The 115,343-nt window shown below is 56.2% G+C and carries 100 protein-coding genes, 1 tRNA gene and 1 pseudogene (2 of these 102 running past the window's edge); 38 read left to right on the top strand and 64 right to left on the bottom strand.

Annotated elements, in window-relative coordinates:
* The 4 genes in view from IBT46_RS14210 to yejF are tightly spaced (at most 11 nt apart) and all read left to right on the top strand, a layout consistent with a single transcriptional unit that may run on beyond the window.
* Positions 1–1,118, top strand: partial view of an extracellular solute-binding protein gene (locus IBT46_RS14210; RefSeq protein ID WP_200546202.1) — the 3' portion only. The gene continues 691 nt to the left of window position 1, outside the view; the window shows 1,118 of its 1,809 coding nt (coding positions 692–1,809); its start codon lies off the left edge, out of view; it ends in the stop codon at positions 1,116–1,118.
* An 11-nt stretch (positions 1,119–1,129) separates the two neighbouring features.
* The gene (locus IBT46_RS14205) at positions 1,130–2,221 is read left to right on the top strand and encodes a microcin C ABC transporter permease YejB (RefSeq protein WP_200546201.1); all 1,092 of its coding nucleotides are present in this window, start codon (positions 1,130–1,132) and stop codon (positions 2,219–2,221) included.
* Positions 2,221–3,246 (top strand): microcin C ABC transporter permease, encoded by a 1,026-nt coding sequence (locus IBT46_RS14200; RefSeq protein ID WP_200546200.1) that lies wholly within the window; start codon positions 2,221–2,223, stop codon positions 3,244–3,246. The genes IBT46_RS14205 and IBT46_RS14200 overlap by 1 nt, the downstream gene beginning before the upstream one ends.
* 1 nt (position 3,247) lies before the next feature.
* Positions 3,248–4,831, top strand: coding sequence for a microcin C ABC transporter ATP-binding protein YejF (yejF, locus tag IBT46_RS14195; protein ID WP_200546199.1), 1,584 nt, complete (start codon positions 3,248–3,250; stop codon positions 4,829–4,831).
* Between the two features lie 119 nt (positions 4,832–4,950).
* Here the strand turns inward: yejF and IBT46_RS14190 are convergent, their stop codons facing one another.
* The 3 genes from IBT46_RS14190 to rsuA form a co-directional block, all read right to left on the bottom strand.
* Positions 4,951–5,298, bottom strand: a complete 348-nt coding sequence (locus IBT46_RS14190) for a YejG family protein (protein ID WP_105591324.1) — start codon at positions 5,296–5,298, stop codon at positions 4,951–4,953.
* A 493-nt stretch (positions 5,299–5,791) separates the two neighbouring features.
* Entirely contained in the window at positions 5,792–6,991 is a 1,200-nt protein-coding gene (locus IBT46_RS14185) for a Bcr/CflA family multidrug efflux MFS transporter (RefSeq protein ID WP_105591323.1), read from the bottom strand.
* Between the two features lie 27 nt (positions 6,992–7,018).
* Entirely contained in the window at positions 7,019–7,723 is a 705-nt protein-coding gene (gene rsuA, locus IBT46_RS14180) for a 16S rRNA pseudouridine(516) synthase RsuA (protein WP_200546198.1), read from the bottom strand.
* Positions 7,724–7,909: 186 nt separating this feature from the next.
* Here rsuA and IBT46_RS14175 point away from each other — a divergent pair, with 186 nt between their 5' ends.
* Together IBT46_RS14175 and rplY are read left to right on the top strand one after the other, a co-directional pair.
* A complete protein-coding gene (locus IBT46_RS14175) occupies positions 7,910–9,664 on the top strand; it encodes a DEAD/DEAH box helicase (RefSeq protein WP_200546197.1) in 1,755 nt (584 codons plus the stop codon).
* Between the two features lie 126 nt (positions 9,665–9,790).
* On the top strand, positions 9,791–10,075 hold the full coding sequence (gene rplY / locus IBT46_RS14170) for a 50S ribosomal protein L25 (protein ID WP_105591320.1): 285 nt from the start codon (positions 9,791–9,793) through the stop codon (positions 10,073–10,075).
* Positions 10,076–10,172: 97 nt separating this feature from the next.
* Here rplY and yejK read toward each other — a convergent pair whose 3' ends face one another.
* On the bottom strand, positions 10,173–11,177 hold the full coding sequence (gene yejK, locus IBT46_RS14165; protein ID WP_105591319.1) for a nucleoid-associated protein YejK: 1,005 nt from the start codon (positions 11,175–11,177) through the stop codon (positions 10,173–10,175).
* Positions 11,178–11,338: 161 nt separating this feature from the next.
* On the opposite strand from yejK, the gene IBT46_RS14160 reads away from it, so the two are divergent.
* The 3 genes from IBT46_RS14160 (at position 11,339) to IBT46_RS14150 (ending at position 13,501) form a co-directional block, all read left to right on the top strand.
* Positions 11,339–11,566, top strand: a complete 228-nt coding sequence (locus IBT46_RS14160; protein WP_200546196.1) for a YejL family protein — start codon at positions 11,339–11,341, stop codon at positions 11,564–11,566.
* Positions 11,567–11,587: 21 nt separating this feature from the next.
* Positions 11,588–13,348 carry an LPS biosynthesis-modulating metalloenzyme YejM gene (gene yejM / locus IBT46_RS14155; protein ID WP_200546195.1) on the top strand — a complete coding sequence of 587 codons (1,761 nt, stop codon included), beginning with the start codon at positions 11,588–11,590 and terminating at the stop codon, positions 13,346–13,348.
* A gap of 76 nt (positions 13,349–13,424) precedes the next feature.
* A tRNA-Pro gene (locus IBT46_RS14150) sits at positions 13,425–13,501 on the top strand.
* A 63-nt stretch (positions 13,502–13,564) separates the two neighbouring features.
* Here IBT46_RS14150 and malI read toward each other — a convergent pair.
* Positions 13,565–14,596, bottom strand: a complete 1,032-nt coding sequence (gene malI, locus IBT46_RS14145) for a Mal regulon transcriptional regulator MalI (protein ID WP_200546194.1) — start codon at positions 14,594–14,596, stop codon at positions 13,565–13,567.
* A gap of 258 nt (positions 14,597–14,854) precedes the next feature.
* On the opposite strand from malI, the gene malX reads away from it, so the two are divergent.
* From malX to IBT46_RS14125, 4 genes are all read left to right on the top strand, one after another.
* Entirely contained in the window at positions 14,855–16,468 is a 1,614-nt protein-coding gene (malX, locus tag IBT46_RS14140; protein WP_200546193.1) for a maltose/glucose-specific PTS transporter subunit IIBC, read from the top strand.
* A 56-nt stretch (positions 16,469–16,524) separates the two neighbouring features.
* Complete coding sequence (locus IBT46_RS14135) at positions 16,525–17,715, top strand: MalY/PatB family protein (protein WP_200546192.1); 1,191 nt, start codon at positions 16,525–16,527, stop codon at positions 17,713–17,715.
* A gap of 216 nt (positions 17,716–17,931) precedes the next feature.
* A complete protein-coding gene (locus IBT46_RS14130; protein ID WP_200546191.1) occupies positions 17,932–18,138 on the top strand; it encodes a hypothetical protein in 207 nt (68 codons plus the stop codon).
* A gap of 75 nt (positions 18,139–18,213) precedes the next feature.
* A complete protein-coding gene (locus tag IBT46_RS14125) occupies positions 18,214–18,948 on the top strand; it encodes a 4'-phosphopantetheinyl transferase (RefSeq protein ID WP_200546190.1) in 735 nt (244 codons plus the stop codon).
* A 1-nt stretch (position 18,949) separates the two neighbouring features.
* Here IBT46_RS14125 and IBT46_RS14120 read toward each other — a convergent pair whose 3' ends face one another.
* Positions 18,950–19,120: a hypothetical protein gene (locus tag IBT46_RS14120; protein ID WP_172606541.1), complete on the bottom strand. Its 171-nt coding sequence runs from the start codon at positions 19,118–19,120 to the stop codon at positions 18,950–18,952.
* A gap of 202 nt (positions 19,121–19,322) precedes the next feature.
* On the opposite strand from IBT46_RS14120, the gene IBT46_RS14115 reads away from it, so the two are divergent.
* From IBT46_RS14115 to IBT46_RS14090, 6 genes are read left to right on the top strand one after another with little or no spacing between them, the layout of a single operon-like run.
* Positions 19,323–20,324, top strand: a complete 1,002-nt coding sequence (locus IBT46_RS14115; protein WP_200546189.1) for an LLM class flavin-dependent oxidoreductase — start codon at positions 19,323–19,325, stop codon at positions 20,322–20,324.
* Between the two features lie 13 nt (positions 20,325–20,337).
* On the top strand, positions 20,338–21,468 hold the full coding sequence (locus IBT46_RS14110) for a M20 peptidase aminoacylase family protein (RefSeq protein WP_200546188.1): 1,131 nt from the start codon (positions 20,338–20,340) through the stop codon (positions 21,466–21,468).
* A gap of 52 nt (positions 21,469–21,520) precedes the next feature.
* The gene (locus IBT46_RS14105; protein WP_105591308.1) at positions 21,521–22,462 is read left to right on the top strand and encodes an ABC transporter substrate-binding protein; all 942 of its coding nucleotides are present in this window, start codon (positions 21,521–21,523) and stop codon (positions 22,460–22,462) included.
* 10 nt (positions 22,463–22,472) lie between these two features.
* Positions 22,473–22,997: a GNAT family N-acetyltransferase gene (locus IBT46_RS14100; RefSeq protein ID WP_105591307.1), complete on the top strand. Its 525-nt coding sequence runs from the start codon at positions 22,473–22,475 to the stop codon at positions 22,995–22,997.
* On the top strand, positions 22,984–23,898 hold the full coding sequence (locus tag IBT46_RS14095) for an amino acid ABC transporter permease (protein WP_200546187.1): 915 nt from the start codon (positions 22,984–22,986) through the stop codon (positions 23,896–23,898). Before IBT46_RS14100 ends, IBT46_RS14095 begins: the two co-directional genes overlap by 14 nt.
* Positions 23,899–23,900: 2 nt before the next feature.
* Positions 23,901–24,695 carry an amino acid ABC transporter ATP-binding protein gene (locus tag IBT46_RS14090; protein WP_200546186.1) on the top strand — a complete coding sequence of 265 codons (795 nt, stop codon included), beginning with the start codon at positions 23,901–23,903 and terminating at the stop codon, positions 24,693–24,695.
* Between the two features lie 190 nt (positions 24,696–24,885).
* Here IBT46_RS14090 and IBT46_RS14085 read toward each other — a convergent pair whose 3' ends face one another.
* The 4 genes from IBT46_RS14085 to ompC all read right to left on the bottom strand — a co-directional run bounded on the left by IBT46_RS14085 (position 24,886) and on the right by ompC (position 29,935).
* A complete protein-coding gene (locus IBT46_RS14085; RefSeq protein ID WP_200546185.1) occupies positions 24,886–26,538 on the bottom strand; it encodes a multidrug ABC transporter permease/ATP-binding protein in 1,653 nt (550 codons plus the stop codon).
* Between the two features lie 106 nt (positions 26,539–26,644).
* Positions 26,645–27,286, bottom strand: coding sequence for a DNA oxidative demethylase AlkB (gene alkB, locus IBT46_RS14080; RefSeq protein WP_200546184.1), 642 nt, complete (start codon positions 27,284–27,286; stop codon positions 26,645–26,647).
* Positions 27,287–27,295: 9 nt separating this feature from the next.
* Positions 27,296–28,354, bottom strand: coding sequence for an FAD:protein FMN transferase ApbE (apbE, locus tag IBT46_RS14075; RefSeq protein WP_200546183.1), 1,059 nt, complete (start codon positions 28,352–28,354; stop codon positions 27,296–27,298).
* A 477-nt stretch (positions 28,355–28,831) separates the two neighbouring features.
* A complete protein-coding gene (gene ompC / locus IBT46_RS14070; RefSeq protein ID WP_200546182.1) occupies positions 28,832–29,935 on the bottom strand; it encodes a porin OmpC in 1,104 nt (367 codons plus the stop codon).
* Between the two features lie 773 nt (positions 29,936–30,708).
* On the opposite strand from ompC, the gene IBT46_RS14065 reads away from it, so the two are divergent.
* The 3 genes from IBT46_RS14065 to rcsB are packed head-to-tail and all read left to right on the top strand — an operon-like array spanning position 30,709 to position 35,192.
* Positions 30,709–31,863, top strand: coding sequence for an MFS transporter (locus IBT46_RS14065; protein ID WP_200546181.1), 1,155 nt, complete (start codon positions 30,709–30,711; stop codon positions 31,861–31,863).
* A gap of 13 nt (positions 31,864–31,876) precedes the next feature.
* Positions 31,877–34,540, top strand: coding sequence for a phosphotransferase RcsD (gene rcsD, locus IBT46_RS14060; RefSeq protein WP_200546180.1), 2,664 nt, complete (start codon positions 31,877–31,879; stop codon positions 34,538–34,540).
* A 1-nt stretch (position 34,541) separates the two neighbouring features.
* Positions 34,542–35,192: a response regulator transcription factor RcsB gene (rcsB, locus tag IBT46_RS14055; protein ID WP_105591299.1), complete on the top strand. Its 651-nt coding sequence runs from the start codon at positions 34,542–34,544 to the stop codon at positions 35,190–35,192.
* A gap of 40 nt (positions 35,193–35,232) precedes the next feature.
* Here rcsB and rcsC read toward each other — a convergent pair whose 3' ends face one another.
* Both rcsC and IBT46_RS14045 read right to left on the bottom strand, forming a co-directional pair.
* The gene (gene rcsC, locus IBT46_RS14050; RefSeq protein WP_200546179.1) at positions 35,233–38,082 is read right to left on the bottom strand and encodes a two-component system sensor histidine kinase RcsC; all 2,850 of its coding nucleotides are present in this window, start codon (positions 38,080–38,082) and stop codon (positions 35,233–35,235) included.
* 94 nt (positions 38,083–38,176) lie between these two features.
* A complete protein-coding gene (locus IBT46_RS14045; protein ID WP_200546178.1) occupies positions 38,177–39,160 on the bottom strand; it encodes an AraC family transcriptional regulator in 984 nt (327 codons plus the stop codon).
* A 79-nt stretch (positions 39,161–39,239) separates the two neighbouring features.
* Here IBT46_RS14045 and IBT46_RS14040 point away from each other — a divergent pair, with 79 nt between their 5' ends.
* A complete protein-coding gene (locus IBT46_RS14040; RefSeq protein WP_200546177.1) occupies positions 39,240–40,253 on the top strand; it encodes a hypothetical protein in 1,014 nt (337 codons plus the stop codon).
* A 111-nt stretch (positions 40,254–40,364) separates the two neighbouring features.
* Here IBT46_RS14040 and gyrA read toward each other — a convergent pair whose 3' ends face one another.
* Positions 40,365–43,001 carry a DNA topoisomerase (ATP-hydrolyzing) subunit A gene (gyrA, locus tag IBT46_RS14035; protein ID WP_200546176.1) on the bottom strand — a complete coding sequence of 879 codons (2,637 nt, stop codon included), beginning with the start codon at positions 42,999–43,001 and terminating at the stop codon, positions 40,365–40,367.
* 192 nt (positions 43,002–43,193) lie between these two features.
* Between gyrA and ubiG the strand changes: the two genes are divergently transcribed.
* From ubiG to yfaE, 4 genes are all read left to right on the top strand, one after another.
* A complete protein-coding gene (gene ubiG / locus IBT46_RS14030) occupies positions 43,194–43,919 on the top strand; it encodes a bifunctional 2-polyprenyl-6-hydroxyphenol methylase/3-demethylubiquinol 3-O-methyltransferase UbiG (RefSeq protein WP_200546175.1) in 726 nt (241 codons plus the stop codon).
* Between the two features lie 397 nt (positions 43,920–44,316).
* Positions 44,317–46,602 (top strand): class 1a ribonucleoside-diphosphate reductase subunit alpha, encoded by a 2,286-nt coding sequence (gene nrdA / locus IBT46_RS14025; protein WP_105591293.1) that lies wholly within the window; start codon positions 44,317–44,319, stop codon positions 46,600–46,602.
* A gap of 76 nt (positions 46,603–46,678) precedes the next feature.
* A complete protein-coding gene (gene nrdB, locus IBT46_RS14020) occupies positions 46,679–47,809 on the top strand; it encodes a class Ia ribonucleoside-diphosphate reductase subunit beta (protein WP_200546174.1) in 1,131 nt (376 codons plus the stop codon).
* 1 nt (position 47,810) lies between these two features.
* Positions 47,811–48,071: a class I ribonucleotide reductase maintenance protein YfaE gene (gene yfaE / locus IBT46_RS14015; protein ID WP_200546173.1), complete on the top strand. Its 261-nt coding sequence runs from the start codon at positions 47,811–47,813 to the stop codon at positions 48,069–48,071.
* A gap of 82 nt (positions 48,072–48,153) precedes the next feature.
* Here yfaE and IBT46_RS14010 read toward each other — a convergent pair whose 3' ends face one another.
* The 7 genes from IBT46_RS14010 to elaB form a co-directional block, all read right to left on the bottom strand.
* Positions 48,154–49,344, bottom strand: a complete 1,191-nt coding sequence (locus IBT46_RS14010; RefSeq protein WP_200546172.1) for a nicotinamide mononucleotide deamidase-related protein YfaY — start codon at positions 49,342–49,344, stop codon at positions 48,154–48,156.
* A gap of 72 nt (positions 49,345–49,416) precedes the next feature.
* Positions 49,417–50,778: an o-succinylbenzoate--CoA ligase gene (gene menE, locus IBT46_RS14005; RefSeq protein ID WP_234480120.1), complete on the bottom strand. Its 1,362-nt coding sequence runs from the start codon at positions 50,776–50,778 to the stop codon at positions 49,417–49,419.
* Positions 50,760–51,728, bottom strand: a complete 969-nt coding sequence (gene menC, locus IBT46_RS14000; RefSeq protein ID WP_200546171.1) for an o-succinylbenzoate synthase — start codon at positions 51,726–51,728, stop codon at positions 50,760–50,762. The genes menE and menC overlap by 19 nt, the downstream gene beginning before the upstream one ends.
* Positions 51,728–52,585, bottom strand: a complete 858-nt coding sequence (gene menB, locus IBT46_RS13995; RefSeq protein WP_200546170.1) for a 1,4-dihydroxy-2-naphthoyl-CoA synthase — start codon at positions 52,583–52,585, stop codon at positions 51,728–51,730. The genes menC and menB overlap by 1 nt, the downstream gene beginning before the upstream one ends.
* 11 nt (positions 52,586–52,596) lie before the next feature.
* Positions 52,597–53,364 carry a 2-succinyl-6-hydroxy-2,4-cyclohexadiene-1-carboxylate synthase gene (gene menH, locus IBT46_RS13990; RefSeq protein WP_200546169.1) on the bottom strand — a complete coding sequence of 256 codons (768 nt, stop codon included), beginning with the start codon at positions 53,362–53,364 and terminating at the stop codon, positions 52,597–52,599.
* Entirely contained in the window at positions 53,361–55,028 is a 1,668-nt protein-coding gene (gene menD / locus IBT46_RS13985; RefSeq protein WP_200546168.1) for a 2-succinyl-5-enolpyruvyl-6-hydroxy-3-cyclohexene-1-carboxylic-acid synthase, read from the bottom strand. Before menD ends, menH begins: the two co-directional genes overlap by 4 nt.
* Positions 55,029–55,197: 169 nt before the next feature.
* Positions 55,198–55,509, bottom strand: a complete 312-nt coding sequence (gene elaB, locus IBT46_RS13980) for a stress response protein ElaB (RefSeq protein ID WP_105591284.1) — start codon at positions 55,507–55,509, stop codon at positions 55,198–55,200.
* A 338-nt stretch (positions 55,510–55,847) separates the two neighbouring features.
* On the opposite strand from elaB, the gene IBT46_RS13975 reads away from it, so the two are divergent.
* Complete coding sequence (locus tag IBT46_RS13975) at positions 55,848–57,506, top strand: glucan biosynthesis protein D (protein ID WP_200546167.1); 1,659 nt, start codon at positions 55,848–55,850, stop codon at positions 57,504–57,506.
* A gap of 187 nt (positions 57,507–57,693) precedes the next feature.
* Here the strand turns inward: IBT46_RS13975 and IBT46_RS13970 are convergent, their stop codons facing one another.
* From IBT46_RS13970 to lrhA, 15 genes and pseudogenes are all read right to left on the bottom strand, one after another.
* On the bottom strand, positions 57,694–58,149 hold the full coding sequence (locus IBT46_RS13970; RefSeq protein WP_200546166.1) for a GNAT family N-acetyltransferase: 456 nt from the start codon (positions 58,147–58,149) through the stop codon (positions 57,694–57,696).
* Between the two features lie 64 nt (positions 58,150–58,213).
* Positions 58,214–59,671: an NADH-quinone oxidoreductase subunit NuoN gene (gene nuoN / locus IBT46_RS13965; protein ID WP_200546165.1), complete on the bottom strand. Its 1,458-nt coding sequence runs from the start codon at positions 59,669–59,671 to the stop codon at positions 58,214–58,216.
* Positions 59,672–59,677: 6 nt separating this feature from the next.
* Positions 59,678–61,198 (bottom strand): NADH-quinone oxidoreductase subunit M, encoded by a 1,521-nt coding sequence (gene nuoM / locus IBT46_RS13960; RefSeq protein WP_105591281.1) that lies wholly within the window; start codon positions 61,196–61,198, stop codon positions 59,678–59,680.
* A gap of 71 nt (positions 61,199–61,269) precedes the next feature.
* Positions 61,270–63,108: an NADH-quinone oxidoreductase subunit L gene (nuoL, locus tag IBT46_RS13955; RefSeq protein WP_105591280.1), complete on the bottom strand. Its 1,839-nt coding sequence runs from the start codon at positions 63,106–63,108 to the stop codon at positions 61,270–61,272.
* The gene (gene nuoK, locus IBT46_RS13950) at positions 63,105–63,407 is read right to left on the bottom strand and encodes an NADH-quinone oxidoreductase subunit NuoK (protein WP_105591279.1); all 303 of its coding nucleotides are present in this window, start codon (positions 63,405–63,407) and stop codon (positions 63,105–63,107) included. Before nuoK ends, nuoL begins: the two co-directional genes overlap by 4 nt.
* Positions 63,404–63,958, bottom strand: coding sequence for an NADH-quinone oxidoreductase subunit J (nuoJ, locus tag IBT46_RS13945; RefSeq protein ID WP_105591278.1), 555 nt, complete (start codon positions 63,956–63,958; stop codon positions 63,404–63,406). Before nuoJ ends, nuoK begins: the two co-directional genes overlap by 4 nt.
* A 10-nt stretch (positions 63,959–63,968) precedes the next feature.
* Entirely contained in the window at positions 63,969–64,511 is a 543-nt protein-coding gene (gene nuoI / locus IBT46_RS13940; RefSeq protein ID WP_105591277.1) for an NADH-quinone oxidoreductase subunit NuoI, read from the bottom strand.
* 12 nt (positions 64,512–64,523) lie between these two features.
* Entirely contained in the window at positions 64,524–65,501 is a 978-nt protein-coding gene (gene nuoH / locus IBT46_RS13935; protein ID WP_105591276.1) for an NADH-quinone oxidoreductase subunit NuoH, read from the bottom strand.
* Positions 65,498–68,224, bottom strand: a complete 2,727-nt coding sequence (nuoG, locus tag IBT46_RS13930) for an NADH-quinone oxidoreductase subunit NuoG (protein WP_200546164.1) — start codon at positions 68,222–68,224, stop codon at positions 65,498–65,500. The genes nuoH and nuoG overlap by 4 nt, the downstream gene beginning before the upstream one ends.
* Before the next feature lie 50 nt (positions 68,225–68,274).
* Positions 68,275–69,615 carry an NADH-quinone oxidoreductase subunit NuoF gene (gene nuoF / locus IBT46_RS13925; protein WP_123335196.1) on the bottom strand — a complete coding sequence of 447 codons (1,341 nt, stop codon included), beginning with the start codon at positions 69,613–69,615 and terminating at the stop codon, positions 68,275–68,277.
* Positions 69,612–70,127: an NADH-quinone oxidoreductase subunit NuoE gene (nuoE, locus tag IBT46_RS13920; protein ID WP_105591273.1), complete on the bottom strand. Its 516-nt coding sequence runs from the start codon at positions 70,125–70,127 to the stop codon at positions 69,612–69,614. The genes nuoF and nuoE overlap by 4 nt, the downstream gene beginning before the upstream one ends.
* A 2-nt stretch (positions 70,128–70,129) precedes the next feature.
* A pseudogene (gene nuoC, locus IBT46_RS13915) lies at positions 70,130–71,943 on the bottom strand (NADH-quinone oxidoreductase subunit C/D).
* 105 nt (positions 71,944–72,048) lie between these two features.
* Complete coding sequence (locus IBT46_RS13910) at positions 72,049–72,723, bottom strand: NADH-quinone oxidoreductase subunit B family protein (RefSeq protein ID WP_105591271.1); 675 nt, start codon at positions 72,721–72,723, stop codon at positions 72,049–72,051.
* A 17-nt stretch (positions 72,724–72,740) separates the two neighbouring features.
* The gene (locus IBT46_RS13905) at positions 72,741–73,178 is read right to left on the bottom strand and encodes an NADH-quinone oxidoreductase subunit A (RefSeq protein WP_105591270.1); all 438 of its coding nucleotides are present in this window, start codon (positions 73,176–73,178) and stop codon (positions 72,741–72,743) included.
* Between the two features lie 667 nt (positions 73,179–73,845).
* Entirely contained in the window at positions 73,846–74,772 is a 927-nt protein-coding gene (gene lrhA / locus IBT46_RS13900; RefSeq protein ID WP_105591269.1) for a transcriptional regulator LrhA, read from the bottom strand.
* A 1,022-nt stretch (positions 74,773–75,794) separates the two neighbouring features.
* Between lrhA and IBT46_RS13895 the strand changes: the two genes are divergently transcribed.
* A complete protein-coding gene (locus IBT46_RS13895) occupies positions 75,795–77,009 on the top strand; it encodes a pyridoxal phosphate-dependent aminotransferase (protein ID WP_200546162.1) in 1,215 nt (404 codons plus the stop codon).
* 68 nt (positions 77,010–77,077) lie between these two features.
* Positions 77,078–77,674, top strand: a complete 597-nt coding sequence (gene yfbR, locus IBT46_RS13890) for a 5'-deoxynucleotidase (protein WP_105591267.1) — start codon at positions 77,078–77,080, stop codon at positions 77,672–77,674.
* 35 nt (positions 77,675–77,709) lie between these two features.
* On the opposite strand, the gene IBT46_RS13885 is transcribed toward yfbR, so the two are convergent.
* The 5 genes from IBT46_RS13885 to yfbV all read right to left on the bottom strand — a co-directional run bounded on the left by IBT46_RS13885 (position 77,710) and on the right by yfbV (position 82,710).
* Positions 77,710–78,564: an energy transducer TonB gene (locus tag IBT46_RS13885; protein ID WP_200546161.1), complete on the bottom strand. Its 855-nt coding sequence runs from the start codon at positions 78,562–78,564 to the stop codon at positions 77,710–77,712.
* A 468-nt stretch (positions 78,565–79,032) separates the two neighbouring features.
* Positions 79,033–80,865, bottom strand: coding sequence for an SLC13 family permease (locus IBT46_RS13880; protein ID WP_200546160.1), 1,833 nt, complete (start codon positions 80,863–80,865; stop codon positions 79,033–79,035).
* Positions 80,866–80,945: 80 nt separating this feature from the next.
* Entirely contained in the window at positions 80,946–81,605 is a 660-nt protein-coding gene (locus IBT46_RS13875) for a sugar phosphatase (protein WP_200546159.1), read from the bottom strand.
* Between the two features lie 13 nt (positions 81,606–81,618).
* Positions 81,619–82,113, bottom strand: a complete 495-nt coding sequence (locus tag IBT46_RS13870) for a YfbU family protein (protein WP_200546158.1) — start codon at positions 82,111–82,113, stop codon at positions 81,619–81,621.
* Positions 82,114–82,257: 144 nt separating this feature from the next.
* Positions 82,258–82,710 carry a terminus macrodomain insulation protein YfbV gene (yfbV, locus tag IBT46_RS13865; RefSeq protein ID WP_105591260.1) on the bottom strand — a complete coding sequence of 151 codons (453 nt, stop codon included), beginning with the start codon at positions 82,708–82,710 and terminating at the stop codon, positions 82,258–82,260.
* 337 nt (positions 82,711–83,047) lie between these two features.
* On the opposite strand from yfbV, the gene ackA reads away from it, so the two are divergent.
* The gene (gene ackA, locus IBT46_RS13860; RefSeq protein ID WP_105591259.1) at positions 83,048–84,250 is read left to right on the top strand and encodes an acetate kinase; all 1,203 of its coding nucleotides are present in this window, start codon (positions 83,048–83,050) and stop codon (positions 84,248–84,250) included.
* A gap of 137 nt (positions 84,251–84,387) precedes the next feature.
* Positions 84,388–86,532, top strand: coding sequence for a phosphate acetyltransferase (gene pta, locus IBT46_RS13855; protein ID WP_200546157.1), 2,145 nt, complete (start codon positions 84,388–84,390; stop codon positions 86,530–86,532).
* An 891-nt stretch (positions 86,533–87,423) separates the two neighbouring features.
* Here the strand turns inward: pta and IBT46_RS13850 are convergent.
* The 5 genes from IBT46_RS13850 to IBT46_RS13830 form a co-directional block, all read right to left on the bottom strand.
* On the bottom strand, positions 87,424–88,380 hold the full coding sequence (locus IBT46_RS13850; RefSeq protein WP_200546156.1) for a transketolase family protein: 957 nt from the start codon (positions 88,378–88,380) through the stop codon (positions 87,424–87,426).
* On the bottom strand, positions 88,373–89,203 hold the full coding sequence (locus IBT46_RS13845) for a transketolase (RefSeq protein WP_200546155.1): 831 nt from the start codon (positions 89,201–89,203) through the stop codon (positions 88,373–88,375). The genes IBT46_RS13850 and IBT46_RS13845 overlap by 8 nt, the downstream gene beginning before the upstream one ends.
* Complete coding sequence (locus IBT46_RS13840; protein WP_105591256.1) at positions 89,200–90,591, bottom strand: PTS ascorbate transporter subunit IIC; 1,392 nt, start codon at positions 90,589–90,591, stop codon at positions 89,200–89,202. Before IBT46_RS13840 ends, IBT46_RS13845 begins: the two co-directional genes overlap by 4 nt.
* A gap of 20 nt (positions 90,592–90,611) precedes the next feature.
* Positions 90,612–90,884 carry a PTS sugar transporter subunit IIB gene (locus tag IBT46_RS13835; RefSeq protein WP_105591255.1) on the bottom strand — a complete coding sequence of 91 codons (273 nt, stop codon included), beginning with the start codon at positions 90,882–90,884 and terminating at the stop codon, positions 90,612–90,614.
* Positions 90,885–90,955: 71 nt separating this feature from the next.
* Complete coding sequence (locus IBT46_RS13830; RefSeq protein ID WP_234480119.1) at positions 90,956–91,417, bottom strand: PTS sugar transporter subunit IIA; 462 nt, start codon at positions 91,415–91,417, stop codon at positions 90,956–90,958.
* A 223-nt stretch (positions 91,418–91,640) separates the two neighbouring features.
* On the opposite strand from IBT46_RS13830, the gene IBT46_RS13825 reads away from it, so the two are divergent.
* Positions 91,641–92,657, top strand: coding sequence for a LacI family DNA-binding transcriptional regulator (locus IBT46_RS13825; RefSeq protein WP_200546153.1), 1,017 nt, complete (start codon positions 91,641–91,643; stop codon positions 92,655–92,657).
* A 58-nt stretch (positions 92,658–92,715) separates the two neighbouring features.
* On the opposite strand, the gene yfcD is transcribed toward IBT46_RS13825, so the two are convergent.
* The gene (gene yfcD, locus IBT46_RS13820; protein ID WP_105591252.1) at positions 92,716–93,231 is read right to left on the bottom strand and encodes an NUDIX hydrolase YfcD; all 516 of its coding nucleotides are present in this window, start codon (positions 93,229–93,231) and stop codon (positions 92,716–92,718) included.
* 123 nt (positions 93,232–93,354) lie between these two features.
* Positions 93,355–93,996 carry a glutathione transferase gene (gene yfcF, locus IBT46_RS13815; protein WP_200546152.1) on the bottom strand — a complete coding sequence of 214 codons (642 nt, stop codon included), beginning with the start codon at positions 93,994–93,996 and terminating at the stop codon, positions 93,355–93,357.
* A gap of 245 nt (positions 93,997–94,241) precedes the next feature.
* Here yfcF and IBT46_RS13810 point away from each other — a divergent pair, with 245 nt between their 5' ends.
* On the top strand, positions 94,242–95,147 hold the full coding sequence (locus IBT46_RS13810) for a TIGR01777 family oxidoreductase (RefSeq protein ID WP_200546151.1): 906 nt from the start codon (positions 94,242–94,244) through the stop codon (positions 95,145–95,147).
* Positions 95,148–95,314: 167 nt separating this feature from the next.
* On the opposite strand, the gene hisP is transcribed toward IBT46_RS13810, so the two are convergent.
* The 15 genes from hisP to IBT46_RS13735 all read right to left on the bottom strand — a co-directional run bounded on the left by hisP (position 95,315) and on the right by IBT46_RS13735 (position 109,363).
* The gene (gene hisP, locus IBT46_RS13805) at positions 95,315–96,088 is read right to left on the bottom strand and encodes a histidine ABC transporter ATP-binding protein HisP (RefSeq protein WP_105591250.1); all 774 of its coding nucleotides are present in this window, start codon (positions 96,086–96,088) and stop codon (positions 95,315–95,317) included.
* An 8-nt stretch (positions 96,089–96,096) separates the two neighbouring features.
* Positions 96,097–96,813 (bottom strand): ABC transporter permease, encoded by a 717-nt coding sequence (locus IBT46_RS13800; protein ID WP_105591249.1) that lies wholly within the window; start codon positions 96,811–96,813, stop codon positions 96,097–96,099.
* Positions 96,810–97,496 (bottom strand): histidine ABC transporter permease HisQ, encoded by a 687-nt coding sequence (locus tag IBT46_RS13795; protein ID WP_200546150.1) that lies wholly within the window; start codon positions 97,494–97,496, stop codon positions 96,810–96,812. The genes IBT46_RS13800 and IBT46_RS13795 overlap by 4 nt, the downstream gene beginning before the upstream one ends.
* Before the next feature lie 74 nt (positions 97,497–97,570).
* A complete protein-coding gene (gene argT / locus IBT46_RS13790) occupies positions 97,571–98,353 on the bottom strand; it encodes a lysine/arginine/ornithine ABC transporter substrate-binding protein ArgT (protein ID WP_105591247.1) in 783 nt (260 codons plus the stop codon).
* Positions 98,354–98,613: 260 nt separating this feature from the next.
* Complete coding sequence (locus IBT46_RS13785; RefSeq protein WP_200546149.1) at positions 98,614–99,183, bottom strand: UbiX family flavin prenyltransferase; 570 nt, start codon at positions 99,181–99,183, stop codon at positions 98,614–98,616.
* A 70-nt stretch (positions 99,184–99,253) separates the two neighbouring features.
* A complete protein-coding gene (gene purF, locus IBT46_RS13780; protein ID WP_105591245.1) occupies positions 99,254–100,771 on the bottom strand; it encodes an amidophosphoribosyltransferase in 1,518 nt (505 codons plus the stop codon).
* 35 nt (positions 100,772–100,806) lie between these two features.
* A complete protein-coding gene (cvpA, locus tag IBT46_RS13775; protein ID WP_105591244.1) occupies positions 100,807–101,292 on the bottom strand; it encodes a colicin V production protein in 486 nt (161 codons plus the stop codon).
* 294 nt (positions 101,293–101,586) lie between these two features.
* Positions 101,587–102,345: a cell division protein DedD gene (gene dedD, locus IBT46_RS13770; protein WP_200546148.1), complete on the bottom strand. Its 759-nt coding sequence runs from the start codon at positions 102,343–102,345 to the stop codon at positions 101,587–101,589.
* On the bottom strand, positions 102,335–103,597 hold the full coding sequence (folC, locus tag IBT46_RS13765; protein ID WP_200546147.1) for a bifunctional tetrahydrofolate synthase/dihydrofolate synthase: 1,263 nt from the start codon (positions 103,595–103,597) through the stop codon (positions 102,335–102,337). Before folC ends, dedD begins: the two co-directional genes overlap by 11 nt.
* Positions 103,598–103,663: 66 nt before the next feature.
* Positions 103,664–104,575 carry an acetyl-CoA carboxylase, carboxyltransferase subunit beta gene (gene accD, locus IBT46_RS13760; RefSeq protein WP_105591241.1) on the bottom strand — a complete coding sequence of 304 codons (912 nt, stop codon included), beginning with the start codon at positions 104,573–104,575 and terminating at the stop codon, positions 103,664–103,666.
* A gap of 169 nt (positions 104,576–104,744) precedes the next feature.
* The gene (locus IBT46_RS13755; protein ID WP_200546146.1) at positions 104,745–105,407 is read right to left on the bottom strand and encodes a DedA family protein; all 663 of its coding nucleotides are present in this window, start codon (positions 105,405–105,407) and stop codon (positions 104,745–104,747) included.
* Positions 105,408–105,436: 29 nt separating this feature from the next.
* Positions 105,437–106,252 (bottom strand): tRNA pseudouridine(38-40) synthase TruA, encoded by an 816-nt coding sequence (gene truA, locus IBT46_RS13750; protein ID WP_200546145.1) that lies wholly within the window; start codon positions 106,250–106,252, stop codon positions 105,437–105,439.
* Positions 106,252–107,262 carry an aspartate-semialdehyde dehydrogenase gene (locus IBT46_RS13745; protein ID WP_200546144.1) on the bottom strand — a complete coding sequence of 337 codons (1,011 nt, stop codon included), beginning with the start codon at positions 107,260–107,262 and terminating at the stop codon, positions 106,252–106,254. Before IBT46_RS13745 ends, truA begins: the two co-directional genes overlap by 1 nt.
* Positions 107,263–107,368: 106 nt before the next feature.
* A complete protein-coding gene (pdxB, locus tag IBT46_RS13740) occupies positions 107,369–108,496 on the bottom strand; it encodes a 4-phosphoerythronate dehydrogenase PdxB (RefSeq protein WP_200546143.1) in 1,128 nt (375 codons plus the stop codon).
* Between the two features lie 90 nt (positions 108,497–108,586).
* Positions 108,587–109,363, bottom strand: a complete 777-nt coding sequence (locus IBT46_RS13735) for an AraC family transcriptional regulator (RefSeq protein WP_200546142.1) — start codon at positions 109,361–109,363, stop codon at positions 108,587–108,589.
* 107 nt (positions 109,364–109,470) lie between these two features.
* Between IBT46_RS13735 and IBT46_RS13730 the strand changes: the two genes are divergently transcribed.
* Together IBT46_RS13730 and flk are read left to right on the top strand one after the other, a co-directional pair.
* The gene (locus IBT46_RS13730; RefSeq protein ID WP_200546141.1) at positions 109,471–110,367 is read left to right on the top strand and encodes a DMT family transporter; all 897 of its coding nucleotides are present in this window, start codon (positions 109,471–109,473) and stop codon (positions 110,365–110,367) included.
* A gap of 111 nt (positions 110,368–110,478) precedes the next feature.
* Complete coding sequence (flk, locus tag IBT46_RS13725; protein WP_200546140.1) at positions 110,479–111,492, top strand: flagella biosynthesis regulator Flk; 1,014 nt, start codon at positions 110,479–110,481, stop codon at positions 111,490–111,492.
* Between the two features lie 99 nt (positions 111,493–111,591).
* Here the strand turns inward: flk and IBT46_RS13720 are convergent, their stop codons facing one another.
* Positions 111,592–112,041 (bottom strand): rhodanese-like domain-containing protein, encoded by a 450-nt coding sequence (locus tag IBT46_RS13720; RefSeq protein ID WP_200546139.1) that lies wholly within the window; start codon positions 112,039–112,041, stop codon positions 111,592–111,594.
* Between the two features lie 90 nt (positions 112,042–112,131).
* Between IBT46_RS13720 and IBT46_RS13715 the strand changes: the two genes are divergently transcribed.
* The gene (locus IBT46_RS13715; RefSeq protein WP_200546138.1) at positions 112,132–113,565 is read left to right on the top strand and encodes a PLP-dependent aminotransferase family protein; all 1,434 of its coding nucleotides are present in this window, start codon (positions 112,132–112,134) and stop codon (positions 113,563–113,565) included.
* On the opposite strand, the gene IBT46_RS13710 is transcribed toward IBT46_RS13715, so the two are convergent.
* Entirely contained in the window at positions 113,555–114,739 is a 1,185-nt protein-coding gene (locus IBT46_RS13710) for an MFS transporter (RefSeq protein WP_200546137.1), read from the bottom strand. The genes IBT46_RS13715 and IBT46_RS13710 overlap by 11 nt on opposite strands.
* A 581-nt stretch (positions 114,740–115,320) precedes the next feature.
* Between IBT46_RS13710 and IBT46_RS13705 the strand changes: the two genes are divergently transcribed.
* Positions 115,321–115,343, top strand: partial view of an autoinducer 2 ABC transporter substrate-binding protein gene (locus tag IBT46_RS13705; RefSeq protein ID WP_105591230.1) — the beginning only. It continues 964 nt past the right edge of the window; only the first 23 of its 987 coding nucleotides appear in the window; its start codon is at positions 115,321–115,323; the stop codon falls past the right edge of the window.

Raw genomic sequence — 115,343 nt, 5'->3', positions numbered from 1 at the left:
AAGATTACTGGGCAGCAAACCTGCCGGTGAATAAGGGGCGTTTTAACTTCGACAAAATCCGCTACGACTATTATCTCGATGATAACGTGGCATTCGAGGCATTTAAGGCCGGCGCGTTTGATTTCCGGGCGGAAGGTTCGGCAAAAAAATGGGCCACGCAGTACAACGGCAATAACTTTGAACGCGGCTATATCATCAAAGATCCGGTGCCGAATACCGTCGCTACCGACACCAACTGGCTGGCCTTTAATATTCAGCGCCCGCAGTTTAGCGATCCGAAAGTGCGTGAAGCGCTGTCGCTGGTGTTTGATTTCGACTGGATGAACAAAGCGCTGTTTTATAATGCCTATAAGCGGGTCGACAGCTATTTCCAGAATACAGAGTACGCTGCACGCAACTACCCTGACGCCAGCGAACTGGAAATACTTGCCCCGCTAAAGGGGCAGTATCCACCTGAAGTTATTGATAAAATCTATCAGCCACCGACAACTGACGGCAGTGGCTACGACCGGGGCAAACTGCTGCAGGCGCTCGATCTGTTAAAACAGGCCGGTTGGGAGCTGAAAAACAAACAGCTGGTCAACGTTAAAACCGGCAAAGCAATGCGCTTCGAACTGCTGCTGCGCAGCGGCGGCAGCGACCAGTGGGTGCTACCGTTCCAACATAATCTGGCGCGTATCGGTATTACCATGGATGTACGTCAGGTGGACAGCTCGCAGTATCTTTCCCGCCTGCGCAGCCGTGATTTCGATATGCTGCCCTCGCCCTATGCCGCTTTTGCCACTCCCGATACCGGCCTGCAGTTTTACTGGGCCAGCAGCTATATCAATTCCAGCTACAACAGGCCGGGCGTCAATAGTCCGCTGGTCGATAATCTGATCGAACAGATTAACCAGCATCAGGGCGATAAACCGGCGCTGATCGCTCTGGGACGAGTGCTGGACCGGGTGCTGCTGTGGAACTACTACATGATCCCCATGTGGTACAGCGCTAACGATCGTTATGCCTACTGGAATAAATTCTCGATGCCGACCACTCGCCCAACCTATTCGCTGGGCTTTGACAGCTGGTGGTACGATGTCAACAAAGCCGCACAGCTGCCGGCGCAGCGTCGTTAAGGAGCCTGACTGTGGGTGCGTATATTCTTCGTCGCTTACTGCTGATTATTCCCACCCTGTGGGCGATTATCACCATTAACTTTTTTATCGTGCAAATTGCACCAGGTGGCCCGGTCGATCAGGCCATTGCCAATATTGAGTTTGGACAGACCACCGGCCTGCCGGGTGCTGCCGGCGAAAACGCCTCCCACTCGCGAAGCTCGCTGAATGCCTCCCCCGCTGACGGTCAGTATCGCGGTTCCCGCGGTCTGGACCCTGAGGTGATTGCTGAAATCACCAAGCGCTACGGCTTTGATAAACCGCTGCACGAGCGTTATTTCACCATGCTGTGGAACTATCTGCGCTTTGATTTCGGCGACAGCCTGTTCCGCAGCAGCTCTGTTATACAGTTGATCAAAGAAAGCCTGCCGGTGTCGGTGACGCTGGGACTATGGAGCACGCTGATTATTTATCTGGTTTCGATTCCGCTGGGCATCAAGAAGGCGGTACGCAACGGCAGCGCGTTTGATATCTGGAGCAGCACGGCGATAATCATCGGCTACGCCATTCCCTCTTTCCTGTTCGGTATCATGCTGATTGTGCTGTTTGCCGGAGGCAGCTACCTCGACTGGTTCCCACTGCGCGGGCTGGTCTCACCGCAGTTCGACAGCCTGCCGTGGTATGGCAAAATCACCGACTATCTCTGGCATATCACCCTGCCGGTGCTGGCGACGGTAATCGGTGGCTTTGCGACGCTGACCATGCTGACTAAAAACTCGTTTCTTGATGAGATCCGCAAGCAGTACGTCGTTACCGCCCGGGCCAAAGGGCTGGATGAGGAGAAAATTCTTTACCGCCACGTGTTCCGAAACGCCATGCTGTTAGTGATCGCCGGTTTCCCCGCCACCTTTATCAGCATGTTCTTTACCGGCTCGCTGCTGATTGAGGTGATGTTCTCGCTTAACGGCCTGGGTCTGCTGGGCTACGACGCGACCATTCAACGCGATTATCCGGTGATGTTTGGCACGCTGTACATTTTCACGCTGATCGGGTTACTGCTGAACATTATCAGCGATATCACCTACACGCTGGTCGATCCGCGTATTGATTTCGAGGGGCGCTGATGAGCCATTTAAACCCGATTAATCAGGCCCGCTGGGCGCGGTTTAAGCATAACCGCCGCGGATACTGGTCGCTGTGGATCTTCATGGTATTTTTCGTGCTTTGCCTCGGTTCCGAACTGCTGGCGAACGATAAGCCGCTGGTGGTGCACTATCAGGATCGGACCTATTTCCCGCTGGTGGTGAACTATACCGAAAGTGACTTTGGCGGGCCGCTGGACACCCCGGCAGATTATCAGGACCCATGGCTGAAGCAGCGGCTGGACAGCGCGGGTTGGGCTATCTGGGCTCCAATCCGCTTCGGCGATAATACAATTAACTTTGCCAGCACCCGCCCCTTCCCTTCCCCGCCCTCGCTGGAAAACTGGCTGGGCACCGATGCTAACGGTGGCGACGTGCTGGCGCGCATTCTCTACGGCACGCGGATTTCCCTGATGTTTGGCCTGATGCTGACGCTGTTTTCCAGCGTGATTGGCATTATCGTCGGCGCAACCCAGGGCTATTTTGGCGGTAAAGTCGATCTGTGGGGACAGCGTATTATTGAGGTCTGGTCGGGCATGCCGACGTTATTCCTGATTATCCTGCTCTCCAGCGTGGTACAGCCCGGCTTCTGGTGGCTGCTGGCCATTACCGTGATTTTCGGCTGGATGAGCCTGGTCGGCGTGGTTCGCGCGGAATTTCTCCGCACGCGTAACTTCGACTACATCCGCGCCGCACAGGCGATGGGGGTCAGCGACTGGCGCATTATGTCGCGGCATATGCTGCCGAATGCGATGGTCGCCACGCTGACCTTCCTGCCGTTTATTCTTTGCGGATCGATCACCACGCTGACCTCGCTGGATTTTCTTGGCTTCGGGCTGCCAATGGGTTCGCCGTCGCTGGGGGAGCTCCTGCTACAGGGTAAAAATAATCTACAGGCTCCGTGGCTGGGGCTGACCGCCTTCTTCTCGCTGGCGATCCTGCTGTCACTGTTAATTTTTATTGGTGAAGCCGTGCGCGACGCCTTTGACCCGAGCAAGGTACACTGATATGGCGCTACTTTCGATTCAGGATCTGAGCATTGCTTTTCGCCAGGGCGGCGTTGAACGGCGCGTGGTGGACGGGCTTTCGCTTTCGGTGGATGCCGGTGAAACCGTGGCGCTGGTCGGCGAGTCAGGCTCAGGTAAAAGCGTGACGGCGCTGTCGGTGATGCGGCTACTGCCTTCACCGCCGGTGGTTTACCCGCAGGGTGATATCCAGTTTGCCGGTCAGAGCGTGCTGCATGCCGATGAACGCACGCTGCGTGGCCTGCGCGGTAACCGTATAGCGATGATTTTTCAGGAACCGATGGTTTCGCTAAACCCACTGCACAACATAGAAAAGCAGCTTTATGAAGTGCTGTCACTGCATCGCGGGATGCGCCGGGAAGCCGCACGGGCCGAAATGCTCAGCTGCCTGGAACGTGTGGGCATCCGCAATGCGACCAGCCGATTAAATGATTTTCCCCACCAGCTTTCCGGCGGCGAGCGCCAGCGCGTGATGATTGCGATGGCGCTGCTGACTCAGCCCGAACTGTTAATTGCCGACGAACCCACTACCGCGCTGGATGTGACGGTACAGGCGCAGATCCTCACCCTGCTGAAGGAGCTGAAGCAGGAGCTGAATATGGGCCTGCTGTTTATCACCCATAACCTGAATATTGTGCGCCAGCTTGCGGATAGCGTAACTGTGATGCGCAACGGCCAGGCTGTGGAACATAACAGCACACAGCAGCTCTTTGCCGCGCCGCAGCATCCTTATACTCGCCAGCTGCTGGATGCTGAGCCAGAAGGTCGACCGGAACCCGCGGATACAGAACAGGCACCGTTGCTGAAAGTGGATAACTTACAGGTAGCGTTCCCGATTAAAAAGGGGCTGATGCGCCGCACGGTGGGCTATCACCATGCATTAAAATCGCTGAGTTTTAGCCTGCATCCGGGTGAAACGCTCGGTCTGGTTGGGGAATCCGGCTCCGGTAAAAGCACCACCGGACTGGCGCTGCTGCGGCTGATTGCGTCCGGTGGCGATATCTGGTTTAACAACCAGCCGCTGCACCAGTGGAACCGCAAGCAGATGCTGCCGGTGCGCCGTCAGATCCAGGTGGTGTTTCAGGACCCTAACTCGGCGCTGAATCCGCGGCTTAACGTGCTGCAAATCATTGCAGAAGGGCTACAGGTTCACCACCCCGAGCTGGATGCCGGGCAGCGGGAAGCAAAGGTGATTACCGCAATGGAAGAGGTCGGCCTGGACCCCGAAACTCGCCAGCGCTATCCGGCAGAGTTTTCCGGCGGTCAGCGCCAGCGTATCGCCATCGCCCGCGCGCTAATCCTGCAACCGCAGCTGATCATTCTGGATGAACCAACCTCGTCACTGGACCGTTCGGTGCAGAAACAGATCCTCGCCCTGCTGAAAAAGCTTCAGCAACAGCACCGGCTGGCCTACATCTTTATCAGCCACGATTTGCAGGTGGTGCGTTCGCTTTGTCATCAGGTCGTGGTACTACAGCAGGGAGAAGTGGTCGAGCAGGGAGAATGTGAGAAGATTTTTAATACGCCACAGCAGGAATACACTCGCCAGCTGCTGATGCTGGCCTGATCGCGAGATCGACGTGCTGCTACGGGTTTAGTTATGACGTTCTGCGGCCGGGTCAGGCTTAATCAAAACGTCTGGCGGTGGGGACAAGCTTGTTCAAATGTGGTGAGACTCAGCCTGACCTAATCGCGGCGTTCACCGGCAAAGGTTTCAGCAATACCGACGCCGAAATTCTTCAGGCGGCAGGTGGTGGTGCATTCATCCTGTCGATGAACAAACAGGCAGGGCTCACCTTCCAGCTCCAGCACGGAACACTCCAGCTGCATATCAGCCAGTGCCAGTTTGATGTTCTGCATAATTTCCCATGCAGAATCACCGTTGTGGCTCAGCAGGCGCAGCCCGATCAAGTCGTCATCGCTGTTTAACACATTGGCAGCTTGCGGTTCTACGGTGAAGCCGACAGGCCCACCGCAGCGTCGATAACTGGCTGGCAAACGATGTACCACTGAATGTTGTAATGTATTCAACATAGTCCCCCCCAGAGTGACCTTTAAACAATTTTTTCACAATTATTTTACAAGGTAAATCATCAATTGTGGAAATAACTTTAACGTGCTGATAAACAGCATTATTTATCTCAGGCAGTTTTAATTACCTGACTTATCCACATTTTTTATAGTCTTTTTTTGAGAGGTAACTCTCATTTATTCGCTATATTTACCGCGTTACCCTCGGGATCACAACCGTTTTCGTAGCAATATTGTTACTTTTTCAGGGTTAGCATTTCACAAATAATCAACAGAACGGTAAGAATGTCCGGTACTTGATCAAATGCATCGCTGCCCGGCTACAGTCAGGCGTGCCCGGGTACGGAAGAGAAACAGCCCACGAACAGGCTGGATGAACGATTCGAAGATTGATGTCTGAAGCGGATTAACGGATGGCAGCAGAGACCCTGTACCTGAGCACCGGGGATTGGGGATTGGGTATTACTACCGGGCCAAAAGCGGCCCGGCCGCAGAATCAGGCGGACTGAGCGTGACGCGGCCGCGCCGCATAAAGGAACAGAACAACCGATAGCGTGGCGCAGATAAAGATCGCTGTGACCATCGGCCACGCGCTGTTAAAGGTCATGGTAGACAGCAGCGCCCCGGCCAGCGCGCCCACACCAAAACGCAGCGTGCCCGCCAGGGAAGAAGCGGTTCCCGCCATATGAGGGAATTCATCCAGGATCACCGCCATCGCATTCGATGACACCATCGCTACACAGCCGATAAACATCGCCACGCCAAACACCAGCGGCAGGAAGCCGAGATCCAGCGCGCTAACCAGCAGCAGCCAAACCGCCATAGTGAACTGGACCAGCAGACCAAAGCGGAACATCGCCAGCGGACCAAAACGCCGAACACAGCGGCTGTTCAGCAGCGTCATCAGGAACAGGAACACCACATTCAGCGCAAAGTAGTAGCCAAAATGCTGCGGCGAAATATGGTTCAGCTCGATGTAAACGAATGGCCCGGCGTTCAGGAATGAAAACAGCCCGGCAAACGAACAGCCGCTGGCCAGCATATAGCTGAACACCCGCTTATGGCGAAACAGCGAAAGGAAATTACCCAGCGTGGTACGCAAATTAAACCGCTGTCGCTTCTCCTTCGGCAACGTCTCCTTTATCTGGGTTACCACCAGCAGCGTGGTAATAATCGCCGCCACGGAAATCGTCCAGAAAATAGCGTGCCAGCTCCAGATCAGCAGCAGCCAGCCACCGACGATCGGCGCCAGCAGCGGTGCCACGGTGGTCACCAGCATCACGAACGACATCATGCGCGAGAATTCCTCTTTCGAGTAGCTGTCGCGCATCAAGGCGCTGATCACCACGCTGCCCGCCGCCGCCGACAGGCCGTGCAGGAAACGCATATTGATCAGCTGCTCAATACTCTGCGAAAGCGCACAGGCGGCGGCAGCCACCGCAAAGATCAGCGTGCCCACCGCAATCACCGGCTTGCGGCCAAAGCTATCCGCCAGCGGCCCATAGATAAGCTGACCAAGTGCAAAGCCAAGAATGTAGGCGTTGAGCGTCATCTGCACGCTGCCCGCCGACACGCCAAACTCGCGAGCAATCTGCGGCAGCGCAGGCAGATACATATCGATCGAAAGCGGCATCAGCATCGCCAACAGACCGAGGATCACCACCAATCCTGCGGAAGAATTCTTATCCTTTGACACTCACTGCCCCTTTGAAATTATTGTGCGCTAGCGCGCCAGCCCAACGCTGGCGACTTCTTCCTCAGTCAGCGCGCGGTACTCACCCGGCTCCAGATCGGCATCCAGACTGATATCACCAATACGTTCGCGATGCAGCTCCACCACGCGGTTCCCCACCGCGGCGAACATCCGTTTCACCTGATGGTAACGACCTTCACTGATGGTCAGGCGCACGTGATGTTCGTCGAGCGCTTCCAGCACCGCCGGTTTGGTCAGCGTCTTCTCATTGTGCAACTGCACGCCTTCGGCAAACTGCTGCGCCGTGTCGTCGCTCAGCGGATGCTCAAGAGTCACCAGATAGGTTTTCTCGCAGTGGTGGCGAGGAGAAGTAATACGGTGTGACCACTGACCGTCATCGGTCATCAGCACCAGACCGGTGGTATCAATATCCAGCCGTCCGGCGGCATGCAGCTTATAGGCGGTCGGCTCGGCGAGGAAATACAGCACGGTAGGATGATCGGGATCGTCGGTGGAACAGACGTAACCCACCGGCTTATTCAGCATGAAATAGCGCGGCCCCAGCTGCTGCTGCAGCGGATTACCGTCAAACTCCACCAGGCTTTCAGGGCTCAGTTTAAACGAGCCATCGCGCACGACTTCGCCGTCAACGGTCACTCTTTTTGCTCGCAGCTCACGTGCGGCGATGGCGCGGCTGACTTCCAGCTGCTGGGATAAAAACTTATCAAGTCGCATTAACTCTGCACTGCCTGTATTTTGGAATGAAAACTGACGATTAACGTCTTGTGATGTGGCGCGAAGCGCTCATCCAGAATGGAATGCACAGTATAGCCGCAGAAGTCCCTGCGTCACAGAGGGAATAGTCCTCATAACGCCCTTTCGTGGCATAATAGCCAAATATTTTTTCCGCAGTGAGTGTTCATGTCTTTTACCCTACGCCCCTATCAACAGGAAGCGGTGGATGCCACCGTCAGCTACTTTCGCCGCTCCGCCGAGCCGGCGGTCATCGTGCTGCCGACCGGCGCGGGCAAAAGCCTGGTGATTGCCGAACTGGCCCGCGTGGCGCGTGGTCGGGTACTGGTGCTGGCGCATGTCAAAGAACTGGTGGCGCAGAATCACGCGAAATATCAGGCTTATGATCTGGAGGCGGACATCTTTGCCGCCGGACTACAGCGTAAAGAGAGCCAGGCAAAAGTGGTGTTCGGCAGCGTGCAGTCGGTGGCACGAAACCTGGCGCAGTTTGACGACCGTTTTTCACTGCTGATTGTTGATGAGTGCCATCGCATCAGTGATGCCGACGACAGCCAGTATCAGCAAATCATCAACCAACTGCGTCAGCGCAATCCACAACTGCGCCTGCTTGGCCTTACCGCCACGCCTTACCGGCTGGGGAAAGGTTGGATCTATCAGTTCCACTATCACGGCATGGTGCGCGGCAGCGAGCAGGCGATGTTTCGCGACTGCATCTATGAGCTTCCGCTGCGCTATATGATTAAGCACGGCTTTCTGGTCCCGCCTGAGCGGCTGGACATGCCGGTGGTGCAGTATGATTTCAGCCGTCTGCAGGCGCAGGAAAATGGCCTGTTCAGCGAGGCCGATCTCAACCGTGAACTGAAACAGCAGCAGCGCATCACGCCGCATATCATTCAGCAGATCGTCGAATTTGCTCAAGAGCGTCAGGGCGTGATGATCTTCGCCGCGACCGTTGAGCATGCCAGAGAAATTCTCGGCCTGCTGCCGGACAGTAAAGCCTTAATCAGCGCCGGAACGCCCGTCGCCGAACGCGACGCGTTGATTACCGCCTTCAAGGCGCGTGAGCTGCTATATATGGTCAACGTCGCGGTACTGACCACGGGCTTTGATGCGCCCCACGTCGACCTGATTGCCATTCTGCGCCCCACTGAATCGGTCAGCCTTTACCAGCAGATTGTCGGCCGCGGACTGCGCCTCAGTCCGGGGAAAAGCGACTGCCTGATCCTCGACTACGCCGGTAATCCCCACGATTTGTTCACGCCGGAAGTGGGGACGCCAAAAGGGAAAAGTGACAATAAGCCGGTGCAGGTTTTCTGCCCCGGCTGCGGTTTCGCCAACACCTTCTGGGGGAAAACCACCGCCGACGGCACGATCATTGAGCACTTTGGCCGCCGCTGCCAGGGCGTGCTGGAGGATGATGAAGGCAACCGAGAGCAGTGTGACTATCGCTTTCGCTTCAAGAACTGCCCGCAGTGCAATGCCGAAAATGATATTGCCGCCCGTCGCTGCCGCGAGTGCGACACGATTCTGGTCGATCCCGACGATATGCTGAAAGCCGCGCTGAAGCTGAAGGATGCGCTGGTACTGCGCTGTGCGGCCATGGTGCTGGAGGCCGGCGCTGACGAGCACGGCGAATGGCTGAAGGCCCGCTACTTCGATGAAGAAGCCACCGAGGTGAGCGAGCGTTTCCGGTTGAAAAGCCCGGCGCAGCGCACCGCCTTTGAGCAGCTTTTTTTACGCCCGCACCAGCGCGCACCGGGCGTGCCGCTGAACTGGAAAACGGCTGACGATATCATCAGCCTCCAGCCGCTGCTGCGCCATCCCGATTTTGTTGTCGCCCGCAAACAGCGCCATTTCTGGCAGGTGCGGGAAAAAGTCTTTGATTACCAGGGACGTTTTCGCCGGGCTAATGAGCTGCGCTGAGTTTATTACGTTGCCCACAGCGGCAAACGAGGCTATAATGCCGCCCGCTTTTGCTATGCAAAAGCTGAACAATCCGCCTGCTGCTGGGTCGCCTGTAGCAGGGACAAAAACTGAAGAGACTTTAAAATGTTCACTATCAATGCAGAAGTACGTAAAGAGCAGGGTAAGGGTGCGAGCCGCCGCCTGCGTGTAGCTAACAAATTCCCAGCTATCGTTTACGGTGGCAAAGAAGAAGCTATCGCTATCGAACTGGACCACGACTCCGTAATGAACATGCAGGCTAAGCCTGGTTTTTACGAAGAAGTGCTGACTCTGGTTGCAGATGGCAAAGAAATCAAAGTTAAAGTGCAGGCTGTTCAGCGTCACCCGTTCAAGCCAAAACTGCACCACATCGACTTCGTTCGCGCTTAATCGCTCGTTCGTTACAGATGTAAAAGAAACGCCGCATATGCGGCGTTTTTTTTATGCTGAATTCGGGCAGACCTGAAATCAGATCCGCCCTGTGCGGCTACTTACCGCTGGTGCGGCGCTGCAATTGATCGCGCAGGTTGGGCGGCGTGCCCTTAATGGTCAGCGTATCGGTGGTCGGGTCCCAGAAGATACGCTCGCCCAGCAGCATAGCGTCAAAATTCAGAGTTAAGCCACCGCCGCTGCCGGCAAACTTGGTCAGCTGACGCAGAGTGCTGCGATCGGCCGGGAAGCTCTCTTCCAGCTCGTAGCCCTGCTCGGCGGTAAACGCCTGGAAGGTTTTTTCACCCAGCGGCGCCAGCTCTTCCGACAGCCCCTGAAGTTCGATCTCTTCACCCGCCTGCAGCTGCTCGTTGCAATAGCTGTAAACCTGCTGACGGTAGTTCTGCCGCTCGTTTTTATCGAGGCTGGCTTCCGCGCAATAGTCATCCACCGCCTGCAGCAGGCCGCGGTTCTGCGCTTTGGTATCCAGACCCACGCTGGCACCGAGGAAGTCCATAAAGAAGTCGGCGACTTTGCGCCCTACCCGCCCGCGCAGGAAGGTCAGATAACGGGTCGACTCCGGGTTAGCTTCCCACTCGGTCAAATCGACGCGCGCCACGATATCGGCATGATTAATGTCCAGGAACTGCGTGCTGCTGATATCCAGCTCTTCGTTCACGCGCATACTGTTCTGGCTGCTCAGCACCGCGATCAACAGATAGTTCACCGCCAGGTAGCGGTACTGGCCAAACAGCACAACGCCGCTTTCTGCAAAGGGATATTTACCCAGTTCATCACGCAGGCGACCGGTGGCGGCACGGCTGAAAGCCAGAAAATCATCCTCGCCTTTGCGGCAGTTGCGCAGCGCCTCGGCCAGCTCGCTCTCTTCGTTGAACAGGCCATAGGCTTTACTTTTGGCGCTGTAAACGCGGTGCAGCTCTTCCATCATGGCGGTAACCGCCGGGGTTGACGGCAGCAGCGAATCACGCAGAACCAGATCCAGCGTCTGTTCATCACGTTTGATCAACTGATGAAGGGCAATCTGGTCGATATCCAGACTCATGGTAAACTCTCCTCTTGGCACAGGCGCGTATTCAATCACCGAGTGCTATTTCGATCAACCAATCAGCAACAACATTAACCCGTTGCTGACGATAAAAATGCAGAAAAAAACGTGCTGTTACGGTAAAATGACGCCTTTTAAATCTCAGTAAAATAGACGCTATGGCACAATCATCCCGTTACAGTAACGAACGCGTGGAAAAAATCCTCGCAGAACTGGTCCAGGTACTGGAAAAAAACCAGACTCCTACCGATCTTTCCCTGATGGTTTTGGGAAATATGGTGACCAACCTGCTCAATACCAGCGTTGCACCTGCGCAGCGCCAGACTATGGCTCGTTCGTTTGCCGAAGCGCTTAAGGCGTCGGTACGCGAAGATAAAGCCCACTGATGAGACGACTCTGATCCCGTTATGGTAACAAATCGGCAGCGCTACCGTGAAAAAGTCTCCCAGATGATAAGCTGGGGGCACTGGTTCGCCCTGTTTAACATCATTTTTGCGTTCATTCTGGGTAGCCGCTACCTGTTTGTTTCCGACTGGCCAACCTCGCTGGCCGGTCGGATTTATGCGTTTAGCAGCTGGATCGGGCACTTCAGCTTTATCGTCTTCGCCGCGTATCTGCTGATCGTTTTCCCGTTGACCTTCGTGGTAATGTCTCAGCGGCTTTTGCGCTTCCTGTCGGCGATTATCGCCACCGCGGGACTGACGTTGATTCTGGTCGACGGCGCGGTCTTTGAACGATTCCACCTGCACCTGAACCCCGTTGTCTGGGAACTGGTGATTAACCCCGATCAAAGCGAACTGGCGCGCGACTGGCAGCTGATGTTTATCAGCGTGCCGGTGATTTTCCTTGTGGAGATGCTGTTTGCCACCTGGAGCTGGCAAAAGCTGCGCAGCCTGAACCGCCGCAGCTTCGGCAAACCGCTGGCGGCCCTGTTTATCAGCGCCTTCTTTGCCAGTCATCTGATGTATATCTGGGCGGATGCTAACTTCTATCGCCCGATCACGATGCAGCGTTCGAACCTTCCGCTTTCCTATCCAATGACAGCGCGACGCTTCCTGGAAAAATACGGTCTGCTGGATGCGCAGGAGTATCAGCGCCGCCTGGTGCAGCAGGGGAATCCTGAAGCGCTGTCGGTCGCCTATCCGCTGAGCGATATTACCGTCAGCGATCGCGGTACACGCAACAACCTGCTGGTCATCACCGTGGACGGGCTGAATGAAGCCAGCATGCCTAAAATGCTGCCGAATCTGACGCGTTTCGCCGAAAGCAATGTGCGCTTTAGCCAGCACTTCAGCTCCGGCGGCACCGATGACACCGGTCTGTTTGGGCTGTTTTATGGTATTTCCCCGAGCTATATGGACGGCGTACTCTCATCACGCATTGCTTCAACGCTGATTGGCACGCTGGGCCAGCAGGGGTATCAGTTTGGCCTGTTTGCCAGCGACGGCTTCAATTCGCCGCTGTATCGCCAGGCGCTGCTGTCTGATTTCTCTCTGCCGGAAGCACGCGAACAGAGCAACGATCAGACGACCACCCAGTGGCAAAACTGGCTGAACGGGCACAGAAACGATAGCAATCCGTGGTTCTCCTATCTGTCATTAACCACCGCAGATAACAGCGGCGGGGATAGTTCCGATAAGCAACGCCTTCGTCGGTACAGTCGGGCCGCTGCCAATGTCGATCAGCAGATACAAAGCGTGCTGGCTACGCTGGAACAGAAAGGGCTGTTAGACAAGACAGTGGTGGTCATTACCGCTCAGCACGGCGTGGTGCTGGAAGGTGATGACAATCCGGGCAATCGCGCAGCGCTACAGGTGCCGATGATCGTGCACTGGCCACAAACGCCCGCACAAACGGTGAATAAACTCACCGATCATCAGGACATTATGGCAACCCTGATGCAGCGTCTTCTGCATGTGAATACGCCGCTTGCTGACTATTCGCAGGGGGAAGACTTGTTTTCTGCGAAGCGTCGTCATAACTGGGTGGCAAGCAGTATCAGCAACCACCGCCTGGTCATCACCACCGCCGATGAGACACTGCTGCTGGATAACAACGGTAGCTATACGGCGTGGAATTCGCAGGGTGAAGAGCTGAAGAATCACAAGCCACAGCTGGCGCTGCTGCTTCAGGTGCTGACCGACGAAAAACGTTTTATCGCTAACTGACTGTATAAATATAACGCAGTCAAGATGTTAGCTACTTGCATTCGAAGGCCAGTTCAGTAAACTATGCTGCAAATATCGGCACGTAGCGCAGCTTGGTAGCGCACGGTCATGGGGTGTCCGGGGTCGGAGGTTCAAATCCTCTCGTGCCGACCAAATACCTAAAAAAAACCAGCCTCTTACGGCTGGTTTTTTTGTGCCTGAATTTTGTCAGCATCATCACGCCGACGCCCTCTCCACCAGCGCGGGCGGCACGATAATATTCTGCACTTCCAGATTCTGGCCGCCGATGCGCAGCAGCAGGCGCCGCGCCGTGGCGTGGCCGATTTCACGGGCGGAGTTAGCAATTGAGGTTAGCGGGGGTTCGGTCAGTTCGGATTCGGGGGCGTCTTCCATGCCAATCAGGGCGATTTTTTGCTGGAAGAAACTGTCAACTGCGCCGCCGCCAACTTCAGCGCCGGTGCGCAGCACGCCAAAATAAGCCCCGAGCGCCACGGAAGATTTATGGCAGACGATGGCGCTGATTTTTGGGTATTGGGAGAGCAGCAGTTCCGTCGCATCCGCCGCACACTTTTGCTGATAATCGCATTCGATAATCCATTCCGTGCGGAACGGCAGGCCGTATTGCAGAAGCGTGGCGCAAAAACCGCCGAGCCGTTCGGCGCGGGTCAGTGAATTACTAAGCCCTCCGAGATAGGCGATCTGCTTGTGCCCCTGCCTTATCAGGTATTCCGTGGCCATTTTTGCCGCCAGCATATTGTCGGGGCGGACCACGTCAACGCCGTCAATACCGCCGGAACGGGTGGCGCAAATCAGCGGCACGCCCTGCTCTTCGGCCTTTTCCTTCAGGCCGCTCATTGCCCCTTCACCACCGGCAATCACAATGCCGTCCACGCCGTGCGTCAGCAGCGTATCGAAGCAGCGCATCAGACCTTTTCCCGACGCTCCGCTTTGCAGCAGGAACAAAACTTTGCCCTGCGCTTCAAACATTTCGCTCAGACCCGCGGTCATTTCGGCGTAAAACGGCTCGCAGATGTCGCGGACAATCAGCCCGACCACGCCGGATTCGCCGCCGCGCAGCGTACTTGCCTGACGATTACGCACAAAACCCAGTTCATCCACAGCGCGGTTAACCCGCTCAGCCGTCGCCTGAGAGATACGCCCCTTGCCGCCCAGCACCAGTGAAACGGTGGTGACAGACACACCGGCATGGCGGGCCACATCGATAATCGTGATCTTTTTATGGTTCATCGGACTTTATCGTTCATACCGGACTCCACGAAACGGCATCGCTCACGGCCGCCATTATACGTACCCGGAAGCAAAAAATTAGCCTGGTCAGAGAGTTATATATTATTAAGCAATTTTAGTAAAACGTTAAACCTTTTTTAAACCCCGTTATGTCTGTAATGATCGGATAGTGTGAGCTTGAACACGTATTGTTTTGGTAAAACGTTTTATCTTAGCCGCCAACAACACAGAGCCTAACAACACCATTGGGGAGCGGGTATGCCTGCACATAAAAAACAACGTTTCACACTCTGGGAGTTCTTCCAGAGCCTGGGTAAAACTTTCATGCTGCCGGTCGCGCTGCTGTCATTTTGCGGCATTATGCTCGGCATTGGCAGTTCACTGAGCAGCCGCGATGTCATCACCCTGCTACCGGTGTTGGGCAATCCCGTTCTTCAGCTGATTTTCGTCTGGATGAGTAAGGTTGGCTCTTTCGCCTTCAGCTTCCTGCCGGTGATGTTCGCTATTGCGATTCCGCTGGGGATGGCGCGCGAGAATAAAGGCGTTGCCGCTTTCTCCGGCTTCGTCGGTTTCACCGTGCTGAATCTGGCCGTTAACTTCTATCTGACCGCCAACGGTACGCTGCCCACTACCGATCCGGCGGTGCTGAAAGCCAATAATATCCAGATGATTCTGGGCATTCAGTCTATCGATACCGGCATTCTGGGTGCGGTGATCGTTGGCATCATCGTCTACCGACTGCACGAGCGCTTTAACACCATTCGCCTGCCGGACGCACTGGCGTTCTTCGGCGGTACCCGCTTCGTGCCGATTGTCACCACCGTGGTGCTGGGACTGGTCGGTTTACTGATCCCGCTGATCTGGCCGTTCTTCGCTGCCGGGATTACCGGCCTTGGCCGCCTGATCCAGGGCGCGGGCGTATTTGGCCCGATGATTTTCGGCTCCGGCGAGCGTTTCCTGCTGCCGTTCGGCCTGCAGCACATCCTGGTCGCGCTGATCCGCTTTACCGAAGCGGGTGGAACGTTAGATGTCTGCGGCCGCGAGGTCAGCGGCGCGCTGACCATCTTCCAGGCACAGCTCTCCTGCCCGACCACCCACGGTTTTTCTGAAAGCGCAACACAGTTCCTGTCGCAGGGTAAGATGCCGGCCTTCCTCGGCGGTCTGCCGGGCGCTGCACTGGCGATGTACCACTGTGCGAAACCGGAAAATCGCCATAAAATTAAGGGACTGCTGATTTCCGGCGTGGTTGCCTGCGTGGTCGGCGGTACCACCGAACCGATCGAATTCCTGTTCCTGTTCGTGGCACCTGCGCTGTACGTGATCCACGCATTCCTGACCGGGCTGGGCTTCACCGTGATGTCGGTACTGGGCGTGACCATCGGTAATACGGACGGCAACATCATTGACTTTGTGGTCTTTGGCATCCTGCACGGCACCGCCACCAAGTGGTATCTGGTCCCGGTTGTCTCGGCCATCTGGTTCGCGGGTTACTACGCGATCTTCCGCTTCTCAATTACCCGCTTTAATATCAAAACCCCCGGCCGCGAATCGGACAGCCTGCCTGCTGCCGCCGCCGTGCCGTCTTCCAGCAAATCGGGCTACAACGTGCCGGCTATTCTGAGTGCGCTGGGCGGTGCCGGTAACATCGTATCGCTGGACAACTGCATCACCCGCCTGCGCCTGTCGGTAGCGGATATGACGCTGGTGGATGATGCCACGCTGAAGGCTAACCGGGCGATTGGTGTAGTGCATCTTAATGAACACAACCTGCAGGTGGTAATTGGCCCACAGGTGCAGTCGGTGAAAGACGAGCTGGATGTGCTGATCCGAAGCGCTTCCAGCCCTGCGGCAGCGGAACCGCTTACCGTATAAACCCCAAGTGGGCGGCTCAGGCCGCCCTTTTCAGCTTTGTTCAGGGAGTGAAGCGCATGTCTTTTGATTTCTCCACCGTCACCGACCGTCACGGAACCTGGTGTACCCAGTGGGATTACGTCGCCGATCGCTTCGGTAGCGCCGACCTGCTGCCGTTCACCATCTCAGATATGGATTTCCCTACCGCGCCGTGCATTCTTGAAGCGCTGCAACAGCGGTTGCAGCACGGTGTGCTGGGCTACAGCCGCTGGCAGCATGATGATTTTCTCGGTGCAATTGCCCACTGGTTTCAGCAGCGCTTCAACAGCCGTATTGATAGTGAAACGGTGGTCTACGGTCCTTCGGTCATTTATATGGCGGCACAGCTGATCCGCCTGTGGAGCCAGCCGGGTGACGGAGTGGTCACTTTCACTCCGGCCTACGACGCGTTTTATAAAGTGCTGGACGGCAATCAGCGCCGCCTGCTGCCCTGCCCGCTGATCAAAGAGGGTAACGACTGGAGACTGGACGCAGCGCTGCTGGAAAACCTGCTAAGCCAGCCAGACTGCTCGATACTGCTGCTGTGCAGCCCGCACAATCCGACCGGAAAAGTCTGGACGCGTGCGGAACTTACGCTGATTGCCGGGCTGTGCGAGCGGCACGGCGTACGAACGATCAGCGATGAAATCCACATGGATATGGTCTGGGGTGACAATCGGCACACGCCGTGGAATGAAGTGGCACAAGGCGAATGGGCGCTGCTGACCTCCGGCTCCAAGAGCTTTAATATTCCTGCACTGACCGGCGCTTACGGGCTGATTGGCAGCAAAACATCTCGTGACGCCTACCTGCACCAATTGAAAGCCTGCGATGGCCTGTCTTCCCCGGCGGTGATGGCCGTTCATGCCCACGTGGCGGCGTATCGTGCCGGAGAACCGTGGCTGGATGCGCTACGCGACTACCTGCAGGCTAATCTGCGCTACGTGGCCGAACGGTTGAATCACGCCTTTCCGCAGCTGGACTGGCAGCCTCCGCAGTCGACCTACCTGGCCTGGATCGATCTGCGCGTGTTAGGGATTGACGATCGTCTGCTGCAAACAGAGCTGATCGAACGACAGAAAGTCGCGATCATGCCGGGGTATACCTACGGTGAAGAGGGCAACGGCTTCCTGCGGCTGAATGTCGGCTGCCCAAGATCGAAGGTTGAGGCGGGGGTGGATAAATTGATTGCTGGCATTGAGGCACTAATCCAGCACCGTTCGGGTTAACCGCTCCGGCCGAATGGTGCGTCTGAGAGTTAAGCTGAAAGGGTGATACCGGACGTCATCAGCCGCGCCCTCCCGCTGAATTACAACACGTTGCAAAATTTTGCGGGTTATATCGCATATTGTCAGCAACCCGTTCTGGTGAAACAAAACTGTCACACAAATATCATACGCTGTGGATACACTTTTCATCGCACTGTGTAAAACAGGATGACTAACATGCCGACAGTAAAAGCGACAAACTTCAAAGATGCAGAAGAACTTCTTCACTCGGGTATCCATAAAGTAGAATTGGCCTACGACATCGGTAGCGACGATTTTTTCCGTCTCGCCAGCCACTGGTGTGACCGTGGTGCCAAAATTTCCAAGGGCAATGAACATTTCGTGGTATCGATTAAGAATCTCGCGATCCCGCCTAACCACTGATCCCGCCTGCCCCGCTTTGATCTCTGGCCACTAACCTGTTTAAATTACGCATCATCTTTCAACCGGTTAGTGGCTATGCTTTTAGTAAACTTGCCCGTTCTGCCTCCGTTTATTGTCAGTGCGATAGTTAGCCCGCTCGCCGCTTATCCCGATGTGTTACTGCTCGACGTGCAGTTTAACGAAGCGCATTTCACCCCTGAACTGTTTGATTCGCTGAATATCCCCTTCCCTGCCAGGCTGCAAAAAGCGGTGAACAAACGCCGCGCGGAGTATCTTGCCAGCCGTTACTGCCTGCAACAGGCGTTGACCAGGATGGACGTTACGCAGTTCATTCTGCACAACGATGAAGACCGTGCTCCGCTGTGGCCGGAAGGCATACGTGGTTCGCTTTCGCACACCCATCGTCGCATCTGCGCGCTGCTGACCCGCCGCAATAACGTCCTGCCGGGCATCGACTGCGAACAGATGATGACGGAAGAACACGCGTCAGAAATGGCACATATGATCGTTAATCCTGCAGAGAAGGCACTGTCAGAACGACTTGAACTGCCTTTTGCCTGTGCGTTGACAATCGTTTTTTCGGCGAAAGAGAGCTTATATAAGGCGATATGGCCCGAACTGCGGCGTTTTATGGATTTCAGTGCGGCAGAGGTGGTTGCCTGGGATGCGCAAAACACGCGGCTCACGCTAAGGCTGACTGAGACGTTTTCCGTTGAGTTTTATGCCGGAAGGGAGTTTACGGTAGAGGTCGAATTACAGCCCGATACGGTATTAACCTGGGTTATCGGGCTGCAGAAAGAGTCTGCATAGCTTATTTACCGTCGCGCGGGCTGCGGTCGTTCAGCTGCGGCAGGTCGTGCAGATCCACACCATACAGTTCCACCATTGGAATCATCGCTTCAACAACCCGGCAGCTATCCAGCGTTGCCATACCGGCAGGCACCTGGAAAAAGCGGGTAAAATGCAGCCATAAACCTTTCATACGTTGCTCCTCTGTGTTGTGAAAGGTTAGTAAACCTTATTTTATCACCTCCGCAAAATATCCATTTCGCACAGCCTTTGCCAGCCGCTGGTAATAGCCGCTTATCCCATTTGATGAATGATATATGCCAGATTTGTTGTTTTACTCCCCCCGCAGCTCCCTTCAATAATTGCCAGCAACTGAAGCACATTAAGGATTAATTATGGCTTATCAATTGAGCCTGCTGGATAAAAGTCCGGTAGCAGAAGGTGAAACGCCTGCCCAGGCACTGGCAAGGACATTACTGCTGGCGCAAAAAGCCGAAGAGTGGGGCTTTCACCGCTTCTGGCTGGCTGAACACCACAATACGCAGGCTCTGGCCAGCCCGTCACCGGAAGTGCTGATCGCCTGGATTCTGGCCCATACCCGCCATCTGCGCGTCGGTTCCGGCGGCGTAATGCTGCAGCACTACAGCCCTTATAAAGTGGCGGAAAACTTTAACCTGCTGGCCTCTCTGGCTCCGGGCCGCGTCGATCTTGGCGTGGGCAAAGCGCCTGGCGGCCTGCCGCTGTCTACCCGCGCATTGCAGCACGGCATTAACGCCGAAGCGAAAGGCGATTTCTCCAGCCAGCTGCGGGCGCTGGAAGGCTGGCTGAACGCCACCACCAGCGACAGCCAAACCGAAGACCAGCTGCTGGCGACCCCGGTCCCTGCCCGCCCGGCTCAGCGTTTTCTACTGGGTGCCAGCGAAGGCAGCGCGCAACTGGCCGCCGAGCTGAACTGGCAGTTTGTTTTTGCCGCGCATCTTAACGGTAACCGCCAGGAGCTGGAGCAGACGCTGGCAACCTATCGTCGTCTGAGCGGCGGGCAGTCGGCGCTGGTAGCGGTGCAGGTGATTGTGGCTGAGTCAGCGGCAGATGCCGACCTGCTTGCCGCCGATCTGCAGCACTACCGTGTTCATGTAGAAAATGGCCAGAGCGTCACTGTTGGTACGATTGCCCAGGCGGAAGCCTTTATTCGTCAGGCGAACGCCACGAATTACCGCATCGAACCGCGCGAAGCTGCGGTCATTAAAGGCACAGCCGAACAGGTTCATAACGAGCTGGAAGCGCTGCATCAGCAGTACGGCATTGAAGAGTTTGTTATTGATACGCCGGTCAGCAGCGGCGCGGCGCGGGTGAAATCGCTGGAACTACTGGCCAGCCATCGCCTGGTCGCCGCCTGAGGAGCAGAGCACAATGAGTCAGAATCTTGGACAACAGTTAATCGCATGGCGACGTGAACTGCATCAGTTCCCCGAGCTGTCCAATCAGGAATTTGCCACCACTGAACGCATTCAGGGCTGGCTGCGCAGCGCTGGCATCGAGCCGCAGCCTTACGGGCTGAATACCGGTGTCGTGGCCGAGATCGGTCAGGGTGACGCACTGATTGCGCTGCGTGCCGACATCGATGCACTGCCGATCGAAGAGGTGGTCCCGGTTGAATTTCGCTCACAGAATCCCGGTGTGATGCACGCCTGCGGTCACGATGTACATACCTCGGTGATCCTTGGTGCTGCACTGCTGCTGAAAGCGCGTGAGAAAACGCTGCCAGGCCGGGTACGTCTGCTGTTTCAGCCAGCGGAAGAACGCTTTGGCGGGGCGAAAACGCTGATCAAAGCCGGTGCGCTGGAAGGCGTAAGCGCGATTTTCGGCATGCATAACGCGCCGGAACTGCCGGTTGGCACTTTCGCCACGCGCGGCGGGCCGTTTTATGCCAACGTCGATCGCTTTGACTTCGAAGTCACCGGTAAAGGTGCCCACGCCGCCCGTCCGCAGGAGGGCATTGACGCGATTGTGATTGCCAGCCAGATCGTTACCGCACTGCAAACGCTGGTCAGCCGCAGCTACAGCCCGCTGGAATCGGTGGTAGTCAGCGTCACCCGCATTGAGGGCGGCAATACCTGGAACGTGCTGCCGCAGACCGTGGTACTGGAAGGGACGGTGCGAACCCACAACGACGCCATTCGTGAATCATTACCGCAACGCTTCCAGCAGCTGATTAGCAGCATCGCCGAAGGCTTCGGTGCAACGGCGAAGCTCAACTGGCATCCGGGGCCTCCGGCGCTGGTAAACACCGAGCGCTGGGCAGAATTCAGTAAAGGGGTCGCGGCGGAAGCCGGTTACACCGTACAGCACGCCGACCTGCAAATGGGCGGGGAAGATTTCGCCTTCTACCTGCACAACACCCCTGGCACCTTCGTCAGTATCGGCAGCGCCAGCGAATTCGGTCTGCATCATCCCGGATTTAAACCGGATGAAAGCCTGATCGAACCGGCCGCCCGTTATTTCAGCCAGCTGGCGGAAGCCGCGCTGCGTGAAATTAGTTAGCCACAGCAAACTGCGTTTCCACCTGCACATTCAAATAATAAGAGTAAACATTATGCTTAAAACCTCATTACTGTCAGGACTGTTCGTTGCTACCGCCCTGTTGACCAGCGGAGCCTGGGCCGAAACCGTCACCGTGAACGGCACGGGGATCAGCGTGGAAGCCAATGCCGCGCCGATCCATGCGCCGGTGAACCCTGAAGCCGTGGCGCAGATCCCTAAGGATCACCGCTTCGCCGTGCCGGGTAAATTTACCGTGGCGGTAGCCGCGCTGAACTCACCGCCGCTGACGCTGTTCTCCGATGACAACAAAACCCTGCAGGGTAGCGAAGTGGATATCGCTCGCCTGGTGGCTGATAGCCTGGGTCTTGAGCTGAACGTAGTACCAACTTCATGGGAAGACTGGCCGCTGGGCGTCAGCTCCGGCAAATACGACGCGGCGATCACCAACGTGACGGTCACCAAAGAGCGTAAAGAGAAGTTTGACTTCGCCACCTACCGCCAGGATTCACTGGGCTTTTACGTGAAGTCCACCAGCAAAATCACCTCGCTGAAAAAAGCGGAAGATATTGCCGGCCTGCGGATTATCGTCGGCTCCGGCACCAACCAGGAAGCGATCCTGCTGGCCTGGGATGAAGCCAACCAGAAAAAAGGCCTGAAGCCGTTTACCCCAATCTACGTGAAGGATGATGCCGCGCAGACGCTGGCACTGCAGTCCGGCCGTGCGGATGCCTTCTTTGGTCCAAACGTGATCGGCGCATGGAAAGCGGCGCTGACCGGCCAGACCAAACTGGTAGGCAGCGTTGACGGCGGCTGGCCGAAGGCGGCACACATCGCGGTGACGCTGAAGAAAGGTAATGGCCTGGTAACACCGGTGAACACCGCGCTGAACGGCGTGATTAAAAGCGGCGAGTACGACAAGGTACTGAACCGCTGGGGCGAAGGCATTGAACGCCTGGATCGCTCCGAGATCAACCCGCCGGGTCTGGGCGACTAAGGAGTTCGTGATGAGTCAAGCACAGTTCCGCCAGCTGTCACCGGAAGCCCCGGAGCTGGCACCGATTATCGAAGGTCTGTTTGGCGAATACAGCGCCCGCTACGGTGATTTTTTCGCCCGCGACGCGGAAGTCGAGCTGACCGAATGGTATCTGCCGCCACGGGGTACATTTGTGGTGCTGGAGCGCGATGGGGAGATTATTGCAATGGGCGCCTACAAGGCGCTCGACGCGGAAACCGCCGAGCTGAAACGCATCTGGACGCGCAGCGATCTGCGCCGCCAGGGGCTGGCACTACAGGTGCTGGTTGAACTGGAGCGACGCGCCGAGCTGGCAGGTTACACAGGCGTGTTCCTCACCACCGGTTTCCGCCAGCCGGAAGCCGTCAGGCTCTATCTTTCCCACGGCTATCAGCCGCAGTTCGATATCACCCGTAACCCGGAAGAGTACAGCCTGCCGCCCCATGATGGCCGACTGCGCTTCCGCAAGCTGCTGAATCAGCATGTTACCGCAGGAGCCGCTCATGAAACACAATGAAACGGAAACCCTGCGCGTGGTCCCTGCCCGCTATCCGCTCAGAGTGCTGGGCGGGTTTATTGCCCTGTTTGTGCTGGCGGTCGTGATTCAGTCGGTGGCCTTTAATCCTCGCTGGGAGTGGAAGGTCTTCGCGCACTGGTTCTTCCACCCGGCGATCCTCAGCGGCCTGGGCCAGACCCTGCTGCTGACGCTGATCGCCACGGTACTCAGTATTTTCTTTGGCGGCCTGCTGGCGCTGGCCCGCCTTTCGCCTTCGTGGCTGCTTTCAGGACTGGCTTTCGGCTACATCTGGCTGTTCCGCTCGCTGCCGCTGATTGTGGTGCTGATTATTCTCTACAACTTCTCTTACCTCTACGACACACTGTCGATTGGTATTCCGTTTACTCCGCTGACCTTTGCCGAATACCAGACCATTGACGTACTTGGCCAGTTCAGCACCGCCGTAATCGGCCTGACGCTGGTGCAGTCGGCCTATACCGCTGAGATTATTCGCGGTGGCATACTCGGCGTCGATCAGGGTCAGTTTGAAGCCGCCGCCGCGCTGGGCCTGCCGGGCTCGCGCCGCACGCTGCGCATTATCCTGCCGCAGGCGCTGCGCTCAATTATCCCGACCGGCTTTAACGAAATTATCAGCCTCGCCAAAGGCACCGCGATGGTGTACGTACTGGCGATGCCGGAACTGTTCTACACCATTCAGATGGTCTACAACCGCACGCAGCAGGTTATCCCGCTGCTGATGGTGGCCGCCGTCTGGTATCTGCTGATCACCACCGTACTGTCGATTCTGCAGCACTATGTCGAGCGCTGGCTGGCCCGCAGTGCAACCCGTGAATCTTCTACTCCGCGTCCACGCTGGCGCTTACGCCGCCAGACTGCGGCGATCACCCCGCTAAGGAGCTAACGATGTCAGAAGCCCTCGATCTGCACAGCCACGCGGTGCGCGGCCATATTTCGATTACCCACGTCAGCAAAAGCTTTGGCCGCTTCAAGGCGCTGGATAATGTGTCGCTCGAGCTGCCGCCGGGTTCGGTGACGGTGATCCTCGGCCCTTCCGGCTCCGGTAAATCCACCCTGCTGCGGGCGATTAATCATCTGGAACGCGTCGACGAAGGCTTTATCCGCATTGACGGCGACTACATTGGCTATCGTCGTAAAGGTGACAAGCTGTACGAACTGAAGGAAAAAGCGATTCTTAAGCAGCGTACTGAAGTGGGCTACGTCTTCCAGAATTTCAATCTGTTCCCGCATCTGACGGTGCTGGAAAACATTATTGAAGCGCCCATTGTGCATAAAAGATTAACGCGGCAGCAGGCGATAGAACGCGCCGGAGAGCTGCTGGATACGGTGGGATTACGTCATAAGGCGGATGCCTGGCCGCGCCATCTTTCCGGTGGTCAGCAGCAGCGCATCGCGATTGCTCGTGCACTGGCGCTCGATCCACGAGTTATTCTGTTTGATGAGCCGACCTCCGCGCTGGACCCGGAGCTGGTTGGTGAAGTACTGGATACCATTAAAAAGCTCGCCCGCTCCGGCACCACGCTGGTGGTGGTCACCCATGAAATCGGCTTTGCGCGCGAGGTGGCCGATAATGTGGTCTTTATGGTTGACGGTAAAATCGTTGAACAGGGCAGCGCACATCAGGTGCTGAACAACCCGCAGCATCCGCGCACCAGCCGCTTCCTCGCCAAAGTTCTCTAATCTCTCCCCCTCTCTGATGCATAAAAAAACGGCTTATCATAATGATAAGCCGTTGCAACCATTTGGTAAGACGACGAGAAAGTTCAGGGAAGTTAACGGCGGTACTCAACCGTTGCAATCAGCTTACCCCTGTACTAACCCGTTGACTAATAACAATAGTAGCTGAACTTATGCAAAGCGCCCTGCCCGGTCAGCCCGCGGTATCGGTGCGTTTTACCGCGTCCAGCGTGGCCATATCCCGCTCGGCCCCGGTCAGCTCACTGAGATGCCCCTGACGCATTTCCAGCAGGCGATCGGCATGCAGGAAATAGTGATCGTCATGGCTGATAGCAAAGACGGTTTTACCCAGCCCCTGTAGCCACGGCAGCAGCTCGCGATAGAAGATACGACGGAAGTGCGGGTCCTGATCCGCCGCCCACTCGTCAAGCAGCAGAACGTCGCGCTGTTCGGCGGTGGCCAGCAGCAGCGCCAGCCGCTTGCTCTGCCCTTTCGACAGCTTCAGATTCAGTATGCGGTTGCCGTCGAGCTGGATCTTATCCTGCATCTGTAGCCGTTCCAGCCACGCCTGTACCCGCTCGGGATCGGCCGGCTGGCCGCTGTCATCGATGAGCCGATCGAACAGATGCACATCGGTAAATACCGCCGAGAACAGCTGCCGGTAATCATCCATCGATTCGGGCTGAATCACTTTGCCGTCGAGCAGGATCTCGCCGGAAACCGGCTGATATAGCCCGGTCAGCAGCATCGCCAGCGTGGATTTTCCGCTGCCGTTACCGCCAATCAGAAACACCAGCTCGCCACGGTTGAGAACCATATTGATCGGTCCGACGCTGAATCCGCTATCGCCGTAGTGGAACACCAGGTTGCGCAGCTCCAGCGTCTGCCACGCTTTTTTACCGCGCTGCGCCGGGAATTCAGCCTGGTAGTCGGCCAGCTTAAAGGTATTGAGCTTGTTGAACGCCACCTGCGCGGTCAGCAGCGTCGGCAGCGCGCCAACGGCAGACAGCATCGGCGTACGCAGGAACAGCAGCGTCAGCGAATAGGTGGCGGCCACGGCGGTATCGGCCCAGCCCAGGCTATTGGCCAGATAGAATGCCAGCCCGATCGCGCCGAGCATCATAATATTCGACCAGTTCACGGCGCTGAGATGGTAGGTATCCGCGCGCACGATATGATGGCGATAAGTGCGGGCATCCTCACCGTAGACATCGTCAAAAATCTGCTGCGCGCGCTGGCGGTTCAGCGCCAGTTCTTTGCGGCCTTCAATAATGGTCTGGAAATCGGCATACAGGCGTTCTTCGGTATTTCGCAACACTTCCAGATGGCGGTAAACGCGCGATACCAGCAGCCAGCCGCCGAAAATCGTGATAGCAACCCAGATGGCGGTGACCACCAGCATTTTCGGTGACAGCCAGCCCAGATAGGCCGCCGATCCCACGGTTAGTATAATCCCCTGGATCAGTTCGGGCAGACGCACGAAAGCGATGGTGATATTACGCACGTCGCTGGTCAGCGCCGCCAGCAGCTGGGCGTTACCAATCTGCTCGATGCGCTCGACGCGAGTATCCAGGATCCGGCGGATAAATTCACCGCGCAGGCGATAGACAAAGTGGTGTCCCAACAGGGTCAGCGCCAGCTGGGACCCCAGCGTCACCGCCATCAGCAACAGCAGCAGGCCAAGGAACTGCGGCAGCACCATCAGTGAAGAGTTGAGAGTAACGATCAGTTCGCGGTTGATAAAGGCGATAAGGCCAATACCCAGCACGGCGCTGAGCAGGCTAAGCAGGATCACGCCGATAAACGACCAGCGATACTGCTTATAAACAACGTGGAGCAACTCCATGAAAACATCCCGGCAGGTAAAAAAGCAGCTAGCAGTGTAATGAGATAGTGGGCTATATCAATACTAATTCTCATTATCACCGCATTGGCTGCGTGTTAAGCCGGGGTTAATGCGCGCGGCGGAAGGTCAGATTAAAGCGGAACGCTCCGGCCTGAGGGTGAATACCGGGTTTAAGCGGCAGAATTCCGTGATAGCGCAGCCGTGAAGGCCCGCCCCACACCACCACATCACCGTGCTCCAGCAGCACCCGCGTGGTGGCGTCACTCCGCTCAAAACCACCAAACTGGAAGACCGCAGGCAGCCCGAGCGAGACGGAAACGATCGGCTGGCGCAGGTCGCGTTCATCCTTATCCTGATGGAGGGTCAGTTTGGCCCCCGGCTCATAGCGGTTAAGCAGGCAGGCGTCGGGATTAAAATGTGGGAAACCGGCTTCGGCGGCGCAACTGACGGCAAGCTGGCGAAACAGCGTCGGCATAGGCGGCCAGCGGGTTCCCCCGGCGTTATCCTGCTCGCTGTACTGATAGCCGCGCGAGTCAGTGGTCCAGCCCAGACCCCCGCAGTTGGTCATCGCCACCGACATGCGGTGGCCGCCGGGCGTGATGCGATGGTGAAAGGGGTTCTGTGCCGCAATCTGCGCCACCTGTTCAAGCAGCGCATCGGCATCGCTCAGTGCACGTCGGCGCAGGATCACCGCGCCATCGGCCAGCGGTTCGCTCCAGGGTTCCTCTTCGGCAAACAGATCGAGCATAGCGACTCCTCAGGGTTTATCACTGCCGGTATCAGACTGTATAAAGGCCTTAAACTGCGGCGACATCCAGCTGGCAAAGCCGTCGCCCTGTTTATAGATCAGATAGACCGCCAGCTTATCACGCAGCGCCAGCGCTTTGGCTTTCTCCTCGCCCAGTACCATCAGCCCGGTATCCCAGCCGTCGGCCTCCAGCGCCGTGGTAGCAATCACCGTGGCGGACACCAGGCGATGCTGGATCGGCTGGCCGGTGACCGGATCGATCACGTGAGAAATACGCTTGCCGTCCAGCTCATAGTAGTTGCGATAGCTGCCGGAGGTGCTGATGCCGTGTCCCTGCAGATCGACGATGGCCTGTACCGCATTTTCACGATCGGTCGGTTTCTGAATCGCCACCTGCCAGGCTTTGCCCTGCGCATTTTGCCCACGCGTCAGCACCGCCCCACCTACCGACACCAGGTAGTTGTTGATGCCCTCTTTTTCCATCAGCCGCGCCAGGTGGTCGGTGGCGAAACCTTCACCCACGGTTGAGAGGTCCACGTACAGTCCGGGAAGATCTTTTTGCAGATATGCCTGCCCGGCACGGTTGATCACCTGCAGGTGCTGCAATCCGGTCAGCGCGCGGGCGGCATCGATCTGCTGAATGTTCGGGGTGCTGACGGGCTGTTTGTCCGGGCCGAAGCCCCACAGATTAACCAGGGGTCCAATAGTGATATCCATCGACCCGCCGGTTTGATGACCAATTCGCAGTGCCAGGGTAACGATATCGGCCATATTGTCGCTGACCGGCTGCGGGTCGCTGCCGCGATACTGGTTGAATCGGGAAAGGACGGAATCATTTTTCCAGGTTGAAAGCTCATGGTCATCGTTATTCAGCTGCTGCTGGATGGCGTTTTGCAACGCTTCGCGGCGCGAGTTATCCACGCCCGCCAGGCTGACGCGCCAGTAGGTTCCCATCGTTTTCCCTTCCAGCACCATGGCATCCTGCTGCGCGGTGGTTTGCGGGTTGTCGCAGGCCACCAGCAAAAATGCGGCCGCCAGGCTGATAAAGTGTCGCCAGTTCGCTTTCATTTTCTTTCTAACCTTTTTGCTGCCGTTACGCCGTTAGCCAGAGCTACAAGGACTGCGCCATTTTTAAATACTGTATAAAATTTGTGGCGATGATTATCTTTGCCAGAGGCGGGAATGACAAGGGAAGCCGGTGTGGCGATTCAGGGGCGGTTTAGAAATAAGGTGCCATCACTTCGTTTGTTAGCCTGTCGGACCGGTACAGAGTGGCATTTGTTCCGGGTCGTTTGCAAAGTCAGGCGCTGGCGGGTTATGCCTGGCTCGCTCAAGCCACAGCCACAGCCACAGCCACAGCCACAAACGGTTAGCTGCTGATAACAAAAGCACAAGTGCACTTTAATTGCGGAAAGGATGACGTTAAGAGAGGGTTATGCGGCTACCGATGATAAAAAAGCCGCCATCTTGAAAAGATAGCGGCTCCGTTACTTTCAACTTACAGGCATCAGGGGATATCCTTCAGCCCGTCTGTAGTAGCAAGACTTAGAACTGGTAAACCAGACCAACTGCCACTACATCGTCGGTATTGATACCGGCTGCGTTGGTGAAGGCGCTGTCGTCCAGCAGATTGATCTGGTAATCAACGTAGGTGGACATGTTTTTATTGAAGTAGTAGGTGGTACCCACATCAATGTAGCGTTTCAGGTTCTGAGAACCGTAACCTTCGATCTGTTTGCCACGTGAGCTAACAAATGCCAGAGATGGGCGCAGGCCGAAGTCAAACTGGTACTGCGCAACCAGTTCCCAGTTATCTGCCTGGTTTGCGTAACCGTAAGCGCTGGAGTCAATGCTGCCAAAACGGGTCGCGTTGTACGCACGAGTATACATGGCGGCCAGGTAAATGTTGTTAGCGTCGTATTTCAGACCGCCTGAGTATGCGGTCGCGTGGTCACCGTGACCCAGCGCTGCGCTGTTGTTCTGCTCGTCAGTACGGTCAGAAGAGAACATAGCGGCACCGATACCAAAGCCTTCACCGATGTCATAGGTGGTTGACAGACCCCAGCCATCACCGTTCTGGCCGAGAACGTCGCGACCGTTGTTGCTTTCTTCCGGGCTGCCGTTTTTGCCCTGATACTGGATAGCAAAGTTCAGGCCGTCAACCAGACCGAAGAAGTCATTGTTACGATAGGTCGCAAGGCCGCTTGAACGCTGGAAGAGGAAGTTATCCGCACCGTAGGTATCGCCACCGAACTCAGGCAGAACGTCGGTCCATGCGCCAATGTCGTACATAACACCGTAGTTACGACCGTAGTCCAGAGACCCCGCATCGCCAAATTTCAGACCCGCGAAACCGACACGCGTGTAGTTGTCAGCAGTCCCCTGAGACTCGGTGTTGTTCAGCGCAACCTGATATTCCCACTCACCATAACCGGTCAGTTGATCGGTCACCTGAGTTTCGCCCTTGAAGCCAAAGCGCAGGTAAGACTGGTCACCGTCGGTACCATTGTCATCGGAGAAGTAGTGCAGACCGTCAACTTTACCGAACAGATCCAGTTTGTTGCCGTCTTTATTGTAGATTTCAGCTGCGCCAGCAGTACCAGCTACCAGCAGAGCTGGAATCATCAGCGAAAGAACGCGAAGTTTCATGTAATTACCCTCTCATTTTATTTATCTTATTTGCCACTGCGTACTGAATGTATTAATTCAGCGTTGAAGGTCATATTAAGGAACTACAGGCAATAATCTACGAGGAAAATGATACCAAACACAATAATATGTTTCAGAACATATTACATATATTTCAAAAAGTAAATTCAAGGGAACTTTTAAACGGCATTTATTGATAAATAATACAGCATCAATAATCAAAAAATAATTAAATTCATTAAAAACAATAACTTAAAACAGTTATTTTGCGCACTGAATGATAAATATCGCCATCCAGCAAAAGCTATAATAATTACGCTATCATCATTTAATTTCATTATTACCTTCATTCACCCCGAATGATTTGTGTCACCCCAAATATTTCCGCCGGGCCTTGTTGCCCGGTTTTTTTTGCTTTTAATTCCTGCGCGAATCTCCGTAAAGTTAATTTCCCCCGTAAAGTAAACGTTCTCTCCCCGTCACTCCGTCTGAAGGAAACAAATAGCCGCTACAGTTATGCTTCTGAAAAGCGCCAGATAGCGCAGATTGGCGCATTACCGATTTAAACCACGGCCCAGGACTCCTCTGGAAAATCGCCGCTAACCGACGATTCCGATTCACAGGTGTGACCTTTCAGGTTATTAAGATTGGCTGAATGATCAGATAGCCCGGCTATCCGCTTGAACAGCGCCCCCCACGCAGCGTTGCGCTTCTTTACTCATGGCAATTGTGGTAAAAAACGGGGTTAACTTTGCACGGGCTGAATGGATAAAATGACAACACTGGAAACGCAGATCTCAGCGAATGTAGCGCGGTTAAATCAACGAGCCACTCGTGTCGTTTTTTTAATCGCCGGGATTGGTATGGCAGCCTGGGCACCGTTGGTGCCTTATGCTAAAGATCGTGCTGCGCTAAGCGATGCTTCCTTTGGTACGCTGCTGCTGTTTCTCGGGCTGGGATCGCTGATTGCCATGCCGGTAACCGGCGTTCTGGTGGGACGTTATGGCTGTAAGCGTATTATTACCTGCGGCAGTGCTTTTTTACTGGTGTTGCTGCCCCTTCTGGCCCTGTTCTCTTCCCCTTTTTCTCTGGCGCTGGCGCTGATGGCCTTCGGTGCATCGATTGGATTAATTGACGTCGCCATGAATATCCAGGCGGTAGAAGTCGAAAAAAGTTCGGGCAAAGCGATGATGTCCGGCTTTCACGGTTTCTTCAGTATGGGCGGTATCGTCGGAGCCGGACTGATGAGCCTGATTTTGGCTCTGGGCATGACCCCGGTGCATGCGGTACTGGTGATTAATCTGCTGCTGATCGCACTGTATCTTTATTGCCAGCGCCATATCCTGAACGAACGCCTGCATCAGCCCGATACCCCCATGTTTGTTCTGCCGCGCGGCTGGGTGCTGTTCCTCGGTGTATTGTGCTTTATTCTGTTTCTTGCCGAAGGTGCCATTCTCGACTGGGGCGCACTGTTTCTGACTCATAGCCGTGATGTGCCCGCCGCGCAGGCAGGGATGGGCTATGCGGTGTTTTCCGTCGCCATGACCATCGGCAGATTATGCGGCGACTGGGTTGTGTTAAAAGCGGGCCGCACAGCAACACTGTTCTTTGGTTCGCTTTGCGCCGCAGCAGGGCTGGTACTGGCGGTAACCATCAACGACTCAACGATGACGCTGGTGGGCTTTTTACTGGTTGGTTTTGGTGCATCGAACACCGTGCCGATTATGTTCAGCGCAGCCGGAAACCAAAAAACCATGCCGGTGAACCTGGCTATCTCCGCGATGACAACGATTGGCTATGCAGGCATTCTTGCCGGCCCGGCACTGATCGGTTTTATTGCTCAGTGGTCAAGTCTTTCGGTCGCCTTCAGCGCCGTTGCTGCACTGCTGTTAGTCGTTGCTGCCAGCGCGAGATTGATCACCCGATGAGCGGTGCCAACGTATGACGACCTATAAATTCCCGTTGACATCCGCTAACGTCACGCGATTTTTCGTGCTGTTTATTCTGCTATTGCTGCTGGCATCCGGCTTTATGATTCAGAATGCGGTGAGTGCCTGGCTTACGGCCAGGCACTACGTGATGAATGATATTACTCACGCCATGCAGAAACGCATTGATACTTATCGTTTTGCTACCTGGCAGATTTATGAAAATCTGGCGGCGACCGCAGCGGGCACAGCGCCTTCCGAAAGCTTACAGGAAACCCGACTGCGTCCTGATGTCTACGCACTGGAAAAGAACCGGCGCAAAACGGAGGCGCTGATTTTCGGCTCGCACGACAGCAGCACGCTGGATATGTCGCAGCGCATGTCCAACTATCTGGATACCCTCTGGGGGGCTGAAAACAGTACCTGGTCAATGTATTTCCTGAATGGTCAGGACAACAGCCTGATTCTGGTTTCAACTCTGCCACTGAAGGATATGGCAACGCGCTACAAAGATAACGCCATCAGCAATATCGTTGAGGCGCGCCGGGCGGAAATGCTCCAGCAGGCGAATGCACTGGATGAGCGCGAAAGTTTCTCTCCGCTACGGCGGTTAAGCTGGCAAAACGACCACTACTTTACTATGCGCACCACCTTCAATCAGCCCGGTCACCTGGCAACGGTAGTGGCCTTCGATCTGCCGGTGAATGACATCATTCCTGAAGCCATGCCGCTGGAAAACTTCCAGCTGCGGCAGGATACTGCGCCGGTAGCTGAAGGTAGCGACAGTGAGGATAACAGCAGTAAAGCGCGCATTAACTGGGTGAATCCCAATATAGAAATTGCGACATCGCTCTCCGGAACCCCTTTGCAGCTGGTGTATCGCGTGCCGGTGACCGAACTGGCGCTGGATACGCTGCACAATTTACTCTGGCCGCTGCTGGCGAATCTCAGCCTGCTACTGCTGTCGCTCGCCGGCTTGTTCCTGCTCCGCCAGCAGTCGCTGCGGCCGAGTGAAAATCAAAGTGCCGAACTGGAATCACTGCGTCAGCTTAACGAGGAAATTGTCGCCACGCTGCCGGTCGGCCTGTTGGTTTACGATTTTGCGAACAACCGCACGCTGCTCTGTAACAAGATTGCGGAACACCTGTTGCCGCATCTGAACCTGCAAAAAATTATCAATATGTCCGATCAGCATCAGGGCGTTTTGCAGGCGACGGTCAACAATGAAGTCTATGAAATTCGCCACGCGCGCAGTGCAATCTCTCCGCATACGCAGCTGTTTATGATGCGCGATCAGGACCGTGAACTGCTGGTTAATAAAAAACTGCAGAAGGCGCAACAGGTTCTGGATAAAAATCATCAGTCCCGGCAGCAGCTGTTACAGAATCTGGGTCATGCCCTCCAGCGTCCGCTCAGCGATGTGATTCAGCGCCTGCTGACCCTGGGCAGCGATTACGATGTGGAATCGCTTAATCACTCCCTGGAATCGGCACAGTCTCTTGAACGTCTGATCGACGATATCGTACTGCTGAATCAGCTTGAAACGCTGGACTGGGCTCCGGAAGTGGGCCTGTTTAATGTACAAACGCTGCTGGATGAACTGGCTCAGGACGTTCTGCCGATGATGCGGCGTAAAGGCTTAACGCTGATGATCGCTAATCATCTGAGCAGCGATGAACTGCGGCTGGGCGACCGTCGCGCCATGGCAAAAATCCTCTCCACGCTGATGTACTATGCTATTACCACAACAACGTGGGGGCGAGTCAGTTTGACGGTCAATACCGCCACGGATAATCGGGAACGGCTGGTGATTGATATTGTGGATACCGGTTCCGGCCTGTCGGCTGACGAAATGGCCAACACCGATTTCCCGTTCCTCGGTGAAACGCATAAAGATCGCTTTGGTCAGGCATCCGGTATGGCCTTCTTCCTTTGTAAACAGCTTTGCAAACAGCTTGGCGGCCAGCTCGATATTCATGCGACGGCGGAAATTGGCTCCCGATACAGCATTCAGCTACCGCTGCCATCCGAGCCGCAGCAGGAACAGGAAGAAAAACTGCTGGAAGGTGTGAATGCCCTGATTGATATCACTGTTGATGACGTGCGTAAAATTGTGGTGCATCAACTTGAAGACTGGGGTGCCAACTGCATTACGCCAGATGAGCGCTTCTCCGGCCAGCAGCATGATGTGCTGGTTACTGACGATCCGTCACGACTGACGCCGTGGTCATTGCTGCTTGCAGACGACGAGCCCGGCTTTACGCTGCTGGCTCACGGCCAGTATCGGGTTAATTTCAATATCAGTAGCGCAATGCAGGATGCACTGTTGCAGCTGATCGAACAACAGCTGGCACAGGAAGAGTCGGCTGAAGAAAGCACGGAACCGCAGGATTTGGCACAGCTATTCGCCAGCGGTTATTTCCAGCTATTTGTGGACACAGTTCCGGATGATGTCAGGAGGTTGTATAATGAGGCAGCAAACAGGGAATACAGTGCGCTTGCTCAGACAGCACACCGGCTTAAAGGTGTGTTTGCCATGCTCAACCTGCTCCCCGGCAAGCAGCTCTGCGAAACGTTAGAGCAGCACATCCGCGAATGTAACGATTCAAACATTAAAAATACCACCAGTGAAATTGACCATTACGTCAACGAGCTGCTGCAGCAAGGTAACCCATAAAATGAATAACCTGAATGTAATCATTGCCGACGACCATCCCATTGTCCTGTTTGGTATTCGTAAATCCCTAGAACAAATTGAATGGGTCAACGTTGTAGGGGAATTTGAAGACTCCACAAGTTTGATCAACAGCCTGTCTAAGCTTGAGGCCAACGTACTGATCACCGACCTGTCTATGCCTGGAGATAAATACGGCGACGGTATTACGCTGATCAAATACATCAAACGCCACTATCCTGACCTGTCGATTATCGTTCTGACCATGAACAATAACCCGGCAATACTGAGCGCCGTGCTGGATCTGGACATCGAAGGAATTGTGCTGAAACAGGGCGCGCCGACCGATCTGCCTAAAGCTCTTGCCGCACTGCAGAAAGGCAAAAAATATACGCCAGAGAGCGTGGCAAAGCTGCTGGAGAAAATCAGCGCGGGCGGTTACGGTGATAAACGCCTGTCGCCAAAAGAGAGCGAAGTACTGCGCCTGTTCGCAGAAGGCTTCCTGGTCACTGAAATCGCCAAGAAACTGAATCGCAGTATCAAAACCATCAGTAGCCAGAAGAAGTCAGCAATGATGAAACTGGGCGTGGAAAACGACATTGCCCTGCTGAACTACCTGTCATCCGTCAGCATGTCCTCGGTTGATAAAGAGTAAATCCTCGATGGGGCGACAGATTCAGGTCGCCCCACGTACTTTACCCCGCCCTGCCCTTTCTCACCCGCTCGGCATAAAACGCCAGTGCCTGCTGTAAAACATCCATCGTCACCGGCTTCGACAGGCAGTTATCCATTCCCGCTTCCATACAGCGCTGTTTTTCTTCTGCCAGTGCATTGGCGGTAACGCCGACCACCGGGAAGGTTTGACCCAGCTGGCGTAAACGCTGAGTCAGGCGATAGCCATCCATATTCGGCATATTAACGTCGGTTAGCACGATGTCGATTTCGCTGCGGCTGATAACGTTTAGCGCGTCGACGCCATCCTGCGCGGTTTTCACCCGATACCCCAGCGATCCCAGCTGATCCGACAGCAACATGCGGTTAATGGGGTGATCGTCTACCACCAGAATCAGAATATCGTCATTGCTCACCGCCTGCTGATCGGCTACAACCGCCTGCGACAGTTCAGCGGGAAGCTCCACCTCAACGCGGTAAATGCGCCCCAGCAGGGACACCAGCTCGTGAGGTGCGATGGTGCTGTAGATCCATCGACCGGCAATCAGCTCCTGCGGTGCTCCGTTGTGCCTGGCATCAAAGCGTATCACCGCGCGAACGTCGCTGTCCGGCTGGAAATCATGGTCGGTGATAACGACATCATCCGCTGCGTATTCGCCTTCATAGCGATGCACCTGAATACCCTGCTGCGGCAGCGAGCGGCAGAGGAAATCCGCCAGCGTGTCGTTACGTATCGCCAGCCAGCAGTGTTTATCCTGCAATCCGTCATGCAGGACCGGCGCAGCAACGTTGCTGTTATAAAGAGGGATACGAATAGTAAACTGGCTTCCCATACCCGGTTCGGAATCCACCTCAATATCGCCATCCATCATATTGATTAGTTTTTCACAGATCGCCAGCCCAAGCCCGGTTCCCTGGAAATTACGCTGCACGCCGCTGCCGACCTGGAAGAATGGATCGAACAGCTTGATGACTTCTTTACCCGGTATTCCCACACCGGTATCACGCACGCGGAATGCCAGATAGCCATCGCGCACGTATACATGCAGGATGATGCCGCCGGTATGAGTGAATTTAATGGCATTATTGAGCAGGTTTGAAAGCACCTGTTGCAGACGCATCGGATCGCCGTTCAGCGTTACCGGAACATCATTGTCGATAAAACACCACAGCGTCAGGCGCTTCTTAATCACCATCGCCAGATAGTTAGAGGTGATATGGGTGACCACTTCGCGTGGGGAAAACTCACGCGGTTCAATTTTCAACTGTTCCGATTCAATTTTGGAGAAGTCCAGGATGTCGCTGATGATCTTCAGCAGCAGACTGGAAGAGTTGTTCATCGCGGTGACCAGCGACTCCACCCCCTGTGGCAGACTTTTGGTTTGCAGCAGATCGAGGTTGCCGATAATGCCATAAAGCGGCGTACGCAGTTCGTGGCTCACGGTGGCCAGGAACATCGACTTGGACTGGCTGGCCTGCTCCGCCGCCTGCGCCATCTCCTGCAGCGACTCTTCCATTTTCACGCGTGCGCTGACATCCACCAGCACGCAGATGGCGACGTTCTCGTTACGGTAGCGAGAGTGAACGAAGCTAATTTGCAGGTTGGTATTACTGCCGGTCAGTACATCCACCAGATTGGCCTGCTGGCCGCAGATAATTTCAGTCAGCCGCTGGCGATCTTCCTGCGTCAGGATAGTGAGATAATTATGCGCCAGCTCGTTACTGAGGATGTTGGTGCCGTCGCTGGTCCGCAGGATACAGATCCCTACCGGGGCGGAAGCCACAATTTTACGGTTAAACTGCTCGTGTTCTTCCAGCCGATGGGCGTTATCTTCCGCCGGTAAAAACATCCGCCGCTCAAGCAGCCAGGCCAGAGTAAACAGCAGCAGTGCGCTAATCAGATTCAGCAGCACGGCATTAACGATCAGGATTTTAAGCTGCTCCACCATCACATCGGTGGGAACGGAGTACACGACGCTCAGCGACGAAGGCGGCAGGCTTTTTTTCATGATCAGCTGCTTATAGCCCTGAACATAGCCGAACCAGGCATCATCGTCCGGTAAATCGTCGGATGAAAACGACGGGCCGCCACGAGCGGAAGAGAGCACCCGCTGATTATCTTCATCAACCAGAGTGACCGTCACCGGCAGGCTGCCCGGAGTGATAAAATCTTCCATACGAATAGACTGCTCAATGCCAAGCAGCGCAGCAACTTTGTTCGCGATGTAAACCGGGGTAATCATGTAGTAATAACCCACGCCGGGCTGAGCTGTCGGAGCTACCCAGAAGACGCTGCTTTTCCGCTCGTCTTCATTACCATTGCGGTACTTAAGAATACGTTCATTCAGCAGCTTTAATGCTCTTTCACGGTCTACCGAGGCGTTACCGACGCCAAAGTCCGCCAGACACTGGCTTTCGCCCCCCACGAAGAACACCCGGTTCAGATCGTAGGCCGTCGCAAAATTATCCTTCCAGTAGTGCAGGAAGTAGCTGAGGGATTCAAGCGAACTGCGCCACGTGTTACTCATCGCACTGCAGTCAGAGTCGGCATACAGCGGATAAAATTGTGGCGTGGCGGTTTTACCGGGAAACACACCGCTTAACACATCAAGCCCGTTATTGGCGGCATTAAGCCGGTTCTCAGCAATAAACTTCAACTCGCGGGTCACATCTGCGGAGTGCCGGACATACCACTGCGTTTGATCGTAGCTGGTATTAAACTCCTGACGGACCTGCGATTCTCTTTCATGCAGTACGTTGATAATGTAAAACGCGGTCAGCAGCGCGCCGAGCGTCCACAGCATCAACGCCAGCGCGCGGAACAGATAGCGGGAAATGCGTAACGTGGTGCGGAAAGAGACGAGATATTTCAAATGGAACCCACTGACGTCCAAAACAGGCTGATGATAGCAAACGTGCCGATACAGTAGCGCCAGCCTGCTAAAAAAGCCAGTTTGCACCGCAGGCTCAGCGCGTTAATTCAGTCTGTTCCGAGGCGGATTTACGCCACTCCGATGGCGTTGTGCCACAAACGCGGCGAAATTCACGATTAAAGTTGGATTTTGTCAGAAACCCGACCTCTTCCATAATCTCAATCACGGTTCCGTCTTCCCGGCGCAGGTGCTCGCAGGCCTCCCTAATCCGCCAACCGTTGACATATTGCGACACGCTTTGCTGGCGTAGCGCATTAATCGCCGCCGAAACGCGCCGCGCCGGGATGCCGGCTTTACGCGCCAGCAGCGCCAGATTCAAATCTGTCCGCCGGTAAAGACCTTCCTGCATCAGCCGCTCAATGCCGATAAAAATATCATGGTCACCGGTATCGGGCTGCCTCGGCAAAACGGGTTCTGGCTGCATGGGGTTGGCCGGGGCCAACACCAGCGACAACGATAAAACAGCACAAACCAGCAGATTACCGCAGAACAGCAACAGCTGGACCCCTGCCCCACTGGCAAAGTTAACCAACAGTGAAACGGCCACATCCAACAGCGCCACCGCGATAAGCATGATTGCCAGCCAACGCCAGGTTTTAACAGTAGGAACACTGCGCTCCAGCGCCACCGTTGGCAGCACGTCGCTGCCCGCTTTGAGGGAAGTTAACATCAAACCAGCACAGGCGAACCAGATAACCGGCATCAGTACATCAATCGCCTGCGGGAAACCGGTGACGGTCGCCGCCATCAGCAGTGCAGGCAGCAGGCTCAGCCCGTATCTCAGCGGTTTAGCCTGCTGCTCCCGGAGCGCCAGCAGGCAGGCAAGCGGCAGCATGGCACCGGTAACCGGTTGCAGCTTATGCCAGATAGCGCTATCCAGGAGCGTACTGATTCCGGCGTTCAGACTGTGGATCAGACACAGCAGCAACAATCCACGCCACACCCAACCGGCCTGCCAGCGTTTAACCAACAACAGCAGACAAATCAGACTCAGAAAAAAATTAATCGGTATCAACATAGGACTCTATCGCGATCGAGGACGCCAGGCGCCGCTAACAAGCTGATAATCAGACCTTTATACACAAGGAGAAAAATTAATGCGCCTGTTTATTTACCTGGTACTTTTACTTATTCCCGTTAGCGGCTGGAGCTACAGTGTGGGAAACCGGCTGGAAACGCTGGAAAACGTCTCCCCGGGGCGGGATCTGAAAGTACGAATATTTTATCCCACCACTAGCAACGGCGAGCCACAGCTGCTGGGCAGCAATAGGGTTTTTACCGGCTATAAAGCGATCCCCGATGCCCCGATAGCCAGCGGCCGTTTCCCGCTGATTTTATTAAGTCACGGCAGCGGGGGAAATAATACCAGCCTTGCCTGGCTTGCTACGGCGCTGGCAGAACGCGGCGCTATCGTCGTGGCGGCCAGTCACCCCGGAAGCACCACCGGGGATTCGCGGCCTGAAACGGATTTGACGCTGCAAACCCGCGATTTGTCGTTGATGCTTGACCACTATCTTGCAGCTGGCGTCTGGAAGAACAGCATTGATGTAAGCAAAATAGGCGCGACAGGCCACTCCAAAGGCGGTTACAGCGTGCTGGCACTGGCGGGCGGATTGATTAACCGCCAGCGCTTAACGCATTACTGCGAGGATATGCCGCAGATGCCGGACTGTCGTTTTTACAAGCAAAACGGAATACAGCTGGAGAAAACTGAGGATGCCCGCCTCTCGGCCAGCTATCGCGATTCGCGAATCACCTTCGCTATCGCACTCGATCCGGGGATGAGCTATGTCTTAACGCCGGAAAGCCTGGAGGTCATTTCCATTCCGGTACTGACCCTTGCCGCAGGCTATTACAGTCGGCCAACGGGAAAAATGACGCTGGGGACAGAGGAAATACACACGCCACGCCAGATCATGCCACAGGCCGGGCACTTTGATTTCCTGCCGGTCTGCCAGCCGACGGCGGAGAAGATTCTGGCCGAAGAGGGAGAAGCGTTTATCTGCGATACTCCCGCCGCAGAGCGGGAGCGGATTCACCAGCAGACGATAACCGCAGTCACGGAATTTATACAGCAGGCGGGGATTGAAACTAACGCAACACAGCCTTAACGGCTAAATGCAGAGGGGTATTTCTGCGTAACGTCTTCCAGTCTTAAATTTTTGGCAATAAAAAAGCCGGTTCATCTGAACCGGCTTCTCAAATAACTACAGCATCAACGATTACTCGTCATCTGCCTCAGTAGCATCATCGTCATTATCCACTTCCGGGGCGATCTCATCATCCCCTTCCGCAACGCTGCCGTCGATGGCATCCAGCTCTTCTTCCGCAACCGGCTCGGCTACACGCTGCAGCCCCACCACGTTTTCTTCTTCCGCAGTACGGATCAGAATAACGCCCTGAGTGTTACGGCCAACCACGCTGACTTCCGAAACGCGCGTACGCACCAGCGTACCGGCATCGGTAATCATCATGATCTGATCGCTGTCGACAACCTGCACTGCACCGATCACCGGTCCGTTACGTTCGGTCACTTTGATCGAAATAACACCCTGCGTTGCGCGCGACTTGGTTGGATATTCGGTGTTCGCTGTACGCTTACCGTAACCGTTCTGGGTCACCGTCAGAATCGCACCATCATCGCGAGGAACGATCAGAGACACCACGCGATCGCCTTCGGCAAGCTTGATGCCGCGCACGCCGGAAGCGGTACGACCCATGGCACGCACGGCGCTTTCCGCGAAGCGCACCACTTTACCCGCGGCGGAGAACAGCATCGCTTCATCGCTACCGTTGGTCAGCGATACGCCGATCAGTTCGTCATCATCACGCAGGTTGACGGCAATAATACCGGCGCTGCGAGGACGGCTGAATTCGGTCAGGGCGGTTTTCTTCACGGTACCGCTGGCGGTAGCCATAAAGATATTCCAGCCTTCGGCGTATTCACGCACCGGCAGAATCGCGGTGATACGCTCATTGGCCTCAAGCGGCAGCAGGTTGACGATCGGACGCCCACGCGCGCCACGGCTGGCTTCCGGCAGCTGGTAAACCTTCATCCAGTAGAGACGGCCACGGCTGGAGAAGCACAGAATGGTATCGTGCGTGTTGGCCACCAGCAGACGGTCAATAAAGTCTTCTTCTTTGATGCGCGCGGCCGATTTACCTTTACCACCACGGCGCTGAGCTTCGTAGTCGCTTAGCGGCTGGTACTTGACGTAGCCCTGGTGCGACAGGGTGACCACCACATCTTCCTGAGTGATCAGGTCTTCGATGTTGATGTCGGCGCTGTTAGCGGTAATTTCGGTACGGCGCTTATCGCCGAACTGATCGCGGATCAGCTCCAGCTCTTCGCGGATCACTTCCATCAGGCGCTCGGCGCTTTCCAGAATGCGCAGCAGTTCAGCGATCTGCATCAGCAGCTCTTTGTACTCATCCAGCAGTTTTTCATGCTCAAGGCCGGTCAGTTTCTGCAGACGCAGATCCAGAATCGCCTGAGCCTGCTGCTCGGTGAGGTAGTACTGACCGTCGCGAATACCGTACTGCTCTTCCAGCCATTCCGGACGCGCTGCGTTGTCGCCGGCGCGTTCGAGCATGGCGGACACATTGCCCAGCTCCCACGAACGAGCAATCAGCCCCGCTTTTGCTTCAGCAGGCGATGCCGCACGACGGATCAGTTCAATGATCGGGTCGATGTTGGCCAGCGCCACGGCCAGCGCTTCAAGGATGTGCGCACGATCGCGAGCCTTGCGCAGTTCGAAGATGGTGCGGCGGGTAATCACTTCACGGCGGTGACGCACGAAGGCTTCGAGAATATCCTTCAGCGGCATAATTTTTGGCTGGCCCTGATGCAGTGCCACCATGTTAATGCCGAAGGAAGTTTGCAGCTGGGTCAGCGAGTAGAGGTTGTTCAGAACCACTTCACCGACCGCATCGCGTTTCACTTCGATCACGATGCGCATGCCGTCTTTATCGGACTCATCGCGCAGCGCGCTGATACCTTCAAGACGCTTTTCTTTCACCAGCTCGGCAATTTTCTCGATCAGGCGCGCTTTGTTCACCTGATACGGAATTTCGTGCACGATGATGGTTTCACGGCCGGTTTTGGCATCGGCTTCTACGTCAGCACGTGCGCGGATGTAGATCTTGCCGCGACCGGTGCGGTAGGCCTCTTCAATGCCGCGACGGCCATTGATGATTGCCGCCGTCGGGAAGTCCGGCCCCGGGATGTGCTCCATCAGGCCTTCAACGCTGATGTTTTCATCTTCAATAAACGCCAGGCAGGCATTGATGACTTCGGTCAGGTTGTGCGGCGGAATATTCGTCGCCATCCCCACGGCAATACCGGAAGAACCGTTTACCAGCAGGTTAGGCACTCGCGTTGGCATCACTTCCGGGATCTGCTCGGTGCCATCATAGTTTGGCACAAAATCGACGGTCTCTTTTTCCAGATCCGCCAGCAGCTCGTGGGCGATTTTAGACATGCGCACTTCGGTATAACGCATCGCTGCAGCGGAGTCGCCGTCGACGGAACCGAAGTTACCCTGACCATCTACCAGCATATAGCGCAGGGAGAACGGCTGTGCCATACGCACAATGGTGTCATACACGGCGGTGTCGCCATGCGGGTGATATTTACCGATAACGTCGCCGACAACACGGGCGGATTTTTTATACGGTTTATTCCAGTCGTTACCGAGAACGTTCATGGCGTAAAGCACGCGGCGGTGAACCGGCTTCAGGCCATCGCGAACGTCTGGTAATGCGCGGCCAACGATGACCGACATGGCATAATCAAGGTAAGAGTTCTTTAACTCTTCCTCGATATTAACCGGTGTGATTTCTCTGGCTAGGTCGCTCATGGAGCCGCTATCCCTCTAGATTATTCCCGGATTCAAAGGTGCGAAAGTATATCACACTGCGCCCAGGTGGTGAACGGAAAGCGTCAGTTTGGCCGCTTTATTGCATTCTCAGGTCGCTCTGGCCCGCAGTGGTGCCCACAGGCACGGCGAAACATGTATACTGCAGCAAACTTTGGCTGGAGTAATAACCCAATGAATAAAGAACAAAACGGGGCCGCGCAGAACGTTGATAGCGGTGAAATTGCTAAATTTGAAGCCGTTGCTTCGCGCTGGTGGGATCTGGAAGGCGAGTTCAAACCGCTGCACCGCATCAACCCGCTGCGCCTGGGCTATATTGCGCAGCATGCCGGGGGCCTGTTCGGTAAAAAGATCCTCGACGTCGGCTGCGGCGGCGGCATTCTTGCGGAAAGCATGGCGCGTGAAGGCGCGAACGTTACCGGCCTGGATATGGGGGCCGAGCCGCTGCAGGTTGCTCGCCTGCACGCGCTGGAAAGCGGCGTAAAAATTGATTATATCCAGCAGCTGGTTGAAGAGCATGCCGAACAGTTTGCCGGACAGTACGATGTGGTGACCTGCATGGAGATGCTGGAACACGTCCCCGATCCGCGCTCGGTGGTTCACGCCTGCGCTAAGCTGGTGAAGCCGGGTGGTGAAGTGTTCTTCTCGACGATTAACCGCAACAGCAAAGCCTGGCTGATGGCGATTGTCGGCGCGGAATACATTTTGCGCATGGTGCCGCGCGGCACGCATGATATCAAGAAGCTGATTCGCCCCGCCGAGTTGCTGAACTGGGTGGATGAAACCACACTGCGCGAACGCCATATGATTGGCCTGCACTACAACCCGCTGACTAACCACTTCAAGCTGGCCCCGGGTGTGGATGTTAATTACATGGTCCATACGCACCGCGTGGAGTAAAATTTCTACCCCGGTCGATTGGCCGGGGCTGTTTACCTTTCATCCTCTGCCTGAAATCCCGCACTATCGCCACAACTTCAGAGCCAAAAAAATCTGGAAATTTCAACGCTGGACAATATTTCCGCGCTCGATCATATTTCTAAAAAAAATCTTTTTCCATTGACATGGACCCTGGGCCTTGAGAAACGCGGACTTAGCCAAAAAAGGTGCCAACGGACAGTAATTTTTCGTGAAAATCAAGCCTTGTTAACCACACGAAAGTTACTAGAATACTCACCATATTGTTATCCAGTCTTCTCTCACCCCCTATATGTAGTGTTTATCCACAGAGTTACTCACAACGAGCAAGCTGTGCATAAACGTGGGGATTATTTGTTTAAAACAGGTAAAACGCGACATGAATCAGAGTCTGCTTGTCACTAAGCGCGATGGCCGTACCGAACGCATCGATCTAGATAAAATCCACCGTGTGCTCGATTGGGCTGCCGAAGGGCTGCAAAATGTCTCCGTCTCCCAGGTTGAACTGCGTTCGCATATCCAGTTCTACGAAGGTATTCGCACGTCTGATATCCATGAAACGATTATCAAGTCTGCGGCCGACCTGATTTCCCGCGATGCGCCTGATTACCAGTACATGGCCGCCCGCCTGGCGATTTTCCACCTGCGTAAAAAAGCCTACGGCCAGTTTGAGCCGCCGAAGCTGATCGACCAGGTGACGCGTATGGTTGAGATGGGCAAATACGATCGCCACCTGCTGGAAGACTACAGCCGCGAAGAGTTCGAGCAGATGGACGGCTTTATCGACCACTGGCGTGATATGAACTTCTCCTACGCCGCGGTTAAGCAGCTGGAAGGCAAGTATCTGGTGCAGAACCGTGTGAGCGGTGAAATCTATGAAAGCGCCCAGTTCCTTTATATCCTGGTTGCTGCCTGCCTGTTCTCCGGCTATCCGCGTGAAACGCGTCTGGACTACGTTAAGCGTTTCTACGATGCGATCTCTACCTTCAAGATCTCGCTGCCAACACCGATCATGTCCGGCGTGCGTACCCCAACCCGTCAGTTCAGCTCCTGCGTGCTGATTGAGTGCGGCGACAGCCTGGATTCGATTAACGCCACCTCCAGCGCAATCGTGAAATACGTTTCTCAGCGTGCCGGCATCGGCATCAACGCGGGCCGTATCCGCGCGCTGGGCAGCCCGATCCGCGGCGGTGAAGCCTTCCACACCGGCTGTATTCCGTTCTATAAGCACTTCCAGACCGCCGTGAAGTCCTGTTCTCAGGGCGGCGTGCGCGGCGGTGCGGCGACGCTGTTCTATCCAATGTGGCATCTGGAAGTGGAAAGCCTGCTGGTGTTGAAAAACAACCGCGGCGTGGAAGGCAACCGCGTACGTCATATGGACTACGGCGTGCAGCTTAACAAGCTGATGTATCAGCGCCTGCTGAAGGGTGAAGAGATTACCCTGTTCAGCCCGTCCGACGTGCCGGGCCTGTACGATGCTTTCTTCGCCGATCAGGATGAATTCGAACGCCTGTACACCAAATATGAGAAAGACGACAGCATCCGCAAGCAGCGCGTCAAAGCGGTCGACCTGTTCTCACTGATGATGCAGGAACGCGCGTCTACCGGCCGTATCTACATTCAGAACGTTGACCACTGCAACACCCACAGCCCGTTCGATCCGGCTATCGCGCCTGTCCGCCAGTCCAACCTGTGCCTGGAAATCGCGCTGCCGACCAAACCGCTGCTGGACGTTAACGACGAAAACGGTGAGATTGCGCTGTGTACGCTTTCCGCATTCAACCTGGGTGCGATTGAAAGCCTTGACGACCTGCGCGAGCTGGCAACTCTGGCGGTACGTGCGCTGGATGCCCTGCTGGATTATCAGGATTATCCAATCCCGGCGGCTAAACGCGGTGCCATGGGTCGCCGTACCCTCGGTATTGGCGTGATCAACTTCGCCTACTACCTGGCGAAAAACGGCGTGCGCTACTCCGACGGCAGCGCAAATAACCTGACGCATAAAACCTTTGAAGCCATTCAGTACTGGCTGCTCAAGGCTTCTAACGATCTGGCGATCGAACAGGGTGCCTGCCCGTGGTTTAACGAAACCACCTATGCTCAGGGTATTCTGCCGATTGATACCTACAAGAAAGATCTCGATGCGATCAGTAACGAACCGCTGCATTTGGACTGGGAAGCGCTGCGTGAGTCGATCAAAACTCACGGCCTGCGTAACTCCACGCTGTCTGCTCTGATGCCGTCTGAAACCTCTTCGCAGATTTCTAACGCCACCAACGGTATTGAACCACCGCGCGGCCATATCAGTATCAAAGCGTCTAAAGACGGTATTCTGCGCCAGGTGGTACCGGAGTATGAGCGTCTGAAAGACAACTATGAACTGCTGTGGGAAATGCCGAACAACGATGGTTATCTGCAGCTGGTGGGTCTGATGCAGAAGTTTATCGATCAGGCGATTTCATCCAACACCAACTATGACCCGACGCGCTTCGCTAACGGTAAGGTGCCGATGAAGCAGCTGCTGAAAGATCTGCTTACCGCCTATAAGTTCGGCGTGAAAACGCTGTACTACCAGAACACCCGTGATGGTGCGGAAGATGCGCAGGATGACCTGGCACCTTCAATCCAGGATGACGGCTGCGAAAGCGGCGCCTGCAAAATCTAATCTTCAGGGGGCCATCTGCTGGCCCCCTCCCTGATTTCCTGTAGCACGACTCAGCTACCACGACGGATTATTATTTATGGCTTACACCACATTTTCGCAGAACAAAAATGACCAGCTGCTGGAGCCGATGTTTTTTGGCCAGTCGGTCAACGTTGCCCGCTACGATCAGCAAAAGTACGATATCTTTGAAAAGCTGATTGAAAAGCAGCTCTCCTTCTTCTGGCGTCCGGAAGAAGTGGACGTTTCGCGCGATCGCATCGACTATCAGGCGCTGCCGGATCACGAAAAGCATATTTTCATCAGTAACCTGAAGTACCAGACGCTGCTGGACTCGATTCAGGGACGCAGCCCGAACGTGGCGCTGCTGCCGCTGATCTCGATCCCTGAACTGGAAACCTGGGTAGAAACCTGGGCGTTCTCAGAAACGATCCATTCACGTTCCTACACCCATATCATCCGCAATATCGTTAACGATCCGGCCGTGGTCTTTGACGACATCGTCGCTAACGAGCAGATCCTCTCCCGCGCGAAGGATATCTCTGGCTACTACGACGATCTGATCGAGATGACCAGCTACTGGCATCTGCTGGGTGAAGGCACCCACGAGGTTGCCGGTAAAACCATTACCGTCAATCTGCGCGCGTTGAAAAAGCAGCTGTATATCTGCCTGATGAGCGTTAACGCGCTGGAAGCGATCCGCTTCTACGTCAGCTTCGCCTGTTCGTTTGCCTTCGCCGAGCGCGAGCTGATGGAAGGTAACGCCAAAATCATTAAGCTGATTGCCCGTGATGAAGCGCTGCATCTGACCGGCACCCAGCATATGCTGAACCTGCTGCGCAGCGGTGAAGACGATCCGGAAATGGCAGAGATTGCCGAAGAGTGCCGCCAGGAATGCTACGACCTGTTCGTACTGGCAGCCGAGCAGGAAAAAGAGTGGGCGGAATACCTGTTCAGCGGCGGCTCGATGATTGGTCTGAATAAAGATATTCTGTGGCAGTACATTGAATATATTACCAATATTCGTATGAACGCCGTGGGTCTGGACCTGCCGTTTAAGACCCGCTCAAACCCAATCCCATGGATTAACTCCTGGCTGGTATCGGACAACGTGCAGGTTGCCCCTCAGGAAGTTGAAGTCAGCTCCTATCTGGTTGGACAGATTGATGCGGAAGTGAATACCGACGATCTCAGCGACTTCGAGCTGTAAAATGCCCCGTTCGATTATTACCCTGCGTGCTTCCGGCACGCAGCTGGAGTGCAGGGAACATCATACTTCCCTGCTCGCCACACTTGAGGCAAACAAAGTCTGCGTTGAGTATCAGTGCCGGGAAGGTTACTGCGGTTCGTGTCGTACCCGCCTGCTGAAAGGCGAAGTCAGCTACGCAAGTAAACCGCTGGCGTTTATTCAGCAGGGCGAGATCCTTCCCTGCTGCTGCCAGGCTCAGGGCGATATTGAGATCGAACTGTAATTCTCCGGTTTCTTTGCGGAAAATACCGCCTTTCGGTTTCGGGCAGCCACCGCATCAGGCCGCCCGTTTTCCTCAACGGCTTTTACAGTGTTTCAACCACATCGATCCAGCCGTGACCGGTGGTCACCGTCTGGCCATTCAGCCAGCGGCGCAGCATATTCAGCGCCAGCATGGCAACCATATCCTGCCGCGCTTTCAGGCCGTGGCGGCTGACATTGAACTTCACCCGTTGTGCAAAAACGCCATCCGGCGTATTCAGCGCAAATCCCAGCGTATCCTCTTCGACACCGCCTACGATTAGCACCACCTGTGCATCGTTCTCCTGCGCCAGCACGCGACTGCGATCGGCCAGCTGCTTAAGGGACTCCGGGCGATTGGGTAAAACGTTGCCCGCATGCAGTTTTGCCCCGGCTGAAACCAGCTGCCACTGCAGCAGCCCGGCGGTGAACTGTTCGCTGACGCAGAGCGAGAGTTCACGCTCATCCAAACGCCGCGCCAGCTGCTCAGGCAGCCCTTCCAGCCCTTCGAAAATCACGCTATCACCGGCGATTTCACGCACCTGCTGCCAGAACTGTTCCATCTCGGCCAGCTTGTCCGCCGGGCCGTTGAGCTTTAGTTCAATAATCGGCATCGACGCGCGATAGCCCACCACCACACCTTCCGGCAGCGGCAGCGGCTCAATGGCAGAAGCCAGATCGCTCTCGCCGCGACCAAAAGTGGTCATTCGCAAACATAGTGGCGGTTCGGGCAGCTGAAAGCGGGATTTGAGGCGCGGCAGGATCTCGCCGTTAACCATGGTTTTAAACTCTGACGGCACGCCTGGGGTAAAGAAGATCCAGCAGCGATTCAGCTGAATAGCGAAACCACAGGCGGTGCCCACCGGGTTATCCAGCATTTCTGCACCAGCCGGGATCTCTGCCTGCTTACGGTTGCTGGGTGCCATCGGTTTGCCACGGCCGGCAAAGTACGCTTCCATTTTAGCCAGCCACTCCGGGTGGATTTGTAGCCCGACACCGGCTGCCGTTGCCGCAGCCAGCGAGCTCAGATCGTCGCTGGTCGGACCAAGGCCGCCGTTAACGATCAGCACATCGGCGATTTTACTGCGTTCGGTCAGGACATTGACCAGCTCCGGGAGGCTGTCTCCCACCGTCTGACGGCTGGTCATCGGTAAACCGTTTTCAAACAGCACGCCCGCCAGCCATGCTGCATTGGTATCAACGATCTGACCGTGCAGCACTTCGTCACCAGTGGCGAGCATTTCCACTCTTATCATTTTTATCTCCGGGTTTCTCAGGTCTTTACACTGTAAGAAGCCTGCCGGATAAAAACAATGTGATTTTCCCCTCTATTTCCGATCGCTAAGCCAGGCCAGCAGGCGGTGACGCGGCGGTTTAATGCCCTCTCCCGCAAGCTGAGGCAACGGAAGCCAGGCGACCGGATGCTGATAGTTCGTCAATTGAGGTGCCGCCCAGTCGGCAAGCTTCTCAAGGTCAATTTCCCCCGCCACCAGCGCGACCGGCCGGTGACCATATTCACTATCCGCCTGCGGAACCACGACCGCCTGAGTCACCGCCGGATGGCCCAACAGCACCCGCTCAATCAGCTCAGGCTGCACCGCCTCACCGCCGCTGAAAAACAGGTTATCACGACGACCGTCAATGCACAGTTCACCCTGATGCCAGTGGCCGAGATCGCCGGTGTGCAGCCAGCCGTCCTCGTCGGTCAGCGGCTGGAGCGCGCCCTCCCGCCAGTAGCCCTGCGCCAGCGTTGGTGAGCGTAGCCAGACCTCGTTTTCTACCAGTCTGACCTCCTGCCCGGGGAGCGGTTTACCGGCGCTGCCGGAACCATCCGCTCGCCCGGCGCATACCGTTGAGGCCGTTTCGGTCAGGCCATAGCCGCACCAGCAGCGGATTCCTGCCGCTTCCGCCCGAGTGGTTAGTTCGGACGGGATCGCCGCACCTCCCAGCAGTACGGCACGCAGACTCGTTGGAAGCGCGGACTGATTCAGCAAACGCCATAGCTGCGTTGGCACCAGCGAGGCAAAGCTACTGCGTGCCAGCGCCGCCGACAAATCCTGCGATTTATCGATGACCAGCGTGGCCCCGGCAGACAGCCATCGCCAGATAATGCCCATGCCGGAAACGTGAAACAGGGGTAACGACAGCAGCCAGCGATCCCGCGGGGTGAAATCCATCAGACCGATTACCGCCGCCGCACTGTGCAGGTGGGCGTCAAAAGTGTGTGCTGCCGCTTTCGCCAGCCCGGTCGTCCCCGACGTCAGGGTCAGCGTAGCTAACGCATTCCGCTGCCAGGGAGGGTTGGCGCGCCCGGCGGCCGTTGCCAGGTTTAGCGGAAGAGCCTGCGGAACCGGAGGTGCATCGATACTGAGCGCAAACGTCACGCCCAGACCGGGCATTAACGGATTCAGCTGCGCGTCGGGCAGCTGCGGATTAAGCATCAGCACCCTCGCACCACAGGCCAACAGGCTCAGCCAGGCCAGCACCGCCTGTAACCCGTTGCGGCTGCGCAGTGCGACGACCATTTCCGGCTGCACGCCCTGCCGACGGAAGCCGTTTGCGTGGCCGGTAATACGCTCGGCCAATTGTTGCCAGCTCAGCGTTTCATCACCGGTGTCGATGGCCGTCGCCTGCGGATAGCGCTGCTGCCAGTACAGCCAGGGCCAGTCATTTATTGCTGCCACAGACATTGGAGTCCCTCCTTCCCTGAAAGCGGTAATGTACTGCCGGGCCAGTGGCGCAGCAGCTGCTCTTGCATCAGCGACAGGGTATCCAGCCCGGGCACAATGCCTGGCGTGAGTTGCTGTGCCAGCCGCGCCAGCTGCGTCAGGCCCAGGCTGGACTCCAGCGCGGAGCTGATAACCGGGGTTAATCCCAGCCGCTGCGCCGCTGCAACCTGCTGCTGTACTTTCTGAATGCTGCCGGTCAGCGTGGGCTTGATCACAACCGCCCTGACGCCCTGCTGCGCGCTTAGCAGCGTGGCATCATCACGCAGGCTTTCATCCCACGCGATAGCAATCCCGGTCTGCCGCGCAAAGGCCATGCTCTCCGCCACCGTTCGGCACGGCTCTTCAATAAAGGCAATGCGCCCGCGCAGCTCGGTGGAAATATAGCGGGCAAACTGCAATGCTTTTTCCAGCGTCCAGCTGCGGTTCGCATCCAGGCGCAGGGTCAGATCGGGCAGTGCCTCCAGCAGCAGATTCACCTGCATACCGTCCCGCACCGCTTCGTACAGCCCTACCTTCATTTTTGCCAGCGGCGCGGACTGACGCTGTAAACGTTCGAACAGCGCGTCCGGATCACCGCTGCACAGCTGCGCACTCTGCCAGCAGCCTTCGGCAGGTAGCCGCCCTGCCAGTTCGGCCTGCGCACAGCTGATACCGAAAGCGACCGAAGGCAGCGGGCTTTCCGGCGGCTGTTCTCCGGCACACCAGCGCTCCAGCCACTTCACGGCCTGCAACCGAGCGAGTTCAGGACTCTCCACGCTGAACTGCGGCAGCGGGGCGATCTCCCCCCAACCCTCCCCTCTCTCATCGACCAGTTTCACCAGCATTCCCAAACGGCTTTTCAGCCGCTGCTCGCGCAACACGACGCCTGCATCCAGCGCAAGCTGATAGCCAAACAGCGTTGCGCCGCGCATTAGGGATTACGCCTGAACGGTGAGAAATCGGGCGGCCGCTTCTGGTTAAAGGCGTTGCGCCCTTCCTGCCCCTCTTCAGTCATGTAAAACAGCATGGTGGCGTTACCGGCCAGCTCCTGCAAACCGGCCTGGCCGTCACAGTCAGCGTTCAGCGCGGCTTTCAAACAGCGCAGTGCCATCGGGCTGTTCTGCAACATCTCGCGACACCAGCGCACCGTTTCCTGCTCAAGCTGCGCCAGAGGAACCACGGTGTTGACCAGCCCCATATCGAGCGCCTGCTGCGCGTTGTACATCCGGCAGAGGAACCAAATCTCGCGCGCTTTTTTCTGCCCGACGATACGTGCCATATAAGCTGCACCCCAGCCGCCGTCGAAGGAACCCACCTTTGGTCCGGTCTGGCCAAACTGCGCATTATCCGCCGCGATGGTCAGATCGCACATCATATGCAGTACGTGGCCACCGCCCACCGCATAGCCCGCCACCATCGCCACCACGGGTTTCGGACAGGTGCGGATCTGGCGCTGGAGATCCAGCACGTTGAGGTGATGTACTCCGGCATCGTCCTGATAGCCGCCGTAATCACCGCGCACTTTCTGATCGCCGCCGGAGCAGAATGCCAGATCGCCTTCCCCGGTCAGGATGATCACCCCAACGGCCGGATCTCGGCGGGCGTCATCCAGCGCCTGCTGTATTTCCGTCACCGTCAGGGGGCGAAACGCATTCCGCACCTGCGGACGGTTAATGATGATTTTAGCGATGCCATCCGCCGTCTTTTGATAACGGATATCGCTGAATTCCAGCGGTACCGGCAGCCACTGTGCCGGGGCGGTTAGCATGGATTCGTCGGGAGAAATCATCGAAGCTCCTGTTAGTTGTGGTTCAGCAACAGAGAAAGTTGATGGGCGAATGCCATCGGGTTTGCCAGGTGAGTGTTGTGCCCGGCATCGCGGATCACCACCGGAATCAGACCCGATTGCTGCGCCAGCTGTAAGAATTTAAGGTCCCATTCGCCGCACAGATAATGGAAGGGGATCGTTTTTTGCCGTAGCTCCGCCAGCAGATCCGGTTGGGCAGAGAGCGAGGTGGCTTCCAGCATGGTCGCCAGCCCCTCTGCACGATTGTTTAGCCGACGGTTAATCATCGCCTGCCGCTGCGGGTTGGTGAGTTCGGCAAACACCGGCTGTTGATACCACTGGCTCAGAACCCGTGGCAAAGGCTGCTGGCGGAAGCGCTGCGCCCAGCCAAAATCGTGCTCGCGGCGCGTTTCGCGCTCGCTTTGGCGGGTTAAGCCAAAGTGACCCGCTTCGGCCAACAGACCACCAAGCCTACCGTCGTCGTGGCGGCAGGCGTGATAAAAAGCCAGACGAGCCCCGAGGGAGTAGCCAATCAGCCAGTAGCGTTCAACCTGATGGTAGTTGAGCGTTGCCGTCAGCCGCTGCGAGAGTTCGTCAAAACCGCTGACGGTTTGCGCCTGTGAACCGCCGTGCCCCGGCAAATCGATGCTGAGTAGCGGCCAGTGTCGGAAGTAGTGCTGCACCGGCAGCCAGTCATCCGCGCTGCCAAGAAAACCATGCAGCCAGACCAGCACCGGCCTGATGCTACGATGATGTCCCTGCCACCGCGCATGGAGAATCACAGGGTCATTACCTCTTTGAGTAGACCAGCCAGGGCCTGCGCACCCGCATCGCCGTCACAAACCACTTCTACCAGCGTAACGCCGCGCGTGAATCCCTCCCTCACCGCGTCGGCCAGTGCAGGCCAGTTTTCCGCACGCCGGTAGTTCAGGCCAAATACCGCCGCCGCGTGGCTGAAATCCACCCGAGGCGGCATGGCGAAGAAGCGCTCGCGTTCGTGCTGCGGCGTCGGCAGCAGAGAAAATATTTGCCCGCCCTGGTTGTTCACCACCAGCACCACAACCGGGGCGGATGCCCGCTGCAGCAGCGCCAGGCTGTTCAGATCATACAGGGCGGAGAGATCCCCCAGCAGTAGCAATAGCGGCTGCCCAAGCCCGCGCTGAACGCCAGCGGCGGAAGCAATCAGCCCGTCGATACCGCTGGCACCACGATTGCTATATACCGGATACCCCACAGGCAGACGGGCAAGCGCATCCACCAGCCTGATTGCCAGGCTGTTACCGATAAACAGCGCGCCTTTCCCGGCCAGCAGCTCCGGCAGTCGGTGCGCCAGCTGCGCCTCGCCAAAGGCGGTCAGATGCTGCTTCAGGTAACGGTCGGTTTTGTCTGCCAGTTCCTGAAGCTGCGGGCACCAGGGCTGGCGCGGCATTGCCGGATGTTTTGCCAGCCACTCGCCCACGCGGGCCTGTACCCGAATCCCCTGATGAAAAGCGGGATCGCGCTGGCCGGGGAGCGGATCGATTAACCACCATTTACCCGGCCGGCACTGCTGCTGGAATTGCAAGAGGTTGCGGCTGGTCAGACTGCTGCCGAACTGTACCACCAGCTGCGCGTCATTCAGCGCCTGGCGGGCCTGAGGATGTGCCAGCCAGAGCGCGGAATGCGGTAGCTGCTGGCCGCTCTGCGACAGAACATCGGCCAGCAGCGGCCAGCCAAGCTGTTCAGCCCATTCGCTAATCTGCTGCCCCTCGGTGGCAGAGACTCTGCCAACGATGACCACACCACGCTGCTGGCGGGCAAAAAACCAGTCCGGCATGAGGGGGAGATCGGCGAGCGCTGGATAGCTGAGCCAGGGATGCGGACTGTGCCACCAGTCACCCAGCTCATTAACCCACGCCAGGTACTCTCCTTCATCCTCACCGTACAGCGGTTCGGCAAACGGGCAGTTAATATGCACGGCACCGCTTTTCTGCCCGGCCAGCAGCGTATCCAGCGAGGACACCAGCCAGCGCGCCGGAATATCGGGAGTCGGTCGGGGAAGATTCAGTGCGGCGGTGACGTGGCTGGCAAAAATACCCTGCTGTTCGATAGCCTGATTGGCTCCGCAGCCAATCAGCTCGCTCGGACGGTCGGCGGTAATCACTACCAACTTTTCACCGCCCTGACGGGCTTCCACAATAGCGGGATAGAGATTGGCCACCGCCGTGCCTGAGGTAACAATAACGGCCACCCGCTGCCCGCTGCTTTTTGCCAGCCCCAGGGCTAAAAAGCCAAGGCCGCGCTCATCGAAGTGGGTGTGGCAGACCAGTTTTTCATTGGCAGCAGCGGCCAGCACCAGGGGTGCCGAGCGCGATCCGGACGCAATGCAAACATGCCGGATATCGTGCCGGGTAAGCGCTTCAACAAGAACGGTAGCCCAGCGGCGATTGAACGTTGCGTGCGACATTGCCACTCCAGATCAAATTGACTGAAGTCATTATAAGCAGGCGTTTTTGCGATCTTTTTGATTTGAACCAGTATTACGCTGGTTTTCATCAGAGTAAAAACGGGGGGAACTACAGCAGGATATTTAGCAAAAATCAGGTGCCCGTAGAAGGGCACCAGTGCGTTATAAATTAACGACGAGCCAGCAGCAGTCCTATCACCAGACCCAGCGTGGCACCCACACCAATGCCCTGCCACGGTTTGTCGTGAACGTAGTCATCGGCACGAGAAACGGCCTGACGTGCGCGATAGTAATAGGTATCAGATGCATTGCTGATGCGCGATTTCACTTCATGCAGTGAATTTTCGGCTCTGGCCTTCAGTTCAACATATTTCTGGTCAGCCGGATCGCCCGATGACTTCAACACTTCTTCCAGCGTTTTGGTCAGCAAAGCCAGATCGTCATCCAGTCGAGTCTCTTGCGGTTCAGTCTGTGTAGCCATTGTCATCCTCCGTGGGCGAATTACACATTGCTTGCTGACTAACTATAGACCCTATTTTTCGGGCTGCATGGCAAAAAGGGCCAGTTATCCCTGAGAACTCTGCGTCCAGCCGTTGTCGATCCTCGTCAAAGATGCTGTTTATTGCAGCTTCCGCGCAGGTCAGCCGTGGAAATCACTGCGGTTTTTGGATTTATCTGATAAATTTTGCCTGAACTGAATTAGTCACCAGGCAAGCTGTCGTAACTCCCTGTAGTCGGGCCAAATCCGGCGACGCGAATGCGTGATGTACGCGCGACAGTCAACACAAGCTCCGTTCAGCAAAGGATATGATTTCTGGCATGAATCGAAGAATGTTTATGAAAGTGTCAATGGCATTCGCCACCTTAAGTGGAATGTCTGGTATCTCCACCCTGTTCTCCCAGGCCGCCTGGGCAGACAGCGAGATTGCCGACGGTACCGCAGTGCGATTTGATTTTGACGTGCTCAAAAAATTAGCCGCCGATCTGGCGAAAAAACCTTACGGTGGCGCGCCGGCTCCGCTGCCGCAAACCCTGGCCACCTTAACGCCTCAGGCCTACAACGAAATCCAGTACGATGCCAACCACTCGCTGTGGAACGGCATCGATAACCGTCAGCTTGACGTTCAGTTCTTCCACGTGGGGATGGGATTCAAACGCCGCATCCGCATGTTCTCCGTGGACAGCGGCAGCCGCGAAGCGCGTGAGATCCATTTCCGCCCCGAACTTTTCAACTACAATAATGCGCACGTTGATACCGCCCAGTTGGAAGGAAAAACCGACCTCGGCTTCGCCGGATTCCGTGCCTTTAAAAAGCCTGAACTGGCTCGCCGCGATATCGTCTCCTTCCTGGGGGCCAGCTACTTCCGCGCGGTGGATGAGACCTATCAGTACGGGCTTTCGGCTCGCGGCGTGGCGATTGATACCTTCAGCAACGGTAAAGAAGAGTTCCCTGACTTCACCGCCTTCTGGTTCGAAACACCAAAAGCCGATGACACCACCTTCACCGTCTACACTCTGCTGGATGGCGCAAGCTGCACCGGCGCGTTTAAGTTCATCATCCACTGCGAGGAAAAGCGCGTGGTGATGGAGGTGGAAAACCACATCTATGCGCGCAAGGATATCTGGCAGCTGGGTATCGCGCCGATGACCACCATGTTCAGCTGCGGCAACAACGAGCGCCGCATGTGCGACACCATCCATCCGCAGATCCACGACTCCGATCGTCTGGCCATGTGGACCGGTGCCGGTGAGTGGATCTGCCGCCCGCTGAACAACCCGCAGCGCCTGACCTTTAACGCCTACCAGGATGAAAACCCGCGCGGCTTCGGCATGTTACAGCTCAATCATGATTTCCAGGACTATCAGGATGTGATCGGCTGGTACAACAAACGTCCGAGTCTGTGGGTGGAACCGGTTGGAAAATGGGGCAAAGGCGCAGTCAACCTGATGGAGATCCCGACCACGGGAGAAACGCTGGATAATATCGTCTGCTTCTGGCAGCCAGCTGAACCGATCAAAGCCGGGAGCGAGCACAGCTTCCAGTACAAACTTTACTGGAGCGGCCTGCCGCCGGTTCGCAGCGGTCTGGCGCGGGTTAACGCGACCCGCACCGGCATGGGTGGCTTCCCGGAAGGCTGGGCACCGGGCGAGCACTATCCGGACGTCTGGGCGCGTCGTTTTGCCGTTGACTTCGTCGGTGGCGATCTGAAAGCCGCCGCGCCGAAGGGGATTGAGCCGGTAATCGAAGTCACCTCAGGGACGCTCAAACAGGTTGAAATCCTCTACGTTGAGCCAATCAACGGCTATCGTATTCTGTTTGACTGGTATCCGAACAGCGATTCAACCGCGCCGGTTAACATGCGCATGTTCCTGCGCACCAAAGATGACACGCTGAGCGAGACCTGGCTGTATCAGTACTTCCCGCCGCCGCCGGATAAGCGCAAATACGTCGACGATCGGATTATGACCGCCGGTTAATGACGCGGGCGTTTCCCGACAAGCCGGGGAATGCTACAAGGCGGCCTTTCATGGCCGCCTTTTTATGAAATCCGCGGTACATTTTCTCCGGGAACGCTTCTACCCGAGCGGCTAATATCCAGCGCTAATTCTGGGCTTAAGCCAGCCCGCCGATCCCTGCTTACTCTGCTGAACCCGCTGAGCCTGATTAACCTGCCCGTAGCATATCGACATGCGGAATATCATCTTCAAGATACTCATCGCTAACCGTCACGAATCCCAGACGGCCATAAAACCGTTGCAGATGCGCCTGCGCCGACAGGAAAATTGACCGCTTCGGCCAGTGACGTTCACAGCTGTCGAGCGCCTGCTCCATCAGCCTGCTGCCCAGATTCAAACCTCGCGCTTCCCCGGAAATAATCACCCGTCCGATCTTCACCGGCTGGTCGGCCTCCTTTGGTACGAGAATTCGCGCATAGGCCACCAGACGATCGTCAATAATTCCCAAAAGATGCCGGTTCTCGCCGCTGAGATCCGCCGCGTCGATATCCAGATACGGGCACTGCTGCTCAACAATAAAGACCGCATTACGCAGCGCCAGCAGCTGATAAAGCTGGCTGGTACTGAGTTCGCTATGGTGTAAATCGTACCAGTTCAGATCCATACAATTCCTCTGAGCAAAAAAAATCGGGCCACAAGGGCCCGATTATTACCTGGTTTGCCGTAACTTACATTAGTGGTTGTGCCAGGTTGACCAGCGAAATCAGCGGCTGAGGATAAATACCCAGCAGCAGCACCAGAATCGCAGAGATCAGCGCCACAATCCCGCCGGCGGTGAACGCCCAGTTAGACGGCGCATCGCGCATCGCGACTTCCGGCGGCGTCAGATACAGACTGACGGTGACGCGCAGATAGTAATACAGACCGATGGCGCTACCAAGCACTACCGCACCGGTCAGCCACCACAGGTCGGCGCTCACGCCCACGGCCAGCACGTAGAATTTACCGATAAAGCCTAGCGTCATCGGAATACCCGCCAGCGACAGCATCACCACCGTCATCACCGCAGACAGCACCGGACGATGCCAGAACAGACCGCGGTACGAGTAAAGCGAGTCCGCATCCGGCCCGCTGTATGGGCTAGACATCATGCTGACCACACCGAAGGCACCCAGGCTGCTGAACAGATAGCCGGCCAGATACACTCCAACCACTTCCAGCGACAGCTGGTGGGTCTGCACGGCAACCAGCGCCACCAGCAGATAACCCATATGCGCAATCGAGGAATAACCCAGCATACGCTTGATGTTGCTCTGCGAAATCGCCATCAGGTTACCGAACAGCATCGAGGCCACGGCAATGATACCCAGTACCGTGCGCACGCCTTCGCTGTCGGTCATCGGCGCGTACATAAACAGGCGCATCAGCACGGCAAAGATAGCGATTTTACTGGCGGTAGCCAGGAACGTGGTGACCGGAGCCGGTGCGCCCTGATACACGTCCGGCGTCCACAGATGGAACGGAACCAGCGACAGCTTAAAGCCAAAGCCAACAATCATCAGGCCAAGACCGGCCAGCAGCAGAGGCTGGTGAATCAGACCGTCAGTCAGGCTTTTGCCCAGTGCCACAAAGCCGAGGTTACCGGAATCGGCATACACCAGCGCCATACCGAACAGCAGGAATGACGACGCTGCGGCAGAGAGGATGGTGTACTTGATAGCGGCTTCCAGCGAGCGTTTCTGCTGGAAGGCGTAGCCCACCAGACCAAACAGCGGCAGGGAGATCAGCTCAATACCAATAAACAGCGACGCCAGGTGGTTGGCACTGGCCAGCACGATGCCGCCCAGTGCGGCAATCAGCACCAGCAGATAGAACTCTTCACGGTTATCCGGGTAAGTAGCCAGCCACGGATAGGCAAAAGTACAGGTCGCCAAGCTGGCAAGGATCACCAGGCCGGTATAGAGAATGGCATAGCCGTCCACCCGCAGCAGCGGGGTAACATCCATTGGCCCTGCCTGGCCGACAAAGTAAAGAGATAACAGCGCCAGGTTCAGGCCAATCACCGCCAGTGTTGCATTGACGAAATGGTTGCGTCGCCACGCAATGGACAGCATCACAACTACCACCGTCAATCCGACGATCAGCAGCGGCAGAAGTGCGATCAGTTGTTGAGGAGTTATTGTCATGGCGAATTACGGCCTTGTAGTTGAAATTGAAGCGGTAAACCACTGCTGGATGTTACTCATCGCAGCGTGGGAGGTATCCAGAATCGGCTGCGGATAAACACCCAGCAGCACCAGCAGGACAACCAGCACCATGATCATCAGGAACTCACGCGCTGACATGCCGCGCAGTGGCGTATCTGACTTCGGCGCACCGTAGTAAGCGCGCTGCATCATGATCAGTGAGTAAACCGACGCAAACACCAGTCCAAACGTGGCGATCAGAATGATCGTCGGCACGCTCTGGAAGCTACCGGTGAGGATCATAAACTCACCAACGAAGTTACCGGTACCCGGCATCCCCAGGTTTGCCACCGCGAAGAACAGCGACAGGCCCGGCAGCCATTTGATGCGCGACCACAGGCCACCCATCTGGCGCATATCACGTGTATGCAGACGCTCATACAGCTGACCACACAGAATAAACAGCGCCGCCGCAGACAGGCCGTGCGCAATCATCTGAATCACCGCGCCCTGGTAAGCCAGCTGGCTGCCGGTGTAGATGGCAATCAGCACAAAGCCCATATGGGAGATCGAGGTGTAGGCGATCAGGCGTTTAATATCGTACTGAGAGAACGCCATCCATGCACCGTAGAAGATGCCGATAATCCCCAGCCACATGGCAATCGGCGCAAACTCTGCGGAGGCATTCGGGAACAGCGGCAGAGCAAAGCGCAGCAGACCATAAGCGGCGGTTTTTAACAGAATACCTGCAAGGTCAACGGAACCTGCGGTCGGAGCCTGACTGTGTGCGTCAGGTAACCAGCCGTGCAGCGGCACCACCGGCATTTTTACCGCGAAGGCGATAAAGAAGCCGAGCATCAGTACATATTCAACCGTATGCGACATTGGCGTTTTCAGCAGATCTTCATAGTTGAAGGTCCACACGCCGGTGGCGTTGTAGTGAACGAATACCAGCGCCAGAATAGCGATCAGCATGATCAGGCCGCTTGCCTGGGTATAAATGAAGAACTTGGTTGCTGCGGTAATACGCGTCTTCCCGTCGGAGGCTTTATGGCCCCAGAGCGCGATCAGGAAGTACATCGGCACCAGCATCATTTCCCAGAAGAAGAAGAACAGGAACAGATCGACGGCAAGGAAAACGCCGATCACGCCACCCAGAATCCACAGCAGATTCAAGTGGAAAAAGCCCTGCCACTTCTCGATTTCGTTCCATGAACAAAGAATCGCCATCAGACCAAGCAGGCCGGTCAGCACCACCATCAACAGCGACAAACCATCCAGCGCCAGATGGAAATGAATACCGAAACGCGGAATCCACGGCACGTTGAATTCAGATTGCCACTGCGGCAATCCGGAAGCCTGGGTCAGTGAGTAGCCACCCTGCATCCACAGCTGCAGTGACAGCACCAGCGTCAGCCCCATCGCGATCAATGCAATCCAGCGCGGCACTTTGGGACCAAAGCGTTCGAGCTGCCAGCACAACAGACCACCGACGAAGGGGAGGATTATAAGCCAAGGTAATAACATGGCGGTTTGTTCCCTTTATTTCGAATTTTTCTACTGGGGTGAAGCTCGGCTCCACCCCAACTCACTAACCTTTACAGCACCATCAGCAGATACAGGACGACAACGGCACCGATGCTCGTCGCGGCAAGATACCAGCGCAGATAGCCGTTTTCGCTGATCACCAGGCCTTTGTTGCCTACACGCGCGAGAATCGCCGGAATATTCATCACTGAATTAAGCGGATCGCGCTGCAGCAGCCGGGCAATGCCGAGGTAAGGCTTAACGAAGACTTTGTCATACAGCCAGTCGAAGCCCCAGGCGGCAAACCACCATGTGGAGAAGAAACGGCCCGGCGCACTGTTAGCAATCGCCGTCACCAGCGTACGTTTGCCCAGCCACAGCGCGGCGGCCAGCAGAATACCGACAATCGCCACCACGCCGGAGGCAATTTCCAGCATCATCACGCTGCCGTGGGCCAGTTCAGTGGTCTCCGGCAGTACGCCTTTCAGCGGTGGTACGATCATCGCACCGATAAAGGTTGAGAGAACTAACAGCACAATCAGCGGCAGATGGTGCGTGATCCCTTTCCCTGCGTGAGCATGAATTTTTTCTTTACCGTGGAAGGTGATAAAGATCATACGGAAGGTATAGAGAGACGTCATAAACGCGCCCGCCAGGCCCGCAACCATAAGATTGATATGGCCGTTCGCCAGCGCACCCGCCAGAATTTCATCCTTACTGAAGAAGCCTGCGGTAATCAGCGGCAGCGCCGACAGTGCCGCACCGCCCACCAGGAAGCAGACGTACACCAGCGGAATGCTCTTACGCAGGCCACCCATTTTAAAGATGTTCTGCTCGTGGTGGCAGGCAAGGATCACCGAACCGGACGAGAGGAACAGCAGCGCTTTAAAGAACGCGTGGGTCATCAGGTGGAAGATAGCCGCATCCCACGCCTGAACGCCCAGCGCAAGGAACATATAGCCAATCTGGCTCATGGTTGAATAAGCCAGCACGCGTTTGATGTCGGTTTGCACCAGCGCGGCAAAGCCTGCCAGAACCAGCGTGATCGCGCCGATAATGCCGACCAGATGCAGCACTTCAGGCGTCAGCAGGAACAGGCCGTGAGTACGCGCAATCAGGTAAACACCGGCGGTAACCATCGTCGCGGCGTGGATCAGTGCAGATACCGGGGTTGGACCCGCCATCGCATCGGCCAGCCAGGTCTGCAACGGCAGCTGAGCGGATTTACCGACCGCACCGCCTAACAGCATCAGCGTGGCCCATTGCAGCATATGGTTGTCAGCCGCAAAGTGCGCCGGAGCCAGCTCGACCATCTCGCGGAAGTTCAGCGTACCCAGCTCGTTGTAGAGAATAAACAACGCAAATGCCAGGAACACGTCACCGACGCGGGTAATGATAAACGCCTTCATTGCCGCCGCGCCGTTTTTCGACTCGGTATAGTAGAAGCCGATCAGCAGGTAGGAGCACAGGCCCACGCCTTCCCAACCGAGATACATCAGCATCAGGTTGTCGGCCAGCACCAGAACCACCATGCTGGCGATAAACAGGTTAGTGTAAGCGAAGAAGCGCGAGTAGCCCTCTTCTCCACGCATGTACCATGAGGCAAACATGTGGATGAAGAAGCCAACGCCGGTCACCACCGACAGCATGGTCAGCGACAGGCCGTCCAGCGTCAGGTTAACGTCGATTTTGAAGTTGCCCACGTGCATCCAGGTCCACAGCGCCTGGTTAAACACCTGCTGTCCATTATTGAAAAAGTCGATCCCGGCATAAGCCGTGACCAGCGCCGCCAGTCCGACGGAACCCATTCCCACGGTAGCTGACAGATTTTCCGACCAGCGGCCACGAGAGAACGCCAGCAGAAGGAAGCCGATCAGCGGAAACAGGATTGTTAAATAGAGAAGGTTCATCCGCGCATCTCGCTCACTTTGTCAATGTTGAGGTTCTGGCTGCGGCGATGTAACTGCAGCAGCAGCGCCAGGCCGATACTGGCCTCGGCAGCCGCCAGGCTGATCGCCAGGATAAACATCACCTGACCGTCTGCCTGACCCCAGTAGCTCCCCGCCACCACAAACGCCAGTGCCGCAGCGTTAATCATGATTTCGAGGCCGATCAACATAAACAGCATATTGCGACGGATAGTGACGGCGGTCAGTCCAAGAACAAACAGCACGGCCGCCAGAATCAGTCCATGTTGCAGAGGGATCATACTCTCTCCTCCTTCTTACTTTTTAACGCGTCGTCCGGACGGTTGCTCAGCAATTCACCCGCACGCTGCTCGCGACCGATATGGAATGCCACGACCAGACCGGCCAGCAACAGCATAGAAGCCAGCTCTACCGCCAGTACGTAAGGCCCGAACAGGCTGATACCGACCTGCTTGGCATCGATCATCGTGCCGTCAATACCCTGGTCATTCACGGTACGGATGGCGTAAACCAGCACCACCAGCAGCACCAGCGACAGCAGGCCCGGCCCAACCCATGCACCCGGCTTCAGCCATTCACGCTCCTGCTGCACTTCCGCACCGCCGAGGTTCAGCATCATCACGACGAACACGAACAGCACCATGATCGCACCGGCATAAACGATGATCTCCAGCGCACCGGCGAAATAAGCCCCGAGCGAGAAAAACACACCGGACACCGCCAGCAACGAGACAATCAGGTACAGCAACGCATGTACCGGGTTGGTATGGGTGATAACGCGCAACGTCGCCAGCACCGCTACCAGTCCGCAAAGATAAAACGCAAATTCCATGCCTGGCTCCTTAAGGTAACAAGCCCTTGACGTCGATAGGTTTAGCTTCGTTTTCAGCAAAGCCTTTGTCTTTACCATCAATCGCCATACCCGCCATCCGGTAGAAGTTATATTCCGGATATTTGCCCGGACCGGAGATTAGCAGGTCGTCTTTTTCATACACCAGATCCTGACGCTTGAACTCGCCCAGCTCGAAGTCCGGGGTAAGCTGAATCGCAGTGGTCGGGCAAGCCTCTTCACACAGGCCACAGAAAATGCAGCGCGAGAAGTTAATACGGAAGAATTCCGGGTACCAGCGGCCATCCTGCATCTCGGCTTTTTGCAGCGAGATACAGCCGACCGGGCAGGCAACCGCACACAGGTTACAGGCAACGCAGCGCTCCTGGCCGTCCGGGTCACGCGTCAGCACAATGCGTCCACGGAAGCGCGGCGGCAGATAAACCGGCTCTTCCGGGTACATCATGGTTTCGCGCTTGGCGAAGGCGTTCAGACCAATCAGCCAGATACTGCGTACTGTCGTACCGAAACCAACGGCAATGTCTTTTAATGTCATGTTCTTAACCCCTTACTGCGCCGTGTACAGAATCACTGCGGCAGTCGCCAGCAGGTTCAACAGCGTCAACGGCAGACAAACTTTCCAGCCGAACGACATCATCTGGTCATAGCGCGGACGCGGTAACGCAGCACGGATCAAAATGAACATCATCATGAAGAAGCCCGTTTTGATGGCGAACCAGAAAATCGGCGGCAGCCACGGACCGTTCCATCCACCGAAGAACAACGTCACGATCAGTGAAGACACGGTAACGATACCGATGTACTCACCGACGAAGAACAGGCCGAATTTCATACCGGCGTATTCAATGTGATAACCGTCCGACAGTTCCTGTTCCGCTTCCGGCTGGTCAAACGGGTGGCGGTGACACACCGCTACGCCGCCGATGCAGAAGGTCAGGAAGCCGAAGAACTGCGGAATCACGTTCCACATGTGTTCCTGGCTGTTGACGATATCCAGCATGTTGAACGAGCCAGCCTGCGCCACGACGCCCATCAGCGACAGGCCGAGGAACACTTCGTAGCTCAGGGTCTGGGCCGAGGCGCGCATGGCACCCAGCAGCGAGTATTTGTTGTTACTCGACCAGCCCGCGAACAGCACGGCATACACCGCCAGACCCGCCATCATCAGGAAGAACAGCAGACCGATATTCAGGTCCGCGCCCATCCAGGTGGAGGTGACCGGCACGATAGCCATCGCCAGCAGCAGCGAGGTAAAAGCAATCATCGGCGCAAGGGTGAAGATCACCCGGTCGGTAAACGGCGGTATCCAGTCCTCTTTGAAGAACATTTTGATCATATCCGCCACCAGCTGCAGCGATCCGCCCCAGCCGACGCGGTTAGGACCGTAGCGGTTCTGGAACAGGCCGAGAATTCGGCGTTCGCCAAAGCTCATCAGCGCGCCGCAGGCCACGACCACCATCAGGATGACCAGTGCTTTGCCGACGGCAATCAAAATGTCGATAACTTCCGGTGTCAACCAGCTCATTGTGCCGCCTCCTGCAGATTGTCGATTTCAGCGCCCGACAGGAACGGAGGGATACCCGGTAAGCCCAGCGGCAGACCGACCTGCCCTGCCTGCAGGTGGCTTGAGAAGCGCACCGGCAGGCGCAGGGTTTCACCCTGGCAGTTGAACTGAACGGCGCTGTTGGCGTTAACGCCGAGTTTCGCCGCATCGTTCGGGTTAACCATCACATAAACTTCCGGCATACGTTTCTGCATAACCGGTGAGCGCTGGGTCATTTCTTCACTGCCAAACAGGTGGAAGTACGGCGCGACACGCCAGCGGTTTTCACTGCCCACAAACGCGGCAGGGATTTTCTCAAACCATCCCAGCTGCGACGGGCCCGCTTCGAACAGACGCACGCCCGGATCGCCGTTACGCAGGTTGCCGCCCACTTCGGCCTGGAATTTGTTCCACGCCTGCGGTGAGTTCCAGCCTGGAGCCCAGGCAAATGGGATCTGCGAACGTGCCGCACCCGGCTGGTTGTTACCTTCCATCGAGAAGGCAAACATCGTGTCTTTATCCTGCGGCTGACGCGGTTCATGCACGCTGATATTGGCACGCATCGCAGTACGTCCACTGGAGCGAATCGGTGAACGCGACAGTTTCTGTCCGCGAATACGGAAGCTGGCATCCGGTGCCGCATCTTTGATCGCCGCCAGCTGCGGCAGCGCAACCACACAGGAATCAATGACGTGATCCAGCTGGGTCCAGTCCGGCTCGCGGCTGTTAATGGTGCTTTGCAGCGCGTGCAGCCAGCGCCAACTTTCCAGCATCTCAACTTTGTTGTCGTAATAAGCCGGGTCATAAACCTGGAAGAAGCGCTGGGCGCGACCTTCCTGGTTCACCACCGTACCGTCACTTTCCGCGAAGCTGGCGGTGGAGAGAACCAGACCGGCTTTTTCAGTGGTGGCGGTACGCTGGTGATCGATAACAATCACGTTTGGCGTATTTTTCAGTGCCGCATCCACACGAGCTTTCGGCAGCTGACGATAGAGATCGTTTTCCAGCACGATAACCGCATCCGCAGAACCGCTTTCCAGCTCCTGCAGTGCCGCATCCAGCGAGTGGCCGCCGATCATGCCAAGGCCAATGCTGTTACTGGCGGTCGCCAGCAGGGTAATACCGACATCCTGGCCGCGGCCTTTCAGCGCTTTTGCCACGTTGGCAGCAGCCTGAATCACCGCTTCGCTGCCGGAGTTGGTACCGGAAACGATGAGCGGTTTCTTCGCACCGGCCAGCGCCTGCACGATCACGTCGATTTTGCCGTTCAGTGACTTATCCAGGTCGCTGACTGCCGGTGCGCTGGCATCCAGCTCGTGGGCAATCGCGAAGCCGAGACGCGCCTGGTCTTCAACCGGGGCACGGTAGCTCCACGCGGCAATATCGTCCAGACGGGTCTGGTCGACGTTAGTCACAAACAGTGGATGTTTAGCGTTCTGACCGATATTGAGGATCGCGGCGATCTGCCAGTCGGCCACTTTCTGCGCCGCTGCCATCTCACGGGATTTACCCTTCACCGCCTGACGGACGGCAAGCGCAACGCGCGCACCGGTCTGGGTCAGATCTTCCCCAAGCACCAGCACCGCATCGTAGCTTTCAATATCGTGCAGGGACGGTGTATGGATACCGCCGTCGCGCAGGATCTCCAGCATCAGATCCAGACGGGCCTGCTCTCCTGCCGGGATGCCGGTAGAGAAGTTTTCAGCACCGACCAGCTCGCGCAGTGCAAAGTTGCTTTCTACGCTGGCTCGCGGGGAACCAATGCCGATCACTTTGGAGGCCTGACGCAGCACGTCTGCCGCCCCCTGCATTGCCTGCTCGGCGTTCAGGACGATCCAGTCATCGCCACGGCGCTGCATAGGCTGGCGCGGACGATCTTTCAGATTAACGTAGCCATAGCCGAAGCGGCCACGGTCGCAAAGGAAGTAGCTGTTAACGGTGCCGTTATAGCGGTTTTCGATACGGCGCAGTTCGCCATAGCGCTCGCCCGGGCTGGTGTTACAGCCGATGCTGCACTGCTGGCAGATGCTTGGCGCATACTGCATATCCCACTTACGGTTGTAGCGCTCGGAGTGGGTTTTATCGGTGAACACGCCGGTCGGGCAGATTTCAACCAGGTTGCCGGAGAATTCACTTTCCAGCACGCCGTCTTCCGGGCGACCGAAGTAGACGTTGTCGTGGGCACCGTATACACCCAGATCTTTACCATCTGCATAATCTTTGTAGTAACGCACGCAGCGATAGCAGGCGATACAGCGGTTCATTTCATGAGAAATGAACGGACCGAGATCCTGATTGCGGTGGGTACGCTTGGTAAAACGGTAGCGGCGGAAGCTGTGGCCGGTCATGACCGTCATATCCTGAAGGTGGCAGTTACCCCCCTCTTCACATACCGGACAGTCGTGCGGGTGGTTGGTCATCAGCCACTCCACCACGCTTTCGCGGAACTCTTTTGCTTCGCCGTCGTCAATAGAGATGAAAGTACCGTCGGAGGCTGGCGTCATGCAGGACATTACCAGACGACCACGGGTATCTTCGGCATTTTGGAACTGCTTCACCGCACACTGGCGGCAGGCACCGACGCTACCGAGCGCAGGGTGCCAGCAGAAATAAGGAATATCTAAGCCGAGGGACAAACAGGCCTGCAACAGGTTGTTTGCACCATCAACATCATATTCTTTACCGTCTACATGAATTGTAGCCATAGTGAACATGCTTCCGTAAGGCCCGATAAAAAACGGGCGTTAAACTTTGCTTACCAGCGAGCCTTTAACAGGTTCGGCTGGATGCCGCTAATCGCGTGCGCGTTGCTGTATACCTGAGGTGCCATCCCCGCTTCGAACTCTTCGCGGAAATATTTGATGGCACTTTGCAGTGGCTCTACTGCACCAGGCGCATGCGCACAGAAGGTTTTACCCGGGCCAAGCTGACGACAGAGCTGCAGCAGGGTTTCGATATCCCCCGGCTGTCCCTGTTTACGTTCCAGCGCGCGCAGAATTTTCACACTCCACGGCAGGCCATCGCGGCACGGCGTACACCAGCCGCAGGATTCACGGGCAAAAAACTCTTCCAGATTGCGTACCAGCGACACCATATTGATTTCATGGTCGACGGCCATGGCCAGCGCGGTACCCAGACGACTACCGGCTTTACCAATGCTGGCAAATTCCATCGGCAGGTCGAGGTGCTGATCGGTCAGGAAGTCTGTCCCTGCCCCACCCGGCTGCCACGCCTTAAACTTCAGGCCGTCACGCATGCCACCGGCATATTCTTCCAGGATCTCACGCGCAGTCGTACCAAACGGCAGCTCCCACACGCCCGGATTCTTAACGCGGCCGGAGAAGCCCATCATCTTGGTACCGGCATCTTCACTGGTGGAGATGTTTTTGTACCAGTCAACGCCGTTAGCAATAATCGCCGGGACGTTTGAGATGGTTTCCACGTTGTTGACGCAGGTCGGCTTGCCCCATGCACCGGCTGAAGCAGGGAACGGCGGCTTGGAGCGCGGGTTGGCGCGGCGGCCTTCCAGTGAGTTGATCAGCGCCGTTTCTTCACCGCAGATGTAGCGGCCCGCACCGGTATGAACGATCAGTTCGAAGTCAAAACCGGTACCGAGGATGTTTTTGCCCAGCAGGCCCGCTTCGGTGGCTTCGGCAATCGCACGGCGCAGGTTCGCCGCCGCCTCAATGTATTCACCGCGCAGGAAGATGTAGCCACGGTAGGCTTTCAGCGCAAAAGCACCGATCAGCATGCCTTCCACCAGCTGGTGCGGCATCTGCTCCATCAGCAGGCGATCTTTATAGGTGCCCGGCTCCATTTCATCGGCGTTACACAGCAGGTAACGGATGTTCATGGATTCATCTTTCGGCATCAGGCTCCACTTCAAACCGGTGGAGAAGCCCGCACCGCCGCGGCCTTTCAGACCGGAGTCTTTTACCTGGCCTACGATCTCTTCCGGCGACATGGACTTCAGCGCTTTTTCAGCACCGGCATAGCCATTCTTACTGCGGTATTCATCGAAGAATACCGGCTGCTTATCGTCACGCATACGCCACGTCAGCGGATGCGTTTCGGCAGTACGAATAATCGTTTTCATTGATACTGCTCCAGTAAGTTGGCGAGGCCTTCCGGCGTCAGATGAACGTGGGTATCTTCATCCACCATCATCACCGGTCCCTTGTCGCAGTTGCCAAGACAGCAGGTTGGCAGCAGCGTAAAGCGCCCGTCAGCGGTCGTCTGGCCCGGCTTGATATTGAGCTTGTTTTCCAGCTCGGCCTGAATGCCCTGGAAGCCGGTGATGTGGCACACCACGCTGTCGCAGTAGCGGATCACATGGCGGCCTACCGGCGTGCGGTAGATCTGGCTGTAAAACGTTGCCACACCTTCCACATCGCTGGCTGGAATACCCAGCACGTCGGCAATCGCATGGATTGCACCGTCCGGCACCCAGCCGCGCTGTTTCTGAACGATTTTCAGCGCTTCAATTGACGCTGCGCGGGCATCTTCATAGTGGTGCTTTTCATGCTCGATGGCATCGCGCTCTGCCGCACTCAGCATGAAAGCCCCGGATTCATCGATCGTTTCGATCGCAATTCTTTGATCGTGCATAATTAGCGGTCCACGTCTGACATAACAAAATCGATACTACCGAGGTATACGATCAGGTCGGATACCAGGCTGCCGTTGATCACCGAAGGGATCTGCTGCAGGTGCGGGAAGCTCGGCGTGCGCACGCGTGTGCGGTAGCTCATCGTGCTGCCATCACTGGTCAGGTAGTAACTGTTAATCCCCTTCGTCGCTTCAATCATCTGGAAGGATTCGTTGGCAGGCATAATTGGCCCCCAGGAAACCTGCAGGAAGTGCGTGATCAGGGTTTCGATATGCTGCAGCGTGCGCTCTTTAGGCGGTGGCGTCGTCAGCGGATGGTCGGCTTTAAATGGACCGGCAGGCATGTTTTTCAGGCACTGTTCCAGGATACGCATACTCTGGCGCATCTCTTCCATTTTGAGCATCACGCGGGTGTAAGCACAGCTCACTCCCCCACCAATTGGCACTTCGAAATCAAAGTTTTCGTAGCCGGAGTAAGGGCGCCATTTACGCACGTCAAAGTCCAGACCGGTTCCGCGCAGACCGGCACCGGTGGTGCCCCAGGTCAGTGCTTCTTCCATGTTGTAGGCAGAAACACCCTTAGCACGGGCAATCAGAACACTATTTTTCAGCGCGGTCTGTTCGTAGGCTTTCAGACGTTTTGGCAGCCAGTCAAGGAACTCACGCAGCAGGCGTTCCCAGCCGTTCGGCAGGTCATGCGCCACGCCGCCGATGCGGAACCAGGCCGGATGCATACGGAAGCCGGTGATCGCTTCCACCACGTCATAAATTTTCTGGCGGTCGGTAAAGGCAAAGAACACCGGAGACATAGCGCCGACGTCCTGAATAAAAGTAGAGATGTACAGCAGGTGGCTGTTAATACGGAACAGTTCTGACAGCATGACGCGAATCACTTCCACGCGCTCTGGCACTTTTATTCCGGCCAGTTTTTCTACTGCCAGTACGTACGGCATTTCGTTGACGCAGCCGCCAAGGTACTCGATGCGGTCGGTGTAAGGGATGTAGCTGTGCCATGACTGACGCTCGCCCATCTTCTCAGCACCGCGATGGTGGTAGCCGATATCCGGCACGCAGTCGACGATCTCTTCGCCGTCCAGCTGCAGGATGATGCGGAACGCACCGTGCGCAGACGGGTGGTTAGGACCCAGGTTGAGGAACATATAGTCCTCATTATTGGTCCCACGCTTCATGCCCCAGTCTTCCGGCTTGAAGGTCATGTTTTCCATTTCCAGATCTTCTTTTTGCTTGGTCAGCTCAAAGGGATCGAATTCGGTCGCACGTGCCGGATAGTCTTTACGCAGCGGGTGCCCTTCCCAGCTCTGCGGCATCATAATGCGCGTCAGGTGCGGGTGGCCCACGATATTAATCCCGAACATCTCCCAGGTTTCACGCTCATACCAGTTGGCATTGGCAAAAATTTTGGTGATGGTCGGCACATTCAGATCGTTTTCAGACAACGCCACCTTGAGCATAATGTCGCGATTACGTTCAATGGAGATGAAGTGATAGAAAACGGAAAAATCCGCCGCCGGTAAACCGGCACGGTGGGTACGCAGACGCTCATCCATACCATGCAGGTCATACAGCATGACATAGGGTTTAGGCAGCTTGCGCAGGTACTCAATTACTTCTAACAACTGCTCACGTTTCACCCAGACAACCGGTATCCCGGTACGGGTTGGTTGTACGGTAAAGGCATCTGGCCCAAAACGGTTACGCAGCTCGCCGATCACCGGGTCATCCAGGTGGTCGCGGGTTTGCCATGAAGGCTGTGCGAGATCTTGCGTGGTTAAGTCTGTCATAAGTTGTTCACCATTCTGGCCTGTCCGACAGGCACTCAGTGTTGGCGTAAGGCGGGTCGGCGCACGTTGCTTTGTAGTCTTGTTGTGCTGTTGCTGACCTCATCCATAAACTGCCTGGCTTAAATCTCGTCAGGGCTGCGCAGGTTTGTTACCGCGATACGCTCAGCGTGTTTACGCTCGCGCTCGGATTGCATATTGGCGCGATACACACCCTGATCGCCGACCACCCACGACAGCGGACGGCGCTCTTTACCAATCGATTCCTGCAGCAGCAACAGCGCCTGCATATAGGCTTCAGGGCGCGGCGGGCAGCCTGGAATATACACATCGACCGGCAGGAACTTATCAACGCCCTGAACCACGGAATAGATGTCGTACATGCCACCTGAGTTGGCACAGGCTCCCATGCAAATCACCCACTTAGGTTCCAGCATTTGGTCGTACAGGCGCTGAATAACGGGTGCCATTTTGGTAAAGCAGGTTCCTGCAACCACCATGAAGTCGGCCTGGCGAGGCGAAGCACGAATAACTTCCGAGCCAAAACGCGCCACGTCGTGTACCGAAGTAAACGACGTGGTCATTTCGACATAACAACAGGAAAGACCGAAGTTAAACGGCCAGAGGGAGTTCTTGCGTCCCCAGTTCACCAGGTCATGCATGGCGTGTTCTAACTTGCCCATGTAGACGTTTTGATGAACGTGCTTTTCCAGGGGATCGGAGACGATCTCCTGTTTTTGCAGGGGGTAACGGTCATTCTCACCGTTCGGGTCTATGCGGGTGAGCGTATAGTCCATGTCTATTTGCCTCGCTGTTACTGCGTATTACGGTTGGAGTGCGAGATGGTGGTTGGCTTCACGTCAAAGCGACGGCGGGCAGGAGCCCAGTCCAGCGCGCCGATGCGAACCAGATAAACCAGACCAGCAAGCAATACCAAGATGAAAATGGCGGCTTCCACAAAACCGACCCATCCGCTTTCGCGAATCGCTGTCGACCATGCGTAGAGATAGAGGGCTTCAACGTCGAAGATAACGAAGAACATTGCTACCAGATAGAATTTGGCAGACAGGCGCAGTTTTGCGCTACCGACGGAAGGAGCTCCTGACTCAAAAGGCGTGTTTTTGTACCTTCCCCGGCCTTTTCCGCCCAGGAACCACGCTCCGGCCAACATCAGGCAACACAGACCGACTGAAACGATCAGAAAAACAGCGAATGCCCAGTGATGGGCGACGACTTCTGTGGTTGTTGACATACTCTTGCTTACTCACCAAAAGTGGTGTTTCGCGTCCTGCTCTAATCTCTGGCAGTTAACACACCACAACGATTCAAGGGAAAAATAAAAAACCTTATAAATTTTACTGCCTCTTTTGATTAGGCAGCTATTTTATGGGGTTTTTTACTCCTTTCAATAACCTTTTGTCAACTTTGACAAAAGTATCCGCATGCTAATTTACAGATGCAACATTATTTTAACAATTAATGCTCATAAAATAAGCTAAATCGTGTCAGTGGTAGGACCTGATAAAAATGTAGCAGCTAAAACCATGTTCGGATCGCGTATTTAACAATCTCTATTTTGGCAGGAATAATCATATTTTCCTGCCCCTTAATAGGGTTATTTTTTTGATCGAGGACACACTTCTGTGTTTTATGGCCAAATTTTGGTCAGCAAGGATTGTGCAAAATCAATTCATCGCACGAATGATACTGGCGTCTCCAGCTAATGGAGTGAGCGGTTGAAAGGCGTTATGGACAAGGGCAGCAGGAACACTTTTTTCTGATGAAGAAAGCGCATTTAGATGACGTTAAAATGACAAAAAAAAGCCTTTCAGGTTAAAAATACACTGAAAGGCTGTTATTCATAAATTTAATGCAATTTAGCTATGGGAATGATAAACATCAACGTTTAATCTGACAGATTACTCATCCTCATCCAGCAGTGCGGTACCATCAGGATTTGCGTTGACCAGAGCATAAGGATCGTTGCTGGACTCCATGGCATTGAAGATCGCCAGCGCCAGCTCGTTGTCGCTATCCGGGTTGCGACACAGCAGATATTCGGTATCCGGCAGAACCGGCAAGCCTTCCGCAGCCCCCATAACACGCAGCTCCGGGCTCATCATTTCTACCGGGCGAGCGGTCACGCCAAGACCGGCTTTCACCGCAGCACGAACCGCAGCCAGCGTAGAAGCAACATAGGAGATACGCCATGGAATACCGGCTTCGTTAAGGTGATCAATCGCCATATCACGATAAGGGCTTGGTTCATCCAGCAGGACCAGAGGAATAGCCTCTCCGCGCTGGAAGATGTAATCCGCAGCGCAGTACCACAGCGTTGGCGACGTACGCAGTACCTGCCAGGCAAAGTTCATCGGGCTGGAGGTCGTCACAACCAGATCAACCTCGCCCTGATTCAGCATTTCCATCATAAACGGGTTACGTTTCACGCGTACGTCGATGGCCAGCTTCGGATAAACCGACGTCACACGGTTTAACAGGAACGGTAAAATGGTATCGGATGTGTCGTCAGATGCGCCGATAGTCAGGACGCCCTGAACATTGCTGTACATAAGAGACGTGCAGGCTTCATCATTAAAGCGCAGGATTTTACGCGCATAGCCCAACAGCTGAATACCATGTTCAGTCAGCAACTTGTTACGTCCATGCCTGGCAAAGAGTTCTTTGCCAACCAGTTGTTCCAGACGCTGCATCTGCTGGCTAACTGCTGACTGGGTTCTGCACACAGCAGCAGCAGCAGCGGCAAAAGTATTCAGATCGGCTACGGCTACAAAAGTTCTCAGCAGATCGAGGTCGAGATTAAGTATCGGACGATTTGCACTAGTCATGTTTTTCTTCACTTTATAAGTTTTTTACGAACAGCTACCCTGGTGTTATTACTTTCTTATCAAAAAGATAAGTCGATAATCAATGCATAATTCCATCAGCCGGAACCGGAACTCCCGGCTGAAGTATGACGTAAACTCTCACTGTAAGACCCTGTACACCACTCCGTTCGGCTCAGGCAGTGCGTAACGCGAGCGGTAAAAAGGTGTCCGACTCTGATTAATCACGATTGCACACTGTACTAACCCATAAGCGGTAATCAGATACCGGGTTCGCGCTGACTCCGACAAACTTTAGGTATAAATGCGCGCGTTTTTGGATCTAACAGTGCAGATTCAAACTGGAAAGTCTGTGGCAATCTTTAAGCGTCAATGCCGGAGGAATATTAAGCATTCCTTACCCTTTCAGGGTATAAAAACCATTTTTTTATTACCAGAAGACCTCTGCAAACCAGCGTAAAGTCTCCTGAAAGTTATCCTGACATACTGTCGCCTACTTTTTAAGCCTAAATGCGATTATTCTTATCTCTAAAGTAAGATTTTATCAGCGACAGCACTCCAATGAGACTTGCATATACTAAAATCAAACTTCGCTATAAGAATCGGACTCATTCAATCGTTTGAAGGGGACAGCGCCTCAGTAATCGATTGCGCTCGGTGCGACAGGCGCAATCGATTAAAAACCACTCAAATGATAATTTTATTTTGACTGTTTCATCAATCATCAATCCACTTTTCGTTAATGAATTGTGCAATATCTCCCAACAATATTCTTTCGAAAGGAGAATTTACATTCAGTATTGCAAGAACCATCCCAGCTTTAAGTAGTGATTACATTCAGTTTTACAGTATTTAATACTACAAACGGTACAACCTCCGCGCTGTCGTGTGAGCCGCATGAAAAAAGCGCGATTAACGCGCCAAACCCCGTGGCTACCCTTCAAAAGCATTAAGGAGAGGAGTACATTGTGTAACGTTTAGTTTTCCACGGCAGGAAAACCCTCCTGCAAGTCAAGGTGACCGAGATGACCCAAATTGATAAATCCAGCAAACTGGATAATGTGTGTTATGACATTCGCGGCCCGGTGTTGAAAGAAGCCAAACGCCTCGAAGAAGAAGGTAATAAAGTCCTCAAGCTCAACATCGGTAACCCTGCCCCTTTCGGCTTTGAAGCCCCGGACGAAATTCTGGTCGATGTGATCCGTAATCTGCCCAGCGCACAGGGCTACTGCGATTCCAAAGGCCTGTATTCCGCACGCAAAGCCATCATGCAGCATTATCAGGCTTTGGGCGTTCGTGATACGACCGTTGAAGATATCTACATTGGTAACGGCGTATCAGAACTGATCGTTCAGTCAATGCAGGCGCTGTTGAATAGCGGTGACGAAATGCTGGTTCCGGCCCCGGATTACCCGCTGTGGACCGCTGCCGTGTCCCTGTCCAGCGGTAAGGCCGTGCATTACCTTTGTGACGAATCCGCAGGCTGGTTCCCGGACCTTGACGATATTCGCAGCAAAATCACCCCGCGCACCCGCGGCATTGTGATCATCAACCCGAACAACCCGACGGGTGCGGTATACAGCAAAGAACTCCTGCTGGAAGTGGTTGAGATCGCCCGCCAGCACAACCTGATTATTTTTGCTGACGAAATCTACGACAAAATTCTTTACGATGCCGCCCGTCATCACTCGATCGCCGCGCTGGCACCGGACCTGCTGACCATTACCTTTAACGGCCTGTCAAAAACCTACCGCGTTGCCGGTTTCCGTCAGGGCTGGATGGTGCTGAACGGGCCGAAAAAACACGCAAAAGGCTATATTGAAGGCCTGGAAATGCTGGCGTCGATGCGCCTGTGCGCCAACGTTCCGGCGCAGCACGCCATTCAGACCGCGCTGGGCGGCTATCAGAGCATCAGCGAGTTTATTCAGCCGGGTGGCCGTCTGTATGAACAGCGTAATCGGGCCTGGGAGCTGATCAACGACATTCCCGGCGTCAGCTGCGTGAAGCCGGAAGGCGCGCTGTATATGTTCCCGAAAATCGACGCGAAAAAATTCAATATCCACGATGATCAGAAGATGGTTCTCGATTTCCTGCTGCAGGAAAAAGTCCTGCTGGTGCAGGGCAGCGCCTTCAACTGGCCGTGGCCAGACCATGTGCGCATCGTTACCCTGCCGCGCGTAGACGACCTCGAAATGGCCATCACCAAGTTTGGCCGCTTCCTGGGCGGTTACCACCAGTAAGTCACTTCTCTTCAGATATCAGCCCCGGATAGCGGCAGCGTGGCTATCCGGGCAAACGGAAAGACCTGATGAATCAAAGCCACTTTTTTGCCCACCTCTCCCGTCTGAAACTGATTAACCGCTGGCCGTTAATGCGTAACGTACGCACTGAAAACGTGTCGGAACACAGTCTGCAGGTGGCGATGGTTGCCCATGCGCTGGCGGTGATTAAAAACAAGAAATTTAACGGTAATCTCGACCCCGGCCGTATCGCCCTGATGGCGATGTATCACGACGCCAGCGAAGTGCTGACTGGCGATCTGCCCACGCCGGTGAAGTACTACAACGCGCAGATTGCCCATGAATACAAAAAAATTGAGAAGATCGCACAGAAGAAGCTGATTGAAATGCTGCCGGAAGAATTGCGCTCAGCCTGGGCTCCGCTGATTGACGAGCACCAGCACAGCGAAGCGGAAACGGCGATTGTTAAACAGGCGGATGCGCTTTGCGCCTATCTGAAATGCCTGGAAGAGCTGTCGGCGGGCAATAACGAATTCCTGCTGGCGAAAGCCCGCCTGGAGAAAACCCTCTCCCAACGCCACAGCCCGGAAATGGACTATTTTGTTGAGGTGTTTATCCCCAGCTTTAGCCTGTCGCTGGATGAAATCAGCCAGGAGTCGCTGTAACGAGTGAAGCAGCGCCCAACGGGGCCGGGGCTACCTCAGCCCCGTTTAGGGAAAAACGCTACCGGCGCAGTCAGGGTTTTCTGCGCGCCGGGCGGCGGTGCGGGCACCGGAGAGGCGCGTTTAACCAGCGACAGCACCTCACGATCCAGCTCGGCGACGCCCGAACTTCTCGCCAGCGAAGCGCTCAACACATTACCGTCATCATCAATGGTGAATCGCACCAGTACGGTGCCGGTATCGCCGCGCTCCTGTGCCGCTTCCGGATAGCGCTTGCGCTTCTCCAGGTGTGCCATCACTCGCCCTGCCCAGCTTGCCTCCTGCGGGGTGGAGACCGAACTACTGGCGTTGGTTTTCTGCGCGGCGGTGCGCTCGGCCTGCTGCGTTTGCACCTGAGCCTGAACCGCCTGCTTTGCTGAAACCTGCTGCTGATGCTGCGCCTGCTGCTGCTGCTGTTTTTTCTGTTTTTCCTGCTGCGCTTTGCCCTTCTGGTCTTTTTTTGTTTTCGCGCCCTGGGCGGCTCGTAGGGCGATATCCGGTTTTTCCGCCTCGGGAACCGCTTTCTCCGGCTCTTTTTCCGGCTGCTTCACGGGATCGACGGCAGGCGCAGCGGCGGCATCGCTCTGTGTCTCTTCTTTCACTTTCTCTTCGCTGGCCTGTGAATTCTGGCTTTCCGGTGAGATGTCGTTCCGTTCGGTCAGCACCGCCTGGGCGGCATCCGCCATCTCGATCATAATCGCCGCAGGCGGGGTATTATCGGCGGCGGTAATCGGCGGCATCCACATCAGCCACACAGCAGCACCAATATGCAGGCCTAACGCCAGCAGGCTGCCCGTCAGCCAGCTCGTTGTACCGGCGCGCTGCGCATCATCAAACGTCACTGGCGTTGCCATGTCTAACCAACCTCATTACATAAATCCCTACGGCATCCCCGGGAATTCGGGTCTCTGGTTAATAAAACGAATACGGAGGATAAATTTTCTGTTAAATCGGCAGTTTTTTTACGTCGGGGTGAAATTGGCAAGTAATCAGTACGGGCAGGAAAGGACAATGGCGGATTCAGGGCGAGGCGGATGCCTCGCCCTGGATTATCAGAACTTCAGCGTGACGCTTCCGGGCAGCGTTCGGCCGGGGCCTGGCCCCCTTTGCGATTCCTTCACTGTGTTCATCCGCGTCCCTACAGCCGAACTGGGGCTTTCTTACTGCGTTATGAATTACAGATTCCCATGGCGGACAGGCCACACGTTTGATGTTGAATTCTGGTATCGACTTTTAAGAAAACACGATCGGACTTTGAAGCAATTAAAACTTAACTTAACAACCAGCGAGCATTATGTGGGAGAGAGGCCAGCAGCAAAGAATCAGAACGGAAACAGCCGTGGAATCAACAGCACGCTAACCACCATCACAATCAGCGTAAACGGCACCCCAACCTTCACAAAATCAAAGAACCGATATCCGCCCGGCGCACACACCAGCGTATTCACCGGCGAAGACACCGGCGTCATAAACGCCGCCGATGCCGCTACGGCCACCGCCATAGTAAACGGATAAGGCGATACGCCCATCTGATGCGCGGCCGCCACACCAATCGGCGCCATCAGCACCGCCGTAGCGGTATTGGAAATAAACAGCCCGATGGTGGCGCAGAGTACAAACAGACAGACCAGCATCACCTGCGGACTGTGCCCACCCGCCAGCTGCATCAACCCGTCAACGATTAGCGCCACGCCACCGGTCTTTTGCAGCGCCAGCGCAAAAGGCATCATCCCGACAATCAGAATCAGCCCCGGCCAGTGAATCGACCGCCACGCGCTTTCCGCGTCAATACAGCGGAACTTGCCCATCAGCAGGCAGGCAATGATCGCGGCAATCGGATTCGGAATCTCCTCGGTCAGCATCATCGCCACCATTAACGCCAGGCAGAACAGCGCATGCGGAGCCTGACTGCTGGCCGGTGCGACCTCATCCACCTCGGCAGGCAGGTTCAGCACCATAAAATCGCGCTGGGTCTGCTGCTGAATCTGGGCAATCTTTTTCCAGTCGCCCATCACCAGCAGAATATCGCCCAGCGCCAGCGGCTCATCCGTAAAGGCGTTTTCCAGCACTTCGCTGCCGCGCCGCATCCCCACTACGCTGATGCCGTAACGCGAACGAAAAGCGATTTCCCTCAGACTTTTGCCCTGTAGCGGTGAGTCGGCAAGCAGTGATACTTCGGCCATGCCAACGTCGCGGGCGCGATCGGAAAAGTATTCACCGCGCAGCACCATGGGTTCCAGCTGCTGACTGGTGCAAAACTCGCGCAGATCGATCTCAGCGGCAGACATATCAATCAGCAGCACGTCGCCGCTGCGAAACTCGGTGGTGCCGGTTACCGGCACCATTACCCGACGGAATTTACGCCAGCGCTCCAGTCCCACCACGCTGGCACCGAAGCGCTCTCGCAGCTGTAAATCGTCCAGTCGATGACCAATCAGCGGAGAATCCGGGCGAATAGCCAGACGACGGGCACGGCCGCTTAACCGGTATTGATGGATCAGTTCGCGGAAGGTACGCCGCGCCTGCCCCGGGCGGTCGGCGGCGGTCGGCGTCACCAGCCAGAAACGCGCCAGCAGCATATAACCAATGCCCAACAGCAGCACCACCAGCCCAATCGGCGTAACGGCGAAAAAGCCGAAACCGTTCAGCCCTTCGCGCACCAGCTCACTGTTAACCACCAGGTTGGGCGGCGTGGCGACCAGCGTCATCATCCCGCTGATCAATCCGGCGAAGCTTAACGGCATCATCAGGCGACCGGGGGAGCTGTTGATTTTGACGGCGACGCTCAACACCACCGGAATAAAAATCGCGACCACACCGGTCGAGCTCATTACCGCCCCCAGCCCGGCGACGGTGAGCATCAGCAGCACCACCACGCGGCTCTCACTGTTGCCAGCCACTTTAATCAGCCACTCGCCCAGCTGCAGCGCCACGCCGGTGCGCACCAACCCTTCACCGACCACAAACAGCGCGGCGATCAGGATCACGTTAGGATCGCTAAAGCCGAGTGTCGCCTCCTGCAGCGTCAGCGTGCCGCTCAGCACAAAGGCAATAATGACCAGCAGCGCAACGACTTCCATACGCAGCTTGCCGGTAATAAAAAGCATCACCACAAAAGCCAGCAGGCAAAGTACCCAGAGCAGTTGATTGTTCACGGCAGATTCCCGTCAGGCGGCTACAGTTGCCAACAGCATGACATAAAAAAACCCCGCAATAGCGGGGTTAAATCAAGGGATTAGTGCTTACGATGGACATTCACCGTCCCGTCAGGGTCGCGGTGTACGATCAGCTCTTCCAGCGAGGTCAGCGCCATATCCACTTCACTGAGGCGCGGTGCATCGGCAGGCGCGTTAACCGCCACCACGTGGCAACCTGCCGCCAGACCGGAAAGAATACCCGCAGCGGCATCTTCCACCACCACGCACTCTTCCGGCTCCAGGCCCAACAGATGCGCACCCAGCAGATAGGCATCCGGCTCCGGCTTTCCGCGTTCCACGCGCTCAGCGGTGACAAATGCATGCGGTTCCGGCAGCCCGGTTGCGCCATGGCGGGCGCTGGCCACCGGCACAGAACCGGAGGTCACGATCGCCCAGGGGATCTCCAGCTCATCCAGCGTTGCCAGCAGGGATAATGCCCCCGGCAAAGCCACAATGCCGTCCGTGTCCTCAGCTTCCAGGCGCTCAAGGGCCAGAAACTCCTGCTGAACCTCTTCAGCCGAGGCACCTTGCATAAAGTGACGCAGTGAGGTGATGGCCTGCTTGCCGTGGATAAAAGCCAGGATCTCTTCGGTATCAATCCCCCGACGACGCCCCCAGTTACTCCAGGCCCGCTCCACAACCGTCAGGGAATCTACCAGCGTGCCATCCAGATCGAACAGAAAACCTTTACACTTCACTGCGACGTCCTCATCAGGCGTTAATAATTTGTGCGATTTCGTTCGCACTCAAATGATACTGTCGCGGACAATTGTGCCATACAGCAAGCATTCGTTGATACTTTTCCCACATCGGAACCTGCGCATCAAACCGGTGACTGCCGGCAGGAAAATGCGTATAGCGCCCTTCACGCTCGACCATAAAGCGCGTGTAGCCAAGGTATCGCCCTTCGCTGTTGCCGTCGAAGCCGAGAAATTGCAGCCTGCGCGGATCGATATCCTGCGCATCTTTCAGATTACTCCAGGATATATGCAGCGCGTGGTGCATCTCCATCATTGCCAGCAGCGTACGGCATTCAGCTTCGGGTAGCTGACTGAGTTCGCTATCCAGCTCGCGCATCTGCAAACCATAACCGCGCTTGATGATGGTCTGGCAGCGCTGATAGTGTTCAGCGTTTTCGGCATCAAGCATGGCCATAATCTGGTACTGATTGGAAAGAATTAAACGTTGGGCTGGGGTCATGTCCATCGGGGGCTCCCTGGTTGCGGAAATTAAGTTGTGGATAAGGATCTCACAGCCGCGTGGGGAGCTTCTTTGATGCAAAACGGGTTTCCAGATGAAAACCCGCTCAGGAAAAACGTAACGTGTTAATCGATGAACAATCGCGACAGATCAGAGATCGTCGAGGAAAGTTTTATCCAGCTGCTTGAACGCGCGCTTCAGCACATCGGCCAGCGACTGATAGGTCGGCTTGCCTTCCACCGGAGCAATCGCCTGCCCCGCCGCCTGTAACTTTTCACGCACATCATGGAACCAGGTTAATAATGTCGGCGGCAGCGGCGTGATGGAACGTTTACCCAGCCACCACAGTCCCTGCATCGGCAGGCTACAGGCAAATAGCGCAGTAGCAACCGCGGGACCAAGCTGGCCGCCCAACGCGATTTGCCAGGTCAGAGTGAACACCGCCAGCGGCGGCATAAATGCAATTGCAAAACGCGTGGCGCGCGTAACCCTGTTTTCAGGAAACACCGGCGCAAGACGCTTATCGACAGGCCAGGTTTTCATATAATGCTGCCCATTTTGGAACAGCTTGAACCAACCTACGGAGCCGGATTCATTCGCCATAGCGGACCTCAACTTCAGAGATAAAAATTAAAAAAAAATCGCAATACACCAACTTTACATGACATTATTCAAAATATTTTGTCTTTGTGGGCCACTCTGGTTATCCTGAGCGCGTTTTCGACCCTGGACAGCGGGTAACTGCGGTCAAAAACTGGTCGGGCCATGAAAGATCGAACAGGATTTAAAAAAATCCCGTAAAATATCCAAAATTTTTTACTGCCGATAGCTGTAAAGTTCTCGTCAGTATGACATGTGTCATTAATGTACCAGCTTTCATGCGCTACGCTGATAGTCTGTTTGACTTTTATTTCGCCACTTTTGATAAATAGGACCTTCCATGTCGAGTAAGTTAGTACTGGTTCTGAACTGCGGTAGTTCTTCCCTTAAGTTTGCCATCATCGATCCGGCAAACGGTGACGAATTCCTGTCAGGTTTAGCTGAATGCTTCCACCTGCCGGAAGCCCGTATCAAATGGAAACTGGACGGCGCTAAACAGGAAGCGGCTCTGGGTGCCGGCGCGGCGCACAGTGAAGCACTAAACTTCATGGTTAAAACTATTCTGGCACAAAAACCAGAACTTTCAGCACAAATCGCAGCAATCGGCCACCGTATTGTTCACGGCGGCGAGAAACTGACCCAATCCGTGCTGATTGACGATTCTGTTATCCAGGGCATTAAAGACGCTTCTGATTTTGCACCGCTGCACAACCCGGCACACCTGATCGGTATTGATGAAGCGCTGAAAAACTTCCCGCATCTGGCTGATAAAAACGTAGCCGTTTTCGATACCGCTTTCCATCAGACCATGCCGGAAGAGTCTTACCTCTACGCTCTGCCGTACAAACTGTATAAAGAACACGGCGTCCGTCGCTACGGCGCACACGGCACCAGCCACTACTATGTGACTCAGGAAGCGGCAAAAGTTCTGAACAAGCCGGTTGAAGACGTTAACATTATCACCTGCCACCTCGGCAACGGCGGTTCCGTTTCAGCTATCCGCAACGGCGTTTGCGTTGACACCTCAATGGGTCTGACCCCGCTGGAAGGCCTGGTGATGGGCACCCGCAGTGGTGACATCGACCCGGCTGTGGTCTTCTTCCTGCACGACACGCTGGGCATGAACGTTGACGCCATCAACAAGCTGCTGACCAAAGAGTCTGGCCTGCTGGGCCTGACCGAAGTGACCAGCGACTGCCGCTATGTTGAAGATAACTACGAAACCAAAGCCGATGCAAAACGTGCGATGGACGTATACTGCCACCGTCTGGCCAAGTATATCGGTGCCTACGCGGCGCTGATGGATGGCCGCCTGGATGCGGTTATCTTCACCGGCGGTATCGGTGAAAACGCGGCGATGGTGCGTGAACTGTCGCTGGGCAAACTGGCGCTGCTGGGCTTCGAGGTTGACCACGAGCGTAACCTGGCTGCCCGCTTCGGCAAATCAGGCTTCATCAACAAAGAAGGCACCCGTCCGGCCATCGTGATCCCAACCAATGAAGAGTTGGTTATCGCGCAGGACGCAGCCCGCCTGACCGCTTAATTTACTAATCTCCGTCAGCTCAGGCTGACGGAGTTGTTTTCAGAGAGCAGAAGTAACGATATAGCCCTGGTTTGCGCTGCAAAAATGCCATCGGTACTGATGCAGACGGATAAATGCAGGCTATTAGAGAGGTTATCGTGTCTCGTACTATTATGTTAATCCCTACCGGCACCAGCGTCGGCCTGACCAGCGTCAGCCTGGGCGTCATTCGTGCTATGGAACGTAAAGGCGTTCGTCTGAGCGTGTTTAAACCGATCGCTCAGCCGCGTACCGGCGGCAATGCACCGGATCAGACCACGACCATCATCCGCAAAAACTCCAGCATCCCGGCCGCCGAGCCGCTGGCAATGAGCCGCGTGGAATCTCTGCTGGGTTCCAACCAGCAGGACGTGCTGATGGAAGAGATCATCGCCCGCTACCACGAAAACACCCGCGATGCGGAAGTGGTGCTGGTTGAAGGTCTGGTGCCAACGCGCAAGCATCAGTTCGCGCAGTCGCTGAACTATGAAATTGCTAAAACGCTGAATGCTGAAATTGTGTTCATCATGGCGTTGGGCAACGATTCTCCGGCGCAGCTGAAAGAGCGCATCGAGCTGACTCAAAGCAGCTTCGGCGGCAGCAAGAATAAAAACATCACCGGCGTGATCATCAACAAACTGAACGCACCGGTGGACGAACAGGGCCGCACTCGTCCGGATCTGTCCGAAATCTTTGATGATTCCACCAAGGCTAACGTCGCCAACATCGATCCGAAGCAGCTGTTTGCTAACAGCCCGCTGCCGGTTCTGGGCTGCGTGCCGTGGAGCTTCGATCTGATTGCCACCCGCGCTATCGACATGAGCCGCCACCTGAATGCACGTATCATCAACGAAGGTGATATTCAGACCCGTCGTATTAAGTCAGTGACCTTCTGCGCACGTAGCCTGCCGCATATGCTTGAGCATTTCCGCCCGGGCTCGCTGCTGGTGACCTCCGCAGACCGCCCTGACGTGCTGGTTGCCGCCTGCCTGGCCGCCATGAACGGCGTGGAAATTGGTGCGATCCTGCTGACCGGTGGTTATGCAATCGATGCGCCTATCCAGAAACTGTGCGAGCGCGCATTCCAGACCGGCCTGCCGGTATTTATGGTAGATACCAACACCTGGCAGACTTCTCTGAGCCTGCAGAGCTTCAACCTGGAAGTGCCAACCGACGATACTCAGCGCATTGAGCGCGTGCAGGAATACGTTGCCAGCCATATCGACGCCGAGTGGGTCGAGTCGCTGACTGCGGCTTCCGAGCGCAGCCGTCGTCTGTCTCCGCCAGCCTTCCGCTACCAGCTGACCGAGCTGGCGCGTAAAGCCGGTAAACGTATCGTTCTGCCGGAAGGCGACGAGCCGCGTACCGTGAAAGCGGCAGCCATCTGTGCCGAGCGCGGCATCGCTACCTGTATTCTTCTGGGTAACCCGGAAGAGATCCAGCGCGTTGCGGCTGCTCAGGGCGTAGAGCTGGGCAAAGGCATTGAGATTGTTGACCCGGCAGTGGTGCGTGAAAACTACGTTGCCCGCCTGGTTGAACTGCGCAAGAGCAAAGGCATGACCGAAGTGGTCGCCCAGGAGCAGCTGGAAGACAACGTGATGCTGGGCACCATGATGCTGGAAGCCAGTGAAGTTGACGGCCTGGTATCCGGTGCGGTGCACACAACGGCGAACACCATTCGCCCACCGCTACAGCTGATCAAGACCGCGCCAAACAGCTCGCTGGTCTCTTCCGTGTTCTTCATGCTGCTGCCTGAGCAGGTTCTGGTTTACGGCGACTGCGCCATTAACCCGGACCCGAACCCGGAGCAGCTGGCAGAGATCGCCATTCAGTCAGCGGATTCCGCGACTGCCTTCGGTATTGAGCCGCGCGTTGCGATGATCTCCTATTCTACCGGTAACTCCGGTGCCGGTAGCGACGTTGAGAAAGTGCGTGAAGCGACCAGCATCGCGCAGGAAAAACGTCCGGATCTGGTTATCGATGGTCCGCTGCAGTATGACGCCGCGATCATGGACGATGTTGCCAAGTCTAAGGCACCAAACTCCCCGGTTGCCGGCCGTGCTACGGTGTTCATCTTCCCGGATCTGAACACCGGTAACACCACTTACAAAGCGGTACAGCGTTCTGCGGATCTGATTTCCATCGGTCCAATGCTGCAGGGTATGCGTAAGCCGGTGAACGACCTGTCTCGCGGTGCGCTTGTGGATGATATTGTCTACACCATCGCGCTGACGGCGATTCAGTCCAAGCAGGCTGAAGGTTGATTTAAGTTCTGATGCAGTAGCAGGTCTTACGGCCTGATGCTGATCGATTAAAGCCGCTATCTTTCGGGATAGCGGCTTTTTTTATGGCTGGTGGCAAGGGGCTGGATGTTGCGGATGAGATTTCTGGATATTACGATCTCCGGGTGGTGTTGCTGTGATACCAGGAAATGGGTGCCCAGCCTGGGCGGGGGTTGCCGGCGGTCCTCACGCCACGCGATGCGTGGTTCCCTCGGTTACAGCATCCGGCCTGTCGGACCGGCGGAGACGGTACATCCCTGTACCGACCCCGCCTGACGCCCGCTTCCCGGCTGGCGTCTCCTGGCCTGCTGCTTTCACCTCAGCGCTGCGGATTGCCTTTAATCCCCCGCCCGAGCTGTTCCCCCTTCAATCGACAGATGTCGCTTTTCTTTGAAAGGCGAATCGTCCAGACTGCAAATCAAACGCTGAACAGACCCTGAATCACCGCCAGACAGCTCTGTAATAACGGTGCTGGCTGGTGGCTGCCACGGCTGGCAATCCGCAGCGCTGAACGAAGAAAGGAAGCCAGGATGCGCCCGCAGGACGCGGGCACAAGGCTCGGTCGGCACACGGATGTGCCGTCTGAGCCGGTCCGAGAGGCTGACGAACGCAGTGAGGGCACCACGCAGCGCGTGGCGCGAGGACCGGCCAGACGGGGCAGCTACCAGCCAGCACATGCACCACTGCACCAAAAAACTCAGTGATTTATCGTCTGAGCCGGTCCGACAGGCTGACGCACGCAGTGAGGGCACCACGCAACGCGTGGCGCGAGGACAGCCAGACGGGGCAGCCACCAGCCAGCGCGAGCTCAGGCATCACATGCTCCGGGTTCCTGGCCCGTAACAAAAAAATTGCGATCCAGAATTACCCTAACTACAGCAATTCACGCGCCGCAGCCACAATATCCTCCGCCGTCAACCCATACTCCTGCTGAAGCCACTCCTGCGTTCCCACCTGACCATAGCGCTCCTTCACCCCAACCCGCCGCATCGGCACCGGGCAGTTTTCAACCAGCACCTCCGCCACCGCCGACCCCAGCCCGTTATGAATACTGTGATTTTCGCAGGTCACGATCCGCCCGGTTTTCTCCGCATAGTTTTTAACCAGCATGCGATCGATCGGCTTGAGGGTAAACATATCAATCACTGCCGCGCTAACCCCCTCCTCTGCCAGCCGATCGGCGGCTACCAGCGCTTCAGCCACCATGATGCCGTTGGCAATAAGCGTAATATCACTGCCGTCGCGCAGCACATTACCTTTGCCAATGGTAAAACGCGTGCCCTCCGGATAGATTTTTGCCGCCTGCTTGCGGATAGTGCGTACCCAGTAAAAACCGCGCAGCGTCGCCAGCTGCTGCAAAATATCGCGGAACATCGTCGCATCGGTGACCTCCATCACCACCGAGTTTGCCAGGCCGCGCACAATGCCCATATCTTCAAACGACATATGCGTGCCGCCGTTGTGGCAGGCCGTCACCCCCGCATCGGAGGCGATAACCTTAACGTTGTTCTTTTGATAGTCGAGTGCCATAAACAGCTGATCGAAGCAGCGGCGGCTGGCAAAAGCGGTGAAGGTATGCACAAACGGCGTGCGCCCGGTCAGCGACAGACCGGCAGAAACGCCAATCACGTTAGCCTCCATAATGCCGCAGTTAATAACGTGCTGCGGCCAGTCCCGCTGCACGCCGTCCATCGCCATCGAACTCATCAGATCGGCTTCCAGCGCAATCACCGGCGTTCCGGCGGAAACCTGCTCACGAATGAAGTTGGCGTAAACTTTACGCATTTCAGTGGTATCACGTTCAAGCGTTACAGCAGTTGTTTCAGTCATGGGCGGCCTCCAGGGCGGCAATTTCAGCGTCAATAGCCTGTCGCTGCTCCGGCGTCAGGCGCAGGTGGTGGCTGTTGCTTAACTGCTCAAGCCACGGCACCCCCTGCCCTTTAATACTGTCGAGGACAATAGCCAGCGGCCGCTGGTGCGCCTCCCTGACCGGTTTCAGTGCGCCATACAGCGCGGGGATATCGGCACCGGGTACGGTTTGCGCCTCAAAACCAAAGGCGGTGAATTTTTCCGCCAGATCGAACGGCTGAATCACTTCATCGAGCGTGCCGTCCAGCTGCTGCTTATTCCAGTCCACCAGCACGGTCAGATTGTTCAGCTTGTGGTGAGCGATAAACTGAAACGCTTCCCAGCACTGGCCCTCATTCAGCTCTCCGTCGCCGACGATGCAAAACACGCGATTGCTGCGCCCCGCCAGCCGGTGGGAAAGCGCCATCCCGGCGGCAATCGAGATCCCCTGCCCCAGCGAACCGGTCGTCGCATCCACGCCGCGCGTTTTCAGCCGGTCCGGATGGCTGGGCAGCAGCGTACCGTTCTCATTTAGCGTGATCAGCTGTTCCCGGGGGAAGTAGCCTTTGATCGCCAGCGTACTGTAAAGCGCAGGCCCGGCATGCCCCTTCGACAGGACAAAGTAGTCGCGTTCAGACCAGTCCGGATCGCCCGGATCGATGCGCATCACATCGCCGTAGAGTACCGCCAGGGTTTCCACCACCGACATGCTGCCGCCGTAGTGGCCGAAGCCAAGATGGGTCAGCGCCTTCAGGGTTTCCACGCGGATATCGTTCGCTAACTGCGTCAGTTCTCGGGTATTCATGGATTAACCTCCGAATCATTTTTGCTGCCATCGTCAGCCGGTTTGGGTTTGCGGAACAGGTTATGCAACACCAGCAGCGCGAAGATGCCGACAATCACCACCGTAATCATCTCTTTCGACAGATACTGCGCCAGGTTCCCCAGAATGATGCCCACCACGCCGAAGTCGGCATCCGAGAAGGTGGTATTGGCAAAGCCGAGCGCCCCCAGCACCGGTAGCAACAGCACCGGCAGGAAGGTGATCAGCAGGCCGTTGGCAAATGCCCCACACATCGCACCGCGTCGGCCGCCGGTGGCATTACCAAAGACGCCTGCGGTAGCGCCGGTAAAGAAGTGCGGCACCACGCCGGGCAGGATAAGCACCAGCTTAAGCTGGCCCAGCAGGAACAGCCCCACCAGTCCGCCGAGGAAGCTGAACAGGAAGCCAATCAGCACCGCGTTCGGCGCATAAGGGTAAACCACCGGACAGTCGAGGGCGGGACGCGCGTTCGGCACCAGTTTTTCCGAGAAGCCGGTAAACGCGGGGACGATCTCGGCCAGAATCAGCCTCACGCCCTGCAGGATGATAAACACCCCGGCGGCGAAGGTGATGGCCTGGATGATGGCGTACACCAGGAAGTTCTGGCCGCCGCTGAGCTGTGATTCAACGTATTCACTCCCGGCGCAGAAGGCCATAATCATATAAATAACGATCATGGTCAGGGAGATAGAGATGGAACTGTCGCGCAGGAAGCTCAGATTTTTCGGCAGGTTCATCTCTTCGGTAGAGCGCGAGCTTTTACCGGTTTTACTGCCGATCCAGCCCGCCAGCACATAACCAATCGTGCCGAAATGGCCGAAACCGATATCATCATTACCGGTGATCTGCCGCATATAGCGCTGAGCGATGGCCGGGAAAATCGCCATTATCAGCCCCAGCGTCAGCGCGCCGGTAAATACCAGCAGCACGCCATCAAAGCCCGCAACGCTGAGAATAACCGCAATCATGCAGGCCATATAAAACGTATGATGCCCGGTCAGGAAGATATATTTAAGGCGGGTGAATCGGGCAACAATGATATTCGCCACCATGCCAAATGCCATAATCAGCGCGGTAGAGGCCCCGTATTTCTCTAAGGCAATTGAGACTATCGCTTCGTTATTTGGAATGATCCCCTGAATATTAAATGCGTGCTCAAACATTCCCCCTAAGGGATTGAGCGAGCTGACCAGCACGGTAGCACCACCGCCCAGAACGATAAAGCCGAGTATGGTTTTTACTGTGCCTTTTACCACGTCAGTAAAAGGTTTTTTTTGAGCAATCAGGCCAATCATGGCGATCAGCCCCACCAGTACAGAGGGAACTTTTAATATATCTACCACAAACTTCAGCGTTTCCTGGATAATCATATCCGCCTCGCTTCGAAGGATTAATGGGAAGAGAAATATTCCTTGAGTTTTGTTTCCAGCTCCGTCATGTCGATAATACTTTTCAACACCACCAGCCTGTCCGGTGGCACATTGGCGCTTTCCGCAATATCTCGTGCCATAACAAACAGATCCGCCGCACCCGGCGTTGCCGATGAGAGGTCAGAGTGCTCTACCTCCGCTTCAATATTGAGTTTCTTCAGCACTTTTTTGATATTCATTTCAACCATAAAGCTGCTGCCAAGACCTGAACCGCATACGGCCATGATTCTCATAACGCCACCTTATTTACAGTCGAACGGAACCATGCCGATAAAAGCACAGCGTCATTATTTTTTGAAATCATTCAGAACAGAGCGATAACTTTTTTAATTTCCGCAAGCGTTGTGGCGCAGTGCAGATCTTCCAGCGCCTTGTCATTAGAAAATAACTCGCTGAGGCTGGATAACATCGCAATATGCGAATGACTGTCTTTCGCCGCCAGCATCACAATGACATTCACCGGGTCAAATTCTCCTGCACCAAAATTTACGCCGTGCCGAAGTTTAAGCAGCGACAGCCCCATTTTGCAGGCCCCTTCCTCCGGGCGAGCATGTGGCATTGCCAGACCTGGTGCCAGGACATAATAAGGGCCAATTTGCTGATGACCGCGAATAATAGCCGGAACGTAGTCGCTATTAATCACGCCTGCTTTCAGCAAGGGTCCGGCACATAATTGCAGTGCCTGCTGCCAGTCGGATATTTCATCAGCCAGCTGGATAGTGCCATCGTGCAACCAGTGATTTAACACGCCACCTCCTGTTTTCATTTTGCGCTGGGTGAACAAACTGTAATCAACGGATAAATAATCATCCGTGACTATTCTCACAAAGATAGCGCTACCAAAAGTTATTCAGTGGATTTGTGATAGCGCTATCATAAAGAGCATGCCGTCGGCCGATTTTTCGCCAAAGCAATAACCTGACGACTAACATGTTCTTTGCAGATACTGGTAAATTGACAGCTAAATGGACGCAAAAACGGAAACAGCCATGTCAGTCAATCGAAAACGACGCGGTACGGGGCGGGTAACGCTGTCCGATGTCGCCAATCTTGCCGGGGTGGGAACGATGACCGTTTCGCGTGCGTTGCGCACGCCCGACCAGGTTTCCGACAAACTCAGGGAAAAAATTGAAGCCGCGGTCAATGAGCTGGGCTATCTGCCTAATCTTGCCGCCAGCGCCCTGGCTTCCGCCTCTTCGCGAACCATCGCCATGGTGGTTCCCGGCCTGGCCGAAGCGGGATGCTCAACGATGTTTGCCGGGTTGCAACAGATCCTGCAGCCGGCGGGCTACCAGATTATGCTTACCGAGTCGCACCATCGCCTGGAAAATGAGGAAGCGCTGATGGAGACACTGCTGTCGTGGAACCTGGCCGCGGTGATCCTGCTGAGCGTTGAACATGGCCCGAATCTGCGCCAGTGGCTCGGTTCCGCCCGCATACCGGTGATGGAAATCGGCTCAATTCGCACCGACCCGCTGGATATGAATATCGGTATTGATAACGTTGAAGGGATGTTTCAGCTGACCTGTCTGCTGGCCGAGCGCGGCTATCAGAATATCGGGCTGCTGTGCGCCAGCCAGGAGCAGCGCCTGTTTCAGCAGCACCTGCGCGGCTGGCATAAAGCCATGCTGCGCCATCATATGTCGCCCCATCGGGTCATCAACGCCGCCACGCCCGCCAGTTTTTCCGCCGGGGCACGGCAGCTGCCGGAGTTTATCCTCAACTGGCCGGAGCTGGATGCGCTGGTCTGCGTTTCCGACGAACTGGCCTGTGGCGTGATGTACGAGTGCCAGCGGCGGCGTATCAAGGTGCCGGATGATTTAGCCGTTGTCGGCTACGGCAACAGCGACGTCAGCCAGGTTTGCCAGCCGCCCCTGACCACCGTCACCATCCCCCATCTCCAGATCGGCATCAACGCAGGTAAAGCGCTGCTGGCAAGGTTGGAAGAGGAACCATGGGAAGGCAAGCCGCTGGCACCCAGGCTGTGCCTGCGCGACAGCTGCTAGCGCGGAAAAGAAACGGGGCGCAGCCTGCGCTGCGCCCCGCTATCCACAAAATCAGCGATTACTCGCCTTCGCCGTTACGGCTCAGCCACAGCGACAGGGCTTTCAGCGAGTCGGCGGTGAATTCATCGCAGCGAGAGGTAATCTCTTCCGGCGTCATCCAGAAAATCTCATCCACTTCTTCTTCCTGCATGGCGAACGGGCCGTGAGACACGCAGCTGAACAGGCCACCCCAGACGCGGCAGTGCTCATCTTCGTAGTAAAACAGGCCATGCTCCGCAAACGGCACGGCAGCGATTCCCAGTTCCTCTTCCGCTTCGCGCCGTGCAGACTCCAGCATCACTTCGCCACTTTGCACCACGCCGCCTGCGGTGGCGTCCAGCATGCCCGGCATAAAGTCTTTAATCTCGGTACGGCGCTGTACCAGAATTTTACCCATGCCATCGTGAACCACGATGTAGGTAGCCCGGTGTCGTAAACACTGGGCACGCATTTGTGCTCGGCTGGATTGGGCGATGACCTCGTTATCTTCGTTAACGATATCGACCCACTCAGTGCCTGGCTCTTGCTCCACCATCCGTATCCCTTTTTGTTCTGGCGCTGTGCGCCGTTTAGTCATTATTATTCGCGGCGCAGCGCGATCCGCCTAAATTAATGATTAACGCCCCGCGACGCAATCATCCATTTGTGCGCATTCAGTTCAGTCCAGTTTGGCTGATTCCGCCAGCCACAGCTGCACGGAGGCGCGCTGCCACTGGAAGTTTGCATAGTCGGCAATCCGCTGCGGCAACGCGTCACCATGCAGCGCCAGGCGATTCAGCATCACGGCAAAATCGGTGTCGGCAATGGTCCATTCGCCAAACAGATTTTGCTGACCAGCAGGAAGTAAACGCTCGGCGGCGGCAATCAATCTCTCGGCACTGGCCTGCCCGGCCTCGTCCAGCGGTGCCAGACGCGCACCGGCGAACAGGACTTCGGTTGGGCGCTGCTGGCGAATGGGCATAAAATCACTGCGCAGCCAGGCCTGTAGCTCACGTGCTCTGGCTCGTTTTTCTCGATCGCGCGGATAGAGGCGTTCATATTCGGGTGCAGGAAAGCGATCTTCAAGGTATTCGGCGATCGCCGAGGATTCCGAGAGCAGGAAATCATCAACCTGAAGTGTCGGAACGCGGCGCGTAAGCGATATCTCACCGTAGGCCTGCTGATGGTGTTCTTCGCGCGCGAGATCGATGCGTTTCAGCGTAAAGGGCAGCCCTTTCTCACTGAGCGCAACGTAAACTGACATCACATACGGACTAAAATAGTTAGCATCCGACCACAGAATAATATTCGGGTGACTCATCAGGCGTCCTTCGACGGTTACGGATTGAAACACCTGTTTAGCTGGTTTTTCGGCCGAAGGCAAACATCTCGTGTGAGTCAGATAGCAAATCAGAATGGCAGCAATCATCGGTACGGTTTACCTGCCCGAAATGGACCAAAAATCCATTGTTATCAGCCACCGTGCGCATTGTCACAGGTGACAACGCTATCTTCACCTATGCTGAAAGTGACCGTAACCGCGATCCACTGAAAAGGATAAACAGTATGCATATTCTGCTCACCGGCGGCACCGGGCTGATCGGCCAGCCGCTCGTTGCCCGTCTGCTCCAGGCTGGTCACGAGGTCAGCGTGGTGACCCGCGATGTGGCTGGCGCAAGGAAAAAACTCGGCGAGAAGGTCCGGCTATGGTCCGGGCTGGAGAAACAGCGCGATCTCAACGGCATTGACGCGGTGATTAATCTGGCCGGGGAGCCGATTGCCGCCAAACGCTGGAGCGAGACGCAAAAACAGCTGCTGTGCCGCAGCCGCTGGCAGATCACCGAACGGCTTGCCGCATTAATCTCTGCCAGCAGTTCGCCGCCTGCCGTGCTGATATCGGGCTCTGCCACCGGTTTTTACGGGAACACCGGCGAGCTGGTGGTGACCGAAGACGATCCCGGCCACGATGAGTTCACCCATCGCCTGTGCGATACTTGGGAAAAACTGGCGATGCTGGCGGCGAGCGAGCGGACTCGCGTCTGCCTGTTGCGTACCGGCGTGGTGCTGAGCCGTTCCGGTGGTGCGCTGGAGAAGATGAAGCTACCGTTTAAGATGGGCGTTGGCGGGCCGCTCGGCAGCGGCAAGCAGTTTTTGCCGTGGATCCATATCGACGACATGCTGAACGGCATTCTCTGGCTGCTGGAGCATCCGACGCTGAGCGGGCCGTTTAACCTGGTCGCCCCCTATGCGGTGCGCAATCAGCAGTTTGCCGCCGCGCTGGGCGAAGCCATGCACCGCCCTGCTATCGTGCGTACGCCAGCCAGCGCAATCCGCCTGCTGATGGGTGAATCCGCGGTGCTGGTGCTCGGCGGGCAGCACGTATTGCCGCAGCGCCTTGAGGCATCCGGCTTTCGTTTCCGCTGGTATGAGTTAGATGAGGCACTGGCTGATGTGATCGACAGTAAAAGATAACCCTCTGACGTATCGCCATCGGGTTTAGGTCAGTAAACGCATCGTACAGTCAACCTGCCCGCCGCTTTTCATGCCGGAGCAGGATTGCACGGTGAACAACACGTCGTTAAGCAGATGACAGGCGGTTAGCAGGGGAACGCCTTACGCGGCCTTCCCCTTACGGGCAGTTACTTCAGTGCACCGGATAAAAACTGCTGCAAACGGGCGCTTTTCGGGTTATTAAACAGCTCGTCCGGCGCGCCTTCCTCTTCAATTTTACCCTGATGCAGGAAAATCACGTGGCTGGAGACATGACGGGCAAACTCCATCTCATGCGTTACCACCACCATGGTTTTCCCCTCTTCGGCCAGTTTCTGCATAATGCGCAGCACTTCGCCCACCAGTTCCGGGTCCAGCGCCGAGGTCGGCTCATCAAACAGCAGCACCTCCGGCTCCATTGCCAGCGCACGGGCAATGGATACGCGCTGCTGCTGGCCGCCGGAGAGATGCACCGGGTATTTGGCACGCGCACGCTCGTCAATGCCGACCTTATCCAGATAGCGGATCGCCCGCTCGCGCGCTTCACTTTTGCCCAGCCCCAGCACCTGAATCGGCGCTTCCATCACGTTCTCCAGCACCGTCATGTGGCTCCAGAGGTTGAAGTGCTGGAACACCATGGTCAGGCGGGTACGCAGGGTGCGCAGCTGCTCTTTATTGGACACTTTCAGCTGGCCGTCTTTATCACGCACCAGATTAATATTTTCATTGTTAACCGAGATAGTGCCTTCGCTTGGCTTCTCCAGGAAGTTAATGCAGCGCAGGAAGGTGCTTTTCCCCGAACCGGAAGATCCGATAATACTGATGACATCGCCGGCATTGGCCTGTAGCGATACGCCCTTCAGCACCTCATGTTCACCATAGCGTTTGTGCAGTTCGGTAACGCTTAATTTATTGTCAGCCATAGTTTTACTCAGTGTGACGATGAAGGTTTAACGTGTGCCAGCCAGCGTTTTTCCGCTTTACGGAACAGGCTGATCAGCACATAGGAAATAATCAGATACAGCACCGCCGCCAGTCCGAAGGCGATAAACGGCTGATAGGTTGCGGAGTTAATATCGCGGGCCACTTTCAGCAGATCCGGCACGGTGGCGGTAAATGCCAGCGCCGTAGAGTGCAGCATCAGAATCACTTCATTACTGTAGGCAGGCAGCGCGGTGCGCAGCGCCGAAGGCATGATAATGCAACGATAAAGTTTGAAAGTGGAGAAACCGTAGGCGCGAGCGGCTTCAATCTCACCGTGCGGCACCGAGCGGATCGCCCCGGCGAAAATCTCCGTGGTATAGGCGCAGGTATTGAGCGTAAAGGCCAGCAGCGTACAGTTCAGCCCGCTGCGGAAGAACGCATTCAGCATCTCGGTGCCTTTGACGATCTCCAGCGTGTACATGCCGGAGTAGAACACCAGCAGCTGTACGTAAAGCGGCGTGCCGCGAAACACATAGGTAAACAGCCACACCGGGAACCACACGGCTTTATGCTGCGACACGCGGGCAATGGATAAAAACACCGCCATACAGCCGCCGATCGCTACTGAAATAATCAGCAGCCACAGGGTCATTGCCACACCGGTAAAACGATAGCCGTCGGTCCACAGCAGGGCTTTCCAGTATTCCTGAACAATCTCAATCATAAATCAGCCCTTTTCACACCCACGGTGTAACGACGTTCCAGCCACCACAGCACGCCGTTAGACAGCGTGGTAAAGATCAGATAGATAACCCCGGCAACGATGGCAAAGTAGAACGGCTGCCAGGTCGTTTTACCCGCCAGCTGCGTTGCTTTTACCACATCTTCCAGCCCGAGAAGGGAAACTAGCGCGGTAGCTTTGAGAATTACCTGCCAGTTATTGCCGATGCCGGGCAACGCAAAGCGCATCATGCCGGGAAACAGCACGCGGCGGAAGATTTGTGAAGAGGTAAAACCGTAGGCCGTTGCTGCTTCAATTTGCCCCTTCGGCACCGCCATATAGGCCCCACGGAAGGTTTCAGTAAAGTAGGCCCCGTAGATAAAGCCGAGGGTGATAATACCGGCCACCATGGGATCGATATCAAACTGCCCCACGCCGATCAAATCGGTCAGGTGGTTCAGAATGATTTGCAGACCGTAGAAGATTAACAGCATCAGAACGAGGTCAGGCACGCCACGGATCAGCGTGGTGTAACCTTCAAAGATCATCGCCAGCGGGCGGTTATTGGAGAGTTTTGCCCCGGCACCGATTAATCCCAGCACCACGGCGAGTACTACCGAGCTGAGTGCCAGCTCAAGCGTCACTATGGCGCCTTTAAAAATGACTTCAGAATAGCCATACAGCATAAATATTATCCTGTCGTTGTGGTCAAAAATGCAGCCTCACCGCAAGCACAGTGAGGCTGGCAGACAGGGACTACTTAATCGCCGTATACATTAAAGTCGAAATATTTTTTTGCCAACTTATCGTAGGTACCATCTTTGCGAATTTCGTCGAATGCTTTATCGATCGCTGCTTTTAACGCCGGATCGTCTTTACGCATGCCCATACCGGTACCGATACCGAAGATTTTTTCATCTTTCACTGACGGACCGGCAAAAGCGTAGTCCTTACCGGCAGGCTGCTTGAGGAAGCCTTCGCTGGCGGCCACTTCATCCTGGAATGCGGCGTCGATACGACCGGCGGTCAGATCCTGATATACCAGATCCTGGTTCGCGTATGGCGTGACGGTCACACCTTTTGGACGCCAGTTATCATTGGCGTAGGTTTCCTGGGTGGTGCCCTGCAGCAGGCCGATGTTTTTGCCTTTCAGCGATTCCAGGGTTGGCTCGATTTTAGAGCCTTTTGGCGCGATCAGGCGGGAGTCGGCCGCGTACAGTTTTTCTGAGAAGGCGATCTCCTGCTGGCGTTTTTCAGTAATCGACAGAGAGGAGATGATAGCGTCAATTTTCTTCGCTTTTAATGAAGGGATCAGCGCATCAAAGTCGCTTTCCACGAAGGTACATTTGGTTTCCATACGCTTACAAATTTCGGTGGCCAGATCGATATCAAAGCCTACCAGCTGCCCCTGGGCATTTTTCATTTCAAACGGTGCATAGGTTGGATCGGTGCCGATACGCAGCGTTTTTGGACCGGCAGCAAATGCGCTGCCTGCTGAGGTGATTGCCAGCAACAGGGAAAGAGCCAGGACCTGCTTTTTCATAGATTACCCTCGAGTCGTCTTATTATAGGATTCGTGATGTTTGTCCACGCAATTGTTTTGCAGATTTCATGCCACATTTTGTGGCAATCTCCGCTTTTTTCAGCGCGTAAAGCAAGGCAGCGTAAATGCCCGGTTTGCTGGGGAATATATAGCAGGTTTGAAGGGACTTAGCGGCAACAATGTTTCACAATGGTGCAACATCTGCACGAAATGCGATTCAGCACCAACATTTGAACCATGCTGGTGCAGTGCACCATCCGCTATGCACCCTGCCAGCGCGTGAACAAATCGTTGTCGAGGGTGATATCAAACTGGTCCAGCACGCGGTTCACCGTCTGGTCAACAATCTGCATCACGTTTTCCGGGCGGTGATAAAACGCCGGCACCGGCGGCATAATAATCGCCCCCAGCTCCGCTGCGGTGGTCATCATCCGCAGATGGCCCAGGTGCAGCGGCGTTTCGCGCACGCAGAGCACCAGTCGGCGGCGCTCTTTCAGCACCACATCCGCCGCGCGGGTCAGCAGGCCGTCGCTGTAGCTGTGAACAATACCGGACAGGGTTTTCATTGAGCACGGCAGGATCGCCATGCCGTCGGTTTTGAACGATCCGGAAGAGATGCTGGCGGCAATATCGCGCACATCGTGAACCACGTCGGCCAGCGCCTGCACCTCACGCAGCGTATAGTCACTCTCCAGCGCCAGCGTTTGCCGCGCGGCCTGACTCATTATCAGGTGTGTCTCCACGTCGCTGACCTGCTGTAACACCTGCAGCGTGCGAATACCATAGATCACACCACTGGCACCGGAGATGCCGATAATCAGTCTTTTCATACCAAATCCTTAAAAAAAAACGGGCCGGAATTGCTTCCGGCCCATCTTACCTACTTACACCGCGAAGCGCTTAGCCTTCGTTATGAATTTCCAGGTTTTCGACTTCGTTCTGACGCGCCATCGCTTTGGCATCGTCATTACGCAGCGACTGCAGATACTCAAGGTACTGCTGGTCGACGTCTTTGGTGACGTAAATACCGTTGAACACCGAACATTCGAACTGGGCGATATCCGGGTTCTCTTCCTTCACCGCTTCGATCAGATCGTCAAGGTCCTGGAAAATCAGCGCATCGGCACCGATCAGCTGGCGAATCTCTTCCACTTCGCGGCCGTGAGCAATCAGCTCGGTAGCGCTTGGCATATCAATGCCGTAGACGTTCGGGAAACGAATTTCCGGAGCCGCCGACGCCAGGTACACTTTTTTCGCACCGGCTTCACGGGCCATTTCGATAATCTGCTCGGAGGTCGTACCGCGCACGATGGAATCATCCACCAGCAGCACGTTCTTACCGCGGAATTCCGCACGGTTAGCATTCAGCTTACGGCGAACCGCACTGCGGCGCAGCTGCTGTCCCGGCATGATAAAGGTACGGCCAACGTAACGGTTTTTCACAAAACCCTGACGGTATGGCTTATCAAGAATTCGAGCCATCTCCAGAGCGATATCGCAGGAGGTTTCAGGGATTGGGATCACCACGTCGATGTCCAGATCTTCCCATTCGCGGGCAATTTTCTCACCCAGCTTGGTGCCCATACGCACACGTGCGCTGTACACCGAAATCTTGTCGAGGAAGGAGTCCGGGCGCGCGAAGTAAACGTACTCGAACAGGCACGGGTTAACCTTTGGATTCTCAGCACACTGGCGGGTAAAAAGCTGACCTTTTTCAGTCACGTAAACCGCTTCGCCCGGGGCAACATCGCGCAGGAATTCAAAGCCCAGCGTATCCAGCGCCACGCTTTCAGAGGCCACCATATACTCGGTACGGCCATCAACCAGCGCGCGCTTGCCGATCACTAACGGACGAATGCCGTTCGGATCGCGGAAGGCAACCAGACCGTGACCGATAATCATCGCTACGCAGGCATAGGCACCGCGCACGCGCTGATGCACGGCGGCAACGGCGGAAAAGATGTTTTCGGCTTCCAGCGGGTCCTGTTGGAAACGATCCACTTCCTGCGCAAAGATGTTCAGCAGGATTTCAGAATCCGACGTGGTATTAACATGACGGCGACCGGTTTCAAACAGCTCTTTACGCAGCTCGTGCGCATTGGTCAGGTTGCCGTTATGGGCCAGTGTAATTCCGTAAGGAGAGTTCACATAGAAGGGCTGGGCTTCAGAAGCGCTGGAGCTTCCTGCGGTTGGGTAACGCACGTGGCCGATACCCATATTACCCTGCATACGTTGCATGTGGCGGGCTTCAAATACATCGCTAACCAGACCGTTTGCTTTACGCAGGCGGAAGCAATTTAATGCATCGATGGTAACGATGCCTGCGGCATCCTGCCCACGGTGCTGAAGCACCGTTAACGCGTCATAAATCGACTGGTTGACCGGCATAAAACCGGCGATCCCGACAATACCGCACATATTGACATTTCCTCATAGCCGCAACCCCGGTGCGATTACCGGGGCAAAAAACTCGACGTGCTCTTCAGGTAGTCAAAGAACCACCCGATGATGTAACTGAACTGAGGGATTAACTTCGACTGCTGCCAGTCGAGGCTTTTGGAAAAGCCGGTGAATGTGTCGAGGAAAAACAGCATAGCGGCCACAATCAGTACGCCACGCAGTGCCCCAAAACAGACGCCCAGTACTCTGTCGGTACCCGACAGGCCGGTTTTCTCAACCAGCGAACCAATTACATAGTTAACGATTGCGCCAACGATTAGCGTGGCAACAAATAACACTGCAATGGCGATTCCATTCCGAATCAGCTCGTCTTCAAATCCTGTGAACCAGACGGCAAGGTAGGAGAAGTAATGACTGGCGACAAAGAATGCGCATCCCCAGGTGACGAGAGAAAGTGCTTCCCGAATAAACCCACGGATCAGGCTAACCAGAGCCGAAAAAGCTATAACCGCAATAATGACGTTATCTATCCAGACCATGAACTCTTCCAGTGACAGTAATCGTGAAAACGCCCCTGCATCCAGTTCGGGGCGAATTCTAACAGAAAAAGAAAACGTTTGCGTAGGGTTTTCCTGCGTCGTTTTAAATAAACGAAAACGCTGAAAAAACCGTCGGGTGGGCGACATTCCTGCCGCTCACCACGCCAGAATGCAATTCGTTGATTTGCTTTATATCATGTTGCCTTCGGCCAGACACAGCCCGGTGCCACGCCGCGCTTCAACGGGTGGCACCTGTTACAGCTATTGTTATTTCCGCTCAATCCGCAGGGGCGATTAGCGTGCACCCCAGGGCTTGACGACGCCACCAAGGCCGGAAATGCCCTGTAGCTCACCGACTGCCGCCTGCATTTTGGCTTTTGATGCATCCGGACCGACGTAGATACGGGTGATCTGTCCGGCAACCGGCGTTGCTGGCACGGTGAAAGCACGATAGCCCGAAAGCCGCAGCTGCGCGACGATTTCGTTCACCTTGGCCGCATTTTTCAGCGCACCCAGCTGGACCACATACGCCTGGCCGGTCGGAGCAGTTTCAGCGGCAGCCGGTTTCTCAGCTGGCGTTTCCACCTTAGGCTGCTGCTGCTGAACAGGAGGCTTCTCAATCGGCTTCGGCTTCTCGACCGGTTTTTCCACCGGTTTCGGTTTCTCTACCGGCTTCGGCTTTTCAACCACTTTCGGCGGCTGCTGTACCGGTTGCTGGACCGGCTGTTGCTGCACCGGCGGCGGCGAAACCAGCGTGGGCTGATTGTTTGACTTCGGCGCGGTCGATCCGCTGTCGGCCTGCGAGGAGTTTTCCCCGTCGGCACGGCTGATGGCTTCGCTTGCCCCTTCCGGTGGCTGCGCCGGCAGCGACTGCGTTACCGGCGGTGCCAGTTCGGTCTCCTGCTGGTCGCCTGGTTTTGGCACCAGCGGAATGGCCGCGAACTCTTCCTTATAGTGTTTCTTTTTACCATCCAGCAGGCCAGGCAGCACGATCACGCCCAGCGCAACAATAATAACGGTGCCGACTAAACGGTTTTGAAACTTACTTGCCACTGCCGTTCTCCGCTGTCATCGTTTCCATTACGTGTGCGACGGTGTGGAATGACCCACACACCAGCACAATGTCCTGTTCCGCCGCCTGCTGCATCGCCTGATGCCAGGCATCGGCCACGGAGCCAAACGCCTGCGCCCCGCTAAGATGGGCAATCAGCTGCTCGGCAGAAGCACCGCGCGGGCCTTCCAGCGGCGCACAATACCAGTAATCCACCTGCGGACTGAGGCAGGCCAGGGTCCCGGCGATATCTTTGTCGTGCAGCATCCCCACTACCGCGTGAACTTTACCGCGCTGCGGCAGTTCCGCCAGCCGGCCGGCAAGATACGCGGCCGCGTGCGGGTTATGCGCCACGTCCAGAATCACCTGCGGTGAATGCGCCACGGTCTGGAAGCGGCCGGGCAGGATTGCCTGATGCAGGCTGGCACGAATAGTGGCTTCATCAATCGACAGACCCGACGCCCGCAGTGCAGCCAGCGCGGTGGCGGCATTCGGCAGCGGCACCTGCGGCAACGGCAGGTTTTCAATGCTGCCGCTGGCATCGCGGAACGACCAGCCGCCGTCGGTCAGGCTGTAAGACCAGTCGCGATCGCGCTGCTGCAGCTGCGCGCCAACCTCTCGCGCCACGTCGGCAATGGTTGACGGCATATCAGGTTCCCCGACGATGGCCGGTTTCCCCTGGCGAAACACTCCGGCCTTTTCACGGCCGATGCTTTCGCGGTCCGGGCCCAGCCAGTCAACGTGGTCCAGCGCAATGCTGGTGATCGCCGCAACGTCCGCATCAACGATATTGGTCGCATCCAGCCGCCCACCCAAACCGACTTCGAGAATGACCACGTCCAGCTGCGCCTGCTTAAACAGCCACAGCGCTGACAGCGTGCCGTATTCGAAGTAGGTTAACGAGGTCTCTCCGCGCCCGGCTTCAATGGCCGCAAATGACGCGGTATGCGCCGACTCGGCCAGCTCTTCACCCTGAATGCGTACACGTTCAGTGTAGCGGATTAAATGTGGAGAGCTGTACACGCCAACGCGATAACCGGCAGCCATCAGTACGGTTTCCAGCGTGCGGCAGGTGGTGCCCTTGCCGTTCGTACCGGCAACGGTAAAGACCTTCGGGGCGGGTGTTAACAGATCGAGTGAGGTGGCAACCCGGCGGATACGATCCAGCCCGAGTTCAATAGCCTGAGAGTGTAAATGCTCAAGATAATAAAGCCACGTGGCAAGAGGCGACGTGGCTTGAGGAAGATTATCCATGTGTCCCGTTCACAAAGTTACGGTTCATTGGTGAAAGAGGCCCGAAGACCTCTTTCTCATCATCGGTCAGGCCTCTTGGCTCTGTGGGCCGGTCGCTTCGGCCTCTTTGACGTCTTCTTCCTGCGGGGCAGGCAGATTCATCATTTTAGCCAGCAGGCTGGCCAGTTTGAAGCGCATAACCGGGCGGCGAACGATCATATCAATCGCGCCTTTTTCAATCAGGAACTCACTGCGCTGGAAGCCCGGTGGCAGTTTCTCACGTACCGTTTGCTCAATAACACGAGGACCCGCAAAGCCGATCAGCGCCTTTGGTTCAGCAATATTCAGATCGCCCAGCATCGCGAAGCTGGCAGAGACGCCACCCATGGTTGGGTCGGTCAGCACGGAGATATACGGCAGACCGCGCTCCTGCATCTTAGCCAGTGCAGCACTGGTTTTCGCCATCTGCATCAGCGACATCAGCGCTTCCTGCATACGCGCACCGCCGGAAGCGGAGAAGCAGATCATCGGGCAGTTATCTTCCAGCGCCCGCTCAACCGCACGCACGAAGCGCGCGCCAACCACGGAACCCATTGAGCCACCCATAAAGGAGAACTCAAACGCCGCGGCAACAACCGGCATCCCATGCAGGGTGCCTTTCATCACGATCAGCGCGTCGGTTTCGTCGGTCTCTTTCTGAGCAGCCGCAAGACGATCTTTGTATTTTTTGGAATCCCGGAACTTGAGCACATCTTTCGGTTCCAGCTCGCTGCCCAGTTCAGTCGTTGAACCTTCGTCCAGCAGGCTGTTCAGGCGGTCACGACCATGCATACGCATATGGTGATCGCACTTCGGGCAGACTTCCAGATTACGCTCCAGCTCGGCACGATAAAGAACCTGCCCGCAGCTGTCACATTTGGTCCAGACGCCTTCAGGAATGCTTGCCTTACGCGATGGGGTGATTGTGCTCTTATTGAGAATTCGTTCAATCCAGCTCATTGATGACCTTTCTGTTTGAACCTGGTTTCCCCGCAGGGTAAGCCAGTTTTTCTTTTTTGTGCCGCAAAAAAGCCGGCGGCACAAACCATAAATTGTCGCTCATTAAACCATAACCGCCCGTGACTGTGGATAAAAATCTGGTCGGACGGGTATCGCCTGATGATTTCTGTTACTGCTGTTTCTGCTGACGCGCCGCGCGGCGATGACGCCACACTTCGATGGCACCCGGCAGAATAGACAGCAGGATAATCGCCACAATCAGCAGTTTAAGGTTTTCCTGCACCATCGGCATGTTACCAAACAGATAACCGGCATAGGTAAACAGCAGCACCCACAGCAGCGCGCCCGATACATTGTAAATAGCAAAATGACGATAGGACATTTTGCCCATTCCGGCCACAAACGGCGCGAAAGTACGAACGATCGGCACGAAGCGAGCAAGAATAATCGTTTTCCCACCGTGACGCTCGTAAAAAGCGTGGGTCTTATCAAGATAGCTGCGGCGGAAAATTTTCGAGTTCGGGTTGCTGAACAGCTTATCGCCGAACAGTCGCCCGATGGTGTAGTTCACCGCATCGCCGATAATCGCCGCCACCACCATCAGTGCCACCATAGTGTGAACGTTAAGATCGTTACCCGGCAGTGCAGCCAGCGCCCCGGCCACGAACAGCAGTGAATCGCCCGGCAGGAACGGCGTCACCACCAGCCCGGTTTCGCAGAACAGGATCAGGAACAGGATGGCGTAAACCCACACGCCGTACTGCGCCACCAGCTCCGCGAGGTGGACGTCGATATGCAAAATGAAATCGACAACAAAACGAATCAGTTCCATAAAGGCTTCCTTTAGAAATCCAGGCCAGATTAATCCCCGAGGAACAAAGGTCCCATCGGTGGACGTGGTAAAGCAAAACGATCGGGGTAATCCACCGCGACCAGATACAACCCTTCCGCACGCGCCGTCGCGGCCGCCAGCGTCCGGTCTTTCGCCGCTAACAGCTCGGCCATCCAGCCTTCATGCTGATTCCCGCAGCCGATTTCCATCAGGCTGCCCACGATATTGCGCACCATATGGTGAACAAAAGCGTTGGCTTTGATATCCACCACCACGTAAGCGCCGTGGCGGCTGACGTTCAGATGCATTACGTTACGCATTGGAGTGCGCGACTGGCACTGCACGGCGCGGAACGAGGTGAAGTCGTTCTCGCCCAGCAGGCACTGACCGGCACGCTGCATTTTTTCTACGTCCAGCGGATGGTAAAAATGGGTCATGCCGCCGCCAAGGATCGCCGGGCGCAGCCGCTGGTTGTAAATCACATAGCGGTAGCGCCGCGCGGTGGCGCTGAAGCGCGCGTGGAAATCATCCGGCACCGCATGAACCCAGCGCACGGCAATATCGCCCGGCAGATTCGTGTTGGCACCGAGGGTCCACGCCGCATCCTTGCGCTGTACGGTCGTTTCAAAATGCACCACCTGACCGGTGCCGTGGACGCCTGCATCGGTGCGGCCGGCGCAGAACACCACCACCGGATGGTTGGCGACCTTTGACAGCGCCTTCTCCAGCTTTTCCTGCACGCTGCGCACTTCATTCTGTCGCTGCCAGCCGTAGTACTGGCTGCCATCATATTCAATGCCCAGCGCCAGCTTATACACCGTCTGTGGCACGTTGACGTCCGACATCAGTACATATACTCCTGCACCAGCCTCTCGGCCGTTTTCACCGCCATCAGCGCGCCGCCAAAGCGCACGTTGTCGGCTACTGACCAGAACTGCAGCAGCTCCGGGATGCCGTAATCGTTGCGCAGGCAGCCGATGCTCAGGTGCGCACTGCCGGAGGCATCCCCCACCGGCGTCGGGTAATCCGCTTCATCGGTGACGTTGATATCTTCCGCTTCCAGCAGGATTTCACGCGCTTCTTCGGCGGAAACCGGGCGCAGATTTTCAATATGTACAATCTGGGCATTACCGTAGAACACCGGTGCCTGCACGGTACTGACCGCAATCGGTAAACCTTCGTCCTGCAGCACTTTACGCACCTGCTCCACCAGCTGACGCTCCTGCGCCACGCTGCCTTCCGCATCAGCCAACAGCGGCAGCAGGTTAAAGGCCAGTTGGCGGCCGAAGTGGCTCTCTTCCACCGGCATACCGTTCAGCAAACGCGCGCTCTCACCGGCCAGCGAATCTACCGCCACCTTACCGTGGGAGGAGACCGCCAGCAGGTTGGTCACCTGTAAACGGCCCAGCCCGGCATTATCAACCAGCGGCTTGATCGCGCTCAGCAGCTGGCTGGTTAAACCATCGGCCACGGTAACAATGTTACGGTTACGGTAGTCGGCCAGCACCTGCGGGTTAACGTCCGGCACCACCAGCGGCACATCCGGCTCCAGCGCGAACAGGTCGCTGCTGTCGATGACCAGGCATCCGGCGTTGGCGGCATCGTCCGCATAGCGGGCGGAAGCTTCACGACCGGCGGCGAAAAACGCCAGCTGTGCCTGAGACCAGTCAAACTCAGCGGCATCGGTCACTCGTACCGATTTACCCTCGAAGCGCAGCACTTCGCCCGCGCTGCGCTCGCTTGCCAGTAAATACAGCTCACCAACCGGGAACTGGCGTTCAGCCAGTAATTCCAGTAAAGCTCCCCCTACTGCGCCTGTTGCGCCCAATAGCGCGATATTCCAGCCGTCAGACATGTTGGTTTACTCCAGATAATGACATAAAAAAAGTGCGGTGCCGGAACACCGCAATGTTTCAGAATACTTCCCATAAAGGGAGGGGAACGCACGGTTTTACAAATACTTACTCACCGGTCGCATTAAAACCCAGCTTCGCCAGCAGCGAGGCCGTTTCGGCGTTGTCGCACACGACCCGCAGCGATGACCATTCACGGCGTTCCAGATAGTTCTTCCGCAGGCGGTCAAACTCACCCGGAATGGCGGCCACATGGCGCAACGGTGCGTCATCGCGGCGCACATCATACACCAGATGCACCAGGCGTTTCAGCGTTGGCTGATCCAGCTCGCCGCGCAGAGTAATGGTGCCGAATTCCGGGGCGGGCAGCAGGGTGTCCAGCGGCACCTGCTGCGGCTGGCCGATAAACTGCGTCCAGGCCTCGAACACCTGAGTGGTGCCGCGCGCCTTCCCTTCCAGCGTGTAACCGGCGATATGGGCGGTGGCGATATCCACTTTATCCAGCAGCGGCAGCGACAGTTCCGGCTCCGGCTCCCAGACATCCAGTACCACGCTCAGATCGTCGCGCTGCTCCAACACGTTCAGCAGCGCGGCGTTATCCACTACCGGGCCACGGCAGGCGTTGATCAGGATAGTGCCGGGTTTTAACGCCAGCAGCAGCGCTTCGTCGGCGATGTGCAGCGTCTGGTACGGCCCCTGCTTAAACAGCGGGGTATGGAAGGTGAGCACATCGGCTTCGGCCACCAGCGTTTCTAACGGCAGGAACTCGCCTGCATCCCCGCGATCGGCGCGCGGCGGATCGCAGAGCAGCGTACGGATGCCTAATGCTTCCAGCCGCGCCTGCAGGCGTCCGCCAACGTTGCCAACGCCAACGATGCCGACGGTACGATCTTTCAGCAGGAAGCCGTCGCGCTCGGCCAGCAGCAGCAGCGCGGAGAAAACGTATTCCACCACGGCAATCGCGTTACAGCCGGGAGCCGCAGAGAAGGCGATATCCTGCTGGTTGAGATAGTTCTCGTCGATATGATCGGTGCCTGCCGTTGCGGTACCGACAAACTTAACCGGCTTACCGTCCAGCAGCGCGGCGTTCACTTTGGTCACCGAGCGCACCATCAGGCCGTCGGCATCATCCAGCTCCGCCGCCGGGATTGGGCGTCCGGGAACAGCAACCACGGTGCCGGTACGGCTGAACAGCTCGCGCGCATACGGCATATTTTCATCAACGAGGATTTTCACTAGCGGTATCCAGTCTGGCTTAATAAGGAGCGCTATTCTGCCATAAAGCCCCCTGCCGAATAACCCCCCGTCCGGCCGAAAGCTGCCCCCTCAGATGCGCTGGCGATAGCGCTCCGGTGTGGTGCCGGACTGCTGATGAAACATCACAATCAGCGCCGATGCCGAACTGTAGCCCAGCTCCAGCGCCACCTCTTGTACACTCTTGCCCTGTTCAAGCAACGCCACGGCGTGCAAAAAGCGCAGGCGCTGCCGCCACTCGCTAAACGACATTCCCAGCAGCGCCTGGCAGCGGCGCGACAGCGTGCGTTCGGTGGTGTACACGCGGCTGGCCCACTGCGCCAGCGTGGTGTTATCGGCCGGGTTCAGCTCCAGCGCCTGTAACACCGGGGCCAGATATTTATCGCTGGTTGACGGCAGGTAGCTGGGGCCGATCTGCGCCTGCCGCAGCTGATCGAGCAGCACCTCACCCAGACGGCGATCTTCTGCCGTTTCAGGCACCAGCAGCTCGCGCGCGGCGATATCGTCCATAATAGCGTGCACAATCGGACTGACTCTGAGCAGGCAGGCACGATCGGGCAGCTGATGGCACAGCGAACCGGCGATGTTCAGCGTGCGGAAGAAGGCCTGACGGTGGTTATAGCTGGCGTGCATTTTCCCCGGGGGTATCCAGATGGGAATATTGGCCGGGGTTAACAGACGCTCGCCCTCCACCTGCATTTCCAGCACGTTGCATTTGACAAAGATCGCCTGGCCCCAGCTGTGGCTGTGGGGCAAATACTCCGTCTGGGCGTTGGTCTGCTCATAGCGGAAAAACAGCGTCATCTCGGCGGCATTCTCCGGCGGGGTGTACGTCAGTTGCTGAATCATCTTGTCCGGTCCCAGAGCAATAATGTCTGATTGTCGTTATTTGTTTTCAATGAGACAAGATTACACTTTCATTCTCTGAACTGTGAAGACAACAACGCGAGAACCTGATGAATTTTATGTTTCCCCTGCTGGCCGTACTGATCTGGTCAATTAATGCCATCGTCAGCAAAATGTCGGCCAGTGCTATCGATCCTGCGGCGATCTCCTTTTATCGCTGGCTGATTGCCCTCGTCGTTCTGGCCCCCTTCGCGCTACCCGGCGTCTGGCGGCACCGGCAGCAGATCGCCCAGGTTTGGTGGAAACTGCTGATCCTCGGCCTGCTGGGCATGGTGCTCTATCAAAGCCTGGCGTACTTCGCCGCGCACAGCGTCAGCGCGCTGTTTATGGGTATTCTTAACGCGCTGATCCCGCTGCTGACGGTGTTATTGAGCATCTTTATCCTGCGGCTGGCACCCACCGTGGGCATTCTGCTGGGCAGCGTGCTGTCATTCGGCGGGCTGGTATGGCTGGTCAGCCAGGGCAATCCGGCACAGCTGCTGACCCACGGCATGGGCAAAGGTGAACTGATGATGTTCGCGGCGTCCACTTCGTACGCGCTGTACGGTGTGTTAACCAAACGCTGGGCGATCCCGCTACCGAACTGGCAGAGCCTGTGGATGCAGATCCTGTTTGGCGTCCTGCTGCTGACGCCAGGTTTCCTGATGGCACCGGATGTATCGCTGAATATGCATAATATTCCTCTGGTGCTGTTTGCCGCCATTCCGGCCTCGATCATTGCGCCATTCGTCTGGATCCAGGGCGTGATGCGCCTTGGGGCCAGTACTGCCAGCATCTTTATGAATCTGGCACCGATTTTTACCGCCGTTATCGCCGTGGGTTTCCTGCATGAAAGTCTGCATGCCTACCACTTTATCGGCGGCGGCGTGACCCTGCTTGGCGTGATCCTCGCCCAGCAGCTGCGAATGCCGCTCGCACGCAGCCATCAGGATAAAAAACAGGGATAATACCCCTTATTCCCGCCCGGTGGCCTTTCGATCCCCGGGTGGGATTGTTATCATGTGACATTATTTTCTCTGTTACGGCACGCCCCGGAACCCGACTGAAGGATTTTCGCCATGCAACCGTTAAGTGGCCCCGGAGCGCCATCTCCCGGCGATCGTCCGACGATCGCCCCTTTGTCCGATACGCCGCGAAGTGCCTCCGGCGACCAGCCGCTCTCCCCTGCCCAGCGCACCACGCTGGAACGCCTGATCGTCAAGATCATGTCTCTCAGTTCGCTGAAATCCGTTGAGCTGTGGGCCGGGCTGCGTCATGAGGTGGGCGTGAAAAACGATGCCGGACTGCTGGCTCGCCATTTTCCGCTGGCCGAACAGTTCCTGAACACCCGTCTGGCACAGGTGCAGAATACTCACGCTACCCGGCAGCTTCAGCAGCAGCTGACCGAGCTGCTGCCCGCCGGGAATAATCGACAGGCGGTCAGCGATTTTATCCGCCAGCAGTTTGGCCAGACCGTGCTCAGTTCGCTGAACCCCGATCAGCTGCGCCAGGTGCTGACCATGCTGCAAAACGGGCAGATGACGATTCCGCAGCCGCAGCAGAATCGTGTGACCGATCGCTCGCTGCTTCCGGCCGAGCATCAGGCGCTGAATTTACAGATTGCCCGTCTGGCGGCCGCGACCGGTGAGTCACCGGTGAAGCTGTGGGCAGCGCTGATGAAGGTAGTGAACCTGCACAGCGGCGATCCGATCCCTTCACGATTTTTCCCACTGCTGACCCAGTACCTTCAGGCCAGCCACACGCTGAGCCAGCACGGCAACCCGACGCTAAGCCAGCTGATCGCCGCGCTGAAACAGCCGCCGGATGCCGCCGAGCTGCGCTTGTTGGACGATCGCTGCCAGCAGCGCTTTAACGCGCAGCCGTTGACGCTGTTGAGTACCGCCCAGGTGCAGGATTTGCTGAATGCGTTGTTTAAGCATCGCGCCGCACAGCTGCGGGCCGGGGAAGATGTCACGCCGGAGCCGCTGTGGAGTACGCTCCCGCCCATGCTGCAACCGTTCAGCCGCCGCCCGGTGTTTACCGCCTTTTCGCTGCTGCTGCTGGTCGTGCTGCTGCTGTGGGCTGTGCTGTAACGGCCCGGCATCTTCGGTTCTGTCAGCGCAGTGAAACAATGGCAATCACCGGCAGCGGTTTACCCATCAGCGTTCTGTAATGCTATCGTTTGCTGGTGTTCAGCAGCCGCAGTCGGGCAGCGCTGCCGCTGCCGGCCAGCTGCCCGGCGCGTCACCGGTGGCCACCGGATGGCCGTCGCGCAGCCAGAAATCCAGTCCGCCGATCAACTCTTTGACCTGAAATCCCGCCGCCGCCAGCTTCCATGCGCCTTTAGTTGAACCGTTGCAGCCGATGCCGTCGCAGTAAGTCACGTACACCTTGCTGCGATCGAGCGCCGCCAGGGTTTCGGCGGTCATGGTGCGATGCGGGAAACTGACAGCCCCACAGATATGCCCGGCCTGATACTGCTCCGGGGAACGCGTATCGATTGCCACAATCTCTTCGATCCCCTGCGCTAAATCCTGCGCCAGATCCCAGGCATCCGCATACCAGGCCAGCTTGTGCCGCAGATGGGCTTCGCTCTGGTCGGATGGCAGCGGCGGGAACTGTAAAACGGCGGATGACGTCATAATGAATATCCTCTTGTAGTAAGTGCTGCCATGATAGGGCCAGATTGGCCTTAACAGTAAGACCAGTAATCAACAGAGGATAAGACCCATATGCCGCATAACGCCGTACCGTTTCTGGCACTGCTGGGCCAGCAGCAGGCCACTACCGTGCGCGAGCGCGTCTGCGCGATGCTGCGTAAAGCCATCCGCAGCGGTGTACTCGGCAGCGCGGCGCGTCTGCCCTCTTCCCGCCTGCTGGCGCAGGATCTGTCGATATCCCGCGTAACGGTTGAAGCCGCCTATGCCCAGCTGGAAAGCGAGGGCTATCTGAGCCGACAAACCGGGCGTGGAACGTTTGTGGCCAGCGATTTACCTGCTGCCCCCCTCAGGCCGGTGACGTCTCCACCGGTTCAGCTTTCCACGCGCGGCGGCCTGATCGATCGCGGCGGCGGCTGTAACGACCCGCAGTTTCCGCAGGCCTTTGCTGCCGGGTCGCCGGATCTGCGCGCTTTCCCGCACCGCACCTGGCGGCGGTTAATGCAGCAGCGGCAGCGGCTGGAGGGGGAAAAGCTGATGCGCTACGGCGATCCGCAGGGATTACCGCAGCTGCGAGAGGCGGTGGCGGACTACCTTGGGCAGTCGCGCGGCGTCCGATGCAGCGCCGAGCGAGTGATGATCCTGACCAGCTCACAGCAGGCATTGCAGATGATTGCGCTGCTGCTGTGCGACAGCGGCGATCCGGTGTGGCTGGAGCAGCCGGGCTATGCCGGGGCCTGGCACGCCTTTCGCAGCGCCGGGGCGCAAGTGAGTGGTATCAGCGTGGATGCACGCGGCGCGGTTCCCGCTGAAGAAGGTACGCCAAAGCTGGTATATCTGACGCCTTCCCATCAGTATCCCACCGGCGTCACCCTCAGCCTGCCTCGTCGGCTGGCGTGGCTGGAGTTTGCCCGCCGCAGCGGCTGCTGGCTGGTTGAAGACGACTACGACAGCGAATTTCATTACGACGGTAATCCGCAGCCTGCGCTACAGGGGCTGGAGGATAACGCACGGGTGCTGTACCTCGGCACCTTCTCTAAGGTGCTGTTTCCCTCACTGCGGCTGGCGTATCTGGTGGTGCCCGATGCGCTGATCGCCCCGCTTTGCCGCCTGCGCAGCATGATGGACGGCCACAGCGCACAGCTGATGCAGGCGGTAACCGCCGATTTTATTCAGCACGGCCACTTTGCCGCCCACCTGCGGCTGATGCGCCAGCTGTACGGCAGCCGCCGCGACCTGCTGCGCCGGGAGCTGGCGGAAAAGCTGGGAAACAGGCTGACGCCGCTGGCCCATCAGGGAGGATTACAGCTCACCGTGCAATTAAACCACGGCGGAGAGCAGCGGCTGACGCAAGAGGCAGCCGCGCAGGGGCTGCTGCTGCCGCGCCTGTCCCCGCTGTATCACCAGCCGGGCAGCGAGCCGCGCGAGGGATGGATACTGGGATACTCAGCGCTGCAGCCGAATGAAATCACCCAGGCGGTCGATAAGCTGGCTCGTCTCAGCTACTGACCGCGCTGCGGGCGAAGCCGAAGGTGACGATGATGCCCAGTGCCGCACAGGCGGCTCCGGCAAGAAACACCGAACCGTAGCCGAAAGTGGTGGCCAGTATGCCGGTCAGCGGGCCGCTGGCACCGTAGGCGATATCCTGGAAGGCGGAAAATCCGCCCAGTGCGGTGCCGCGCACCTGGGGTGCGACTCGCTTCAGCACCTCAACGCCCAGCGACGGGAATACCAGCGAACAGCCGCAGCCGGTCAACGCTGCCCCGGCCAGCGCCACCCAGCCGTTCGGCGCAATGCCCAGCAGCAGCAGGCCCAGTGCCTCAACGCCCAGCGAGACCAGCGCAACCCGCGCGCCGCCCAGCCGGTCCGGCAGACCACCGAAGAAAATTCGCACCATCACAAACGCCACACCAAACGCGGTGAGCGCAAATCCGGCATTGCCCCACAGACGGTCGGCAAAATAGAGCGAGGTAAACGTACCAATTACCGCAAAGCCGGTGCCCTGTAGCGCCAGCGCGCAGCCGGGCTGCATGATCTGCCCCACCACTTTCCACAAAGAGGGGCGTTCGCCACCCAGCACCGGCACCGCTCTGATGCTGAAATTAATTAGCAGCGCCACCAGCGGCAGCAGGATCGTCGCTGCGCCCAGCGCCATAAAGCCCCACTGGCTGTGCAGCATCAGGCCCAGCGGTGCCCCGGCGGCCAGCGAACCGTAAATTGCCATGCCATTCCACGACATTACCTGACCGGAGCGTTTCGCCCCCACCAGCCCCATTCCCCAGGTCAGATTACCGGTCAGCAGCAGACTTTCACCGAAGCCGAGCAGCAGCCTGCCCGCCACCAGCAGCGCAAACTTGCCGGCCACCGGCAGCGGCAGAAAAGCCGCCAGCAGATAGGCCACGCCAACCAGCGCCAGCGCCAGAATCCCCTGCACGGTGGTGCGTTTAGCGCCGCGCTGGTCGGCCAGCCTGCCGGCATAGCCGCGCGTCAGCAGCGTGGCAAAAAACTGAATGCCGACCGCGATGCCCACCATCACATTGCTGAGGCCCAGCTCCTGATGGACGTAAAGCGGGATCACCGGCAACGCCAGTCCGGCGGTCAGATAGGTAAGGAAAACGGCAAACGAAATCCGCGCCAGCTCGCGGGTAGCCTGCGCAGGGCGCGCTTCAACACTGACCGACATGCTTACTTCTCCTGAGGAAAACCCACGCTGCCCGCTGAAGGATGCGGCAATGATATGGAATTTTTTTTTCAAAGAAAAAAATATTGGCTGTTAAATTTCATTTCGTCAATAAATGAAAACGGAGATCGTGAGATGCCTCGCATTCACGAATTTTGAGGGGTTCGCCGCGCTTTGTATGAAAATAACGTAACTATTTCCAAATTTATTCTCGTCAGACGGACCACAGTCGGAAAGAAAAATGGGATAATCCTCGCAATTCCGATAACAAAATCGCCTGAATTATGCTCTGAATGCCCATTCATGCCCGAAACAGCGGACTCACCCGGCCAAATGATACTTAAATGTTATAAAATTTAAATTAAATAACAAATTAATAACTTCAATTTGGTGTAAAATTACTACCAGATGCAATAAATTAACAATTATTTAACCAAATAAGTTACATAAATAAACATAAAAAGTTACCGATCACATAATTCCCTTCCGCTCAGATCTTCTGCAAATCGTTCTTGCTATCCTGGTGCCGTTGTTAAAACCCCGTTACCTGACAAAAACACGCCCTACAAAACAAAGGTACTGCTATGAAATTCAATCTCGCATTACT

The sequence above is a fragment of the Erwinia sp. S38 genome (genome assembly GCF_016624545.1).
GTDB classification, from domain to species: domain Bacteria; phylum Pseudomonadota; class Gammaproteobacteria; order Enterobacterales; family Enterobacteriaceae; genus Erwinia; species Erwinia coffeiphila.
The sequence above is the reverse complement of the archived record's forward strand: the minus strand, read 5'-3'. Positions and strand labels throughout refer to the sequence as shown.

Coding starts and splice junctions, on each gene's coding strand:
- IBT46_RS14200 (WP_200546200.1), top strand. CDS start 2,221: ATGAGCCATTTAAACCCGATTAATCAGGCCCGCTGGGCGCGGTTTAAG.
- yejF (WP_200546199.1), top strand. CDS start 3,248: ATGGCGCTACTTTCGATTCAGGATCTGAGCATTGCTTTTCGCCAGGGC.
- IBT46_RS14190 (WP_105591324.1), bottom strand. CDS start 5,298: ATGTTGAATACATTACAACATTCAGTGGTACATCGTTTGCCAGCCAGT.
- rsuA (WP_200546198.1), bottom strand. CDS start 7,723: ATGCGACTTGATAAGTTTTTATCCCAGCAGCTGGAAGTCAGCCGCGCC.
- IBT46_RS14175 (WP_200546197.1), top strand. CDS start 7,910: ATGTCTTTTACCCTACGCCCCTATCAACAGGAAGCGGTGGATGCCACC.
- rplY (WP_105591320.1), top strand. CDS start 9,791: ATGTTCACTATCAATGCAGAAGTACGTAAAGAGCAGGGTAAGGGTGCG.
- yejK (WP_105591319.1), bottom strand. CDS start 11,177: ATGAGTCTGGATATCGACCAGATTGCCCTTCATCAGTTGATCAAACGT.
- IBT46_RS14160 (WP_200546196.1), top strand. CDS start 11,339: ATGGCACAATCATCCCGTTACAGTAACGAACGCGTGGAAAAAATCCTC.
- yejM (WP_200546195.1), top strand. CDS start 11,588: ATGGTAACAAATCGGCAGCGCTACCGTGAAAAAGTCTCCCAGATGATA.
- malI (WP_200546194.1), bottom strand. CDS start 14,596: ATGAACCATAAAAAGATCACGATTATCGATGTGGCCCGCCATGCCGGT.
- malX (WP_200546193.1), top strand. CDS start 14,855: ATGCCTGCACATAAAAAACAACGTTTCACACTCTGGGAGTTCTTCCAG.
- IBT46_RS14135 (WP_200546192.1), top strand. CDS start 16,525: ATGTCTTTTGATTTCTCCACCGTCACCGACCGTCACGGAACCTGGTGT.
- IBT46_RS14130 (WP_200546191.1), top strand. CDS start 17,932: ATGCCGACAGTAAAAGCGACAAACTTCAAAGATGCAGAAGAACTTCTT.
- IBT46_RS14125 (WP_200546190.1), top strand. CDS start 18,214: ATGCTTTTAGTAAACTTGCCCGTTCTGCCTCCGTTTATTGTCAGTGCG.
- IBT46_RS14120 (WP_172606541.1), bottom strand. CDS start 19,120: ATGAAAGGTTTATGGCTGCATTTTACCCGCTTTTTCCAGGTGCCTGCC.
- IBT46_RS14115 (WP_200546189.1), top strand. CDS start 19,323: ATGGCTTATCAATTGAGCCTGCTGGATAAAAGTCCGGTAGCAGAAGGT.
- IBT46_RS14110 (WP_200546188.1), top strand. CDS start 20,338: ATGAGTCAGAATCTTGGACAACAGTTAATCGCATGGCGACGTGAACTG.
- IBT46_RS14105 (WP_105591308.1), top strand. CDS start 21,521: ATGCTTAAAACCTCATTACTGTCAGGACTGTTCGTTGCTACCGCCCTG.
- IBT46_RS14100 (WP_105591307.1), top strand. CDS start 22,473: ATGAGTCAAGCACAGTTCCGCCAGCTGTCACCGGAAGCCCCGGAGCTG.
- IBT46_RS14095 (WP_200546187.1), top strand. CDS start 22,984: ATGAAACACAATGAAACGGAAACCCTGCGCGTGGTCCCTGCCCGCTAT.
- IBT46_RS14090 (WP_200546186.1), top strand. CDS start 23,901: ATGTCAGAAGCCCTCGATCTGCACAGCCACGCGGTGCGCGGCCATATT.
- IBT46_RS14085 (WP_200546185.1), bottom strand. CDS start 26,538: ATGGAGTTGCTCCACGTTGTTTATAAGCAGTATCGCTGGTCGTTTATC.
- alkB (WP_200546184.1), bottom strand. CDS start 27,286: ATGCTCGATCTGTTTGCCGAAGAGGAACCCTGGAGCGAACCGCTGGCC.
- apbE (WP_200546183.1), bottom strand. CDS start 28,354: ATGAAAGCGAACTGGCGACACTTTATCAGCCTGGCGGCCGCATTTTTG.
- ompC (WP_200546182.1), bottom strand. CDS start 29,935: ATGAAACTTCGCGTTCTTTCGCTGATGATTCCAGCTCTGCTGGTAGCT.
- IBT46_RS14065 (WP_200546181.1), top strand. CDS start 30,709: ATGACAACACTGGAAACGCAGATCTCAGCGAATGTAGCGCGGTTAAAT.
- rcsD (WP_200546180.1), top strand. CDS start 31,877: ATGACGACCTATAAATTCCCGTTGACATCCGCTAACGTCACGCGATTT.
- rcsB (WP_105591299.1), top strand. CDS start 34,542: ATGAATAACCTGAATGTAATCATTGCCGACGACCATCCCATTGTCCTG.
- IBT46_RS14045 (WP_200546178.1), bottom strand. CDS start 39,160: ATGTTGATACCGATTAATTTTTTTCTGAGTCTGATTTGTCTGCTGTTG.
- IBT46_RS14040 (WP_200546177.1), top strand. CDS start 39,240: ATGCGCCTGTTTATTTACCTGGTACTTTTACTTATTCCCGTTAGCGGC.
- gyrA (WP_200546176.1), bottom strand. CDS start 43,001: ATGAGCGACCTAGCCAGAGAAATCACACCGGTTAATATCGAGGAAGAG.
- ubiG (WP_200546175.1), top strand. CDS start 43,194: ATGAATAAAGAACAAAACGGGGCCGCGCAGAACGTTGATAGCGGTGAA.
- nrdA (WP_105591293.1), top strand. CDS start 44,317: ATGAATCAGAGTCTGCTTGTCACTAAGCGCGATGGCCGTACCGAACGC.
- nrdB (WP_200546174.1), top strand. CDS start 46,679: ATGGCTTACACCACATTTTCGCAGAACAAAAATGACCAGCTGCTGGAG.
- yfaE (WP_200546173.1), top strand. CDS start 47,811: ATGCCCCGTTCGATTATTACCCTGCGTGCTTCCGGCACGCAGCTGGAG.
- IBT46_RS14010 (WP_200546172.1), bottom strand. CDS start 49,344: ATGATAAGAGTGGAAATGCTCGCCACTGGTGACGAAGTGCTGCACGGT.
- menE (WP_234480120.1), bottom strand. CDS start 50,778: ATGTCTGTGGCAGCAATAAATGACTGGCCCTGGCTGTACTGGCAGCAG.
- menC (WP_200546171.1), bottom strand. CDS start 51,728: ATGCGCGGCGCAACGCTGTTTGGCTATCAGCTTGCGCTGGATGCAGGC.
- menB (WP_200546170.1), bottom strand. CDS start 52,585: ATGATTTCTCCCGACGAATCCATGCTAACCGCCCCGGCACAGTGGCTG.
- menD (WP_200546168.1), bottom strand. CDS start 55,028: ATGTCGCACGCAACGTTCAATCGCCGCTGGGCTACCGTTCTTGTTGAA.
- elaB (WP_105591284.1), bottom strand. CDS start 55,509: ATGGCTACACAGACTGAACCGCAAGAGACTCGACTGGATGACGATCTG.
- IBT46_RS13975 (WP_200546167.1), top strand. CDS start 55,848: ATGAATCGAAGAATGTTTATGAAAGTGTCAATGGCATTCGCCACCTTA.
- IBT46_RS13970 (WP_200546166.1), bottom strand. CDS start 58,149: ATGGATCTGAACTGGTACGATTTACACCATAGCGAACTCAGTACCAGC.
- nuoN (WP_200546165.1), bottom strand. CDS start 59,671: ATGACAATAACTCCTCAACAACTGATCGCACTTCTGCCGCTGCTGATC.
- nuoM (WP_105591281.1), bottom strand. CDS start 61,198: ATGTTATTACCTTGGCTTATAATCCTCCCCTTCGTCGGTGGTCTGTTG.
- nuoL (WP_105591280.1), bottom strand. CDS start 63,108: ATGAACCTTCTCTATTTAACAATCCTGTTTCCGCTGATCGGCTTCCTT.
- nuoK (WP_105591279.1), bottom strand. CDS start 63,407: ATGATCCCTCTGCAACATGGACTGATTCTGGCGGCCGTGCTGTTTGTT.
- nuoJ (WP_105591278.1), bottom strand. CDS start 63,958: ATGGAATTTGCGTTTTATCTTTGCGGACTGGTAGCGGTGCTGGCGACG.
- nuoI (WP_105591277.1), bottom strand. CDS start 64,511: ATGACATTAAAAGACATTGCCGTTGGTTTCGGTACGACAGTACGCAGT.
- nuoH (WP_105591276.1), bottom strand. CDS start 65,501: ATGAGCTGGTTGACACCGGAAGTTATCGACATTTTGATTGCCGTCGGC.
- nuoG (WP_200546164.1), bottom strand. CDS start 68,224: ATGGCTACAATTCATGTAGACGGTAAAGAATATGATGTTGATGGTGCA.
- nuoF (WP_123335196.1), bottom strand. CDS start 69,615: ATGAAAACGATTATTCGTACTGCCGAAACGCATCCGCTGACGTGGCGT.
- nuoE (WP_105591273.1), bottom strand. CDS start 70,127: ATGCACGATCAAAGAATTGCGATCGAAACGATCGATGAATCCGGGGCT.
- IBT46_RS13910 (WP_105591271.1), bottom strand. CDS start 72,723: ATGGACTATACGCTCACCCGCATAGACCCGAACGGTGAGAATGACCGT.
- IBT46_RS13905 (WP_105591270.1), bottom strand. CDS start 73,178: ATGTCAACAACCACAGAAGTCGTCGCCCATCACTGGGCATTCGCTGTT.
- lrhA (WP_105591269.1), bottom strand. CDS start 74,772: ATGACTAGTGCAAATCGTCCGATACTTAATCTCGACCTCGATCTGCTG.
- IBT46_RS13895 (WP_200546162.1), top strand. CDS start 75,795: ATGACCCAAATTGATAAATCCAGCAAACTGGATAATGTGTGTTATGAC.
- yfbR (WP_105591267.1), top strand. CDS start 77,078: ATGAATCAAAGCCACTTTTTTGCCCACCTCTCCCGTCTGAAACTGATT.
- IBT46_RS13885 (WP_200546161.1), bottom strand. CDS start 78,564: ATGGCAACGCCAGTGACGTTTGATGATGCGCAGCGCGCCGGTACAACG.
- IBT46_RS13870 (WP_200546158.1), bottom strand. CDS start 82,113: ATGGACATGACCCCAGCCCAACGTTTAATTCTTTCCAATCAGTACCAG.
- yfbV (WP_105591260.1), bottom strand. CDS start 82,710: ATGGCGAATGAATCCGGCTCCGTAGGTTGGTTCAAGCTGTTCCAAAAT.
- ackA (WP_105591259.1), top strand. CDS start 83,048: ATGTCGAGTAAGTTAGTACTGGTTCTGAACTGCGGTAGTTCTTCCCTT.
- IBT46_RS13850 (WP_200546156.1), bottom strand. CDS start 88,380: ATGACTGAAACAACTGCTGTAACGCTTGAACGTGATACCACTGAAATG.
- IBT46_RS13845 (WP_200546155.1), bottom strand. CDS start 89,203: ATGAATACCCGAGAACTGACGCAGTTAGCGAACGATATCCGCGTGGAA.
- IBT46_RS13840 (WP_105591256.1), bottom strand. CDS start 90,591: ATGATTATCCAGGAAACGCTGAAGTTTGTGGTAGATATATTAAAAGTT.
- IBT46_RS13835 (WP_105591255.1), bottom strand. CDS start 90,884: ATGAGAATCATGGCCGTATGCGGTTCAGGTCTTGGCAGCAGCTTTATG.
- IBT46_RS13830 (WP_234480119.1), bottom strand. CDS start 91,417: ATGAAAACAGGAGGTGGCGTGTTAAATCACTGGTTGCACGATGGCACT.
- IBT46_RS13825 (WP_200546153.1), top strand. CDS start 91,641: ATGTCAGTCAATCGAAAACGACGCGGTACGGGGCGGGTAACGCTGTCC.
- yfcD (WP_105591252.1), bottom strand. CDS start 93,231: ATGGTGGAGCAAGAGCCAGGCACTGAGTGGGTCGATATCGTTAACGAA.
- yfcF (WP_200546152.1), bottom strand. CDS start 93,996: ATGAGTCACCCGAATATTATTCTGTGGTCGGATGCTAACTATTTTAGT.
- IBT46_RS13810 (WP_200546151.1), top strand. CDS start 94,242: ATGCATATTCTGCTCACCGGCGGCACCGGGCTGATCGGCCAGCCGCTC.
- hisP (WP_105591250.1), bottom strand. CDS start 96,088: ATGGCTGACAATAAATTAAGCGTTACCGAACTGCACAAACGCTATGGT.
- IBT46_RS13800 (WP_105591249.1), bottom strand. CDS start 96,813: ATGATTGAGATTGTTCAGGAATACTGGAAAGCCCTGCTGTGGACCGAC.
- IBT46_RS13795 (WP_200546150.1), bottom strand. CDS start 97,496: ATGCTGTATGGCTATTCTGAAGTCATTTTTAAAGGCGCCATAGTGACG.
- argT (WP_105591247.1), bottom strand. CDS start 98,353: ATGAAAAAGCAGGTCCTGGCTCTTTCCCTGTTGCTGGCAATCACCTCA.
- IBT46_RS13785 (WP_200546149.1), bottom strand. CDS start 99,183: ATGAAAAGACTGATTATCGGCATCTCCGGTGCCAGTGGTGTGATCTAT.
- purF (WP_105591245.1), bottom strand. CDS start 100,771: ATGTGCGGTATTGTCGGGATCGCCGGTTTTATGCCGGTCAACCAGTCG.
- cvpA (WP_105591244.1), bottom strand. CDS start 101,292: ATGGTCTGGATAGATAACGTCATTATTGCGGTTATAGCTTTTTCGGCT.
- folC (WP_200546147.1), bottom strand. CDS start 103,597: ATGGATAATCTTCCTCAAGCCACGTCGCCTCTTGCCACGTGGCTTTAT.
- accD (WP_105591241.1), bottom strand. CDS start 104,575: ATGAGCTGGATTGAACGAATTCTCAATAAGAGCACAATCACCCCATCG.
- IBT46_RS13755 (WP_200546146.1), bottom strand. CDS start 105,407: ATGGAACTGATTCGTTTTGTTGTCGATTTCATTTTGCATATCGACGTC.
- truA (WP_200546145.1), bottom strand. CDS start 106,252: ATGTCGGACGTCAACGTGCCACAGACGGTGTATAAGCTGGCGCTGGGC.
- IBT46_RS13745 (WP_200546144.1), bottom strand. CDS start 107,262: ATGTCTGACGGCTGGAATATCGCGCTATTGGGCGCAACAGGCGCAGTA.
- IBT46_RS13735 (WP_200546142.1), bottom strand. CDS start 109,363: ATGATTCAGCAACTGACGTACACCCCGCCGGAGAATGCCGCCGAGATG.
- IBT46_RS13730 (WP_200546141.1), top strand. CDS start 109,471: ATGAATTTTATGTTTCCCCTGCTGGCCGTACTGATCTGGTCAATTAAT.
- flk (WP_200546140.1), top strand. CDS start 110,479: ATGCAACCGTTAAGTGGCCCCGGAGCGCCATCTCCCGGCGATCGTCCG.
- IBT46_RS13720 (WP_200546139.1), bottom strand. CDS start 112,041: ATGACGTCATCCGCCGTTTTACAGTTCCCGCCGCTGCCATCCGACCAG.
- IBT46_RS13715 (WP_200546138.1), top strand. CDS start 112,132: ATGCCGCATAACGCCGTACCGTTTCTGGCACTGCTGGGCCAGCAGCAG.
- IBT46_RS13710 (WP_200546137.1), bottom strand. CDS start 114,739: ATGTCGGTCAGTGTTGAAGCGCGCCCTGCGCAGGCTACCCGCGAGCTG.